This is a genomic window from Actinoplanes campanulatus (assembly GCF_014647795.1).
In the GTDB taxonomy this organism is placed as follows: Bacteria; Actinomycetota; Actinomycetes; order Mycobacteriales; family Micromonosporaceae; genus Actinoplanes; species Actinoplanes campanulatus.
Genome location: NZ_BMPW01000007.1, coordinates 1 through 113,301, shown reverse-complemented (window position 1 = coordinate 113,301; position 113,301 = coordinate 1). Strand labels below are relative to the sequence as shown.

Sequence of the window (113,301 nt, the reverse complement as noted above, 5' to 3'; positions counted from 1 at the left end):
GCCGGCCAGGAACGCGTAGAGCCGGTGCGGCTGGAACGTGATGGTGCGGCTGCGGCAGCGGAACGCCTCGGTGCACAGGAACATCACCAGGTGCCGGCCGAGCAGCCCGTACGGGACACCGGCGTAACGCGCGAACTCGCCCTCGCTGAGACCGGACCGCCAGCTGCCGAGGCCGGGCCGGTAGTGCAGCTCGCTGTCGCCGGGGTCGGTGTCCGGCAGCACCAGGTCGGCGTGCAGCGGTGGGTAGAGGATCGTCTCACCGGATGATCCGGCGGAGCCGGGCAGGCGGCATCCGCCGTGTGCGCCGGTCTCCGGCTCGACGGTGATGTGGACGGCGACGTCGCCGTGCCGGAACGAGAAACTCACATCGTCCTCCCGCGGGGAAGTTCCTCTGCGGTGAACGAGTGATCTTCAAGAATGGGTGCCGCCCACCGTCAGGTCGATGAGCGGCACCCGGGTTCAGGAGGCGGTGCAGGTCACCGTCGCCGGGGCGGTGTTGGCGCCGGTGAAGGTGCCGGTGAATCCCCAGTTCGTGGTGGCCCCGGCGGCCAGGCGGCCGTTCCAGGCGGCGTTCTTCGCGGTGACCGTCTCACCGGAGGTGGTCACCGTCGCGCTCCACGTGTTGGTGAACCGCTGCCCGTTCGGCCAGGCCCAGCTCACCGTCCACGCGGTGATCGCGGCGCTGCCCGCCTTGACCGTGACGTCGCCCTGGAACCCGCCCGGCCACGAGTTGGACACTCGATAGGTTGCGGCGCATGCGCCGGTGGGCGCGGACGACGACGGGGAGGACGGCGGCGGGTCCGACGGCGGCCAGTTCGACGGCGAGGTCGACGGCTGCTCACCGAAGACCGTCGCCTGCTTGGAAGTGGCCTTGATCCCGTTCGCGCCGTTGAACAGCCGCTGGCCCCACGAGGTCAGCTGGGCCGGGTCGAAGTCGGTGACCATGTCGAGGTACTCGACGCCGCCCCCGTTGCCGCTCCACGACCAGCCCAGATAGCCGACGCCGAGCTGCTGCGCGGTGGCCAGGATGGTGTCCTCGTCCGGGTTACCGTCCGAATGGTTGTGCCCGAACTCGCCGATCACCAGCGGCAGCCCGGCGGTCCGGAACCGGTTGAGGTAGTCGGTGATCTCGGCGGCCGTGTCGAACACGCCGTACATGTGCACCGAGAAGACGGTGTTGCGGTTCGGGTCGGCGGCGAACACCGACGCCGCGTTGTCCCGCATGGTGAACGACCAGTCCTGGCCCCAGTTCGGCGCGTCGACCATGATCTGGTGCGCGAACCCGGCCGCCCGCAGCCGCGTGATCGCGTTCTTCGTGTCGGCCACCCAGCCCGCCGGATTGGTGTTGCCGTAGGGCTCGTTGCCGATGTTCAGGATGACGTAGTTCTCCTGGCCGTCCAGCGCGCTCTTGATCGAGACCCAGTAGTCGGCGGCCTGCGCCAGCGTCGCGGCGGCGCCCTCGTCGCCGTACCCGGTCGTGTCATGCACCTCCAGCACGCAGATCAGCTTGTTGGCCTTGCACTGGGCGATGACGTTGCTGACGTCCGCCGCGTCGTTCCTGGTCCACCGGTTGCCGCTGCTCAGCACCACCCGGACGGTGTTCGCGCCGAGCGCCTTGATGTTCGCCAGCGAGCCGAGCTGACTCGTGTACCAGGTGTGCGCGTGGTTGACGCCACGCATTACGAACGGCGTGCCGTTGCCCTCCAGGATCTGCGTGCCGGACACGGTGAACCCGGTGGCCGCCTGCGCCGGCTGGGCCACGGCCACCGCCGCGAAGCCGGCACAGAGCGCCGCCACGACGCTGGCCCACCAGGTGACTCGGGGGATGCGTTTCATGCTTGGTCTCCAGGGGACGGAGTGTTGGGAGCGCTCCCAATTTCCCTCCCGCAATTCACACTTGTCAACGCCCGGCCGTCCCCTCCCACCCTTTCCTTTCCGGTACGGGCATCCCCGCCCCCGCCGAATCCCGGCCGTCCCGCCGGCGCACGCGATCCGCTGCCCACGCACGCCCGTGCCGCCCGCGCCGGGCGTTGCCGCCCGCGCCGGGCGTTGCCGCCCGCTCACCCTCGCGACCCCGTTCCCACTCGCGCCCGTGCCGCGGCCGCCGGGCTCGCCTGCCGCTCACCCTCGCGATCCCGTTCCCACTCGCGCCTGTGCCGCGGCCGCTGGGCGTGGTTGGCTGCTCGCTCTCGCGATCTCGTGCCCGCTTGCGCCTGTGCCGCGGCCGCCGAGTCACCTTCTCGCCTGCGCTGAGCGGGTCCGGTTGGCTTCCCAGGTACGCACACCGCCGGCCCGCGGCCGTGACGCCGGTCGCGGCGAGCGGGCGGTTACGGTTCTCCGTATCGGGTGGGCGCACATGATCGATCACCAAGTGCGGGCAGGCGCACACGGCAGGAACGGCGAACGGGCAGGTGCACACGGAAGGAACTGCGTGAGTACCCGCCAAGCTCATAGGTCATGTAGGTGCCCACAGATCCAGGATGGTGTGCTCCGGCCTTGCCGGAATCCGCGATCGCCCAACCGCGTGACAGGCTGCGCGGCCGTGAGCAGGCGATGCGGGGGGCTGGGAAGCCGGCCTCGCCCCAACGTTCCGGCGTGGCTTGCGACGGGTGACCGATATGTCCCGGCGTTGGCGTGATCTTCGTCCGAGCGGCCTTGACAGGATCGTCGGCAGCGCACCAGAGTGACGCATTCACCCCCGCTGACCTGCGAATACGCAGCTATGAAGGACGAACGCGCACATGGATCTGCATCCGGACGACCACGACGAGCTGACGCACGGCAGCTCCAGCCTCGAGATGTGGCGTCGCAGTGATCACGCGGTTCAGGTGGCGGAGGAGCTGATGCGGATGAACGGCGGCACGGTTCCGATGAGTGACCTGCTGTGGCTGGGCGCCGAGTCGTTCCTGCCGCGGCAGTGGGAGGCCGGTTGCGCGCCGGAGCCGGTCGAGGCCGCGGTCCTGGTCTACAACCGCTGGCGCAAGCTGGAGGAACGCCGCCTCCAGCGCCGTCAGCAGACTGGTGAGAACTACTGACCGCCGGCCATTCGGCATGAGCCGACCGTGGCGCCGCCGCTGAGCAGTCCCCATCTTCCGTGCCGCACCGCGCCGTGCCGCACCGCGCCGCACCGCGCCGTGCCGGGCCGGGGCGCGACGGGGCGCGACGGGTAGGGGCGCGTCAGCGGCGGGGCGGGTGGGGCAGGGTGGCGGGTAGCGGCGCCGGGGTGTGGCCGGTGGCGCGGAGGGTTGCGGTGCCGGGCGGGGTGCGCCGGAAGAGGCGGCCGCTGAAGCGGAGCCAGCCGACCGAGCCGTCCGGGTCGCGGACGAAGTCGGCCCGGGTGTGCGCGTCGGTGCCGTCGGGGGCCCACACCAGCACGTGGTCGCGACGGTAGAACGGCAGCACCATCGCCTCGGCGCTGTCGGTGCGGCCGCTCAGACGGCCGCCCGCGGCGACCAGGTCGAGTGCGATGGACGCATGCTCGCCGGCGAAGCCGATCTGCTCGGCCACGTAACGGCCCTCGTACCCGGCCAGCTGGGCGGGGGTGAGCGAACGCGGGGTGGCCGGCAGGTTGTGCAGGCCGGCCAGGCGGGTCAGCGCCCAGTCGTCGGCGAACAGTTCGGCGAGCAGGGCCGGGCCGCTCTCCGAGTTGGTGAGGACGGTGAGCGCGAGGCCGCGTTCCGGTACGAGCAGGAAGCCGGAGTGCTGGCCGGGCAGGTCGCCGCCGTGCTGGACGACGCGCGGGCCCTCGGCGGTGGGGCGCAGCATCCAGGTGACGCCGAAGCCGTCGACCTCGACGAACAGCGTGCCGCCGGGGCCGGGCCGCCACCGCATGGCCCGCAGTGAGCGCCGGGTGAGCAGCGGGCCGCCGTCGCCGAGGTGGAAGCGGGCCCAGCGCAGCTGGTCGCGGGCCGTGGAGTAGAGGCCGCCGGCCGCGTGCAGGCTGCGCGGGATGGCCAGCGCCTCCGGCACCGGCACCGGGTCGCCGGACGCGTCGGCGCCGTGCGGCACGGCCACCGTGGCGCCCGCCAGCTCGTCCAGTGTGAACGCGGTGTCCCGCAACCGGAGCGGGTCGAGGACCAGGGATCGCAGGGCGCGTTCGTAGACGGTGCCGGTGGTCACCTCGATGAGCCGGCCGGCGAGACCGATGGCCGCGTTGTTGTACGCCATCACCGCACCGGGCGGGGTCAGCTGCGGCGCCGTCTCCAGGGCCGCCACGTACTTCTCCAGGGTGTCGTCGCCGCTGCCGGTGTCGGTGAAGACGTCGCCGAGCCAGCCGGCGCTGTGGTTGAGGACCTGCCGCACGGTGACCCCGGGGGAGGTGGTGGTCCGGAAGCCGGGCAGGTAGGCGCGGACGGCGCGATCGAGGTCGAGGCGCCCGCGTTCGGTGAGCCGCATCGCGGCCGTACCGGTGAAGGTCTTGGTGGTGGACGCGATCCGGAAGACGGTGTCGCCGTCGACCGGGGCGGGAGCGGCCACGTCGGTGACCCCGAAGCCGCCGACGTATTCACGGCCCTGGTAGTAGAGGCCGTAGGCGACGCCGGGAATCCGGTACGCCGCCATGCCGGCCCGGATCTTCTCTTCGAGCTCACGGACCGCGGCGGGAACGCGGGCCCCGGTGACGGCGGCGGTAGCGGGCGAGGCGGCGGCTCCGGTGGTGACCGCCGCGGCGCCGGCCGCCGCGGTGCGCAGCAGGGACCGGCGGGAGATCGGTTCGACCATCACGCCACTGTATCCACGCCTGTCACTCACGCCGAAGATTTCGTTGACGTCGTCCGGCGACCCGTCTACGGTGGCGAGGAAAGCGCTTTCCTCCAGCGCAATCCCCTCATCAAGGAGTTGTGGTATGCGTCGGCGTACCTTCCTCGGCATGTCCTCCGGCCTCGGCATCGTGGCGACCGGGCTGACCACCACCCCGGCCCTCGCGGGCGGCCGGCGACCGGACCTGACAGTCGCCGTCGACGGCAGCGGCGACCACACCGGAATCCAGGCCGCGATCGACGCGGCCCCGGCCGGGGCGACCGAGCCGTTCGTCATCGGCGTGCGCCCCGGCACCTACCTCGGCCAGGTCGTCGTCCCCGCCACGAAGCCGTTCCTGGAGCTGCGCGGCCTCGGCCGCCGCCCGGACGACGTGGTGATCGCCGACGACCGCGCCAACGGCACCCTCAAGCCGGACGGCACGCCCTGGGGCACCTCCGGCAGCGCCTCGGTAACCGTCAGCGGCGCCGACTTCCGGGCCGTGAACCTGACCTTCGCGAACCTCTTCGACGAGGCCGCCCACCCGGAGATCACCAACCGGCAGGCGGTGGCCGTGCTGACCCGTGCCGACCGGCTGATCTTCGACCGGGTGCGGTTCCTGGCCAACCAGGACACCATGTACGTGAACAGCAGCGCGGCCGGCGTGGTGGCCCGGGTCCACCTGCGCGACTGCTATGTGGAGGGCGACGTCGACTTCATCTTCGGCCGGGCCACCGCCGTCTTCGACCGCTGCCGGATCCACTCGCTGAACCGCGGCAGCACCCCGAACGGATACGTCACCGCGCCGAGCACCGACATCACCAACCCGTACGGGCTGCTCTTCCAGCGCAGCCGGTTCACCTCGGACGCCCCGGCCGGGACCGTCCTGCTGGGCCGCCCGTGGCACCCGAGCAACGACCCGAACGCGATCGGCCAGACGATCATCCGGGAGTCCTGGATCGGCGCGCACATCCCGGACGTCGCCTGGAGCGACTTCGGCGCCTGGCCGTGGGAGGAGGCGCGGTTCTTCGAGTACCGCAACGCCGGGCCGGGCGCGATCGTGTCGGCGAACCGGCCGCAGCTGACCGACGGGCAGGCCGGGGAGTACACCGCCGCGGCGTTCCTGCGGGGCGGTGACGACTGGGCCCCGGAGCGGTGCTGAACCGCCCGTGCGGGTGACGACGGCGGGCCGGGACAGAGACGGCCACATATTCTCGGCCCGTGCCGGTCTCTCGTAAGCGCAAGAAGTCCCAGAAATCGGCGGCGGCAGCCAGGGCGAGCCGCCGACGCGACCACGCCCGGAGGGTGTCGCTGTCCAACATGGTCTCCGGTTGGACGGAGGCGTTCACCCGCCGGGTGGAGGCGGCCCGCCCGCACGCCCGGGCCCTGGCCGAGTCGCTGCGGGAGTCGCCGGCCACCGGCACCGCCCTGGAGGACGAGCTGTGTTTCCGGCTCGGCCCGCTGCTCACCGAGCTGGCGGATCGCACCCCGGCCGATACCGCCGAACTGCTCGCGGCCGCCGAGAGCGGGCACCTGGACGAGCTGCTCGCCAAGAGCGACGACTACATCGGGCCGGAGCACTTCGCCGAGGCGCTGGCCGACGCGGTCGCCGATACGGGCGCTGACCGGGTGCGCGCCGCCGTCACCGCGATCCTGCCGTCGCCGCTGCGTGAACGGACCGGCCTTGCGGCACCCGGCCCGGCGCTCGGCGGCCCGGTGCTGTGGACCCCCGACCGGTACGGCACCCGCTTCGCCGTGGTGGCGCCGTTCGCCGTGCCGGACGCCCCGGTGCGCTGGTACCTCTGGGACGTCGACACGTGCACGGTCACCCCGCTCCCGGTGCACGCCGGCTTCTATGCCTCACCCGAGGAGGCCCTGGCCGCGTGGCAGGTCGGCGTCGGCCCGGTCGCGGCGGGCGGCACCTCGTGGCGCGCGGCCGACGACCCCGAGCTGCTCGAGGACGTGCTGCCCGCGCTGTTCGGGCTGACCGCGCTGGGCGGCGAGTCGGCCGAGCAGCACGCCGAGTACCTGCGCTGCCGCCGCCTGGCCGAGACGGTCGTCGCGTCGCTGCCGCGGCACCCGGTCCCGCGCGACCGGGCGGATCTGCCGGAGCTGGCCGCCGAGTGGATGGGCCGCTGGCCGGACGCCCAGGACGAGGCCGGCGCGGTGCTCGACGCCTGGCCGCTGGACGTGCCCGCGCTGGCGCTCGGCTGCTCACCGCACCGGGTCGCCTACGTGGCCCAGCAGATCCGCGAGGAGTACGGCGACGAGGCCGGCCCGATTCTCGCGCTGCTGCCGGGCTGGGTGGACCTGCTGGCCACCCGCAACGGGCTCACCCCGGAGCTGGTGGCGCGCGCCCGCCCGTACGCCGAAGGTCTGACCCATCCGGATGTCGCCCCGGGCGACCGCGACGCCCACCAGGCCCGCGTCATCGAGTGATCAGCCGGCCCGGGACTCCTCGCCGCGCCCGGCGATCGCGCCGAACAGCCTCCGCGCCTGCTCGGCACGCAGACCGACGAACACGCCGGTCGCCGCGACCAGGATCTCGCCGGGCTCGGCCGCGGTGGCGATCGATCCGGCCACGGTGACCCGCCGCCCGTCCACGTCGACCACCTCGGCGGTCAGCCGCAGCGGGGTGAGCAGCGGGACCGGTCTGCGGTAGCCGGTGTCGAGCCGGACCGTCATGCCCGGATTGCCGGAGGCGCCGGCCGCATAGCCCAGCATCTGGTCGAGCAGCATGGCGCTGACCCCGCCGTGCGCATAGCTGGGCGGCCCCTCGAAGGCCAGCCCGAGCGTGCAGGCGCCGACCGTGATCTCACCCTCCTGGTGGATTTCCAGCGGCGGGGCGAAGGCGCTGCCCGCCCCGGTCACCGGGTTGTAGAGGCGCACCCCGGCGCGCATGTCGTCGGCGGACGGCGGCTCGTGCCGGCCGCGGGCCCGCTCGCCCAGCGGTGCGGCCGCCTGCCGGATCCGCTCGGCGGCCCGGCGCAGCTCCTCGGTGGGCGCCTCGGTGGCGGTGGCGTGCTCGATGAGCAGTCGCAGCGCGTCGCCCAGGTCGCTGATCGCCTCGCGGCGGCGCAGCAGCGCGTCGTCGACGGCGTGCAGCCGGCGGCCGTTCTCACTGTCGGTCACCCTGTCAGGCTCCCTCACGCCAGCCCCATCGGACCTAGTGAATCTCATCACACTGCTATAACCTGTTCTAGTTATTGCGGACACGTAAACGGCCCGGCGGATGGGGAGGCCATGGCGGTCACCGTGGAATACGACGTGGTCGTGGTGGGTGCCGGCGCGGCCGGGATGACAGCCGCCCTCACGACGGCCCGCAACGGACTGAACACGGTTCTCATCGAGAAGGCGCCCGTCTACGGTGGATCGGCGGCCCGGTCCGGCGCCGGGATCTGGGTGCCGAACAACGACGTTCTGCTCGCCGCCGGGGTGCCGGACACGTTCAGCAAGGCCGACACCTACCTGGCGGCCGTGGCCGGACCCGAGGTGCCGGCCGCCCGCCGTCAGGCCTTCCTCACCAACGGGCCGCGCACCATCGCCTTCCTGCAACGCTGGACACCGCTGCGGTTCGCCTGGATGAAGGACTATCCGGACTACTATCCCGAGCTGCCCGGTGGCATGCCCAACGGCCGCTCGATCGAGCCGCGGGCCCTCGACGCCAACGTCCTCGGTGACGAGCTGGCCCACCTCAACGGGCCGTACCAGGCCAGTCCCGCCGGAACCGTGGTCTACACGATCGACTACCGGTGGCTGTCGCTGGTCGCCCGCCACCCGCGCGGCGTCGCCACGGCCAGCGAGATCCTCTGGCGCTATCTCCAGCTCGCGGCCCAGGGACAGAAGCCGGTCACCATGGGCCAGGCGCTGGCCGGTGGACTGCGGGCCGGGCTGATCGCCGCCGGTGTGCCGGTCTGGCTGAACACCCCGCTGCTCGACCTGCACGTCGAGAACGGCCGGGTGGCCGGGGTGCTGGCCCGGCGCGACGGCGCCGAGACGCTGATCCGGGCCCGGCGCGGCGTGGTGATGGCCAGCGGCGGGTTCGAGCACAACGAGCGGATGCGCAAGCAGTACCAGGCCGCGCCGATCGGCACCGACTGGACGATCGGGGCGGACTCCAACACCGGCGACGGCATCGAGGCCGGCGAGCGGGCCGGGGCCGCGCTCGCCCTGATGGACGACGCCTGGTGGGGGCCGATGATCCCGCTGCCGGGCGAGCCCTGGTTCTGCCTCTCCGAGCGGACCCTGCCCGGCACCATCTTCGTCAACCGGGCCGGGCAGCGGTTCGTCAACGAGGCCGCGCCGTACAGCGACGTCGTGCACGTGATGTACGAAAAGGGCCACATCCCCTGCTGGATGATCACCGACCAGGACTACCGGAACCGCTACCTGTTCAAGGACCTCGCCCCGCTGCTGCCCTACCCGGACGAGTGGTACGAGAGCGGCGCCCTGGTCAAGGACTGGACCCTGGCCGGGCTGGCCGCGAAGATCGGCGTGCCGGCCGGTGCGCTGCGGGCCACCGTCGACCGGTTCAACGCGCAGGCCCGCGCCGGCCGGGACACCGACTGGCACCGGGGCGACAGCGCGTACGACGCCTACTTCGCCGACCCCACCAACACGCCCAGCCCCTGCCTCGCGCCGATCTGGCTGCCGCCGTTCTACGCCTTCACGATCGTGCCCGGCGACCTCGGCACCAAGGGCGGGCTGCTCACCGACGCCCGGGCCCGGGTGGTGCGCCCGGACGGCTCGGTGATCCCCGGCCTGTACGCCGCCGGAAACGCCAGTGCCGCCGTGATGGGCCACAGCTACGCCGGCGCCGGCTCCACCCTCGGACCCGCGATGACCTTCGGACACGTGGCCGGCCTGGACCTGGTCACCACACCGTGACGAAGGCCGGGCGGCCCCACCCCGTGATGAGGAGGAAGACATGCCCAAGGTGAGCGTCTCGGCCACCACCACCGCCGAGCCGGACAAGGTGTGGCAGGTCATCACCGATCTGCCCCGCACGCCCGAGTGGAACGCCATGCACCAGGGCTTCACCGGCGAGGTGCCGGCGACCGTGGCCGAGGGGACCACGTACAAGCAGAAGGTGAAGCTGATGGGCATGCCCGCCGAGATGGCCTGGAAGGTCGTCGCCGCGGACGCCCCGAACCGCCTGGAGATGGCCGGCGACGGCCCGATGGGCGTCAAGGCGAAGAACCGCTTCGTCATCGAACCCGAGGGCGCCGGCTCCCGGGTCACCTACGAGATGGAGTTCGCCGGGCCGGCGCTCAACGGGCCGATGGCCGCCATGCTGGAGAAACAGGCCGGGCCCGCCGCGCAGCAGGCCCTGGAGAAGCTGACCGCCCTGGCCGGGTGACGCTCAGCGGACCAGCAGCCGGGTGGCCAGCTCGAGGTGGTTGACGACATCGTTCGCCGACGCCCGGCGGGTCACCCAGGCCACCAGGTTGGACAGCCACACGTCACCGATCACCCGCGCCTTGGCCCGGTCGTCGGCGGTCGGCTCACCGTCGTCGCCGGCGTGCATGGCCCGGGTCAGCATGTCCTCCATGAGGCCGGCCACCGCGTTGACCTCGGCGCTCGCCGACGGGTCGGCGAACATGAAGGCCCTGGTCATCGCCTCGGCGAGCAACGGCTCGCGCTGCATGGTCCGGGTCATCCGGCCGAGGACGTAGAGCGTCCGGTCATACGGCGTATCGCCCGGAACAGGCTTCTTGCCGATCTTGTCCTGGATCGTCTCGAACTCGCCGGCCAGCGCCGACACCAGCAGATGGATCTTCGAGGGGAAGTAGCGGTAGAGCGTGCCCAGGGCGACCCCGGCCCGCTCGGCGACCGTGCGCATCTGCACCGCGTCGTAACCGCCCTTGGACGCCAGCGCCAGCGTGGCCTCCAGGATCCGGCGGCGCCGGTCGCGCTGTGCGGCCGAACCCGCGATGTCGGCGCCGGTGAGCGCGCCGCGCGCGGTGGCCGTGGTGGTACTCGTTCTCGTGACTGCCATGGTCGCCCTTTCGCCTCTGAATCAAGCCTAGCAACGGCGCGTTGCGTCCCTGTGTCACCCGACCGTGGTGCGCCCAAACTGAAACGTGTTCTAATCAGTGTCATGGATTTTCAGCCGGACGGGTCACACCAGGCGATCAGCCGGCTCGCCGGTGAGGTGCTCGACGGGAGCGCCGGCGATCCGGACAAGGCATGGGCCGCTCTCGGCCAGACCGGACTGCTCACCCTCGCGGTCCCGGAACGCCTCGGCGGCGCCGGCCTCGGCGTCCTGGAGACCACCCTCGTGCTCACCGAGATCGGGCGGCGCGCGCTCGACCTGCCCGCCCTCGGGCACCTCGTCGCGATCCTCACCGGCGCCCACGAGCCCGGGCGGACCTTCGGCATCGCCGTCGCCGAACCGGGTGACCCGCTGCCGGCCGCGCCACGGACGACCTTCGCGGACGGGACGGTCACCGGGGTCAAGACCGGGGTCACCGCCGCCGACCGGCTGCTCGTCACGGTCGCCGGCCCGGCCGTCGTGACGATCGACCCGGCCGGGCCCGGCGCCACCCTCGACCGCGGCATTCTGCGCCTCGACCGGGCTGCCGCGCATCCGCTGGGCGACGACAAGACCCATCAAGACCTTCACCGGTACGCCGTGAGCTGCGCCTGCGCACTCGGTGACGGCGCACTGGCCGGGGCGCTGGCGCTCACCGCCGAGCACGTGCGGACCAGGCGGCAGTTCGGCCGGCCGCTCGCCACCTTCCAGGCGGTCGCCCAGCAGATCGCCGACGTCTACATCGCGAGCCACACCCTGCACCTGGCGACCCTCGCCGCGTCCTGGCGGCTCGGCACCGGCCGGGACGCCGACGACGACCTGCACGTCGCCGCCCAGTGGCTCACCGCCGAGGCGCCGCCCGCCGCCCGTACCTGCCATCACCTGCACGGCGGGCTCGGGCTGGCGATCGACTACCCGCTGCACCGGCACACCACGCTGATCCGGGACCTGGTCCGCTTCCTGGGCGGCGCCGAACACCGGCTGACCACACTGGGGGAGCGGCTTGTTCATCGACCTGACTGACGAGCAGCGTGCGTTCCGGGACGAGCTTCGGTCGTACCTCGCCGGGGTCCTGACGCCCGCGCAGCGTGGCGAGCTGGCGCGGGAACGGCTCGGACCCGCCTACCGCGACGTGGTGGCCCGCCTCGGCCGCGACGGCCGGCTCGGGCTGGGCTTCCCGGTCGAGTACGGCGGGCGCGGCCCCGGCCCGGTCGAGCAGCAGATCCTCGTCAACGAGGCGGCCCGCGCGGACGTGCCGCTGCCCGCCGTCACGCTCCAGACGGTCGCACCCACCCTGCTGGCGCACGGCACCGAGGAACAGAAGCGGTTCTTCCTGCCGCGGATCCTGGCGGGGGAGCTGCACTTCGCGATCGGCTACACCGAACCGGAGGCCGGCACCGATCTGGCCGCGCTGCGGACCCGGGCGGTGCGCGACGGCGACGAGTACGTGGTGGACGGCCAGAAGACCTTCACCACCGGGGCACACGACGCCGACTACCTGTGGCTGGCCTGCCGCACCGACCCGTCCGCCGAACGCCACCGCGGCCTGTCGATCCTGATCGTCGACACCCGTGACCCCGGCTACGCGTGGACGCCGATCATCACGAGCGACGGGTCGCACCACGTCAACGCCACCTACCTCACCGGTGTCCGGGTGCCGGTCAGCCGCCGGGTCGGGCCGGAGAACGGCGGCTGGCGGCTGCTCACCGCACAGCTCAACCACGAGCGCGTCATGCTCGGCCCGGCCGGGCGGATCGGCGCCCTGCACGATCGGGTGCGCGATTGGGCGTACGCCCATGGGGTTTGGGAGATCGCGGAGGTCCGCCGCGCGCTGGCCCGGACCCACGCGGCGCTGCGTGTCAACGAACTGCTCAACTGGCAGATCGCCGGCGGCGAACCGGCCCCGGCGGACGCCTCCGCCACCAAGGTCTTCTCCTCCGAACGCCTGCTGCGGCTCGGCCAGGAGCTGGAGGAACTGGTGGCCCGCCACGGTGACCCGGCCGATCCGGGCACCGCGGACCTGCTCGACTGGCTCGGCCTGCACGCCCGGCGCGACCTGGTGCTGACCTTCGGCGGCGGCGTCAACGAGATCCAGCGCGAGATCATCGCCAGCGCGGGCCTCGGCCTGCCCCGAGTGCCCAGGTAGGTCGTGATGATCGAAGAGGTGGTGGCGCGGTTGACCGCGGCGGGGGAGACGCCGGCGCGGGCCGGGCGGGATCCGGTGAACCTGCCCATGATCCGCACGTGGCTGGAGGCGATGGGGGACGGGAATCCGGCCTATGAGCAGGCGGGCATCGCGCCGCCCGCGATGATCCAGGTGTGGACGATGCGGGGTCTCGCGCCGTCTCCGGTCGAGGATCCCTTGCAGGTCATGTCTGATCTATTGGACGAAGATGGATTCAGCGCGATCGTCGCTACCGATTCCGAGCAGGTCTACCATCGGCCGCTGCGTCTTGGCGAGACGGTCTCGGTCCGCAGTCAGCTGGAGGCTGTCGTCGGGCCCAAGAGGACCTCGCTCGGCGAAGGGTGGTTCGTCACCACGCTCAGTACCTGGCTGGTGGGGGATGAGCCGGTCGGCGAGATGCGCTTCCGGATCTTTCGGTACAAGCCAGGGCCTAGACCGGACAGATCAACTGCTCTACGGCCGATGATCACCGCTGACAACGCCGCCTTCTGGGAGGGCGCAGCGGCGGGCGAACTGCGCATCCAGCAGTGCGGCGAGTGTGGAACGATGCGCCACCCGCCCGGCCCGGCCTGCCCGCACTGCGGCTCGCTGAAACCGGAGTACACGACCGTCGAGGGAACCGGGCGGATCCACAGCTACGTGGTGCACCACCACCCACCCGTCCCCGGCCGGCGGGCCCCCTACACAGTCGCCCTCGTCGACCTCACCGAGGGCGTCCGGGTGGTCGCCGAGTACCGCGGCCCCCGCCCCGAGATCGGCGACCCGGTCCGGGTCCTCTTCGACGACGGCCTGCCGGTGTGGCGGCCCGACGTCGAAGTCCTCGGCCCGTGGGAGCTTGCGGTCACCCCCACCCTGATCGTCAGCACGGCACTGGCCACCCGCGACTTCCAGAACGTGCACCACGACCGGGACGCCGCGGTCCGGCTCGGCGGTAAGGACATCTTCCTCAACATCCTCACCACGACCGGCCTGGTGCAGCGGTTCGTCACCGACGCGCTCGGCCCGGCCACGGACGTGCGGGGCATCCGGATCCGCCTCGGGACACCGTGCCACGCGTACGACACGCTCACCTTCACCGGGCAGGTCCTCCCGCACGGCATCGAGGTCGTCGGGCGTACCGCCGCCGGGGTGCACGTCAGCGGAACCGTCGAGGTGGCGTCATGATCAGCCGAACCGCCGCGATCGCCGGCATCGGGGCCACCGAGTTCAGCAAGGACTCCGGCCGCAGCGAGCTGCGCCTCGCCGTCGAGGCGATCCGGGCCGCCCTCGACGACGCCGGCCTCCGGCCCGCCGACGTCTCCGGCCTGGTCACCTTCACCATGGACAACAACAGCGAGATCGCCGTCGCCCGGGAACTCGGCATCGGCGAGCTGACCTTCCTGACCCGGATCGGGTACGGCGGAGGCGCCGCCTGTGCGATCGTGCAGCAGGCCGTCCTCGCGGTCACCGCCGGGCTCGCCGACGTCGTCGTCTGCTACCGCGCGCTCAACGAGCGGTCCGGCCGCCGGTTCGGCCAGGCCTACGCGTCCCCGGACACCGACGCCGGCTGGCACGTGCCGACCGGACTCGCCACCCCGGCCGCGCAGGTCGCCATGGTGGCCCGCCGCTACCTGCACGACCACGGCGCGAGCACCGACGACTTCGGGCGGGTCACGGTCGCGGCCCGCCGGCACGCCGCCACCAACCCGCACGCGTGGTTCCACGGCCGCCCGATCACCCTGGACGACCATCGGGCCTCCCGGTGGATCGCCGAACCGCTGCGACTGCTCGACTGCTGCCAGGAGAGCGACGGGGCGGTGGCCGTGGTGGTGACGACCGTGGACCGGGCCCGTGACCTGCCCCGGCCACCGGCGGTGATCGCGGCCGCCGCCCAGGGCAGCGGACCCGGGCAGTTCGTGATGACCAGCTACTACCGGCCGACGGTGGCGGGGCTGCCGGAGATCGCGGTGACCGGGCGGCAGATCTGGGCGCAGTCCGGATACCGGCCCGCCGACGTGCGGACCGCTATGCTCTACGACCACTTCACCCCGTACGTCCTGATGCAGTTGGAGGAACTGGGTTTCTGCGCGCCCGGCGAGGCCCGGCACCTGATCGCCGACGACGGCATCGAGCTGGACGGGCGGCTGCCGGTGAACCCGCACGGTGGGCAGTTGGGGGAGGCGTACATCCACGGCATGAACGGCATCGCCGAGGCGGTCCGGCAGGTCCGCGGCACCGCCGTCAACCAGGTCCCCGGCGGCGGACCGGTCCTCGTGACCGCCGGCACCGGCGTTCCGACCAGCGCCCTTCTGCTGGAGGCGACCCCCTAGGCTGTGGCGCGACAGATCACGTCACGCACGGGGGAGACCGAGTTGTCCAAGAGAGCCGCGGCCGTTTCACTGGTGGCGCTGGCCCTGCTCGCCGGCTGCACGCCGGACGAGAAGGGCGCCACGGACGCGCCGATCGGTCCCGCGCCGAACGCCACGGCCAGCCCGGTCGCGCCGGAGAACCTTCCGGAGGCCGAGGACCCGACCGGCACCCTCGCCGCGGTCGGCGACGGCGGTGACTGGGACAACTACGTCGCCGCGTGCGCCAACGCCGAGCAGGAGCCGATCGTCCAGCAGGTGGCGATCGGTGACGTGAACGGTGACGGCACCGCCGACGCGCTGGTCGCCCGCACCTGCGACGCCTCCACCTCCTACTTCCCGTCGACGGTCGAGGCCTTCGACGGCAAGTCGCCGGTGGAGGAGCCGGCCCGGATCGGCAAGCCGATCCTCACCGACGTCGGCCCCACCGACCAGCCGTGGGTGATCGGCCTGTCGGCCAAGGGCGGCGCAGTGACCATCCAGGCCTACGGGACCGGCGGCACCGACAGCAACGCCTGCCCGAAGCTCAAGCTCACCTACCGCTACGAGTTCCAGGGCGGCGACTTCAAGCAGACCGACCGGGCCGCCACCACGTCCTCCTCGTGCTTGAAGACGGAGTGAGCGGCCCGGTGACGGTTCAGTCCTGAGGCTTCGCCTCGACGGCCCGGTCGCCGTTCGTGTGCGTGCCCAGCCGCGACAGCAACCCGGCCAGGTCGATGCCGGTCAGGTCGGTGCCCAGCTGCAGGCCCTGTGCCACGTTGCTGGCCACCGACTTGGTCAGCGACGACGCGCCGTCGGTGGAGATGACGGTCAGCTTGTCGATGCCACTGATCGGGGCGCTGGCCGCCTCGACCACCTGCGGCAGCACCTTGACCAGCAGGTCCATCACCGCGGCGTCGCCGTACTGGGCGTACGCCTCGGCCTTGCGGGCCATCGCCTCGGCCTCCGCCTGACCCTTGGCCAGGATGGCCGCGGCCTCGGCCGCACCCTCCCGCTCGATCGCCTCGGCGATCGCGGAACGCCGCCGCTGCTCCGCCTCACCCTCCTTGGCGCCCTCGATCGCGTTCGCCTCGGCCAGCGCCGCACGACGGGCCCGCTCACCCTCACCGACCAGGCGGGCCTGCTCGGCCTGCGCCTGCGCGGCCGCGATGGTGGCCTGCCGCTGCGCGTCCGCCTGGAGCACCGCGGCACTGCGGGACGCCTCGGCCTCCTGCTCCACCCGGTACCGCTCGGCGTCCGCCGGCTTGCGCACCTCGGTGTCCAGCTGACGCTGCTTGAGCTCGGCGTTCTGCTCGGCCACCTTCTGCTGCTCGGCCAGGATCTTCTGGTCCCGCTCGGCCTGCGCCAGCGGACCGGCCGCCGCCGACTGCGCCTTCGCGGCGTCGATCTCGGCCTGGATGGCGGCCTGCTTCAGCGACAGGTTCCGGTTCGCCTCGGCGATCGCCTCCTCGGCGAGCAGCCGCTCCTGCTCGGCCGCCTGCCGGGCCCGGGCCTCGGCGATGGCCGCGTCCTTGAGCACGCGCGCCGCCTCCGGACGACCCAGATCCTGCAGGTACGACCCTTCGGCCAGGATGTCCTGCAACTGGAACGTGTCGAGCACCAGACCCTGGTTGGTCATCGAGTGCTCGGCCTCCTCGGCGACCGCGCTGGCGAACGCCGCCCGGTCCCGGATGATCTCCTCGACGGTGAGCCGGCCCACGATCGACCGCAGCGCACCGGCCAGCACCTCACGGGTGAAGTCCTCGATCTCGGACTGCTGGTGCAGGAACCGCTGCGCGGCCGCGCGGATCGCGCCCTCGGTGCCGCCGACCTTGACGATCGCCACACCGTGCAGCTCGGCCCGGATGCCCTGCTTGGACACCGCGCCCTTGATGCTCACGTCGATGCGGCGGCTGGACAGGTCCAGCGACTGCAACTTCTGCACGATCGGCAGCACGAACACCGACGCGCCCATCACGACCTTCTGGCCGGACATGTCGGTGCTGCTGGTGCCGTCCAGGCCCTGGGTCGTCTTGCCCTTGCGGCCGGTGATGATGAACGCCTCGTTCGGCCCGGCCACCTTGATCCGGGAGAGCACGAACACCACGAGCAGTACGACCAGCAGCACGGCGCCGCCGATCGCGTAGAACAATCCAGACATCTATGCCTTCCCACTGTGAGGGGTTTCCTCGACCACGACACTCGTCTCGCTCGGCGCCTCGATCACGAAGATCTGGGCGCCCGCCGGAATCGCCCGCTCGGCGCGGGCGTAGAGCTTGACCGGCTGACCGCCGAGCCGGACCCGGACCTCGCCGTAGCCCGTCCCGGCCGGCACCGGGGTGACCACCACCCCGAGCGAACCGACCAGGTGGGCCCGCTGTGGGGTGGCGTCGGTGCGCATGTTCCGCGCGGCCCGCGACAGGCGCCACGCGAGCCAGGCGGCGGGCACGGCCGCGAGCGCGCCGATCAGCATCGACACGGCGACCACCGCGGGGGTACGGGCGCCGAGCAGCTCGGAGGCGGCGGCCCCGGCGAACCCGAACGCGCCCACGAAACCGGCCACCACCTCGAGCGACACCGGCCCGGCCGCCTCCGGATGACCGAAGTGAAGCAACTCGCCGCCGAGCAGCGCCAGCGCCAGGACCGCCACGGCGACGCCGCCGATCACCAGAAACACCACGGTCGCCGTCAGCACCGGTCATCCTCCCAGTTCAGCCCGGTCATCGACCGGCTGCGCCAGGGTAGTCCAGCCGGGCCACCCGCGCCTTCGGCCGAACGACCCGTCAGCGGTAGACCGCCGCCGGCGGATCGGCCGGACCGAGCCGCTCGGCCAGCCACTTGCCATAGACGCGGGTCCACGTACCGTCGGCCCGCATCTTCTCCAGCACCCCGTTGACGAACCGGACCATGTCCTCGTTTCCCTTCGGGATGCCGATGCCGGCCGGCTCGTCGGACACCGGCGCCCCGATCACCTCGGTGGTGGGATCCTGCGCGGCCAGGCCGGCCAGCAGGATGTCGATGGTCGAGACGGCGTCCACCTGGTGCTGCTGGAGCAGCACCAGGCAGTCCAGGGTGCTGTCGGTGCTCACCGCGATCGGCTTGGACGGCTGCGCCGCGATGGTCCGGATGCTGGTGCTGCCCCGGGTGGCGCACACCCTCTTGTTCGCCAGGTCGGCGAAGTCTTCGATGCCGTCGCCCTTGCGCACCAACAGCCGCTGCCGGGAGGCGATGTACTCGGTCGAGAACAACACCTTCTGCCAGCGCTCGCAGGTCATCGTCATGGTTCGGATCACCATGTCGACCTGCTTGTCCTCCAGCACCGGGATGCGGTCGGCGGTGGTGATGGCCCGGAACTGCACCCGGTTCGGATCGCCGAAGATCGCCCGGGCCATCTCCCGGGCCATGTCGATCTCGAAACCGACCAGCTCACCGCTCTCCGGGTCGCGGAAGCCGAACAGGTACGCGTTCTGGTCGATGCCGACCACGAGGCGGCCGTTCGCGGCGATCGTCGCCATCGTGCTGCCGGCCGGCATGGCGCCCGCCTTCGGCAGCGTCCCCTGCGGGCGCAGGCTGGCCCGGGGGTTGCAGTCCGGAGCCGCCGCGGCCGACGGCACCTCGGCCGGGTCCTGCACGTTCACCGGGCGCGGAACCGCCGCGGTCGCGTCGGCGGCCACCGGCCGTACCGTCTCCCCGTCATGTGATGAGCCGCACCCGGCAGCCAGAGTGATCAGCAGCAGCGAGGCGACGACCTTCAAAGTTCTCACCGGCACTCCCCGATCCGTGGCCTTCACCGGCATTTCCCGATCCGTGGCCTTCACCGGTACTCCCCGATCCGTGGCCGGAAACCCAGCACGACCCCGGCGACCAGCCCTAGGGTCAGCAGCACCAGGCCGGCGGCCAGGCCGCGCAGCGCACCGGCCGCCGCGTCCGCCTGCCGGTCCACCCGCTCGTTCGCGGTGTCGAGCGCGTCGCTGATCGCGGCGTCCAGCCGGCCGAACACCGACGAGAGATCGTCGGCGCCGACGGCGGTGGCCAGCTCGACGGCCTTGTCCCAGTCACCGCCGTCGTCCAGCTCACGAACCTGCCCGTGCAGCTCCTGCCAGCGGGCCGCCTCGTCCCGGGCCTGCTGGATGAGCTGCCGGTCGCTCTCCGGGGCCTGCGCCAGCGCGCTCGCGAGCCACCCGTTCGTACCGGTCAGCTCCGCGATCTGCTTGCCGAACGTCTTCTCGAACTCGGCGCCACCACCCCGCGCGACAAGCGTCAGCGACTCGTTGGCCCGCGCCTGGAGGCTGGCCCGCCCGGCGTTGGCGAGCGTCGACACCAGGTCGGTGCCGTCCCGCTGCCCGGTCTCCAGCCGGTTCGCCGACACCGTCAGCGCGGCCGCCGACCAGAGCAGCGCCAGCGCCAGCACCAGGCTCGCCGCGACCAGCCCCGGATTGAGGACGCGCCGGCTGCGGCGGGCCACCAGCACCTGCGCGGCCCCCAATGCGCCGGCCGTGACCAGCGCGAGCAGCGCCACCAGCCACGGGAAACCGGACGCGTCCCGCTGCTCACCCGCCACCCGCCGCTGCGTGCTGTCGAACACCTGGGCCGACGCCGGCAGCAGCGTCTGCTGCATCAGCGCCGACGCCTCCCGCAGGTACGCCCCACCGAGCGGCACCCCCAACCGCTGGTACGACCGGGCCGTCTCCACCAGCCCGGTGTAGACCGGCAGCTGATCGGCGACCACCCGCAGCCGGTCCGCGTCGGCGTCACCGGCGTCCCGCAGCGCCACGGTCAGCGCCGCGGTCGCCTTCGCGATGTCGTCCAGATAACGCTGCCGCAGCCCGGCTGGCTCGGCGCCACCGGCCAGGAAGGCGGTGGCGGCCGTCGCGTCGGCGTCCGCGAGCGCCCGGTAGAGGGTCTGCGCGTCCACGCTCACCGGGCCGCTCGCCGAGGCCACGTCCTCGATCAGGGCGGACCGCTCCCGGACGGCGGCGACCGTCGCCGTGCCGGCCAGCAGGCCCAGCGCCACCAGACCGGCCGCGACCAGCCAGTAGAGCCTCGGGGTGTTCATCCGCCCGCGCACCCGGGCCAGCGGACCCGCGCTCGGGGGTGGTGTCTCGGTGGTTCTGACCTCGGCAGGCGCGAGTTGGGTCGGCACGCTCACCCCTTCGATCGGCGACACCGCCAAGGTACGTGCCGCCGTCCAGAGTTCACCCGGTCAGGTCGAGGGCCGCCAGATAGCCGAACGTCATCGCCGGGCCGAGGGTGGCGCCCGCGCCGGCGTACCCGCGGCCCATCACCGAGGCGGACGTGTTGCCGGCCGCGTACAGGCCCGGAACCGGGGTGCCGTCCGGGCGCAACACCCGGGCCCGCTCGTCGGTGCGCAGCCCACCCTTCGTTCCCAGGTCGCCGGGGACCAGGGCGAACGCGTGGAACGGCGGTTTCAGCAGCGGGCCCAGGCACGGGTTCGGGCGCTGCCGCGGGTCGCCGTAGTAGCGGTCGTACGCCGAATCGCCCCGCCCGAAGTCGTCGTCCCGGCCACTCGCGGCGAAGCCGTTGAACCTCTCGACCGTACGGCGCAGCTCCTCCGGCGGCACCCCGATGCTCGCCGCCAGCCCCTCCACGGTGTCCGCCCGGTGCGCCACGCCCGCGTCGAACCAACGGCGCGGCAGCGGGGTGCGCGGCGCCCGGCCGGCGAACAGGTACCGGTCCCGGTAGGTGCGGTCGGTGATCAGCCAGGACGGCAGGTGCGGTGTCCCGGTGCGGCGGCCCAGCATGACGTGCACGACGTCGACGTACGGGGCGGACTCGTTCACGAACCGGCGACCGGAGCCGTCCACCATGAGGCTGCCCGGCAGGTTCCGCTCGGCCAGGCAGAAGTAGGGGCCACCGGTGAGCGGCAGCGACGGTCCCCACCACGCCTCGTCCATCAGATCCAGGGCGGCGCCCAGCTCACGGCCCATCACGATGCCGTCGCCGACGTTGCCGGGCGCGCCGACCGTCCACTCCGTACCCAGGTCCTGATGCTCGCGTCGCATCCGCTCGTTGCGCTCGAAGCCGCCGCTGGCCAGGATCACCCCACGGCGGGCCCGCCATCTTCGCGCGCCGGACCGGACGGCCGCGACCCGGCCCTCGTCGACGTCCAGGCCGGTCATCGGGGTGTCCATGAGCACCGGGACCCCGGCCCGGCGCAGCCCGGCCCGCAACCCGGCGGCCAGCGCCTGGCCCATGGTGAGCCGGTGGCCACGGAACCGGCTCGCCGCCAGCCGCACCGCGGTCAGCGCCGACCGCGGGTGGCGCATCCCCAGCGACAGCCAGCGGTAGTCGACCGCGGTCACCGCCATCCCGTTCGGTGCGGCCCGGTACGGCGGGGCGAGCGTCTCCAGATCCGCGCCGATCCGGCGTACGTCCAGCGGTCGCGGCTCGACGGTCCGCCCCTCGGCCAGCCCACCGGGCGCCTCCGGGTGGTAGTCCGGATAGCCCGGCACCCGGACGAACTCCAGCGGCGTGTGCTTCTCGACGAACGCCAGGACCTCCGGGCCGTATGCCAGCAGCGCGTCTCGCCGGACCGGTGCCACCTCGTCACCTGCAACGTGTTTCAGGTAGGTGGACGCTTCCGGGCCGGGCAGCCACAGTCCACCGCCGGAGCGGGCGGTGGAGCCGCCGTACACCTTCTCCCGCTCGATCACCACTGCACTGAGCCCGTGGTGGGCCGCGGTGAGGGCGGCGGTCATCCCGGCCGCGCCGCTGCCGACCACGACGACGTCGTACTCTTCCTCGGTCTTCACTAGAACAGGTTATAGTTATCCGGCTGGATCCGGGGAGGTGCATGTGGACGAATCGGCCACGGTCGTGGTGGTGGGCTTCGGCGCGGCCGGGGCGTGCGCCGCCATCGAGGCCGCCGAGGCGGGCGCCGACGTGCTGGTCATCGACCGGTTCACCGGCGGCGGCGCCACCGCGATCTCCGGCGGCGTCGTCTACGCGGGCGGCGGGACCCGCCAGCAGCGTGCCGCGGGCGTCACCGACAGCCCATCGGCGATGTACGCCTACCTGCGCCACGAGGCCGGCGACGCGGTGTCACCAGCCACCCTGCGCCGGTTCTGCGACGAGTCCGCCGACATGCTCGCCTGGCTGGAGGACCACGGGGTGCCGTTCGACGCGCGGTTGTGCCCGTACAAGACGTCCTACCCGACGAACCGCCACTACCTGTACCAGTCCGGCAGCGAACACGCCCACCCCGACCCGGCGCCGCGCGGCCACCGCGTCCACGCCCCCGGCACGTCGGGCGGCACCCTCCACACCCGGCTGGCCACGGCGGCCCGCGCCCTCGGCGTCCGCTTCCTCCCCCAGACCGAGGCCGTCTCCCTAATCCTCACGCCCGCGTCCGCGCCGTCCGCGCCTTCGTCCGCGCCGTCCGCGCCCCCCTCTGCGCCGCCCCCGCTCGAGTCTTTCGCGGTCGAGCCGTCCTCGACGGCCGAACCCTCACCGGTGCCGCAGAGGGAGACCGCGGCCGCCGGGGCCGATCATGCGGAAGGGCGGGTCGTCGGCGTGGAATGCCGGACCCTGCGGGACGCGCCCGCCTGGGCACGGTTCGCGCACCGGCGACTGCACCGCTGGTCGGTGAAACCTGGGCTCTACCTGCCCGGATTCGGCCGCGCGATGCACCGGCTGGCCGCCCGGATCGATAACCGCCACGGCCGCACGCTGCGCATCCACGCGGGCGCGGTGGTGCTGACGGCGGGCGGATTCGTTTTCAACCGGGAGATGATGCGCGAGCACGCCCCCGGTTATCGCGGGCTGCGCCTGGGCACGCCCGGTGACGACGGTTCCGGCATCCGGCTCGGGACGGACGCCGGGGCGGGGGTCCGGCATCTCGGCCGGGTCACCCTGTGGCGATTCCTGACACCGCCTTCGGCGCTGCTCGGCGGCGTGCTGGTCGACCGGGACGGTCACCGTTTCTGCGACGAGTCCCGGTACGGAGCAGCGCTCGGCGACGCCATCCTGCACCGCCCCGGCGGCCGGGCCTGGCTGCTCATCGACGCGACGGTGCTCGCCGAGGCGCGCCGCCAGCTGCGTTCGCAGACCCTGTGGTTCCAGCGCCTCCCCACGTGGTGGCTGCTGACCATCAAGCGGCTCCGCGCCGCCACCCTCGACCGGTTGGCCGACCGCGTGGGCATCGACGCGCCCACCCTGGCGACGACCGTCACCGCCAACAACACGACCGCCCTCCGGATCGGACCGTCGAACCCCACCGCGTCCGCGGACGTGGTCGCCCTGGCGTCCGGTTCCGGGGCGGGGGATGTGGATGTTGTGGCGTTCGGCTCCGAGGCCGATGCGCCGATCCCGACCGTGTCCGCGGACGTGGTCGCGGTGGCGTCCGGTTCTGAGGCCGATGCGCCGATTCCCGGAACGCGCGACGGCGACGCCGCGGTGAGCGGTGCGGTCGAGTGTGACGAGTTCGGGAAGCCGCTGGCCTTGGTGCGGCCACTGATCCGGCCACCGTTCTCGCTGCTGGACGTGTCGCTGCGGGCGTCGCCCGCGCCGATGCTGACGCTCGGCGGCCTCACCGTCGACGAGGAGACGGGCCGGGTGCTGCGACCGGACTCGACCGAGATCCCGGGACTCTACGCGGCCGGGCGCACCGCGGTCGGCATCTGCTCCGGCTCCTACGTCAGCGGACTGTCGCTGGCCGACTGTGTCTTCTCCGGTCGCCGGGCCGGTCGCGACTCCGCCGCCACGTCGCCGCCGGCTCCCCGGCGATCCTGGGTACCTGTTCACCGCGGACGGTGGTCGATCGCCCAAGATCGGCAGGGGATTTCGGAGCCCGCGCCGGAACCGGAAACGCCCGCCCGGCACACCGGCGCCGACTCGAGTGATCCCACCCGGCCGGCATCGCGGAGCAGTGGGGGAGGACAGGGGGATGAGCGTGCTCGCCGTCACTGAGCTGCGGGGGATCGCGGACCGGCTACGGGACGCCGAGCGGGACCGGGCGCCGGTTCCGCCGCTCACGCTGGAACGGCCGTGGTTGAGTGCGGCGGACGCCTACGAGATCCAGCTGCACAACATCCGGCGCCGGACGGCCGCGGTCGTGGGGCACAAGGTGGGGCTCTCGTCCAAGGCCATGCAGGAGATGATGGGAGTCGACGAGCCCGACTACGGGCATCTGCTCGCGGACATGCGGCTGTCCGAGGACGAACCGGCCGACGCGGCGCGGTACTGCTATCCGCGGGTCGAGATCGAGGTGGCGTTCCTGCTCGGGGACGATCTGCCGGGCGAGGACTGCACCGAGGCGGACGTGCTCGCGGCGACCGAGGCGTTCGCCCCGTCGATCGAGCTGATCGACAGCCGGATCGTGGACTGGCGGATCAGGCTCGCGGACACGATCGCCGACAACGCGTCGTCGGCGGGATTCGTGGTGGGCGCGTCGCGCGTACCCCCGAATGATCTTGATCCTCGCGGCATCGCCGCGGTGTTGCGCCGGGGAGCGGACGTGGTGGCGGCGGGCCGGTCCGACGCCGTGCTCGGCAACCCGGTGACCGCGGTCGCCTGGCTGGCGCGGACGGTGGCGAGATTCGGGGTACGGCTGCGGGCCGGCCATCTGATCCTGCCGGGCGCGTGTGCGCGGGCCGTCGATGCGCGGCCGGGCGACGAGTTCCGGGCCGAGTTCAGCGGGCTCGGCGAGGTGCGGCTGACATTCGCCGACAGCGGCGGGCGAGCCGGGACCGGGGCCGGGAGCAGCGCGACCGGCCAGAGCGCGACGGGCGGGAACAGCGAGAAGGAGGGCTTGCCGTGACGGTTACCGCGGCGATCGTGGGGTCGGGGAACATCGGCACCGATCTGCTGTACAAGCTGCTCCGATCGCCGGTGATCGAGCCACGGTGGATGGCCGGGATCGACCCGGAGAGCCCGGGGCTGAGGCTGGCCGCGTCGCACGGGCTGGTCACCGGGACCGGCGGCGTGGATTGGCTGCTGAGTCAGGAGCCGCGGCCGGACCTGGTGTTCGAGGCCACGTCGGCGGCCGTGCACCGGGCCGGCGCGCCACGCTATGCGGAGGCCGGAATCCGGGCGATCGACCTGACTCCGGCCGCCGTGGGACCGGCCGTGGTACCGGAGGTCAACCTCGGGGAACACCGGGACGCGGTCAACGTCAACCTGATCACCTGCGGCGGGCAGGCGACGATCCCGATCGTGCACGCCGTGTCGCGGGTGACGCCGGTCAGCTACGCGGAGATCGTGGCGAGCGTGGCGTCCCGCTCGGCCGGGCCGGGGACCAGGGCGAACATCGACGAGTTCACCCGGACGACGAGCCGTGGGCTGGAGACCATCGGGGGAGCGGCGCGCGGTAAGGCGATCATCGTGCTCAATCCGGCCGAACCGCCGTTGGTCATGCGGGACACCGTCTTCTGCGCGGTGTCCCCGGACGCGGATCAGGCGGCCGTCACCAAGTCCATCGTCGACCGTGTCTCCGAGATCTCGGCATATGTGCCGGGGTATCGGCTGCTCGACGAGCCCCAGTACGACCCGGTGGGCGATCGACTTCGGGTCGGGATCTTCGTCGAGATCGAGGGCGCCGGAGACTATCTACCGAAATATGCGGGGAACTTGGACATCATGACGGCGGCAGCGACCAGGGTGGGTGAGGAACTTGCTGGATCTCCGGATCACTGACTCGTCGTTGCGGGACGGGTCACACGCGAAACGGCACCGGTTCACCGTGGACGAGGTCACCGCGATCGTCCGGGCCCTGGACGACGCCGGAGTGCCGGTGATCGAGGTGACCCACGGTGACGGGCTCGGCGGTTCGACGTTCACCTACGGGCTCAGCCGTACCCCGGAACAGGAGCTGATCACGGCCGCGGTGCGGACGGCCACCCGCGCGAAGATCGCCTTCCTGATGCTGCCCGGCGTCGGCGTCCTCGACGACATCCGCGCGGCGGCGGGAAACGGTGCGGGCGTCTGCCGGATCGCCACCCACTGCACCGAGGCCGACATCGCGGTCCAGCATTTCGGCATCGCCCGCGACCTGGGGCTGGAGACCGTCGGCTTCCTGATGATGGCCCACTCCCGGCCGCCGGAGGCGCTCGCGAAGCAGGCCCGGATCATGGCGGACGCCGGATGTCAGTGCGTCTACGTGGTCGACTCGGCCGGTGCGCTGGTCATGGACCAGGTCGGCGACCGGGTGGCGGCGCTGGTCGCCGAACTGGGCGACGACGCGCAGGTGGGTTTCCACGGCCACGAGAACCTGGGGCTCGGCGTGGCCAACTCGATCCTCGCCTACCGGGCCGGCGCGAAGCAGATCGACGGCAGCACCCGCCGGTTCGGGGCGGGCGCCGGGAACACCCCGGTGGAGGCGTTCGTGGGAGTCTGCGACAAGCTGGGCATCCGTACCGGAGTGGACTTCTTCAAGATCGTCGACGCGGCCGAGGACGTGGTCCGCCCGGCCATGCCCGGCGAGTGCAAGCTCGACCGGATGGCCCTGATCATGGGGTACGCCGGGGTCTACTCCAGTTTCCTGACGCACGCCTACGCGCTGGCCGAGCGCTACGGTGTCTCCGGCGCCGAGATCCTGGTCCGGGCCGGCGAGCGCCGCCTGGTCGGCGGCCAGGAGGACCAGTTGATCACGATCGCCCGCGAACTGGCCGCCCGCTGAATGATCTCCCCGGCTGGCTCTCAGCGCTGTATCACCGGACTTGAGACAGCTCTGGGGCCGGCTTGGTCGACTGGGCCGTTGAGGCCGGCCATCCACCCACGCCCGGCGGCGCGCCATCCCCGTACCGGATCTATTGGTAGGTGACGGTGACCGAATCGGTCAGCGGTTCCGCCTGGCAGGCCAGGATGTAGCCCTCGGCGAAGTCCTCCTCCTCGAGGATCTCGTTGTTGACCAGGGTGACCTCGCCGCTGAGCAGGCGGCAGGCGCACGCGCCGCACTGGCCCTGCCGGCAGGAGTAGGGCGGGTTCAGCCCGGCGTCGATGATCACGTCGAGCAGGCGTTTGCCGGGTGCCCAAGGCAGCACGTGGGTCTGCCCGTCGAGTTCCACCTCGGCGACCGCGGCCCGTGAACCGGCAGGTTCGACCGCGGCGCTTGAGCCGGCCGGATCGGCCGCGGCGCTTGAGCCGGCCCGAGAGATCGCGGCGCTTGAGCCGGCTGGAGCGGCCATGGAGCGTGAGCCGGCTGATTCGAGTTCGAAGCGCTCCACCCGGATCCGCGACGCGGGGACGCCGGCCAGCTGCAACGCCTTCTCGGCGACCGCGACGAACGCTTCCGGGCCGCAGACGAAGGCCCATCGATCGGGGTACGCCGTGAGTAGTTCCCGCAGAGCGTCGGCCGTCGGCACGCCGCGTTCGCTGTCGAGCCAGTGCGTGACCGGGAGCAGCCTGTCCAGCTCGTCCCGGAAGATGATGGAATCAGCGTCCCGGTTCGCGTAGATCAGCGACCAGACCCCGCCGCGCATCGACTTGATGATCCCCATGATCGGGGTGATGCCGGAGCCGCCGGCGAGCAGGAGCAGGTCGTCGTCGGGGGAGTCCGGAGTGAACGTGCCGGCCGGGCCCGACATGTCCAGGGTGTCCCCGGCGTGGACGTGGTCGCAGATCCAGTTCGACACCCGGCCGCCGGGCACCCGCTTGACCGTCACCTTCGGCGCGGTGTCGACTCCCGGCGCGCTGGACAGCGAGTAGCAGCGCGCCCCGGCCGGTGTCCGGACCGTCAGGTACTGGCCGGGGCGGTAGTCGAAGCCGGCGTCCAGCACCAGGGAGCGGGCGTCCGCGGTCTCCGGGATCACGTCCACGATCCGGACCGGTCGGAACGTCGGCATCAACTCACCTCCAGACGGCCCTCACGAATCGCACGGTCGATGCTCTCCCGCAGTTTCGGGCAGGTCGGGACCAGTGCGGTCGGCCGGCCGCCCGCCTCCGCGGCGATCAGTTCACAGGCTCGGCCCCGCCACTGCACGCTGGTCTGCATGGTGCTGCGCCTACCGGCCCGGACCGGGATCCCGCAGCCGTCACAGCCGATGTCGACGAGGCCACCTTCCAGATAGTCGCGGCGCTCGTTCACGTCGCCGCCTCCGCTGCGCCTGGTTCGTTCGCAAGCTCGGTCATGTCGCCGCCCGGGCCTGGTTGGCGGCGACCTCGGCCTCCCAGGTCTGCACCGCCCGGGTGGTGTCGACCTCGAACTCGTAGCGCGCCACCATGTCGTCGGTGACGTCCTCCACGTCGACGTAGAACTGCTCGTACCACCGGCGTAGCTGATAGACCGGACCGTCCTCGGCGCAGAGCAGCGGGTTGTCGATGCGGCTCTTGTTCTGCCAGATCTCCACGTCCTGGAGGAACCCGACGCCGATGCTCTTGGCGAACCTGCCCGCCGCCTTCGCCGCCTGCTCGGTGGTGAGGCCGGGCAGCCGCTTCATGATCAGGCCCCACTGGAGAACGAACGAGTCGGGCGACACCGGATAGTGGCAGTTGATCAGCACCGACTCGATGCCGATGCCGTTCCAGTCGTTGTGCAGGTAGTCGATCATGTAGGACGGCCCGTAGTACGCCGCCTCGCTCCGCAGCGTCGACTCGCCGGACTGGCTGGCCGTGCTCGGCACGTCCGGACGTGGCCGGGTGTGCAGGAACTGCGCCGCCACATGCCCCTCCATGACGTTCTTGAAGAACGTCGGGAAGGCGAAGTGGATGTAGAAGAAGTGGGCCATGTCGACCACGTTGTCGATGATCTCCCGGCAGTTGGCGCCGTCGATCCGGACCGAGTCCCACGTCCAGTCGCTCCACTCGTCGGAGAAGGCGCCCTCGATGCGGGGGATGGCCACCTCGGGCGGCGGCGGATTGCCCTGCGGATCGTTCCAGACGAACAGTTGACGGTTCTGCTCACAGGTCGTCCAGGAGCGGGTGCGGGCGCGCATCGGGATGCGGTGTGCGTACGGCACCTCGACGCAGCGGCCGTCCCCACTCCAGCGCCAGTCGTGGAAGGGGCAGGCGATGGTGTCGCCCTTGATCGTCCCCATGGTGAGGTCGCCGCCCATGTGCCGGCAGTAGCCGTCGAGCACCTTGATCGCCCCGCCGGAGTCCGCGAAGACCACGAGTTTCGTGCCGAACGCCTCGATCGCGTGCGGCCGCCCGTCGCGGAACGTGTCGGCCAGCCCCAGGCAGTGCCACCCTCGGGCGAACCTCGCGGGCGGCTTCCCGGCGTCGATGGTGCGCGGTTGCTGGCTGATGCTCATGCGCCGCTCCTGGTCCGCTAGGTAGAACGTGTTCTAGTATAGGGGTCGCTCGACACACGGCCAACCAGCCTGGAGGGATCTCATGGAAGCGGTCCTCGCCGGAGTTCGGGAACTGTTACCGGTTCTGCGGGAGCACGCGCAGGAGACCGAGGATCGCCGGGCCCTCGACCCGGAGACCGTCAAAGCGCTCGCCGAGACCGGCTTCTTCCGCCTGCTGCAACCAGCCCGGTTCGGCGGCTACGAGGCGCACCCACTCGACTTCCTCACCGGGGTCCGGGAGATCGCCTCAGCCTGCGGCTCCACCGGCTGGGTCGCCTCGGTCATCGGCGTGCACAACTGGCAGCTCGCCCTCTTCCCGGACCGGGCGCAGCAGGACGTGTGGGGAGCCGACACCGGCACCCGCATGTCCTCGTCCTACGCGCCGACCGGCAGGATCACCCGGGTCGACGGCGGCTTCCGGGTGAACGGCCGCTGGAGCTTCTCCTCCGGCTGCGACCACGCCACCTGGGTGCTGCTCGGCGGCATCATCCCACCCGGTGAGGACGGGACACCCGCGGACTTCCGCACCTTCCTGCTGCCCGCCGCCGACTACACCATCGAGGACGTCTGGCACACCGTCGGGCTGCGTGGCACCGGCTCCAACGACATCGTGGTCTCCGACGCCTTCGTCCCGGAACACCGGACGCTGAGTTTCAACGACACCGCCCGCTGTGCCTGCCCGGGGCAGGAGCAGAATCCGGGGCCGCTCTACCGGATCCCCTACGCCTCGATCTTCTCCTACGCGATCACCACACCGATCATCGGCATGGCCACCGGCGCCTACCGGGCCCACGTCGACCACACCCGCGACCGGGTTCGGGCGTCCTACGTGGGCGTGAAGGCCGCCGAGGATCCGCACTCGCAGGTGCGCGTCGCCGAGGCGGCCAGCGACATCGACTCCGCATGGTTCGCCCTCCAGGCCAACATGCGCGAGCTGATGGAACTGGCCACCGCGGGCGCGAAGCTGCCGATGCCGTTGCGCCTGCGGATCCGCCGCGACCAGGTCCGCGGGACCGAACTGTCCATTCGCGCCGTCGACCGCCTCTTCGAGAACTCCGGGGGCCGGGCCCTCGCGGTCGGCACCCCGATCCAGCGCTTCTGGCGCGACGCCCACTCCGGCCGGGTCCACGCGATCAACGACCCGGAACGGGCACTGTCCATGTTCGGCCGCGGCGAGTTCGGCCTCCCGCTCAACGACGCGATGGTGTGATCCCATGACGCTGGCCTTTCACCGCGACGGCGCGGGCTCTCCGGTGGTCCTTCTTCACGGCGGCGGTCCGGGTGCGTCCGCCAAGAGCAACTTCGGGCGGACGATCCCCGCGCTCGCGCCGCACTTCGACGTCATCGCGGTCGACCAGCCCGGGTACGGTGGCTCGCTCGGCGACCCGATCGTGGGGCAGTACTTCACCCACGCCGCCGGTGAGCTGGCCGCGCTGCTGGACAAACTCGGCATCGACCGGGTCGACCTGATCGGCAACTCGCTCGGCGGTGGCACCGCCGTGCGCTTCGCCCTCCAGCACCCGGCACGGGCCCGTCGGCTGCTCCTCATGGGACCCGGTGGCCTCTCCCTCAACGTCCTCGCCGCCGACCCGACCGAAGGGGTCAAACGACTCGGAGCCTTCGGCCGTGACCCCAGCCGGGAGAGGCTCGCGGCCTTCCTGCGGACCCTCGTCTTCGACCCCGCACTGATCACCGAGGAACTGATCGAGGAACGTTTCCAGGCCGCGGTCGACCCGGCCGCCATGCGGGCGATGCGTGAGATGGGCGCCTCCTTCAGCGACCCGCGGACCCGCGAGGAAGGGATGCTCTGGCGCGACGCCCACCGGCTGCGGCACGAGACCCTGCTCGTCTGGGGCCGGGAGGACCGGGTCAACCCGCTCGACGGCGCGCTGGTCGCCCTCAAGCTGCTGCGCAACGCCCGCCTGCACGTCTTCGGCGGCTGTGGCCACTGGGCCCACCTGGAGAAATTCGACGAGTTCAACCGCCTGACCATCGACTTCCTCACCTCCTGAACCGCGCCTTCACTCTCCCTATCGCGCCCACCCCGACTTTCGGTTCACGCCTTCTTCGAGAGGGGACCGCTCCATGAGCGAGCTTGCGAGCGAATCATTCGGCTCAGTCATGTACTCATTGCGATGCCGGAGCGCAGCGGAGGTGGCGCAATGAGCGTCATCCGCTCCCTCGGCTATCTGCGCGTCGAGTCCACCGATCCGCCCGCCTGGCGTGAGTTCGGCGTCAAGGTGCTCGGCATGGCCGAGGGCCGCGGCCCCGACCAACAGGCCGTCTACCTGCGCATGGACGACCTGCCGGCCCGCATCGTGGTGGTGCCCGGCGAGAAGGACCGGCTGGCCGCCTCGGGCTGGGAACTCGCCGACCCGGCCGCCATGACCCGGCTCGCCGCGGCGCTCGAGGAGGCCGGGTACGCGGTCAAACCGGCCGGCGCCGACGAACTCGCCGACCGCCGCGTCTCCCACCTGATCAGCGTCGACGACCCGGCCGGCAACCGCCTCGAGTTCTTCTGCGGCGCGGCCCTCGACACCCGGCCCTTCCTGAGCGCCACCGGCACCCGGTTCGTCACCGGCGGCCAGGGCATGGGACACGCCGTCCTGCCGGCCCGCGACGACGCCGCCTCGCTGCGGTTCTACACCGAGGTGCTGGGCTTCCGGCTGCGTGACTCGATGCGGCTCGTCCCCGAGCATCTCGGCCTGCCGCCCGCCGACCGACCACTGTGGATGCGGTTCCTCGGCTGCGGGCCCCGGCACCACAGCGTCGCGCTCGCGCCCATCCCGGCGCCGACCGGGCTGATCCACCTGATGATCGAGACCGAGACCCTCGACGACGTGGGCCGGGCCATCGATCGATGCGGCCGCCACAAAGCGCCGATGATCTCCACGCTCGGCCGGCACGCCAACGACGAGATGGTCTCCTTCTACGTGCGTACGCCCAGCGGCTTCGACATCGAGTACGGGTACGGCGGGCTCACCGTCGACGACAGCACCTGGGTCGCCCGGCAGACCACCGCGCACAGTGTGTGGGGCCACCGCTTCTTCGGCGGGGGCGGTCATTGACCGAGGTGACGGCCGCCGGCCTGGAGCCCGCGCGGTTCCGGCGGGTGTTCGGGCACTTCGGAACCGGGGTCACGGTCATCACCACGGCCGACGACGACGGTCCCGCCGGATTCGCCTGCCAGTCCTTCGCGCCGCTGTCGCTGGACCCGCCGCTCGTGCTGTTCTGCGCGCGGAACGAGTCGGAGACCTGGCGGCGGATCCGGGCGGCCGGGGTCTTCGGCGTCAACGTGCTCGCCTCCGGCCAGCGCGACGTCTCCCGGCTCTTCGGCACTCGGGGCGCCGACCGGTTCGCGGCCCTGGACTGGGCACCCGCGCCGTCCGGTGCACCCGTCCTCGCCGACGTGCTGACCTGGGCGGACTGCGCGGTCGAGGCGGTCCACCCGGGCGGCGACCACGTCATCGTCATCGGCCGGGTGACGGCGCTGGGGCCGTGCCGCGACGTCCCGCCACTGCTCTTCTACCGCAGCCGCTACACCTCCACGGCGCCGAACTCCCCCTACGAGCCCCCCGAGGTCGTCGACACCCTGCTCTCCTGGCCCCGCCACACCGACTGGATCTGAGATCACCCGGCCGAGTGGAATCCGGTCCGGGATCCTGGTGGCTGATGTGCCTGGAGCAGGGCCACCGAGCAGCGGTGAGGTCTGTTCGGGCGGCCGGATGGGTAGGCTACGGGGTGAGCCAGCTTTCCCTGGAGGGGGTAGGTTTCATGAGCGCCGAGCCGGCGGCAGAGTGGCACATTCCGCCAGCGGAGGGGCATACCGCGGATGACCTGGATCGCATTCCCGATCTGCCGCGGCACGCGGAACTCATCGACGGAAGCATCATCGTCGTGAGCCCGCAGAAGCGCTTCCACATGAAGATGCTGCGCCTGCTGGAGAACGCGCTCGCCCGGTCGGCACCGCGGGACTCGTTTCACGTGAGCCGGGAGATGTCCGTGGTGCTGGGCCCCCGGCAGCGGCCGGAGCCGGACCTCATCGTGGTGCATGCGGCCGCGGAGATCGACGACGACGCGAGCTGGTATCCGGCGGAGGCGGTCGTGCTCGCGGTGGAGGTCGTCTCACCTGAGTCGCAGGAGCGCGACCGTGTGCGTAAGCCGCTGCTCTACGCCGGCGCCGGGATCCCGCATTTCTGGCGGGTGGAGGAGAACGACGGAAGCCCGGTCGTCTACGCCTTCGAGATCGAGCCGGCAACGCGTCAGTACGTGCCGACCGGGATCTTCCACGGTCGGGTGGACCTCAAGGTTCCTTTCGAGATCGACATCGACCTCACCGAGATCGACCGGATGTGATCGTCAGCCGCAGTGCTCGAAGGGGCTCTGGTAGGTCAGGCCGCCGATGGTGCCGCCCCACTTGACGCAGATCCCGTCGGCCGCGGCGTGTACCGGGCCGGCGTAGTACTGGAACGAGCCCTTGTCGAGGTGCTGGGTGCCGCCCTTCACCTGCAGGGTGGCGGACATCGCGGTCTTCTGGTCGAGCGTGTTGCTCTTGACGGTGACCACACAGTTCGAGCCGTCCGCCGCGTAGAGCAGGTAGACGACGCCCCGCTTGACGCCGGCGGCCGTGGTCAGGGGCTGCTTGTCGATCACCGAGTAGCCGCTGCCGCAGATGTCCACCGGTTTGTACGGGTTCGTCTCGGTCGTCGTGGTCGGCGTCGGCGAGGTTGACACGGCCGGGTCGGTGCTCGCCGTGGCGGTCGGATCGCCGGCCGGGGCCGAGACGGCCGGCGACGACCCGTTCACCGGCGTGGTGGGCTTGGCCGGCTCGTCGCCGTTCGCCGACGGCTTGCGCTGCTCGATCGGCCGGTCGGTCACCTGGTCGCGGGCACGCGGGCTCTCACCGTCACCGGCCGGTGGCTGGCCGCCGCTGTCGAACTCGCTGACCGTCTCGGGCTCGCCGGACCTCCACTGGTTGCCCAGCACGATGCCGCCGCCCGCCAGCATGAGACCGACCGCCACGGCGGCCAGCGCCACGGTCAGCCGGCGGCTCCTGCCAGGATGCGCCCCGGTCGCGCCCGCGTTCGTCCCGGTCTCGTGCCGCAGCGAGCCGAGCGAGACCGCCCCGGAAACGGCCGAACCGCCCGGCATCCCAGGAGAGCCAGGCATCCCAGGAGAGCCAGGCATCCCAGGAGAGCCGCCAGGCATCCCAGGAGAGCTGCCGGGCATCCCAGGAGCGCCGCCCGGCGGGATCGGGGCGGCGCCGAATGACGGGGCGGCAGCGGCGCCGGATGACGGGGCGGAGGCGGCGCCGGACGGTGGCACGGTGGGGCCTGCCGGGAACCGGTTCGGTGGGGCCGGGTTCGGGGGAATCGGGGTGCTCACCGCGTACCCCGAATGGTTTGAAGCGGCCCGCGCAGCCGCGGCCAGACCGGCGGCGTGAGGGAAACGCTGAGCCGGATCGCGTGCGAGCGCGCGCATCACCACCGACGCCGTGGCGGGCGGCACATCCGGCGGCAGGACCGGCGGATTGCCGTGCACCAGCTGGGCCAGGACGGCGAGCGGGTTGTCACCGACGTAGGGCGGGCGGCCGGTGAGGCAGCAGAACGCCACCGCGCCGAGCGCGTACATGTCGGTGGCGGCCGTCACCGGACGGCCCTCCGCCTGCTCCGGCGCCATGTAGTGCGCGCTGCCGAGGACCACGTTCGTGCTGGTGATGCCGGTGATCCCGGCCGACCGGGCGACCCCGAAGTCGACCAGCACGATCGCGCCGGCCGGACGGACCAGCAGATTGCTCGGCTTGACGTCGCGGTGGATGATGCCGGCCTCGTGCGCGGTCTGGAGCGCCTCGGCGACCTGCGCCACGATCGTCATCGTCTCGGCCGGACCGAGCCGGCCCGCCTGCTGGATCCGCTTCGACAGCGGGGTGCCGTCGATGTACTCCATCACCAGGTAGTCGAGCCGGTGCGCGCCGACCGCCGCGTTCTCGCCGTAGTCGTAGACCTGCACGATCCCCGGATGCCGCAGCGCCGCCATCATCCGCGCCTCGGACCGGAACCGGGTGATGAAGTCCGCATCGGACATCAGCGCCGGGAGCAGCACCTTGACCGCGATCTCCCGGTGCAGCAGCAGGTCGTTGCCGCGCCACACCTCACCCATGCCGCCCGCGGCGATGCGCTGGGTCAGCTGGTAGCGGCCATTGAGCACGACACCCGGTGAAAGCACCGGATCATGCTAGTCGCCGCGCGCACGCCGCACCGCCCGCCGATTCACCCGTCCCGATCCTCGGGCCGGATCGGGTCAACCGTCCAACAGGGACGACGCCAGCCGGGTGACATGGTCGGACGGCTGCCCGAACAGCCGGGCCGACGCCCAGGCCCGCCGCAGGTAGAGGTGTGCGTCGTGTTCCCAGGTGATCGCCAGGCCGCCGTGCATCTGCACCATCTCGGCGGCCACCGCCCGCAGCGTCTCCGAGCAGTGGATCTTCGCGATGGTGGCCTCGGCGCCGCCGCCCGTGAGCGCCGCGTTCGCCGCCGACCGGGCCGCCTGCACCCGGAGGTACGCCTCGGCCAGCCGGTGCTGCAGCACCTGGAACGACCCGATCGGCCGCCCGAACTGATGCCGCACCCGCACGTACTCGACCGTCAGCTCGAGTGCCCGTTCCGCCGTGCCGGTCTGCTCGGCGGCCAGCGCCACCATGGCCAGATCCCGGATCGGCGCCGCCTCCCCGAGACGCCGCCCGGGCACCCGGTCGAGCCGGATCGCGCTCAACGGCCGCGTCGGATCGAACGTGTCGACCGTCAGCGGTTCGGCGCTCCTGGGATCGACCTCGTACAGCCCGGTCGGCAACGCCACCAGCAGCGTGTCCGCGATCGCCAGGTCCAGGACGTCGGAGAACGAGCCGCTGACCAGCCCGTCCGCGGCGCTCCCGGACCCCTCCCAGGCCACCGCCACGATCCGTGCCCCGGCGCAGATCCCGGGAAGAAGCCGGGTGTCACCGGACCGCAGCAGCAGATGCGTGGCCAGCACCCCGCACCCCAGCATCGGGCCGGGGGTCAGCTGCCGCCCCAGCTCCTCCAGCACCACGGCCGCCTCGGTCAGGGTGGCGCCGGAGCCGCCGTACCGCTCCGGAACCGTCAGCCCCGCCACGCCGATCTCCTTGCAGAGCCGCCCCCACAACCCCGCGTCGAACCCGTCCCGTGCCGCATGGCCACCGGCCAGGTCCCGCACCGCCGCCCGCAGAGCCGCACGCTCCTCGATCATCGAAAACCTCCGTGGAAACCCCCGGCTTCAGCCGTGGGGAGGAAACGGATTCCCTGCGGAGCAGGACACGGAAAGCCGGTTCGCCGCCGAGGCGGATCCGGCGTCCCACCCGTGGGGCGCAAGTGAACAGATGTGCTAACGTTCGCCACGTCCGGCCGGTGAGAACCAAACCGGCTGGAATGAATGCGTGTTGTCGAAGTTTTGCCACGGCGGAGCGTGACCGTGCCAGTGCTGACGATGTAAGACATGCGGCTTGACTCCCTTCGGGGTGGTGGGTCGGATGCGGTCTGAGCTGGGAAATCCCCCGGATTTATCCGTGGGGATGACGTTAATCAAACCCTCCGTCCGGTAGGGATGTGCCGGCGCCCGCCAGGCCGGTGAGGATCCGGGCCCGGTGCCAGGACGGCGTGCCCCAGGCGAGATCCAGTACCCGCACCAGGCCGAGCCAGCGCCAGAGCCCGTGCTCCCGCGTGTACCCGACCGCCCCGTGGACCTGTAGCGCCACCCGGGCGGCCAGCCGTGCGGCCTCCCCGCAGGTCACCTTCGCCGCCGACACGTCCAGCGGGCCGGGCCCGGATCTCAGGGCGACGGCGGCGGCGTACAGGAGCGGTTGGGCGAATTCGATCGCCACCGCGACGTCGGCCAGTTGATGGCGCACCGCCTGGAACGAGCCGATCGGCCGGCCGAACTGCGCCCGCTGTTTCGCGTGGTCGACCGACCTCTCCAGCAGCGCCCGCGCCGCGCCGAGCAACTGCGCCGAGCAGGCCAGGGCGCCGAGTTCCATCGCCCGTCGCGAGTCCTGTCCGGAAGCGATCAGCTCGCCGGGCGTCACCTCGGACAGTCGCCGGGCGGGATTCAGCGAGGGGAGCACCGATCGGGCGTGGCCCTGCCGGATCTCGGCGCCGTCGGCCACCAGGATCAGATCCGCGCTGTCCCCGTCGGCCGCGAGCGGCAGCCACGGCGGCGCCACCAGTGAGGCCGTCAGCCTGCCCTCGGCCAGCGCCGCAAGCCACTCCCGCGGGCCGGGCCGGGTCGCGGCGGCGGTCAGCAGGGCCGGGACGGCGGCGATCGACTCGGCGAGCGGGCCGGGAACGGCGTGGTGGCCCAGTTCCTCGCACGCGACGATCAGATCGTCCGGGCCGGCGTCCTGTCCGCCCCAGCGTTCCGGTACGAGGAGCCCGGTCACCCCGGCCCCGGCCAGCGCCGACCACAGCGCCCGCCCCGCTCCCGGATCGCCGTCCGCCCACGCCGTCGACACCTTCGGCAGGTCGGCGGCCGCCAACAGGCCGTGCAGGGCCGCCGCGAACGCGAGCTGTTCCGTCGAGGGCGCCAGTCTCATCGCGGCTCCCGTCTCATCACGGTTCCCGTCTCATCGCGGCTCCCGGGGGAGTCCCAGGACCCGCTGGGCGAGGGTGTCCCGCTGGATCTCGTTCGTGCCCGCGTAGATCGGCCCGGCCAGCGAGAACAGGTAGCCCGCGGTCCACTCCGGATCCGTCTCGGCGAGCGGGCCGAGCATGTCCAGGGCCGTCTCGTGAAGGAGCACGTCCAGTTCGGACCAGAAGAGTTTGGTCGCGCTCGGCGGCACCGGTCGCTCGAGCGAGGCATACGCCGCCATCCGGTACGCGCGTGCTCTGATCCACGCGCCCGCCACCCGATCCCCGTGCCGATCCTGCTCGGCTGGCTCCCAGGGCTGTTTCGGGGGCTTTGAGACAGCCCTGGGAGCCGGCCGGGGGTGGAGCCAGAGCTGGACCAGACGGTCGGCGGCGGCGGTGAAACGGCCCGGCCCGCGCAGGGAGAGGCCACGCTCGTGGGCGGCGGTGCTCATCGCGACCCGCCAGCCGTCGCCCGGTTCGCCGATCACGTCGGCGTCCGGCACGAAGACGTCGTCCAGGAAGATCTCGGCGAACCCGGCCGCGCCGTCGAGCTGCCGGACCGGCCGGACCGTCACGCCCGGCGCCCGCAGATCGAACATCAGGTACGTCAGGCCCCGATGCCGCCGCTCCCCGGGCGCCGACCGGAACAGCCCGAACGCCCGGTCCGCCACCACCGCCCGGGAGCTCCACGTCTTCTGGCCGGACAGCGACCAGCCGCCGTCGACCCGCCGGGCCCGGGAACGGAGGGCGGCCAGATCGCTGCCCGCGTCCGGTTCTGACCATGCCTGCGCCCACACCTGCTCGGCGCGGGCCATCGGCGGGAGGATCCGGGCGCACTGTTCGGCCGTGCCGTGCGCCAGCAGCGTCGGAGCCAGCAGGAACAGGCCGTTCTGCCCGATTCGCACCGGTGCTCCGGCGGCGTGGTACTCCTCGTCGAACAGCAGCGTGTGCAGGGGTGGCGCCGCCCGCCCGCCGTATTCGGCCGGCCATCCCACCGCCGCCAGCCCGGCCGCCGCGAGCCGCCGCTCCCAGGACCGATGCGCGAGATCCCCGGCAGTGGTGTCCACTCCCGGCAGGGGGCCGGCCGGGACGTTGGCCGCCAGCCAGTCCCGCACCTCGTCCCGGAAACGGACCGCCGCCTCGTCGAGGTCGAGATTCACTCCGCCACCCCGCCCATGTCGGCGCCGGGCGCTGCCGGAGAGGTGGGGGAGGCGGCGGCCTTCATGGTGGCGGGGGTCAGTCCGGCCAGCGGGTCGGCGGTGGTCTCCGCGTTGTGGGAGTGGGCGACGTGGTGCAGCCCGAAGACCGTGTCCATGCCGGCGCGCATGCCCATCTGGTCCTCGCACAGGTTGACCGCCCGCTTGGCCAGCGCCAGCCCGAACGACGGCATCGCGGCGACCTTCGCGGCCAGCGCGAACGTCTCCGGCTCGAGAGCGTCCCGGGGCACGACCCGGTTGACCATGCCCACCTCGTACGCCCGCCGGGCCCCGAAACGATCGCCGGTGAACAGCACCTCCCGGGCGAAGCGCGGCCCGAGCGCCCACGGGTGGGCGAAGTACTCGACGCCGGGGATGCCCATGCGCAGCACCGGGTCGGCGAAGAACGCGTCCTCGGCGGCCACGATCAGGTCGCACACCCAGGCCAGCATGAGCCCACCGGCCACGCAGGCGCCCTGCACCATCGCGATGGACGGTTTCGGGATCTCCCGCCACCGCCGGCACATGCCCAGGTAGACCTCCATCTCGCGGGCGTACCTGCGGTCGGCGCCGTCCCGTCCGGTGTGGTCCCACCAGGTCACCGCCCGGCGCGGGAAAGGTGTGTCGGCGTCCCGTTCGGGGGTGCCGATGTCGTGCCCGGCGGAGAAGTGGTCGCCCGCCCCGGCCAGCACGATGACGGCCACCTCCGGGTCGTCGACCGCCGTCGTGAACGCGTCGTCCAGGGCGTACGTCATCGCCGAGTTCTGCGCGTTCCGGTAGCGCGGCCGGTTCATCGTGACCAGGCCGACCGGCCCACGCCGTTCATAGAGGACGACCTCGCTCATTGCGCCACCTCCGCTGCGCTCCGGCGTCGCAATGAGTTCATGACTGAGCTCAATGATTCGCTCGCAAGCTCGCTCATGTGGACTCCCGCAGCCGGTACTTGAGCACCTTGCCGCTCGCGTTGTGCGGCAACCCGTCCGGGAAGACGACCGACCGGGGCACCTTGAAGCCGGCCAGCCGCTCCCGGCAGAAGCCGATCACCTGCTCGGCGGTCAGCTCGTGTCCGGGACGGGCCACCACGTACGCCCGCCCGACCTCGCCGAGCCGTGGATCCGGCACCCCGACGACGGCCGCCTCGGACACCCCGGGCAGGGCGGCCAGGGCCCGCTCCACCTCGGCCGGGTAGACGTTGAAGCCGCCGCACACGTACATGTCCTTGAGCCGGTCGGTGATGGTCAGATTCCCGGCGTCGTCCAGGGTCCCCACGTCGCCGGTGTGCAGCCACCCGTCCGGGTCGATCGCCTCCGCGGTGGCGGCCGGGTCGTCGAGGTAGCCGAGCATCACGTTGGGCCCGCGCAGCAGCACCTCGCCGTCCTTCCCGGCGATCCGCACCTCGAAGTCGGCGGCGGCCCGTCCGCTGGTGAACGCCACGGTCCGGGTGTCGTCGCCGGGCCGGCACATGGTCGCCACCACGGCCTCGGTCAGCCCGTACGCCGTGAGCACGGTGGCGAACCCCAGCTCGTCGCGGATCCGCTCGACCAGCACGGGCGGGACGGTGGCCGCCCCGGTCACGGCCAGGCGCAGGGACCGCAGGTCACGCCCACCCCGGACCGGATGGTCGAGCAGCCCGATGTAGAGCGTCGGCGGCCCGGGCAGCACACTGATCCGCTCGGTCTCGATCAGATCGAGGGTCCGGGGCACGTCGAACACCGCCTGCGGCACCACGGTGGCCCCGCTGACCAGACAGGCCAGGATGCCGGCCTTCAGCCCGAAGCTGTTGAAGAACGGGTTGACCACCAGGTACCGGTCGCGGATGTCGAGCCCGCCGATCCGCGCCCACGCCCGGGCCACGCCGAGCGACTGCCGGTGCGCGCTCATCGCGCCCTTACTGCGGCCGGTCGTCCCGGAGGTGTAGAGGATGTCGCTGACGTCGTCCGGCCGTACCGCTGAAGCCCGCTCCTCTGCCGCGTCGCGCGGCACCTCGCCGGACCGCTCCCGGAAGGCGTCCCACTCGGGCAGCGCGAGCACGAACGGCGGCAGCCCGGCGCCGCTCTCGCGCAGCGAGGCGAGCCGGTCGGTGCCGAGGAACGGGCCGGTGACGATGAGGCCGCGCGCCCCGCTGCGGCCGATCACGTCGGCCGCCTCGACCGCGGTGAAGCGGGTGTTGACCGGCACCAGCGTGCCGCCCGCGTAGAGGACGCCGAGCGCGGACAGCATCCACCGGGCGCTGTTGGGGGCCCAGATCGCGACCCGGTCGCCCGGCTCGATCCCGGACGCGATCAGCGCGCGCGCCACCGTGACGACCTCGTCGTGCAGCCCGGCGAAATCCCATCGGCGCACGTGCGGATCGACCAGGGCCGGATGCCTGCCGAATTCGAGCGCCGCCCGTGCCAGCGCCGCCGGGACGGTCTCCATGGGACCCCCAAAGAGGCTTGCCAAGATAGGAGCTTTACCAAGCAAGTGCTTGGTCGGTAGCGTGAGCCTACGCGTGATCCCGGAGGTGGCGCCAGTGACCGACGACGATGCGTTCCGGCACGAGATCCGGGACTGGCTGGCCGCGAATCTGACCGATGAGCTGCGCGGCGCCGGTGGCCCGGGCCGGGAGAACGAGGCCTTCCCGCAGCGCCTGGCCTTCGCCCGGCGGCTCGCCGCGGCCGGGTGGACCACGCTGGCCTGGCCGGTGGCGCACGGTGGGCGCGGCGCGCCGCTCCAGCGGCAGGTGATCTTCCATGAGGAGTACGCGAGAGCCGGCGCCCCGAGTCGCGTCGACCACATCGGCACCACCATGGTCGGCCCGACCCTGATCGCCCTCGGCACACCCCGGCAACGCGACCGGTTCCTGCCCGCGATCGCCGCCGTCGATCAGCTGTGGTGCCAGGGCTACTCGGAGCCGGGCGCCGGTTCCGACCTGGCCGGCGTCACCACCCGGGCCCGGCTCGACGGCGACCGGTGGGTGCTGACCGGCCAGAAGGTGTGGACCTCGCTGGCGCACGTGGCCGACTGGTGTTTCGTGCTGGCCCGCACCGAGCCGGCGCCTCCCGGCGGCCCGCGTCACGCCGGTCTGTCCTACCTGCTCGTGCCGATGCGGCAGCCCGGCATAACGGTCCGGCCGATCCGGCAGCTCACCGGGGACAGCGAGTTCAACGAGGTGTTCTTCGACGACGCCACCACCGAGGCGGGCCTGGTCGTCGGTGAGCCGGGTCAGGGCTGGCGGGTCGCGATGGCCACCCTCGCCTTCGAGCGGGGCGCGGCCACCGTCGGCCAGCAGGTCGGCTTCCAACGGGATCTGGACGACCTGGTCGCGGTGGCCCGGCGGACCGGCGCCACCACCGACCCGGCCCTGCGCGACCGGCTCACCCGCGCCTGGATCGACCTGTCGGTGCTGCGCGCGCACACGCTGCGCAGCCTCACCGAGGACCTGCCGGCCGGCTCCTCGGTGATCAAACTGCTCTGGACCCGCTGGCGGCAGGGGCTCGGCGACCTGGCCATGGACGTGCTGGCCGCCGGTGACGCGGGACCGGAGGCGACCGAGCGCTGGCAGCGGTACTTCCTGTTCAGCCGGGCCGACACCATCTACGGCGGGTCCAACGAGATTCAGCGCGGCATCGTGGCCGAGCGGGTGCTCGGGCTGCCCCGTCAGGCCCGGGGATGACCGGGCCGACCGGGCGCGGTCTGCTACTGGGCAAGGTCGTCGTGGTGACCGCGGCGGCCGGCGCCGGCATCGGGTCGGCGGTGGCCCGGCGCTGCCTGGACGAGGGGGCCCGGGTGGTGCTCGGCGACAGCCACGAGCGCCGCCTCGGCGAAACCCGCGACAAGCTCTCCGACCTGCATCCGGGCCGGGTGTGGGCGATCCCCTGCGACGTCACCGACGAGGCCGGGGTGGGGCGGCTGATCGGTGGCGCGGTGTCCCGGTACGGCCGGATCGACGTGCTGGTCAACAACGCCGGACTGGGTGGGAACCGGCCGGTTCCCCAGATGTCCGACGACGAGTGGCACCGGGTTCTGGACGTCACCCTGACCGGCACGTTCCGCTGCACCCGGGCGGCGTTGCGCCAGATGATCGCGCAGGGCGGCGGCGGTGCGGTGGTCAACAACGCGTCGGTGCTCGGCTGGCGGGCCCAGGCCGGGCAGGCGCACTACGCCGCCGCGAAGGCCGGGGTGATGGCGTTCACCCGGTGCACCGCCCTGGACGTGGCCGGGCACGGCATCCGGGTCAACGCGGTCGCGCCGAGCCTGGCCGCCCACCCGTACCTGAGCCGGGTGATCAGTGAGACCGAGCTGGCCGAACTGGCCGGGCGGGAGGCCTTCGGGCGGGCCGCGCAGCCGTGGGAGGTGGCCACCGTGATCGCCTTCCTCGCCAGCGACTACGCCTCCTATCTGACCGGCGAGGTCATCTCGGTGAGCAGCCAGCACGCCTGAGACACCGGGGGTTTCCTTCGATGTTACGGAGCAGTAGATTGTAACGCGTTCTATTTTTTGCGAAGGGAGACCGCGATGCGGCGGATCACCGGCGCGGCCCTGTTCGGACTCGGCATCCTCAGTCTCCTGCTCGCGATGGCCCTGGTCTGGATCATCGTGCCCTCGCAGGAGAAGGTGCCGCTCGACCTGGAGCCGCCGGACGTGGTGGTGGAGGCGGCCAATGCGTCTTTCGTGCAGGTCAAGACGTTGCCGGACGGGGCGCCGCAGGTGGCCGTGGAGCACGCCGGCCTGCGTTCCACCACCGGCATCAAACCCGACTTCGAGGCGGCCGCCGAGATCCCCGGCGAGCGGGCCGGCGAGACCCTGGTCTGGAACGTGTACCACTCCACCCGGCGGGCCGACACCGACGAGATGATCAACAGTTCGGAGAGCCGGGTCGCACTCGACCGCACCACCGGCGAGGCGGTGCCCTGGGCCGGGCAGTGCCACCTCGAGGAGAAGGCCGACCCGGCCACCGGCGTCGGATGCACCCCCGGCAACGTGCAGTTCGAGGGCCAGCTCTACCTCTTCCCGTTCGGCACCGAGAAGCGCACGTACCAGTACTGGGACTCCACCCTGGGCGAGGCGCTGCCCATCGACTACCAGGCCGAGGAAGAGTTCAACGGGCTGCCCACCTACCGCTTCCAGCAGCAGGTGCCCGAACAGGAGGCCGAGATGGACCCGCAGACCCTGGCCGGGCTGCTCGGGTTCCTGGCTCCCGGCGCCACCACCGGCACCATCTCCTACCGGGCCACCCGCACCCTCTGGGTCGAGCCGATGACCGGCGCCATCGTCGGGTACCGCGAACAGCAGCACCGGGAACTCGTGCCGGACGTCGGCGCCCCGGTCGTCATCTTCGACGCCGACCTGCAATACGACCAGGCCACCATGGACGCCGTCGGGGCCGAGGCCGAGAACGGGCGCGACCTGCTGCTCATGCTCGGCCGGTACGTCCCGATCGGGCTCGCCGTCCTCGGCCTGCTGCTGATCGTCGCCGGTGTGCTGCTGTCCCGGGGCGCCGGACCGCGCGGCGGGCACCGGGCGCCGGACAACAGCCGGCCGCTGCCGACGCCCGTTCCGCAGGGCTGAGCGCTCTCCCCGTACCCCCGCCCGGTTTTGATCTTTATCGCGTGCCGTAGAAATCGGGCGGGGTGGCGGGATCGTTGTCGGCGATGTTCGTCGCGACCTCGGTCGCGCTCGGGTTGATGGCGGCCATCACCGCGGTGACGCCGATGGCGGCGAGCACGGCCGCGACCACCGCGCTCAGCAGCATGAACCGGAACGGAACCATGACAGTGCTCCTCTACAGCCGTTCGATGACGCTTGCGGTCGACATCGCCCCGCCGGCGCACATGGTCACCAGCGCGGTCGTGCCGTCGATACGTTCGAGTTCGTGCAGTGCGGTGGTCAGCAGCCGGGCGCCGGTGCTGCCGACCGGATGACCCAGCGCGAGCGCCCCGCCGTTGACGTTGACCCGGTCCGGATCGGCGCGGTGCACCGCGAGCCAGGACAGCACCACGCTGGCGAACGCCTCGTTCACCTCGCACCGGTCCAGGTCGTCGATCTTCATCCCGGCCCGGGCCAGAACCCGGCCGGTGGCCTCGATCGGGCCGTCCAGGTGGTAGTACGGCTCCGCGCCGACCAGGCACTGCGCCACGATCCGGGCCCGTGGCCGCAGACCCAGCGCCCGCGCCCGGTCGGCATCCATGATCAGTAGCGCGGCCGCGCCGTCGGAGATCTGCGACGAGGTGCCCGCCGTGTGCCGCCCGTCCGGCAGCACCGGCCGCAACCCGGCCAGCCCTTCGGCGGTGGTGTCGCGCAGGCCCTGGTCGCGGGTGACGTCACCGACCGCGATCACCTCCCGGTCGAACCGGCCCTCCGCCCAGGCCCGTGCCGCGTTCGCCTGCGAGCGCACGCCGAACCGGTCCAGGTCCTCGCGGGTCAGGCCGCGGCGGTCGGCGATCCGTTCGGCGGCGACGTACTGATTGGGCAGGTCGATGTCCCACGACCCGGGGCGGGGCAGGCCGGCGTCGCCCAGGTTGGCACGCAACGGCACCCGGCTCATCGACTCCACCCCGCAGGCCACGCCCGCGTCGATCGCGCCGGCCGCGATCAGGCCGGCGATCAGGTGCGCCGCCTGCTGCGCCGAACCGCACTGCGCGTCGATCGTGGTGCAGCCGGTCGCGTGCGGCAGTCCCGCGTGCAACCAGGCCGTACGGGTGATGTTGTTCGACTGTTCGCCGCCCTGGGTGACGCAGCCGCCGATGGCCTGCTCCACATCGGCCGCCGGGAGCGCGCGCAGCGCGGCGCCGAGCAACTCGGCCGGATGCAGGCCGGACAGCCACCCGCCACGCTTGCCGATCGGAGTGCGAACCGCATCGACGATGACCGGTGTCCCCACCGCGACCTCCAGCTAGAACGTGTTCTCGATTGAACCTACCAAATCTCTCTGTTGCCATGTTTGAATCGGTAGAACTTGTTGCCGTAGGAGGAGCCGTGGCCGAGCCGCGCACCCGCATCGACCCCACCGATCCGGACATCTACCTGCACGGCATACCGCACGCCGAGTTCGCCGAACTGCGCCGCACCGACCCGGTCTGCTGGATCCCGCAGCCGCGCGGCAGCGCCGGATTCGACGACGAGGGGTACTGGGCGGTCACCCGGCACACCGACGTGATGACCGTGTCCCGCGACAGCGACACCTACTCCAGCCGGGAGAACACCGCGATCGTCCGCTTCCAGCCGGACATGACCCGCGACCGGATCGAGATGCAGCAGGCCGTCCTGCTCAACATGGACCCGCCGCAGCACACCAAACAGCGCGCGATCGTCTCCCGCGGCTTCACCCCGCGCGCCGTCAACAGCCTGCGCGCCGCCCTCCAGACCCGCGCCGAACGGATCGTCCACACCGCGCTCGCCACCGGCGACCTCGGCGACTTCGTCACCGAGATCGCCTGCGAACTGCCGTTGCAGGCCATCGCCGAACTGCTCGGCGTCCCGCAGGAGGACCGCCGCAACGTCTTCGAATGGTCCAACTCGATGATCGGCTACGACGACCCCGAGTTCAGCGGCGCCGACCCGATGGAATCGGCGATGGGCCTGCTCGGCTACGCCATGCAGATGGCCGACGAACGCCAGTCCTGCCCCCGCGACGACATCGTCACCACCCTGGTCAAGGCCGAGATCGACGGCTCACACCTGTCCGTCGACGAATTCGGGTTCTTCGTGCTGATGCTCGCCGTCGCCGGCAACGAGACCACCCGCAACGCGATCTCCCACGGCATGCTCGCGCTGCTGTCCAACCCCGCACAGTGGGATCTCTACAAGGAGACCCGCCCGCGTACCGCCGTCGACGAGTTCGTCCGCTGGGGCAGCCCGATCAACGCCTTCCAGCGCACCGCCCTGCACGACACGGTCCTCGCCGACGTCCCGATCCGGACCGGCCAGCGGGTCGCCATGTTCTACGGCTCCGCCAACTACGACGACGACGTCTTCGCCGCGCCGCACACCTTCGACATCACCCGCAGCCCCAACCCGCACCTGGGCTTCGGCGGCAGCGGCGCCCACTTCTGCCTGGGCGCCAACCTCGCCCGCCTGGAGATCGACCTCATCTTCAACGCCCTCGCCGACCACATGCCCGGCATCACCCTCGCCGGTCCCGCTCAGCGCCTCCGCTCCGGCTGGATCAACGGCATCAAACACCTTCCGGTTCGCTATCGCTGAGCGGTCCTCCAGGCCGTTTCGCTTTCCGGTACGCGGTGCGCCGCCGGCCAACCGCAACGACTCCGCCCCGCCGAGCCCCGCGATCACCTGCCGGGTCGAGCCTGTGCCGCGCCCGCCGGGCTGAGTCCCTGCCGCTCCGCTGCGCGAAGCGGCCCTAATCGGGAGGAAGTAGGTCTACTTTCGAGTTAGATCGGTGGTCCAGCTGAGATCGTCCTGACTCGCGGTTCCCTGACGGTGGGCGCACACACTCGCGGGTGCGTGTTCGCCCACCCGCCCTATGACGTCGGCCTCCGCGCACGCTGGGCCCTGCGTGTGCGTCCACCTTCGCCAAGCCCACCTAACCGTGTGCGTCCACCTCTGCCGGGCCCACGCGTCGATCAGCGGGACGCCGGCGGCGAGGGCGCGACCACCGGAGCGGCGGCCGGGTCAGGGGGTGAGGAGGGCGGCGCAGCGGGTGGGGGCGTCGGAGAACGGGAGGTGGCCGGCGCTCGGCAGGGTCACGTGGCGGGCGGTCGGGAGGATGGTGCGGGCCCGGCGCGACTGGTGGTGGGGGAGGATCGCGTCCCGCGTACCCCAGGCGATGGTGACCGGGATGCGGGGGAGTGCGCCCGCCTCGGCGAAGGACCACGGGTGAAGGTGGGTGAAGGCGTCGCGGGCCTCGGCGAAGCCGGGCGCGGCGACCAGGGCGCGGGCCGAGCCGACGCACTCGGCCGGGTCGAGGCGGCCGGGATGGGCGTAGAAGAGCGAGCAGAACGCGGACCGGCCCACCGATGACGCCATGATGCGCGGGAGGGAGCCGTCCAGGCGCGTGGCGGTGGCGCGGGCGGCGGTGACGGCGGTCTGGCACCAGCGGCGTTCCGCCCGGGTCCAGAAACCGATCGGGGCGAAGGCGGTCACCGCGCGGGCGTGGCCGCGGCGGCCGAGTTCCAGGGCGATGCCGCCGCCCAGCGAGTTGCCGGCGACCGCCGGGGTGTCCACGCCGAGCCGGGCCAGGAACGCCTCCAGCAGGTCGGCGAGGTGCGCGACCGATCCGGGGAGCGGGCCTCCGGAGAGAGCCCAGGACGGGGAGGCGCCGAAGCCGGGCAGGTCGACGGCGATCACGTCGTGGTGCTCGGCGACCGCGTCGAGGATGGGGGACCAGACCTGGCGGTGGCTGCCCAGGCCGTGGATGAGCACAAGCGGCGGGCCGGATCCGCCGCGATCATAGGACAGCTCGGTCATTCCGCCACCTCCGCTGCGCTCCGGCGTCGCAATGACCTCATGACTGAGCCTGATGATTCGCTCGCAAGCTCGCTCATGGGGCCAGCCTTCCACCGGTGAGAGAGGACCGGAAGGTGATTCGCGGTGCGAGCCAAGACCGAAACCAGTTGTTGACATGTTGCCAATAAGGGTGTGATGGTACGGCGATGTCGTACGACTACGACGTCCTCGTCATCGGCTCCGGCTTCGGTGGCAGCGTGACCGCGCTGCGTCTCACCGAGAAGGGCTACCGCGTCGGCGTCCTCGAGGCCGGCCGCCGGTTCACCGACGAACAGTTCGCCAAGACGTCCTGGCGGCTGCGCGACTACCTCTACGCGCCCGCGTTCGGCTGCTACGGCATCCTGCGGCTCACGCTGCTCCGGGACGTGATGATCATGTCGGGCGCCGGGGTCGGCGGTGGCTCCCTGGGCTACGCCAACACCCTCTACGAGCCGCCCGACGCCTTCTACGCCGACCCGCAGTGGTCCGGCATCGCCGACTGGAAGTCCGAGCTGGCCCCCTACTACGAGCAGGCGAAACGCATGCTCGGGGTGACCGTGAACCCGGTCGAGACGGCCTCCGACCGGGCCCTGCGCGCGGTCGCCGACGACATGGGTGTGGGCCACACCTACCGGCACACCCCGGTCGGCGTGCTGTTCGGGGACGAGCCGGGCGTTCCGGTGGCAGATCCGTTCTTCGGCGGTGCGGGACCGGACCGCCGCACCTGCACCCTGTGCGGGTCGTGCATGACCGGCTGCCGGGGCAACGCCAAGAACACCCTGGTCAAGAACTACCTCTACCTCGCCGAGCGGGCCGGCGCCGAGGTGCACCCGCTCACCACGGTCCGTGCGGTGCGCCCGCGCGACGGCGGCGGCTACCTGGTGGAGACCCGGCGCACCGGCGGGCTCACGAAGCGGACCTTCACCGCCGAGCAGGTCGTCTTCGCCGGTGGCGCCCTCGGCACCCAGCGCCTGCTGCACCGGATGCGCGACCGGGGACTGCTGCCGGACGTCTCCCCACGGCTGGGCGAGCTCAGCCGTACCAACTCGGAATCGATCCTCGGAGCGCGCACCCGCCGCACGGACCGCGACTTCAGTCACGGGATCGCGATCACCTCCTCGATCCACCCGGACCCGGTCACCCACGTCGAACCGGTCCGGTACGGGCCCGGCAGCAACCTGCTGGCGCTGCTCGCCACGGCACTGGTCGACGAGGGCCGCCCGCGCTGGTGGCAGGCCGTCAAGACGATCGCGAAGGCGGGCCGGGACATGCGGCTCTACCTCTCCCCGCGGAAGTGGTCCAGCCAGACCGTGGTGCTGCTGGCCATGCAGCCGCTGGACAACTCGATCACCGTGCACACCCGGCGGGGCCTGTTCGGGCGGCGGATCACCAGCCGGCCGGGCATCGGCGAGCCGAACCCGGTGTGGGTGCCGGCCGCGCACGACGTGGCCCGCCGGGTCGCCGCCGAAGTGGACGGGGTGCCGACCGGCTCCTACACCGAACTGGTGGGCCGGCCGGTCACCGGGCACTTCATCGGCGGCTGCGCGATCGGCGCGGATCCCTCGCAGGGGGTCGTCGATCCGTACCACCGCCTCTTCGGGCATCCCGGGCTGCACGTCATCGACGGGTCGGTGGTGGCCGCCAACCTGGGCGTCAACCCGTCCCTGACGATCACCGCCCTGGCCGAGCGGGCGGTCGCGCTGTGGCCGAACGCCGGCGAGCCGGATCCGCGGCCGTCGTCCGGGTTCGCGCCGGTCGAACCGGTGGCGCCCCGCGAACCCGTGGTGCCCGCGTCCGCCCCCGCCGCGCTGCGGCTCACCATCGGACGGCGGCCATGACCCGCATCGCGATCGTCGGCGCCGGGTTCGGCGGGGTGGCGGTCGCCGCCGAGCTGCTCCGCGCCGGCTTCGACGACATCGTCCTGCTGGAGAAGGCGGACCGGGCCGGCGGCGTGTGGCGCGACAACACCTACCCGGGGTGCGCCTGTGACGTGCCGGCGCCGCTCTACTCCTACTCCCGCGCGCTGAACCCGGACTGGTCGCGCCGCTACCCGCCGCACGACGAGATCCTCGCCTATCTGCATCGTTGCGCGGACGTCTGGGGCGTCACCGAGCGGGTCCGCTTCGGCGCCGAGGTGGCTTCCGCCGCGTGGTCCGGCGACGGCTGGGAGATCATTCTTTCCGATGGGGATTCGGTACGCGCGGACGTGCTGATCCCCGCGGTAGGACAACTGTCGCGACCGTCGATCCCGGCGCTGCCCGGCGCGGAGAGCTTCGCGGGCGTCGCCGTGCACACCGCACACTGGACCCCCGGCGTCCCGGTCGCGGGCAATCGGGTCGCGGTCGTCGGCACCGGCGCCAGCGCCATCCAGCTCGTCCCCGCGATCGCCGGAACCGCCGCCCACGTCACCGTCTTCCAGCGCACCGCGCCGTGGACACTGCCCAAACCCGACCGTCGCTACGGCCGCCTCCGGAAGGCCGCCTACCGCCGGATGCCGTCGCTGATGCTGCTGTCCCGCGCCGCCACCTGGGGCCTCACCCTCGTCCCGGGCGCCGCCCTGACCGGCAACCGGGTGGTCAACGCCCTGGTCCGCGGCTACTCGTGGAGTCAGCGCCGCTGGCAGGTCCGCGACCCGGAGCTGCGCGCCAAGGTGACCCCGGACGAGCCGATGGGCTGCAAGCGGGTGCTGTTCACGAACGCCTGGCTGCCCACCCTGGCCCGCCCCGACGTCGACCTGGTCACCGAGAAGATCGTCGCGGTGACCCCGGACGGCGTCCGCACCGCCGACGGCGTGGACCATCCGTGCGACGTGCTGGTCTACGGCACCGGCTTCGCCGCCACCGAGTTCCTCGTCCCGATCCGGGTCACCGGCCGCGACGGCGCCGTGCTCGCCGACGAATGGCGGGACGGGGCGCACGCGTACCTGGGTCTCGCGGTGCCCGGCTTCCCCAACATGTTCCTGGTCTACGGCCCGAACACGAACACCGGCAACACCTCGGTGATCTACTTCCACGAGGCCCAGGCCAGGTGGATCACGCAGGCCGTCCGGCGGGTCGCGGCAGGCGACGATCTGGAGGTACGGCCTGAGGTCGCGGCCGCCTACGACGCCGAGATCCAGTCCCGCCTGGCCGGTTCGGTGTGGACGGCGTGCCAGAGCTGGTACCGCACCGCCGCCGGCCGCGTCGTCGCCAACTGGCCGGGCAAGGCCACCGAATACCGCCGCCGAACCACCACCCTCAACCGCGCCGACTTCCTCCCCCGTTGATCACCGTCGCCGGATCCGGAAGAGGTCGCGAATGAATCCGCGGACGATCAAGAGCGCGAACAGTCCCGGTAGGAGACCAGCCAGCGCGACGAACACGCCGATCCACTTGAGCCACGGCCGGTAGGGGGCGTCCTGCTTGGCGAGTTCCGTGCTGGTCCGGTACCTGCCCAGATCGCCGACGCGCACGTTCGAGCCGATGTCGGCCGAGGTGAAGACCCCGTCCTTGGTGAGCGAGCCGGTCGTTCCGTCGTCCCAGCGAATGGTGACGTCGCAGGTCTCCCAGTAGCCGAAGCCCTTTCCGGTGACCGGGCCGTGTCCCCGGCAGCGGTCGACGGTCGCCCAGCCGGCACGGCGGGCGTCGTCGAAGTCCCGGCCTGCCGACCTGACCAGCGTCATACCGGCCAGGAGGACGATCCCGGAGAGCATGATGATCGCCAGCAGGAACGAGACGTCACGCAACGGCCGGCTCCCGCGGCCGTCGACGACGTCGGAGTCCGGGCCAGCAGCTGCCACGCTCAGCTCCGCCTCGGCTTGGGCCTGTTCGGCTTCGAGCGCCCTTATCCTGGCGCGGTACTTGGCCCTCCAGTCGTCATCGGACCCCATGGTGCGCACCTCCTCAGAGCGGGATGTCGATGGGCGCCGGCTCCGGGTTGTCGTCCCTGGAGCTGTCTGCTGACTGTCCGGTGTTCTGTGAGCTGTTGGTCTCCGCCGCGGAGCGCCCGGTGTTGACGAGGACCTGACGCATCGGCCCGTAGACCCGCACGTCGCCCTCTCCCAGAACACGGTAGGCCTTCACCGGGCCGGTCCAACCTTGCCGGACCAGTTCCGTGGCCTCGGCCCGATGTGCCACCAGACGCAGGACGTCATTGTTCGACTTGCTGATCACCATGATCCATTCCTGCATTCTCTGAACGAACCGGCCGATCTCCTTGATCTTCAAGAAGAGCTGCTTCAGCACGCCCAGGATCTTCGTGCTCGTGTTGGCCACCAGCAGCGCGATCTCCGCTAGTGCCTTGGGCATGAGCAGGCCCGTGGCGACCTGCAGTGCTTTGGAAAGGATCGCGCCGACCACCTGGGCGACGATGTCGCGAATCGTATTGCGGGCCACACCGACGACGGCACCCAGCAGCGTTGTCACCCTGCCCATGCCGTCTGCGACCTTTCCCATCGCCTGGACAGCGTCGGCGTGCCCGCGAGCGCGTCTCCGATAGGCATCGGCTGACTCGGCCGCCCAGGCGGCGGTGGTGCGGTTGACATCCGCAACGAAGGCATCCGTCGCCTCGTAGATCCGCTTCTCCATGTTCTTCCACGTCGCGGCGTGGCCTTCGATCGACTTGGGATCACCCATCAGCCGGTCGAGCGGCTCGCGAAGGACCGCGACGTGCTCCATCGCCCAGCCCACACCGGCGGCGAACAACGTCTGAAGCGGATCGACGATGGCACCGAGGCCCGACATCAACGTGGCGGCGCCGTTGCCGATGGTGCCACCCGGGTCGAGGTTCGCGATGCCCTCCACCGTGCCACTGACCGACTCGAAGATGCCGGCGCCCTCGTAGAACTTCCGGCCACTCTCCGCCGCGATCAAGCCACCGTAGGGATCCGTCACCGCTCCGTCTCCCGGAATCTCAGGATGGCGGCCGCCTCGTCGTCGGTGAGGCCGATGTCCACGGTCATGGCGCGCAGTACGTCGGCGAGGTGCGAGGTCGCGTCGGTTCCGGTGCGCAACTCCTGGACGGCATACTCCTGCGCGATGTTGAGGATCGGCAGGATCAGCATGCTCGGCCACTCGCCGTAGACCGAGTCCTGCTGGTCGAGATACCCGGCGGCCGCGGTCACCTGATCGAGGATGTCCGCGATCTCGTCCACCTTGGTCGCATGGGCGTCAATGGCCGCAACATCGATGTGGAACTCGGGAACGGCCATCACCGACCACGCCCCTCGTGGCCGTCGGAGGGCTGGGCCGGGAACCGGTCGGCGTAGGTGCCGGCGACGAACGACGTGGTGGCCGAGTCGGCACCGAACATGCCCTTGACCAGGTCGGCCATCTCGTCGGAGAGCCGGGACTGGGCCCGCCGGCTGGTCGCCATGATGAGCCGCGCCAGGTCGTCCGGGGCGAGTCGCATCGCCTCGTCGGTCAACGTCAGGCCGCTCAGCCCGCCGGCGTGGTCGACGGTCACGGCGACGTCGCCGTCGCGGGACTCGGCCGAGGCGGTGACCTGTTGCATCCGCCGGCTCAGTTCCTGGGTGGTCTCGGTCTGCCGCTGGACGCGCCACTGCCAGTCGGCGAGCAGCTCCTCCGGGTCCTGTGGCATGGCTTCCCTCCCCGTCGGGACATGTACCGGTCGTCCTGGTACACACCCGCGAGCGGGAACGAGTTCATTACGCCGTTCAAGAACTGAGCCGACCTTGGACGGTGGCCCACCTGACGCGGTGGTCGATCGTCCAAGATCGGCTCAAGGCTTGTCAGGCGGCGACCGGGGCGGGGCGCCACTGCTCGGAGCCGAACACCTCGTACCGGATCCGCTCGTCGGGGATGCCCCGCCGGTGCAGGCCGGCCCGGACGGTCTGCATGAACGGCGCCGGGCCGCACAGGTACACCTCGGCGTCCGGGTGCACCGGGACCTGATCGGTGTCGATCAGGCCGGTGTGCGCGCCGGTGGGGCCGCCCTGCTCGTACCAGACGACCTCGCGGAACGAGCGGAGCCGGGCGCCGCTGCTGAGCATGTCGCCGCGCAGCGGGTGGCGGCCCGGGTCCCGGTCGGCGTGGACGACGGTCACCTCGCGGGTCGGCTGGGTCCGTGCCGTCTGCTCCAGGATCGCCGCCATCGGGGTGATCCCGACCCCGGCGCTGACCAGCAGCAACGGGGCGTCACCGGGGCGCAGGACGAGGTCGCCGTACGGCTGGCTGATCCGCAGCCGGTCGCCGGTGCCGACCTGGTCGTGCAGGAACGCGGAGACCACGCCGTCCGGGGCGCCGCCGCGGCCGCGGACCCGCCGGACGGTGATCCGCAGGGTGCCGCCGGTCGGCGCCTGGGACAGCGAGTACTGCCGCAGCTGACGGCCGGCGCCGGGCAGGTCGACGGCGACCGTCACGTACTGGCCGGGGTGATAGCCGGGGGCGGCCCGCAGGTCGGCCGGGACCAGCACGAGCGAGACCGTGTCGTGCGCCTCCTCGATCTTGTTGGCGACCGCGTAGGAGCGCCACGGGTCGGCGCCCTCGACCCCGGCCTCGGCGTAGAGACGCGCCTCCCGGCCGATCAGCTGCGCCGCGAACAGCCAGTACACCTCGTCCCACGCGGCGGCGATCTCCGGCGTGACGGCGTCGCCGAGCACCGTGCCGACGGCGCGCAGCAGGTAGCGGCCGACCATCGTGTACTGCTCGGGGCGGATGCCGAGGGCGCAGTGCCGGTGCGCGATCCGGTCCACCACGTGCTCGAACGCCACGCCGGACGGTCCGGCGCCGATGAGGTGCGCGGCGTACGCCGCGACCGCCCCGGAGAGCGCGCTGCGCTGCTCGCCGGTGGCCTGCGCGCTGCGGCTGAACAGGTTCAGCAGCTCCGGGTTCTCCCCGATCATCGTCTCGTAGAAGACGGTGGTGATGGCCTCGAGATTCTCGCCGACGACCGGGAGCGTCGCCTCGACGATCGGGGCGCTGGATGCGGACAGCATGAGGGGTCTCCTCTTCACTGGGGAGATCGGCCGAGGGTCAGGAGCACCTGCCGGACCGGGGGAGCGGCCAGGTCGCCGATCGTGATGGGGTCGAGCGAGGCGTAGAACGCCTCCTGTGCGACTCGCAGCGCGCCCCGCAGCCGGCAGCCGGCGTTGAGCGGGCACGGTGTCTCCCCGCCGCAGTCGACCACCTCGGTGTCGCCCTCGAGCTCGCGGACCAGGCCGCCGATGGACGCGCCCGCGGCGCCGGTCGCCAGCCGGACGCCGCCGTTGCGGCCGCGCACGGTGTCGAGCAGGCCGAGGTGCTGCAACCGCTGGACCACTTTGGCGAGGTGGTTGCGGGGAACCGCCACCGAGTCGGCCAGCACGTCGATGGTGAGCAGGTCGTCCGGCCGTGCGGCGGCGAGCATCAGGACGCGGAGGCCGATGTCGGTGGAGCGGTTCAGTCGCACGTGCCGACCGTACTAAAAGAGGTATCTCAAAGTCCTGTTTTGAGCCATAGATCACGGAGGGGGCGGACCCCCTCCGTGATCAGGGACTAGCTGAGCTTGAAGACCGTCGCCTTCGCGGCGACCGTGATCTGCCCGCCCTGGTGCCGCAGGTACCGGCCGGGCGCGACCCGGATGGTGACGCCACCCTTGGCCGCGATCCGGGTGACCGGGGTGCCGGTGGCGCCCAGCCCGACGGTCGTGCCGCTGACCACGAGGAACCTCGTGGGCTGGTCGACCGACTGGATCGTCTCGGCGCCGTCCGTCCCGGCCACGAACCGGAACTGGGTCAGCTCCAGCTCGCGCGGCGCGTGCGCGGCCCGGATCACCTCGCCCTCGTGCTTGACGAACGAGCGCGGCGCGTCGGACGGCGACAGGCGCACGATCGGCCCGCCCGACCCGACCGGGATGCCGAACAGCGGCGTCCCGTCCTCGTGCCAGTAGAGCTTCTGCACCCGGGTGTGGCGGTTGGGGTCGTTCAGCGGGTCGCCGACGATCTGCTTGTAGTCGCGGGCGTGGTAGACCAGCACGTCGGTCTCCCCGTCCTCGGCCACCGTGAACGAGTTGTGCCCGGGGCCGAAGCGGGAGGTCTCGTCGTTGGAGACGAAGATCGGGTCCGGGTGCTTGGTCCAGCTCTCCCGTTTCAGGAGATCATCGTTGGCGGAGGCGGAGAGCAGGCCCATGCAGTAGTTGGCGTCGGTCGCGCTGGCCGAGAAGGTGATGAAGACCTTCCCGTTGCGGATCAGCACGGCCGGGCCCTCGTTCACCCGGTAGCCGATGATCTCCCAGCTCTTCGTGGGCGTGGTGATCCGGGTCGGCTTGGTTCTGAACGTCCACGGGTTCGCCATCTCGGCGATGTAGAGGCTCGTGTTGACCGCGATCTCCGGCTCGCTCTGGGCCCACACCAGGTACTGCCGCCCGCGGTGGGTGAAGCTGGTGGCGTCCAGGGTGAAACCGTCCCACTCGGTGACCAACTGGCCCTTGAGGGTCCAGCCGGCCGGGTCGCGCGGGTCGTCGAGCGCGGACTCCATCACGTACGTCCGGATCCGGAACACGTTCCCGGCGTCGCCGGCGGCGAAGTAGATGTACCACTTCCCGCCGATCCGGTGCAGCTCCGGCGCCCAGATGTGGCCGCCCATGGTGCCGCTGGTGGGGCGGCGCCAGATGACGGTCTCCTCGGCCCCGGCGAGGCCCGCGATGGTGGTGGCGCCGCGCACGACCAGGCGGTCGTACTCCGGCACCGAGCCGGTGAAGTAGTACATGCCGCCGACCGGCTTGGTGATCCAGGGGTCGGCGCGCCGGCTGATCAGCGGGTCGATGGTGGGCACTCCGTAGATGGCGGCGTCATCGGGCAGCGGGCCCGGCTGCGGGGCGCCTTCCGCGCCGCTCGCGGCGAGCGCGCCGAGAGCTCCGGCGCCGGCCACCCCGAGAGAACCCCGGAGCAGCGTACGGCGATGCAGTGCGAACGTCATGTCCACGTCCTTATCGGGTCTTGATCCGGAGGAAGGTGACCGAGTTCGCCGGGAACTCGCGGGTGAACGTGGCGGCGATCCCGCTGACGGTGCTGGTGACCGGCAGGATCGGCTCGGCCGAGCGGGTGTTCTGCTCGCCCGGGTCACCGGTGATCACGGTCTGCTTCGCGGTGCGGGCCACCTTGCGCCCACCCAGGTCGATCTTCGTGACGGCCGGGGTGTCCTGCGCGTTGACGACCTTGACGATCAGCTCGCCGGTCCTCGTGTCCTCCGTGACGACCTGGGCGAACGGCTCGGTGACGGCGTTGTCGTCGAACGAGCCCCACTCCACGCCGTCCAGGAACAGGGTGACCTTCGTACCCCGTACCGAAATCTTCAGGTCGTAGGTCTTGCCCGTGGTCACGCTGTTGGGCTTGGTGAGGATCTGCTCCTTGGCGGAGGTGATCCCCTTCTCGATGGCGCCCTGGGTGTTGTTCCAGCCGCCCAGGTTCCACCAGTAGAACTGGCCGGTCTCCTGGATGCCGAACGCGACCAGGAAGCCCTCCGCACCGGCCGTCTTGGTGGCCTTCAGCGTGTAGTCGTAGTCGGTCGCGCTGATCGTCGCGCCCTTGACCATGGTGTCCTCGGTGTCCGTGGTCGTCTGGGTGTAGGCGCCGTTGGTCACCGCCCAGGCGCCGCGGTTGGTCACCGAGGTCCAGCCGTCCGCGTTGCCGTCGTTGAAGTCGTCGCTGAACAGCACGGTGCCGTCCGGGCTGGTGACCTTGACGTCGTCGTAGGTCGCGGCGGTCCGCCAGGTGGAGAGCCCGACCCCGCCGGTGATCGGCTTCGGCTGGAGCACGTTGCCGGTGGTGGTGGTCGGCACGACCCGGTCGCCGACGTTGTTCATGAAGAGCTTCTGCACCTGGTAGCTGGTGGAGCCCCACGACTCGTCGTTGTCGAACCAGATCATGTCCGGCTTCCACTGCACGTTGTCGATGTTGGCGAGCAGCGGCGCGTAGGAGGCCATCCGCACCACGTCGGCGTTGCGCTCCAGGCCGGTCATGTAGGCGGCCTCGGCCAGCGAGTTGAACAGCTTGGCGTCCAGCGACGCGTATTCGCCCAGGAAGACCTGGGGGCCGCTCCGGTCGTACGCGTCATATCGCCTGTTGTTCTGCAGGAACCACGACGGGCTGTTGTAGTAGTGCTCGTCGACCATGTCCGAGCCGTGCGCCCGGTTCTTGGCCCACAGGTTCTCGAACGTCGAACCCTGGTCGTCCGGGCCGGAGTTGCTGACCACCGTGATGTCCGGGTACTTCGCCTTGATCGCGGACTCGAACCTGAGGAAGTTCGCCCAGTACTCCTCGGGCAGGTTCTCCTCGTTGCCGATGCCGAGCGTGGTGAGGTGGAACGGCTTCGGGTGGCCCATGTCGGCGCGCACCTTGCCCCACGTGGTGGTGGGCGCGCCGTTGGCGAACTCGATCAGGTCCAGAGTGTCCTGGATGTACTGCTGGAGCAGCGCCTCGTCCACGGTGGCCCGGTTCTGGCCACAACCGGTCACCAGGGCCGGCAGCACCGGCAGCGGCATGGCGCCGATGTCCTCGGAGAACTGGAAGTACTCGTAGTAGCCGAGGCCGTAGCTCTGGTTGTAGCCCCAGAAGTTCTTGTTGGTGGCCCGCGTCTCGACCGGCCCGACGGTGTCCTTCCACTGGTAGGACCGGGCGCGCGGGTAGTTGTTGGCGGCCGTGTACTGGTACATGCTGCCGGTGTTGACGAGGCAGCCGCCCGGGAAGCGGACGAAGCCCGGCTTGAGCGCCGCGATCTTCTCGGCCAGATCCTTGCGCAGGCCGTTCGCCCGGCCCTTGTAGGTGTCCCGCGGGAACAGCGAGATCTCGTCGAGGCGCGCGCTTCCGGAGGCCTTCACCGAGAGCCGTGCCACGTCGCTGGTCGCGGTCGCCTGCAGGGTGCCCGTGTACTTCTTCCACGTGTCACCGGCGACCGAGAGCGTCAACGGCGCGGCCAGTGCCGTTCCACCGGCCGTGTGAAGGCCGACCTCCAGCGAGGTGGTGGCGTCCGCACGGGCCCAGACCGAAAAGTCGTATCTGCCGGACTTCTTGACCGCGAGGCCGGTGTTGTAGCCGGCGTTGGTCAACCCGGCCTCTCCGGTGACACGCAGGTAGTTGCGGTTGCGCTCGTCGAGCCGCTGGTCGTCGTTGGTCACCACGGCCGATCCGGTGGCCGCCCACGCGGTCAGTCCGTGGTAGCCGGACGCGTCGGTGCCGTTGAACTCGAACGAGCGGTTGCGGACCAGTTCGGCGTAGAGACCGCCGTCGGCGGCGTAGTTGATGTCCTCGAAGAAGACGCCGTACATCGACTTGGGGATCGCGGCTCCGGTCGCGTCCGGGTTGACCGTGATGGTGTAGTCCGGTTCGACCGCCACGGCGGCGACCGGCGGGGCGACCGCGAGCGGGAGCGAGACCAGTACGGCGGCCGCGCCCACGAGACGATAGGGGATTCGGGGCATGAAGAGTCCTCCGGTGCGGATCGCAACGGTTTCGGAAGCGTTTCCGATATAGGGGCTCCGCAATGTGTACGCAAACATCGACAGGGCTGTCAAGTGTTTCGCGACCAGGATTTGCAGCGCTGCAACCGCAGGACCTCGATCTTGTTAACGTTAACCAGCGGCCTGGGCTCCACCCGGTTCTCCGGGCAGTCACGTGCGGAGGACGTTCATGCCTCGTTCACCTCGGTGGCACCTCTGCGGGGTGGTAGCCGTACACCTGGGCTTTTAGCGTCCGGGCAGCCCGTCACCGAGCGCGGTGACGTGAGACCGAGGAGAACAGAACCGATGCCGGACCTCAACCGCCGCCTGCTTCCGCTGCTGGGACACAGCGGTGGCAGTCGCGACGCGATGACCTGTCTGTACCGATGCGGCAACGCGTGTGACCACCCCGTGCCGAACGAGTCGGCCAACCCCTACCTCGGAGACGTCGTCAACGCCGAGATGAGCCGCCGCGGCGTGGTCCGGGCCGGCGCCGTCGGAGCGATGGTGCTCGGCTTCGGCGGCTCGGCGCTCGCCGCCGCCGGCCCTGCCGCGGCCGCCCCGGTGGAGACCGCCCGCCACGGTGGCCGGGCCGGCCGGCTCACCTTCGAGACGGTCGCCCCGAACACCCTGGACCAGGTGACCATCCCGGCCGGGTACCAGTCGTCCGTGGTGATCCGCTGGGGTGACCCGGTGGAGCCCGGCGCGCCGGCGTTCGACGTCGACAGGCAGACGGCGGCCGCCCAGTCGAAGCAGTTCGGCTACAACAACGACTTCGTCGGCGTGATCCCGGTCCCCGGTGAGCGGGACCGGGCGCTGCTCGTGGTGAACCACGAGTACACCAACGAGGACCTGATGTTCCGTGGCTTCACCACCATGGACGCCCTCACCGTCGAGCAACTCAGGATCGCCATCGCGGCGCACGGCCTGTCCGTGGTCGAGATCGAGCGGGTCGGCCGCACCGGCCGGTGGAAGCCGGCCACGAGCCGCCGGCTGCGCTGGAACCGCCGGATCACGGCGCTCGCGACCGAGTTCGAGCTGACCGGCCCGGTGGCCGGCTCGGCGCCGGTCAGGACCGCCGCCGACCCGTCCGGCCGGATCGTCATCGGCACGCTGAACAACTGTGCCGGCGGCGTCACCCCGTGGGGCACCGTGCTCTCCGGCGAGGAGAACTTCAACCAGTACTTCGTCGGCGGTGACGCGGTGGCGGCCGACGTCAAGCCGAAGCTCAACCGGTACGGCATCAGCACCACCGCCCGCTACCCCAGCAGCAGCCGCAAGTGGGACCGGGCCCAGGAGCGCTTCGACCTGGCCCTGCACCCGAACGAGGCGAACCGGTTCGGCTGGATCGTCGAGGTCGACCCGTTCGACCCCGAGGGCCGTCCGCGCAAGCACACCGCCATGGGCCGCTTCAAGCACGAGGGCGCCAACGTCATCGTCGCCAGGAACGGCCGGGTCGTCGCGTACATGGGTGACGACGAGCGGTTCGACTACCTGTACAAGTTCGTCTCGGACAAGAAGTACATCGACAGCGACTCGCCGTGGGCCCGCCGGCACAACCTGACCCTGCTGGAGTCGGGCACGCTCTACGTCGCCAAGGTCACCGGCGACAGCGACCCGGTCGAGATCGACGGCACCGGCAAGCTGCCCACCGACGGGAAGTTCGACGGCCGGGGCGAGTGGATCAAGCTGGTGTCCGGCAACACGTCGTACGTTCCCGGCATGACCGCGATCGACGTGCTCACCTTCACCCGCCTGGCGGGCGACGCGGTCGGCGCCACCAAGATGGACCGCCCCGAGGACGTCCAGCCGAGCCTGCGGACCGGCAAGATCTACGCGGCGATGACCAACAACACCAACCGCGGTGTCGGCACCAGCGCCAAGGCGGACGAGGCCAACCCGCGCAACGCCAACAAGCACGGCCACATCTTCGAGATCACCGAGGACCGGGGCGACCACACCGGCGCCACCTTCACCTGGCAGCTGCCGATCGTGTGCGGTGACCCGGCCGCGGCCGACACCTACTTCGGCGGGTACGACAAGGCGGCGGTCTCCCCGATCTCCTGCCCGGACAACGTCGCCTTCGACAGCGCCGGCAACCTCTGGATCTCGACCGACGGCAACGCGCTGGGCAGCAACGACGGTCTCTTCGCGACGCCGGTCGAGGGCCGGGAGCGGGGCCACCTGCGCCAGTTCCTCACCGTGCCGAAGGGCGCCGAGACCTGCGGCCCCTTCATCACCTCCGACGACCGCTCGGTGTTCGTGGCGGTCCAGCACCCCGGCGAGATCACCGGCGCGTCGGTGGACAAGCCCGCCTCGGTCTGGCCGGACGGCGACTTCGCCAAGCCCGGCGTCGTGGTGACCTGGCGTAAGGACGGCGGCCCGGTCGGCAGCTGATCCACCGAGGTCCCACCCGGACGGCCGCGGCGTACCACGCCGCGGCCGTCCTGGCGTCCACTTTCTACGGTGATCTTCGTGAACGCGTACCACGCCGCCGCCCGGCGCCCACTCCCGGCTCTTCTCGCCGCCCTGCTGGTCGCGGTGATCACCGGCGTCGCGGTGCAGACGGTCGACCAGCCGATGATCTGGTCCCTGCTGCTGCTCGGCTCGTTCCTACTGGCACTGGTCCTGTGCGTGATGGGCATCCTCCTGCGTGACCGGTCCGGCGTCCCGCTGGCGCCGACCGGGGAGATGGCGTTCGAGACACCGGTGTCGCCCTATGCCACCTGCCTGGCCGCCGCCCATACCCTCATGTGGGTGCCGCTCGGCATCTCCGAGACGGTCGGCGACCTGGTCCGGGGAGAGCTGGAGTGGCCCCGCGACGTGTTTATCGCCCTGTTCGCGGCGCTGTTGATCGTCACCGCCTGGATCATGGCCCTGCTCTCCCGCGGCATCCGGGTGGAGGCCGCCGGGGTGTGGCGGCGCGGACCGTGGCGCGACCAGATGATCCGCTGGGACGAGCTCACCGTGCCGGGCGCGATCACCGCCGGCGGCCGCCGGTGGATCCCGGCCGTCCGCTTGCGCCGGGCGAGCGGCCGTACGATCCTGGTGCCGACCCCGCACCCCGGCCGGCTGGCCACGATCCTCCGGGAGTACGCCGCGGACCCCGGCCGCCGGGCCGCCATCGGCACCGTCGCTGAATCGGGGCGAATCGCCCGGTGACGTCCCGCATTCGGGCCATCATCGGGTGATGATCATCGGGGGGTCGCCGAGCCCGCCACGGTCACCGAAAGCGCGTGGCCCACGGCTCAAAAGGGCGACGAAGTGATCCGTACGGCCCTGGCCGGCGTGTACCTGAGCGTCCAGGGGCCGTAACACCTGCGGGGGTGACAGGTTTGACCGAGACGCGGACGACGACCAGGGCGGACGTTTCCGATCCGCGCGTGGCACCGCCGCGCCCGGCCGCCGGCGGCGACGTCCCGGGGCCCGGGCGGCGCCGGCCACGGGTGGCCGCGTGGCTGCTGCGGATCCTGCCGGCCGCGGTGCCCGGCGTGCTGATGCTCGGCATCGCCCTGATCCAGGCCGGCCGGCCCACGCTCAGCTGGGACGAGGTCACCTCCGCGGAGATGGCCTCCCGGTCGGTGCCGCAGATCCTCGCCACGATGCCGAACATCGACGCCGTCTTCGGGTTCTACTACCTGCTGCTGCACTGGTGGACCGGGCTGGCCGGCACGTCCGAGGTGGCCCTGCGGCTGCCCTCGATCGTGGCCATGGCGGCCGGCGTGGCGGTCACCGCCGAGCTGGGTAGACGCCTGTTCACCCCACTGGCCGGGCTGGTCGCCGGACTGATCCTGTGCGTCGTGCCGAACACCTCCCGGTACGCGGCCGAGGCCCGCCCGTACGCCTTCGCCTGCTTCTTCTCGGTCCTGGCGCTGCTCCTGCTGGTGGAGGCGATCCGGCGCGGCGGCGCGTACCGGTGGATCGCCTACGGCCTGAGCGTGCTGATGCTGGGTCTCTTCCACCTGGTCGCCCTGACCACCCTGGTGGCGCACGCCGCCCTGGTCGCCCTGCAACCCGGCGGGAGGCGCCGCCGACGCGCCCCGATCTGGGGCGGCACGGTGCTGGCCGCCCTGCTGCCGCTCACCCCGATCGCCTGGCTGGGCCTGCGCCAGCAGGACGTCCAACTGCACTGGGTCGAACCGATCACCGTGCGCGGCATCGCCGGCATGCCGGCCGGGATCGCCGGCTCGCGGGAGGTGGCCTGGTTCCTGATCGGCATGGTGGCGCTGGCCTCCTGGCGGCCGCTGCGCCGCCTGGTCCCGGTCGCGCTGCTCGCCCTCGGCCCGCTGACCGTCCTGGCCGCCGTGTCGTACCTGGTCTCGCCCATGTGGGTGGCCCGCTACCTGCTGGTGGTGCTGGCCCCGGTGGCGATCCTGGCGGCGGTCGCGCTGACCGGTGGCCGGGACGGCTGGGCCCGGTTCACCGTGCCGCGGGTGGTGACGGTGCTGCTGGTGCTCGCCGCGGTGGCGGTGCCGGGACAGCGAGCGGTCCGGGCCCAGACCGCGAAGAACGGGCCGGACTATCAGGCCATCGCCAGGATCATCGGCCGGGAGGCCCGGCCCGGGGACGTGGTGGTCTACCCGGCCGGGAACCGGGCGATCCGGGCCGGCACGGACCACTACCTGGCCGGAGAGCCGGTCGTCCCGGCCGACCCGCTGGTGCGGGTCCCGTCGGCGGAGACCGGTACGCTGATCGCCGAGGAGTACCCGGACGCGGCCGCCCGGGTGGCCGGCGCCCGCCGGGTCTGGCTGGTTCACGGGAGCCGGGTCACCGACCCGCTCACGACCCGGCCGGAGCTGCGCGGGATGCTGACCGGCGGTTACCGCCAGGTCGATCTCTGGCAGCCCAAGCGGGCCACCGTCGCGCTCTACGAACTACGGGGCTGAGCTGGCAGGCTGACCGCCATGAAGGTTCTGCTGCCCGACACCGTCCCCCTCGACCCAGACCTGCCCGCCGGCGTGACCACCGCCGTCTACGACGTCCGCCGCCCGGTCCCCGACGAGCACACCGACGCCGAGGTCCTGGTGGTGTGGGGCAACACGCCGGAGAACCTGTCCGACGCCGCCCAGCGGCTCAAGGGGGTCCGCTGGGTGCAGACGCTCGCCGCCGGGCCGGACGCGGTGCTGGCCGCCGGGTTCGCCGCCGGCGTGGTGGTCACCGCCGGGCTGGGGCTGCACGACCGGACCGTCGCCGAGCACACGCTGGGCCTGGTGCTGGCCGCCGCCCGCAGGCTCAACCGGCTGGTCCGGGCGCAGATCGGCCGCCGCTGGGCGGGCGAGTGGGGCGGCCTGCAACCGGTGGACGAGCCGGGCGCGTTCCGTACGCTGCGCGACGCGAACGTGGTGATCTGGGGTTTCGGCGGGATCGCGGCGAGGCTGGCCCCGCTGCTCGCCGCGCTGGGCGCGCGGGTGACCGGGGTGGCCCGCGGCGCCGGCGAGCGGCACGGCTTCCCGGTGGTGACCGGCGCCGACCTTCCCGGCCTGCTGCCGGAGACCGACCTGCTGATCAACATCCTGCCGGCCACGCCGGAGACGGCCGGCGTCCTGGGCGCCGCGATCCTGGACCGGCTGCCCGCGCACGCCTGGGTGGTGAACGTGGGCCGCGGCGCCACCCTGGACGAGGACGCGCTGCTGGCCGCGATCCGGGCCGGGCGGCTCGGCGGTGCGGCCCTGGACGTCTTCGCCGAGGAGCCGCTGCCGGTGACCTCCGGCCTGTGGGACGAACCCGACGTGATCATCACGCCGCACGCCGCCGGCGGCCGTCCGGAGGGCGCGTCCGCACTGCTCGGCGAGAACCTGGCGGCCTACCTCTCCGGCGGCTCACTGCGCAACGTCGTCTCCTGACCCGCGGGTCGAGCGGGCGCGCACGTGCACCCGCTCACCCTGCGGCCCGAAGATGTTGAGCACCTCGGCCGGCTCCGGGCCGGGGTTGAGGATCGCGTGCGGCAGCCGGGTGTCGAACTCGGCCGCCTCGCCCGGGGTGAGCACCAGGTCGTGGTCGCCGAGCAGCAGCCGGACCCGCCCGGACAGCACGTAGAGCCACTCGTAACCCTCGTGGGTCTGCTGTTCCGCCCCGCACGCCCCCGGTTCGGGCGGCAGGATCTGCTTGAAGGCCTGCAACCCGCCCGGCCGCCGGCTGAGCGGGACGTACGTGTGCCCGCCCCGCCGGATCGGCCGCGCCCGGACCCGGGGGTCGCCGGTCTCCGGCGCGTCCACCAGTTCGTCGAGGGTGACCTGGTACGCCCCGGCCAGCGGCAGCAGCAACTCCAGCGTGGGGCGGCGGCTGCCCGACTCGAGGCGGGACAGCGTGCTCACCGAGATCCCGGTGGTCTCGGCCAGCCGGGTGAGCGTGATCTCCCGCCGCTGGCGCAGCTCGCGCAGCCGGGGCCCGACGGCGGCGAGCGCGGACTCCAGGTCTTTTGCCATAACAGCAACAGTAGTTGCCGTCCTGCCGCAGTGTTGGGCACGGTGAGCGGGAGAGGCGAGAGAGGAGTACGCCGTGGAGGAGCAGACGTACGACGTCGTGGTGATCGGCGGCGGCGCGGCCGGACTGAGCGGAGCCCTGGCCCTGGCCCGGTCCCGGCGGTCGGTGCTCGTCGTCGACAGCGGGGAGCCGCGCAACGCCCCGGCCGCGCACATGCACAACTACCTGGGCCGGGACGGCACACCCCCGGCCGAGCTGCTCGCCGCCGGCCGGGCCGAGGTCCTCGGCTACGGCGCCGAGCTGCTGACCGGCCGCGCCGAGTCGGCGGTCCGTGACGGCGACGGGTTCCGGGTGGCGATCGACGACGGCCGGCTGGTCCGCGGGCGGCGCCTGCTGGTCACCACCGGCCTGGTCGACGAGCTGCCGGACATCCCGGGGCTGGCCGGACGGTGGGGCCGGGACGTGGCGCACTGCCCCTACTGCCATGGGTGGGAGCTGCGGGACAGGCGGATCGGCGTGCTGGCGACCGGGCCGCTGAGCCTGCTCCAGGCGCAGATGTGGCGGCAGCTCAGCCCGCACGTGCTGATCCTGCTCAACGGCCGGCCCGCGCCCGGCGCCGAGCAGGCCGAGGAACTGGCCGCCCGGGGCATCCCGGTGGTGGCCGGCGAGGTGGTGGGCGTGGAGGTGTCCGGCGACCGGATGACCGGGGTGCGGCTGGCGTCCGGCGAGACGATCGCGGTGGACGCGCTGGTGGCCGGGCCCCGGTTCACCGCCCGCTCCGGGGTGCTGGAGTCGCTCGACCTTCCCGCCGAGCCGTTCGAGATGCACGGGCATGTGCTGGGCAGCCGGATCCCGGCCGACGAGACCGGGGCGACCCGGGTGCCCGGCGTGTGGGTGGCCGGAAACGTGACGAACCTGGGCGCTACCGTCGTGGTGGCCGCCGCGGGCGGGCAGACCGCCGCCGCCGCGATCAACATGGACCTGATCGCCGAGGACACCCGGCGGGCGGTGGACGCCTACCGGGAGCGGATCTCCACCATGTTCACCGAGGAGGCCTGGGAGCAGCGCTACCGCGGCAGGGACGCGATCTGGAGCGGGCGGCCCAACCCGCAACTGGTCGCCGAGGCGCCCGGGCTGACCCCGGGGCGTGCCCTGGACGTGGGCTGCGGCGAGGGCGCCGACACGGTGTGGCTCGCCGAACGCGGCTGGGAGGTGACCGGCGTGGACATCTCGACCGTCGCCCTGGAGCGGGCCGCCGGGCACGCGGCCGGGGCCGGGGTGGCCGAGCGGGTCACGTTCCGGCACGCGGACCTGCGCGCCGACCCGCCGGGGGAGGCGTACGACCTGGTGTCCGCCCAGTTCATGCACCTGCCGCCGGAGGAGCGCCGCGAGCTGTACGCCCGGCTGGCCGCCGCCGTGGCCCCGGGCGGCACCCTGCTGGTGGTCGGCCACCACCCGTCCGATCTGGCCACCTTCGCCCGGCACCACTTCCCGGACATGCTGTTCACCGCCGAGGAGATCGCCGCGGAACTCGACCCGGAGGCGTGGAAGGTGGTCACCGCCGAGGCCCGCCCCCGGACGGCGACCGACCCGGACGGCCGGGTGATCACCGTCCGGGACGCGGTTCTGGTGGCGCGGCGTCAGGGCTGACCCCGGACAGCGGCCGCAGTCGGTGTACTTGTCCGAGTTTTCCGGGCCGAGTTCCGGCTAACCGGGCGAATCGCCAGCATGGCTGCGGCTGCCTTGCTGCAATGGGCACATGCGGCCGGACGATCCTGAACGACACCCCGATCCGGGCGAGGACGCCCGGGCGGCGCTCGCGGCCTGGCGGGACGGGCTCGTCGATCCGGGCGGCGCCGACCGCCTCGTCAACCTGCCACGCGGCGGCGCCGACCTGGTGGAGATCGTCTCCCCGAACCCGGCCGGAGTCGTCGAGGCGCTGCGCCACGGCCGGGACTGCACCCTGTCCGGGGCCGGGGCGGAGAAGGGCGGCCTGCGTACCGACCTGCCGGACGGGGTGCTCCGGCCGCTGCTGCGCCGCCTGCGCCGGCAGACCCGGCTCGAACGGGCCGACCGCGGGGTGGACGTGCTCTACCTGGCGGCCGGGCTGCTGCACTGGCAGGACGACGACGGCGCCGGCTACGCCAGCCCGCTGCTGCTGATCCCGGTCGACCTGGTCGTCCTCGGCCCGGGCGAGGTGCCCCGGCTGCGCGCCGGCAGCGGCGACCCGCTGGTCAACCCGGCCCTCGCCGCCCGGCTCGCCCGCCTCGGCGTCACCCTGCCCGAGAGCGGCGACCTGGCCGGAGTGGACATCGCGGCGCTCACCGCCGAGGTCGCCGCCGCCGGCGCCGGCCGGCCCGGCTGGCGCACCGCCGACCTGGCCGTGCTGGCCCGCTTCGACCCGGCCGTCGAGGCGATCCGCCGCGACCTGACCGAGAACGAGGACCGGATCCTCGCCCACCCGGTGGTCCGGGCGCTGGCCACCGCCGCCGGCACCGAGGGCGCGTTCGCCTTCGCCCCGATCACCGCGGACGAGATCGACGTGCTCGTCCCGCCCGACGACGTGCCACTCGTGCTGGACGCCGACGCCGGGCAGCGCGCCTGCGTGGCCGCCGCCTGCGAGGGCCACAGCTTCGTCGTCGACGGCCCGCCCGGCACCGGCAAGTCGCAGACCATCGCCAACATGGTCGGCGCGCTCGCCCACGCCGGGAAACGGGTGCTGGTCGTCTCCGAGAAGGCGTCCGCCCTGAACAGCGTCCAGCACCGGCTGGCCGACACCGGGCTCGGCAACTACCTCCTCGACCTGCACGGCGACCGGGTGTCCCGCCGGCACGTCGCGGCCACGCTGGCCGCCGCCCTGGAGGCGGACCCGCTGCCCGGCACCCCGATGGGCGACGAGGAACGTCAGGAGCTGCGGGACCGGCGGGAGCGGCTCAACGCGTACGCCGAAGCCGTCAACGAGATCCGCCACCCACTCGGCCGCAGCCTGTACGAGGTGGCCGGCCGATTCGCCCGGCTGGCCGGCCTGCCGGAGGCGCCGGCCCCGGCCCTGCCGGCCGCCGCCCTGACCGACGAGGTCCTGGACCGGATCCGTGACGCCGCCCACCGCCTGGCCGGGGCCTGGCGCCCCGCCACCGAACGCAGCGGCTACCGCTGGCGCGAGGTCGCCGAACGCGAACCGCTCGATGAGGCCCTGCTGGAGGCCCAGCTCGCCCTGGAGGAACTGGCCGGCGCCGTCGCCGTGAACGGGCCCATCGCCGCCGCCTTCCACCTGCGGGCGCCGGACGACGCGGCCACCCTCGGGGAGATCGCCGAACACGCCGCGCAGCGCCCGCCCGGCGTCGCCGACCAGTGGCTCACGGCGAACACCCTGCGCCCGGTCCGGACCGCCGCCGAGGAACTCGCCCAGCGCATCGACGTGTCCCGCCGGGCCGCCGAGGCGGTCCGCAACCGGGCCGGTGTCGGCTGGGAGACCCTGGCCGCCCCGATGGACCTGCACACCCTGCCCGAGCCGCCCCGGCTGAACCCGCCCGCGGTCCGGCTCGAACCGCTCACCGCGGAGGAGGCCAAGGCGCTGGCCGGCCGGTTCGCCGCGGACGCCGACGAGCTGGAGCACCAGCAGAAGAACCTGGAGCGGGCCACCGTCCGGCTCGGACTGCCGGACGTGGTCACCTTCTCCGACGTCGAACTGGTGCACCTCGTCGCCGAGCTGGGCGGCCGCCCGGACAAGCCGGAGAAGGCGTGGTTCGCCCCCGGCGCCCAGTCCGCCGTGCACAACGCCGCGAGCACGCTGCGGCTGCACATCGACGCGGTCGCCGCGGCCCGCGCCGCCGCGCACGAGATCTTCACCGGCGCGGTGCTCACCGAACCGGTCGAGGACCTCGCCGAGCGGTTCGCCACCCAGCACCGCGGCGCCCGCAAGCTGCTCGCCCCGTACCGGCGCGACCGGGAGACGGTGGCCGGGTTCATCCAGCCGGGTGTCACCGTCGACGATGCGGTCGCCGAACTCGGGCTGGCCGTCGCCTGGCGGCGCGCCCAGGAGGGCCTGATCGCCGCCGAGAGACAGCACGCCGGCCTGCTCGGGCGCTTCTGGGAACGGGCCGACACCGACTTCCCGGCGATCGGCCGGGCCCTCCAGACGGCCAGCGAGGTGCTGCGGGTCACCCCGCCCGAGGCGCTGCCCGCGGTCATCGACTACGTCTGCGCCGTGCACCCGGCCGACGACCTGGTCCGGGCCGTCACCGAGGCCCGCGACGTGTTCCGGTACTGGCGGGGCACCCTGCGGCCGGAACCCGACCCGGCCGGGCGGCCGGAACTCGGCCACGGCCCGGTGCAAGAGGCGGTCGCGTGGCTGCGTGCCCAGGTGGCGCCGCTGCGCGACACCGCCGCGATCCTGCGGCAGCTCGGCGACGCCGTCGGCCGCGACCTCAACGGCGCCGAGGCGGCCGGGATCATCGAGGTACGGCAGGGCGTGATCGAGGCCGAGGACGCGTTCGCCGCCGCGAGCCGGTCCTTCGAGAACACCCTCGGGCCGGTGTTCCACGGACGGCACACCGACCTGCGAGCCCTCGAGGACGCCATCGAGTGGACGGCGCACGCCCGTACGTTGCGCACCGGCACCGACTCCGCGCTCACCGGCGAACAGGCCGAGGCGCTGACCGCGGGCCGCCCCGCCCCCGACCTGACCCCGGCGCTCACGGCATGGCAGGAGGCCCGGCAGCGCATCCTGGACGCCTTCGGCCCGGCCCGGCAGGTCCGGCTCGGCACCACCCTGGACCGCTACGAGACCGCCCACGACCTGCTGCGCGACCTGCTCGACGACGACACCGGCCAGCAGGAGTGGTTCCAGTACCTGGAGGCGCGCGCGGTCCTCGCCGAGTACGGGATGGACACCGTCGTCGACTTCTGCGCCGACCACGCGGTGGACGTACAGCGGCTCGGCGACGTGCTGGAACGCAGCGCGTACCGGGCGTGGACCGACCACGTCCTGGCCGAGGACGAGCGGCTCCTGCCGGTCGCCGGGGTCAACCGCGACGAGCTGGCCGCCGGGTTCCGCCGCCTGGACTCCGAACTGCTCACCGACGCCGCCGAAGCGGTCATCGAGGTGCTCGGCCGGCGGCGGCCGGAGGTCACCGGCGGTGACGGCGCCGCGCTGATCCGCGCCGAGGGCCTCAAGAACGACGGCCACCTCCCGGTACGCGACCTGCTCGCCGGCGCCTGGGACACGGTCGCCGCCCTCAAACCGTGCCTGGTCATGCCGCCCGCCGAGGTGAGCCGCCTGCTGCCGGCCGAGGCGTCCTTCGACGTCGTGGTGATCGACGAGGCGTCCCGGATGACCCCGGCGGCCGCGGCGGCCTGCGCCTACCGGGGTGCGTCCCTGGTGATCGTCGGCGACGACGCCCAGCTGCCACCGGCCGGCGACCAGCCGTCGGTGCTGGTGGTGGCGAACGACTGCGGCGCGTTCACCCGGCTCGCCCTCACCTGGCACTACCGCAGCCGGCACGAGAGCCTGATCGCCTTCGCCAACCAGGCCTTCTACCAGGGCCGGCTGAACACCTTCCCGAGCCCGCACCCGTCCGGCGAGGATCTCGGCGTCCAGCTCCACCCGGCCGCGGACACGGGCGAGGCCCGCCTGGTCGCCGAACGGGTCCTGCACCACCTGACCACCCGGCCGTCGCTGTCGCTGGGCGTCGTGACGCTCACCGCCGGCCACGCCGACGAGATCGCCGACGCGGTCGAGGCCGAACTGGCCGGGCGCCCCGACCTGGAGGGCTTCCTCGGCGACTTCGTGGTCGAGGGCGCCGAGACGGCACAGGGCGACGAACGCGACGTGATCATCCTGTCCACCGGCGCGAGCCTGGACGCGGCCGGCGGCCCCACCGGCGCACGGCGGCTCGCCGTCGCCGTCACCCGGGCCCGGCACCGGGTCGAGGTGGTGTCGGCGATCGGCGCCGGGGACCGTGAGGAACCCGCCGACGAGGGGGAACGCCAGCTCGCCGCGTACCTCGACTACGCCGAGCGCGGCGGGCCGGCGCCCACCGAGCAGGAGCCCTCCCCGATCGAGGAGTCGATCCGGGAGACCCTGGAGAACTGGGGCTACCCGGTGCACACCCGGTCCGGCGCGGGCCGCTACCGGGTCGAGATCGGGGTGCGCCACCCGGACGACACCCGCGAGTCGTACGCCCTCGGCGTCCGCTGCGACGGCCCCGGCTACCAGCTGCCCCCGGTCGCCCGGGACCGGGACCGCCTGCACGAGCAGGTGCTGCACAGCCTCGGCTGGCACCTGCACCGGATCTGGTCGGTCGCGTGGTACCACGACCGGGAGAACGAGGAGGCCCGGCTCCGGACGGCTGTCGAGAGCGCCCTGGCCATCCCGGACGTCTTCGCCGAGACCGAGGACGAGACGCTGACCGCCCGCCCGGCGCAGCGGCCCGAGTGGGCGCTGCCCTACGAGCGCGCCGTGATCGAGCCGCTGCCGGCCACCACCCGCCTCGCCGACGCGGTGGCCCGGCAGCTGCTGATCGAGGCCGTCGAGCGGGTCGCCGAGGTGGAGGGCCCGGTGCACCTGGCCACGCTGACCCGGCGGATCCGTGACGGCTGGGGCATGTCCCGCGTCACCCAGCAGGTCAAGGCGGCGATCGAGACGGCCGTACGCGACTCCCGCGCCGGCTTCGACGGCACCTTCGTGACCGCCCCGGACGCCCCCATCCCGGCCGTGCGGGTGCCCGGCGACGGGGTCACCCGCAAACCCGAGCAGGTCGCCGACTCCGAGATCCAGCTCGCCCTGGAGTATCTGGTCCTCGACGCCGGCCTGGTCGAGGGGGAGGACCTGCTGGCCGCGGCCGGGCGGCTGTTCGGCTGGAGCGGCAACCGGGCGGGCGCGGCCCGGCTCGCGGCGATGCTCGACGACCTGGTCGAGGCGGACCGGCTGATCGCGCACCGCAACGGGCTGATCGCCGCCCCGGCGAACGACCTGCTCGACCTGCCCGACCCGGCGATGCTGCCGCGCCGGGAGGAGGCCGGCCGGCCGGTGTGGACCGAGGTCAACCTTTGACGTAGTCGTCGTGCGGGGTCCCGGCGGTCCACAGGGTCGTCCGGGTCCGTGCGCAGTGCCGGACGATCGCCGGATCCTCGGTGAGCGCGCCCCCGGCGAACCCGCCGTCCGGACCGAACAGGCTGAACACCACCCGGCGGTCGTCGAACAGCCAGAAGTCGTCGAAGGCGACCGCCAGCCCGCCCGCCTCGGGCCGGGGCAGCCAGCGGATGTCCTCGCCGGCCTCGACGTTGAACCCGGAGATGCTCAGCAGCCACCGCGTGTAGTCCAGATGAGGCACCGGCACCACCCGCAGCCGCCGGACGCTGCGGCCCGCGTCGGTGACCTCCCGGACCAGCTCCAGCCACGGCCGCTGCCAGCCCAGGTCATCCGGTTCGCCGTCGAGGAACCGCTGGAACGGCGCCGACTCCTCCCGCGTGTGATAGACGTCCTGCACCTCCAGGTGGAACGCCGTCCGTTCGAAGGACCGGAACAGCCCGTCGAACGCGTCACCCCGAAGCAGCCGCATGCGTCCCACCTTGACCACAGTGGACGAGACCGGTCCAGCCCGCCCGTGACGTTGACGCACGTGGAGGGAAAACGTCAGCGGATCTGCACGCCCGAGATGGCGCGTGCGATCACCAGCCGCTGGATCTCCGAGGTGCCCTCGAAGATCGTGTAGATCTTGGCGTCCCGGAACATCCGCTCCACCGGATGCTCCCGCAGGTAGCCGGCGCCGCCGAGGATCTGCACCGCCTTCTCGGTGACCGCGACCGCCACCTCACCGGCCTTCAGCTTCGACATCGAGCCCTCGCCGGCGGTGAACGGCCGCTCGTTGCGGCCCATCCACGCCGCCCGCCACACCAGCAGCCGGGCCGCGTCGATCTCCATCCGCATGTCGGCCAGCGCGAACGCGACCGCCTGGTTCTCGATGATCGGGCGACCGAACTGGACCCGGGTCTTCGCGTACTCCAGCGCGTACTCGTAGGCGGCCCGGGCGATGCCGATCGCCTGCGCGCCGACCGCCGGCCGGGACAGCTCGAAGGTCCGCATCGCCGCCTGGCCGGACCGCTTCTGCCCCTCACGCGCCTTGGCGAGCCGCTTGTCCAGCGCCTCCTTGCCGCCGAGCAGGCAGCTGCCGGGCACCCGGACGTCGTCGAGGAACACGTCGGCCGTGTGCGAGGCCCGCAGCCCCAGCTTCTTCAGCTTCTTCGTCCCGGTCAGGCCCTTCGTCCCGGGCGGCACGACGAACGCGGCCTGCCCCCGGGAACCCAGCGACGGGTCGACACTGGCCGTCACCACGTGCACGTGGGCGATCCCGCCGTTGGTGGCGTACGCCTTCTGCCCGCTGATCACCCACTCGTCGGTCGCCTCGTGGTAGACCGCCCGGGTCCGCATCGACGCCACATCCGAACCGGCCTCCGGCTCGGTGCTGCAGAACGCGCCCACCCTGGGGTCGGCGGCGTCACCGAAGCACTGCGGCACCCACTCGACCAGCTGATCCGGCGTACCCGAGCCGAAGATCGCGGCCACCGCGAGTGAGGTGCCGGAGATCGCCATGCCGATGCCGCCGTCGCCCCAGAACAGCTCCTCGTTGGCGACCGGCAGACTCAGCCCGGACGTGTCCGACCAGGTGTTGGCGAGGAACTCGAACCCGTACAGGCCGATCTTCGCGGCCTCCTGGAGGACCGGCCAGGGAGTCTCCTCCCGCTCGTCCCACTCCGCGGCCGCGGGCCGGACCACCGACGCGGCGAACCCGTGCACCCAGTCGCGCAGCTCGCGCTGTTCGTCGTTGAGGTCGAGCCAGAACTCCACGGTCAGCCCCTCCGCCGGCAGGTTAACTCGCCGGTAACCTTACGAGGGCGTAACTTCCGGGACAAGCCCCATCAATGGGTCTCAACGCTCCAGGATCGCCACCACGCCCTGACCGCCGGCCGCGCAGATGGAGATCAGGCCCCGGCCCGAGCCCTTCACCGCGAGCTGCTTGGCCAGGGACGCGACGATCCGGCCGCCGGTCGCCGCGAACGGGTGGCCGGCCGCCAGCGAGGACCCGTTGACGTTGAGCCTCGCCCGGTCGATCGAGCCGAGCGGGGCGTCCAGGCCGAGCCTCTCCTTGCAGAACTCGGGCGACTCCCACGCCGCGAGGGTGGCCAGCACCTGTGACGCGAACGCCTCGTGGATCTCGTAGTAGTCGAAGTCCTGGAGGGTGAGGCCGTTGCGGGCCAGCATCCGGGGCACCGCGTAGGCGGGCGCCATCAGCAGGCCCTCGTCGCCGTGCACGTAGTCGACCGCCGCGGTCTCCGAGTCGGCGAACCAGGCCAGCACCGGCAGCGAATGCTCGGCCGCCCACTCCTCGGAGGCGAGCAGCACGGTCGAGGCGCCGTCGGTGAGCGGCGTCGAGTTGCCCGCCGTCATCGTGGCGTTCTCCTCGCCGTACACCGGCTTCAGCTTCGCCAGTTTCTCCAGGCTGGTGTCCGCGCGCAGGTTCTGGTCCCGGGTCAGCCCCAGATAGGGCGTCAGAAGATCATCGAAAAAGCCGCGATCGTACGCCTCCGCGAGCCGCTGGTGGGAGGTGAGCGCCAGCTCGTCCTGGTCGGCCCGCCCGATGTTCCACCGCAGGGCCGTGACCGCCGCGTGCTCGCCCATCGACAGCCCGGTCCGCGGCTCGGCGTTGCGCGGCAGCTCCGGCTTGATCGCGTGCTGCGGGCGCAGCTTGGCCACCGCCCTGAGCCGCTCACCGAGGCTCCGGGCCCGGTTCAGCTGGAGCAGAGCGCGCCGCATGTCCTCGTTGAGCTGCAACGGAGCGTCCGAGGTGGTGTCCACGCCACCGGCCACGCCGGAGTCGATCTGCCCGAGCGCGATCTTGTTGGCCACCAGGATGGCCGCCTCCAGGCCGGTCCCGCAGGCCTGCTGGATGTCGTAGGCCGGGGTCCGCGGGTCCAGCCGCGAACCGAGCACCGTCTCCCGGGTCAGGTTGAAGTCGCGCGAGTGCTTCAGCACGGCCCCCGCCACGACCTCGCCGAGCCGCTCACCGGCCAGCCCGAACCGGGCGATCAGCCCGTCCAGCGCGGCGGTCAGCATGTCCTGGTTCGAGGCCTCGGCGTAGCGGCTGTTGGAGCGGGCGAACGGAATCCGGTTCCCGCCCAGCACGGCCACACGGCGCACGTCCACCACGACTATCCTCCACATCGAAGAATCTCGGTTACTCACCGGTAGGCTACTCGCATGGCTGACAGGTACGCGAACTTCGCCAACTCCGGTCTCGGCCGGACCGTGGTCAAGCGCCTCGGGCTGCCTGATCCGCCCCGGCTGCGCCGCCACCGGGCCGGAGATCCGCTGGTCAACGGGCCGGTCCTGCTGGGCGCGGCGCCGGGCGGCCGGCTCTCCGAGCCGATCCGCAAGCTTCTGGGCGCGGCGGGCGCGGAGGTCACCGATCAAAACCCGGACGGGGTACGGGTGAGCGCACTCGTCCTCGACGCCACCGGGATCACCGACAGCACCGGGCTGCGGGCACTCTACGACTTCTTCCACCCGTACGCCCGCTCCCTGGAGGTCTCCGGCCGCGTGCTGGTGCTCGGCACCCCACCGGAAGCCACCGCGACGCCGGCCGAGGCGACCGCGCAGCGGAGCCTGGAAGGCCTGACCCGCAGCATCGGCAAGGAATTCGGGCGCGGGGTGACCGCGCAGCTCGTCTACGTGGCGCCCGGCGGCGAGCAGGCCGTCGAGTCGACGCTGCGCTTCCTGCTCAGCGGCCGCTCGGCGTACGTCTCCGGCCAGGTCGTCCGCATCGGCGCCGGCGACGTGCCCGCCCCGGCCGACTGGGACCGGCCCCTCGACGGCAAACTCGCCCTGGTCACCGGCGCGGCCCGGGGCATCGGCGCCGCCATCGCCCGGGTGCTGGCCCGCGACGGCGCCGACGTGATCGCGCTCGACGTGCCGGCCGCCGGCGACGCGCTCGCCGACGTGGCCAACGAGGCCCGCGGCCGCGCCCTGCAACTCGACCTCACCGCCGACGACGCGCCCGAGCGCCTGGCCGGATACCTGGCCGCCGGACCGCACACCGGCGTCGACATCGTCGTGCACAACGCCGGCATCACCCGGGACAAGACGATCGCCCGGATGTCCGAGGACCGGTGGGACTCGGTGATCGGCGTCAACCTGACCGCCCCGGAACGCGTCGACGACCTGCTCCTGGAACGCGGGCTCATCGGCTCCGGCGGGCGGATCGTCGGCGTCGCCTCGATCGCCGGCATCGCCGGGAACCGCGGGCAGACCAACTACGCCACCAGCAAGGCCGGCGTCATCGGGAGGGTCCAGGCGTACGCCCCGGTGCTGCTCCCGCGCGGCATCACCATCAACGCGGTCGCGCCCGGCTTCATCGAGACGGCGATGACCGCGAAGATGCCGATCGGGCTGCGCGAGGCCGGACGGCGGCTCAACAGCATGTCCCAGGGCGGCCTGCCGGTCGACGTGGCCGAGACGATCGCCTGGCTCGCCTCGCCCGGGTCGGCGACGATCACCGGCAACGTGGTCCGGGTCTGCGGCCAGAGCCTGCTCGGGGCCTGACATGGTGGCGGTCGTCGAGCTCAGCGAAGGGCCGGGCACCACGGCCGCGTACGCCCGGGCCGCCCTCGGCCTGCTGCCCGGCCTCGGCCGCTCCGGCGACACACTTCCCGACGTCGAGGTCCAGCACCGGGGCGTGACGGTCGACCCGGGGCACCTGGCCGCGTACGACCGGGTCTGCGGGTTCCGGCTCATCGACACGCTGCCCGCGACCTACCCGCACGTGCTGGCGTTCCCGCTGGCCCTGCGACTGATGACGGGGGACGGCTTTCCGCTCCCACTGATCGGCCTGGTCCATGTCGCCAACCGGATCACCGTGCGCCGCGCCATTCCGTCCAGCGCGGTGCTCGACCTGTCGGTCCGGGCCGCCGACCTGCGGGAGCATCCGCGCGGGCGCCAGTTCGACATCGTCGCCACCGCCACGGTCGACGGGGCCGAGGTGTGGCGGGGCGTCTCCACGTACCTGCGTCTCGACGCCTCCCGTGCCGGCTCGCGTTCCGCTTCTTCCGGTGGTTCGCTCACCGGGTCGCGCCCGTCCCCGGTCGGCGGGGCCGTGTGGCGGGTGCCCGCCCGGGTCGGCGGTGACTACGCCGCGGTCTCCGGCGACCGCAACCCGATCCACACCTCCCGGCTGGGGGCGCGGCTCTTCGGCTTCCCGCGCCCGATCGCCCACGGCATGTGGACCGTGGCCCGCTGTCTGGCCGCCCTGGAGGGCCGCCTCCCCGGCGCGTACACCGTCGACGTCGCCTTCAAGAAGCCGGTCCTGCTGCCGGCCACGGTCCGGTTCACCGCGAAGCCGGCCGCCACCGGCTGGGATCTCACCGTCCACTCGGGGCAGCCGCACCTGTCCGGCACGGTCACCGCCGGCCGATGACGATGGCGCTCAGGTCCCGTGGCTCCGGGTCGGGGCAGTCGGTCAACCGCGGTCGCTCGCAGCGCACATAGGTGCCGACGCCCGGATCGAGGTCGGTCCGGGTGAAATACACCCTGGCCGCCGCCTGCCACAGGTTGTGCGCCCGCAGATACAGCCGTGTGCCCTGATACCTCGCGACGTCGACCGGGACCGGGAAGGTGACCTTGGCCCGCCAGTCACGGACATCCGCCTCACCCGAGGCGATCTCCGTGCCCCGCTCGTCGACGACGGCCAGCAACAGCCGGGCGCCCTCCCCACCCGCCGCGACCTCCACCGACAGGATCAACGACCCGGTCACCCGGAACTGGGTCGCCACCCAGTCACGGCGCTTCAACGGATGCGCGACATTCTGCGCGCTGCTCGGCCAGATCTCGTGCATCCGGATCTCGTCACCCGGCTCCGGAGCGACGTTCTGCGCGCTGCTCGGCCAGATCCCGGGCCCCCGGACCCCGTCACCCGGCTCCGGGCTCCCGTAGAACGGATTCAACGCCATCCCCGAGATCGCCAGAAGGACCGACGCCACCGCGCCGGCGATCCACCGGCGCGGCGCCAGCCACACGGTCAGCGCCGTGGCCCCGGTCGCGACGAGCACGACCAGCAGGTTCCACAGCTTCGCCGGTTCGTCCTGCTCCGCCACGAAGACGCCGAGGAGCCCGAACGCCCCCATCGCCGCGGTGACGACCGCCGGCGTCCGCGACCGCCGGCCGGTCTCCGGAGCGGGACCTGGCTCGGCGGGCCTCTCGGTAACAGCACCTCGACCTGCCATGAGTGAATCCATGCCCGGCGATCGAGGTCATCAAGGCCCGCGGTCGTTGATCCGACAGGCCACACCGTCGTGCCCGTTTCATCCCCATCCTTGATCATGTGGAGCCGCCCCCGCTGGCGGTGGCTCTTTCCGTGGCCCCGCCCGCGCCGGCCCTCTCGGTGGCCACCCTCTCCGTGGCCCCGCCCGCGCCGATCTCCTTCGTGGCTTTCGCGGCTTGCGTCGGCCGTCTTCGTGGCTTTCCCCGCCCGCGCCGGCCGGAAAAGCCGCACGGCGGCGGAACGATCGACTCGGGCATGCCGGTACCTCAGTGACGACACCTCGGCATCCGGCGTCTTGCGGCGTTGACTCGGCATCCGGCGTTCTGTTGCGTTGGCCCGGCATCCGGCATCCGGCGTCGTGCCGCGCCGGCCTGGCGCGTTATCGCGTTGATCCGGCAGACGGGGCTTCGGTAGGTTCCGGGGCATGCGGATGGGTGATCTCGCAGGCGCGATGGTGCGGCTGCGACCGGCGATCCGGGACGACATCGCGGCGCTCGCCCGGATCCGGGCGGCGCCCGAGGTGTACCAGCGGTGGGGCGGAGGCGACGACCTGACCACCACCGTCGCGGAGGACCTCGCCGATCCCGGCACGCGAGTGCTCGTCATCCTCTACGAGGACCGCGTCGTCGGCGCCATCCAATGGAGCGAGGAGGCGGACCCCGACTACCGCCACGCCGGTATCGACATCTACCTCAGCCCGGAGGTGCACGGCCTCGGGCTGGGTAGCGACGCGGTTCGTACCGTAGCCCGGCATCTCATCGACGACCTCGGCCACCACCGCCTGGTGATCGATCCCGCCGCCGACAACCACGCGGCGATCCGCTGCTACGCCAAGGTCGGCTTCCGCCCGGTCGGCGTCATGCGCCGGTACGAGCGAGGCCCGGACGGCACCTGGCACGACGGCCTCCTGATGGACCTCCTCGCCGGCGAGATGACGTGATCAGCCGGAATCCTCTCTGATCCTCGAACCACCGACGATGGTCCCCTCTCGACTTTCGCACTTTTGGGTGGTTGAGCGTGGGTGTGCGGCGTGGCGCGGTGAGGGGATCTCAGAAGAGATGAAGCATCGGCGGTTCACTATCTTCGGGCAGAAGGTGTGGACCGCCGATGCTTCAGTACGAGACCCTACCGCCGTCGCTGGCCGGGATGCTTCGCTCGTTCCGGTCGTGTTTCACCGCTCCGACGTTTCGCACGTTCAGTGCGTTGCCGGCCGGGATGATCGCGCAGCCGGGCCGGCACACGGTGTGCGGGATGCTGACCGCCGCCGGGCTGGCCGGGGTATGGCACCACGCCAAGGCCCACTGGTTCTTCAGCCGGGCCCGCTGGAACACCGACGAGGTCGGTCTGGTTCTGTTTCGCCTGGTCGTCACCCATCTCATCCCGGCTGACGCGCCGATCGTCATCGCCGTCGACGACACTCTGCTGCGCCGCAGCGGCCGCAAGGTGGCGCTGACCGGGTGGCACTACGACGGCGCCGCAGGCCGTGACGAGAAGGGCCGGACCCGGACCGCCTGGGGCAACTGCTGGGTCGTGGCCGCCGTGATCGTGAACCTGCCGATGCTGCACCGCCCGGTCGCCCTGCCGGTCGCCGCCGCACCGTATCCACCCCGCGACGCCAGCAAACACGTCCTGGCCTGCCGCCTGGTGACCCGCCTCGCGCACGCCTGCCCGCACCGGCAGTTCCACGTCGTCGCCGACTGCTGGTACGCCGGCATGGACGGCGCCGCCGGCGCCGCCCGCACCCCCGCCGCCGCCCGGCGGGGCGTGCCCACCAACGTCACCGTCACCGCCCGGCTACGCGCCAACGCCGGCCTCACCGCGATCGCCGAGCCCGTACCCGGCGCCGGCGGCCGGCCCCGCCGTATCGGCGCCCGCCTGGGCACCCCCAAACACCTCGCCGCCACCGCCACCTGGAACAGCGCCACAGTCCACCGCTACGGCACCACCGGCACCGTCGACCTCGCCGAGTTCACCGTGCTCTGGTACGGCGTCTACCGCAGCCGCGCCGTCCGAGTGATCCTGCTGCGCGATCCCGGCCGACCCACCCGAACCGGCTACCACCTCGCCCTGATCACCACCGACCTGACCACACCCACCGCCGACCTGATCAACCGCTACGCCACCCGCTGGAGCATCGAAGTCGCCTTCCAAGACGCCAAACAGACCACCGGCGTCGGCCAAGCCCGCAACCGCACCCGGCAAGCCGTCGAACGCACCGCCCCGTTCGGCTTCTACACCCAGACCATCGTCATCTGCTGGTACACCCTGCACGGCCACACCAGCCACACCGTCACCCAACGCCGCACCGCCGCACCCTGGTACCCGACCAAAACCCAGCCGTCCTACCAAGACATGATCACCAAACTCCGCCGCACCCTCATCGCCACCCGAATTCTTGGCACATCCCCAGCTCAACCAACCGCCGAAGAACTCCACACCCTCCGACTGACCTGGGCCGAAGAAGCCGCCTGAAACCCCACAACTACGAAAGTCGAGTCCCCTCCGAGCCACAAGATTCAGGAGTTACCACGCCTTCGTCACTTGGGCGCCTGACAGGCGAGATCAGGCTCTGCCACGCCGGTGACGGCCGTGACGGTCGCCGGCGTATCCAGCCGCTGCGGACCAGATCCGTGCTGGCGGTGGTTCACAGGGTGAATTCGCCTGTCCGCATGTTCCGTGGGCGCCTTCCCGGGTGAACCTCACTATTTCCTGACAAATCTCGCTCGCATGGTGATTCGGCCGGACGTGGTCTGGGACGTGGCTGTCGGCCGGTCATATTCGGTAGTGATTTCCCGTGCCGAATGCCGATGGTCTCGACAGCCGTGTAGAAGTTCGCGAGACGTTCCAATGCGTGCCGATGTGCCGTTACAAAGCGGCGGGGACGACAGGTTGGCATGATCGACTTCTTACACTTCTGAGCCGGGGTTCGGGATAATTCTCGTATGAGGCAGTCATCGTTGTTTGGAAGGGCGGAAATCGCCGGGATGCGCGATCGCTCCGCGTCGCGGAACTATTCCGCCGCCCGCGATGAATTCCGTCGTGAACATGAGCGGCACCGCGCATGGGGCCTTCGGTGCCGTCATGCCGAAAAGCTGCGCCGTGCCCGCCATGACGACCGCACACCACCGGCAAGGGCTGCCCCCAGCGTCGTTCCGGTCTGTCCGACGGCACCCACTTCCCGGCCGGGAGTCGGCGTCGCCCCGTCGGCCCCGGTTGGCTTGGAGGTGTCCGCTGTCCCGCCGGCCGCGATGATCTCGGAATCGTCCGTTGTCCCGCCGGTCGCGGCGGCCTCGGAAGTGACACCCGGCCCCCGGGTGACAGCTGCTTCAGAGGTCGGGCCGGCCCGGCGAGCCGCGCCGGTCTCGAGGTCGTTGGTTGCGCCGGGAGTGCCGGGTGCTCCGGCGGCTGTAGTGGTTCCGTGCGCGTCGGCTGTCTCAGCGGCTGTGTTGACCCTGCAGGTGTTGGCTGCTCCTGTGGTTGAGGCCCTTCCCGAGCCGTCAGTCGGCCCGGAAGGTGGGGTCGCTCCGGAGGCGCTGGCTGCTCCGGCGGCTGTAGCGAATCCATCTGCGTCGGCTGTCTCGGCAGCTGTGTCGACTCCGCAGGTGTTGGCTGCTCCAGTGGCTGAGGCCCTCCCGGAGACGTTAGCCGGCCCGGAAGGTGGGGCCGCCCCGGAAGTGCCACCCACTCGGGCGGCGGTGGCGGTCCTCGGAGTGTCAGCTGTCACGGGAGCCGAGGTGGTTCTAGGAATGTCAGATTCTCCGGAATTGCCGCCGTTTAAGAAATTCGCTAGTGTCCCGCCAATTGGAGGTGCTCCGGGCGGTAGCCACTACGACGGGTGCGGTGAATCCGCGATTGTGGTGGTTCTGCAAACTGTCAGTCACTCCTCGAGGGCTGGATTTCTTGCTTCTGTTTTGTATCCCACCGCGAAGAATGGCGGCAGAGCGCAGTCGAAGGGGTTGCGACGACGAAGACCTGGTGGAAATGGTTTTCGACGGAGGGGTGCGATGGGGGCGGGTCTGGGTTTGCGCGCTGTCGGACGGAATCCGCAAACCGGATCCGAGGATGACGTCGACACACGGAGTTGCGGTGTGAAGAGAGCAGCCAAAGCGTCTACGGAGGGCGGCGGCGGTGGTGGCCATCGGCAGTGTGGAGACTGATGGTGGGCCACGGCGACGGCGGCGGCAACGGTGTGTGGGCGACGGCGACGGCGGCGGCAACGGTGAGTGGGCGACGGCGACGGTGGGCAGGGGTGAGGTGGGAGCGCGGGCGCCGGGTGAATGGTGGAGTCTGTGTGACGCGCTTCTGCCGGGGTGGCCTGCGTTGATGGAGGTCGCTAGCGTTCTTGATCATGTGGATTCGTGCTGCTGCGGTGGCGGCCTGTGTTGTTCTCCTTGCCGGTTGTACCGGGTCGACCGGCGCGGGCAGGGTGGCGACGGAGGAGTCGTCGGCGGGGCGGTCGATTCAAGCCCGCTGGTGGGAGTGGGCGGCCGCCGAGCCCGAGGGCACCAATCCCGTCGTCGACGAGACCGGCGAGCACTGCGCCCGTAATCAGCCTGGAGACGTGTGGTTTCTCGCCGGGACGTTCGGTGGACGGGTCGAGCGGCGGTGCACGGTTCCGCTTGGTGTGCCGGTGGTCGCGCCGGTGGTCAACCTGGTCGCCACCAGAGCGTGGGACTGTTTCGCCTTCATGACTGAGGCCTCGGGCGTGGTCGAGCTCGACGGCGCTGAAGTGCCGCTGGAGCGTTTCGAGGACGAGCCGATCACCTTCGTCGCCGGAGCGGGTAACCCGGTGACCGGTGTGGGCGGCAGCACCCAGGGTGCGGGGTGCGGGCTCTGGGCCCGGATCGATCCGCTCGGCGCCGGCGAGCACCACGTCTCCATCCGCGGGACGTCGGGGACTCTCGAGGTGGTCGCGGAGTACACGCTGACGGTGGCCGCATCGTCCGAGTCGGCGGCATAGAACCCGCCGCGCGGCTTGGAGAAGTTCGGGCTGAGCGGGGAAGCGCCGGGAGGTTCGGGAAGAGGGCTGGTCGGTGTGGGAGCGCCGCGTGGCCTGGAGACGTGCGGGCTGAACGATTTGGGGCGTTGGGAGGCCCGGGAAGGGTGGGCTGCTCGGTGTGGGGGCGCCGCGTGGCCCGGGGAAGTGCGGGCTGGTCGGTGTGGGGGCGCCGAGTGGCCCGGGGAGGTGCGGGCTGAGCGGTGTGGGAGCGCCGTGGGGCCTGGAGAAGTGCGGGCTGAGTGGGGGAGCGCCGGGTGGATTGGGAAGGGTGGGCTGGTCGGCATAGGAGAGCCGCGCGGCCCGGGGAAGGGCAGGCCGCGCGGCGGGGTGGGGCCGGGAGTCAGCGGGCGGTGCAGGTGGTGGTTGTGGACGGGGGGTTGCCGGTGCCCTGGAAGCCGAACTCGGTGGTGCCGCCGGCGGCGACCGTGCCGTTGTAGCCGACGTTGGTGAAGGAGACCGCGCCGCTGGTGCCGGCGGCGGTGGCGCTCCACGTGTTGGTCACGGCGCTGCCGGTGGGCAGGGTGAGGCCGGCGGTCCAGCCGGTCAGGGCGGCCCCGCCGGCGGTCACCTTGACGGTGGCCACGAAACCGCCGGTCCACGCGTTCACCGTGACGGTCGCGGTGCAGGAGCGGGTGCCGGAGGACTGGCTGGCCGACGGGGACGGGGACGCCGACGACGAGGATGCCGACGGGGACGGCGAGGACGTCGAGCCGCCGAGGGCCGCCAGGGTGGAGGTGTAGGCCTGCTTCGGGTTGCCGTTGGCGTCGAACAGCAGCGGGGTGCCGCTGGCCCGCCACGAGTCGCTGTCGCGGATGCCCCACACGGTGATGCCGTTGCACCGGGTGACGGCGAGGCAGTCGCGGACCACATTGGCGTACGTGTTCGCCTGCGTGGTGCCGGAGCCCTCGATGTCGAGCTCGGTGATCTGCACGTCGACGCCGAGATCGGCGAAGTTCTGCAGGGTGGTGCGGTAGTTGCTCGGGTACGGCGAGCCGCTGTTGAAGTGCGATTGGAAGCCGACGCAGTCGATCGGCACACCGCGCGCCTTGAAGTCCTTGACCATGTTGTAGACGCCCTGCGTCTTGGCCCAGGTCCAGTTGTCGGTGTTGTAGTCGTTGTAGCAGAGCTTGACAGCCGGGTCGGCGGCGCGCGCGGTCTTGAACGCGTCCTCGATCCAGTCGTTGCCGGTGCGCTGCAGGTTGGAGTCGCGGCGGCCGCCGTTGCTGTCGTCGAACGCCTCGTTCACCACGTCCCAGGAGTCGATCTTGCCCTTGTAGTGGGTCATGACCTGGGTGATGTGGTTCTTCATGGCACTGCGCAGCGCGGTGCCGCTCATGCTCTGCATCCAGCCGGGCTGCTGCGAGTGCCAGGCCAGCGTGTGACCGCGGACCTTGGCGCCCATCCCGTTGGCAAGGGTGATCAGCCGGTCGGCGGTGGTGTAGTTGAACTGGTTCTGTTGCGGTTCGAGAGCGTCGATCTTCATCTCGTTCTCGGCCGTGACCGAGTTGAACTCGCGGTTGAGGATGCTCGAGTAGGTCGCGTCGCTCAGCTTGTTGATCGAGACCGCGGTGCCGAAGTAGCGGCCCTGGGCGGCGGCGGCCGACCCGAGGGTGCTGGCGGCGTCGGCCGAGGGCGAGAGGACGGTGAGCGCGCCGGCGGTCAGGGCGCCGGTGGCCAGGACGGTGAGGATCGCGCGGGATCGTCTCATGGGGAACTCCAGTCGGGGATCTGGAAGGCATCGACGGGGATCGACGCCACTCCGGAACGCTACCGACATGTTCCGGAAACCTCAACCGGTTCAGTCGATGAATCGCCAGGCAGTCACGTCCGAAACTTTCGGAAGATCACTCGGAGGTGAGCAGAGCCGCAGCGACCGCCCGGGCCGCCGCCGCAGCGTCCCCACCGGTGGCGTGCACGACGACCGTGGCGCCCGTGTCCGCCCCCAGCGACATCAGCCGCAGGGCGCTGCGGGCGCTCGCGGACCGCTCGCCCACCCGTACCTCGATCTGGGATTGAAAGGATGCCGCGGCCCGGACCACCGCGCCCGCCGGGCGGGCGTGCAACGCGGCCGGAAGGACCACCGGGATCTCAAAATTTCCCGACATCGCGGGCCTCCCGGGCGGCGTCGGCGACCGTCGCGAGATCGGCGCCGGTCGAGGCGAGGACCGCGGCGGCCACCGCGCCCTCGACGAACGGGGCGTCGACGAGGAGCGGGCCGTCCGGCAGATCGGCCAGCACGGCACGGGTGGTCAGGACGGCGCTGCCCAGATCGGCGAGGATCAGCACCCCCGCCCCGGCGTCGGCACGGGCGATCGCCGCTTCGATCAGGTCGGCGCTGGTGCCCAGGCCGCCGTCGCCGGTGCCGCCGGCCGGCTCCACCCGGACGTCCGCGCCGGCCACCTGGGTGAGCAGATCGCGGACGCCGGACGCCAGCGACGAACTGTGTGAGACGAGCACGATCCCGACGTACGCCATGGATCCCGATGGTAGTCACCGAAAGCCTTGGCCGAATCGCTCAGCGCGACCATGCTGTGGGGAACGAGGCGCGACCATGCTGTGGGGAACGAGGCAAAGGAGCCGGCCGTGAAGAAATTCATCAACGATCCTGCCGACGTGGTCGCCGAGGCGCTCGCCGGCCTCGCCGCCGCCCACCCCGAGTTGCGTGTGGACGTGGCCGGGCGGTTCGTGGCCCGGGCCGCCGCGCCCCGCCCCGGCAAGGTGGCGCTGGTGTCCGGCGGCGGTTCCGGGCACGAACCGCTGCACGGTGGTTTCGTGGGGCCGGGGATGCTCGACGCCGCCTGCCCCGGCGAGGTCTTCACCTCCCCGGTCCCCGACCAGATCCTGGCCGCCACCAAGGCCGTCGACGGTGGCGCCGGGGTGGTCCACATCGTGAAGAACTACACCGGTGACGTGATGAACTTCCAGCTCGCCGCGGAACTCGCCGCCGACGAGGGGATCACCGTCGAGACCGTGCTGGTCGACGACGACGTGGCGGTGGAGAACTCGACGTGGACGGCCGGCCGCCGCGGCACCGGCGCCACCCTGCTGGTCGAGAAGATCGCCGGGGCGCTCGCCGAGGAGGGCGCCAAGCTGGGCGAGGTGGCCGCCGCCGGCCGCGAGGTCAACGCCGCCTCCGCCTCCTTCGCCTACGCGCTGACCGCCTGCACCACGCCCGCCGCCGGACGGCCCGGCTTCGACCTGCCGGACGACGAGATCGAGGTCGGCGTCGGCATCCACGGCGAGCCCGGCCGCCGGCGCGAGAAGCTGCGCCCGGCCCGCGAGCTGGTCCGGTCCGCTCTCGACGCGATCCTCGAAGCAAAACCTCTGAACCCCGGCGATCGTACGCTCGTGCTGGTCAACGGCCTGGGCGCGACCCCGTTGCTGGAGCAGTACCTGGTCTTCGGCGAGGTCGCCACGGTGCTCGCCGAACGGGGTGTGGAGATCAGCCGCCGCCTGGTCGGCAACTACGTGACGAGCCTCGACATGGCCGGCCTGTCGATCACCGTGGCCCGGCTGACCGACGAGATGATCCGGCTGTGGGACGCCCCGGTCCGCACGCCCGGGCTGCGCTGGGGAGTCTGACATGGACACCATCCACCTGGACGTCGCCCTGGCCGTCGCCTGGCTGCGCGCGGCCGCCGCGTCGGTGACCGCCGAGACCGACCAGCTCACCCGCCTGGACGCGGCGATCGGCGACGGCGACCACGGGGTGAACCTGGCCCGCGGCTTCACGGCCGTGGCCGCCACCCTGGACGGTGCCGGGCCCACCGCGGTCGGCGACGTCTTCGTCCGGGCCGGCGCGACCCTGATCTCCAAGGTCGGCGGCGCGTCCGGCCCGCTGTACGGCACCGCCTTCCGGGCCATCGGCAAGGCGCTGCCGCCCGGCGCCGCGTCGGCCGACCTCGCCGACCTGGCCGCCGCCCTGCACGCCGGACTGGACGCGGTCCGCAAGCTGGGCGGGGCCGAACCGGGGGACAGGACGATCGTGGACGCCTTCCGCCCGGCGCTGGACGCCTTCGAGGAGGCGGTGGCCGGTGGCGCGGCCCTGCCCGAGGCGGCGGCGTCGGCGGCCCGGGCGGCCGGGGAGGGGGCCCGCGCCACGGTGCCGCTGACCGCGCGCAAGGGCCGGGCGTCCTACCTGGGCGAGCGCAGCGCCGGTCACCAGGATCCGGGAGCGACCTCCACCTGGCTCATTTTCCAGGCGCTGGCGGACGTGACCGCGCCCTGAGGTCCCATCGGCCCCACCCGTCAATCGGGTGGAGTTGACCCCGGTGGGGCCTTTTCGGTTTCAAACTACGGAGGTGGGGCTGAGCAGGATCTTCGAGGACCGGTCACTGCGCGTGAAGATCGGCGCGGCGGTGATGATCGCTACCCTGAGCGGCATCCTGGTCGGCGGCCTGGCGGTGAAGACGATCCATGACCTGAACGAGGACGGCGCCGCGGCACAACGGCGGTCCCTGGCCATCGCCTCGGCGATCGGCTCGTACAGCACGAACATCGAGGCGTTCAGCGGGGCCGTCTCGGCACGCCAGCTCTACCCCAACCTCGCCGCGCGGGCCGCGGAGCAGATGGCGGGGAATCAGCAGGCGATCGAGGAGGCCCTGGGCACCCTCAACAGCCAGATGCCCGGCGACGCCGCGGTCGCCAAGGCCGAGAGCGACTGGGCGGAGTATCTGACCTTCATCAACCAGGACCGCGCCGGGCAGTCGCGCGCGGAGCTCGTCGCGGCGCTCAAGGAGTACGACGAGCTGCGTACCGCGCTCGCCGCCGACCAGGCCGAACTCCGCAAGCTCGGGATGGCCCTGGCCGAGCAGAGCATCAGCGACGCGAAATCCGACGGCAAGCGGGCCGCGTGGACGGTCGGCATCGTGCTCGCGGTCGGCGTCCTGCTCAGTCTTCTCGTCGGATTCCAGGTCGCGTCCCGGGTGGGCAAGACCGTGCAGGCCGTCTCCCGGCTGGCGGACAAGCTGGCCGAGGGTGATCTCACCGGCACCTCCGGCGTGCGCAGCGGGGACGAGATCGGACAGATGGCGTCGTCGCTGGACCAAGCCGTGGGCCGGCTCCGCTCCGACGTCGTGCAGCTGGCCGGGAGCGCGACCACCCTCCAGGGCGCGGCCGACCGGCTCAGCTCGGTCTCCGGGGCGGTCAACGCGGCCGCCAGCGAGGCGTCCAACCAGGCCGGCACGGTCGCCGCCGCGGCCGACACGGTGTCGCACAACCTCCAGGTCGTCTCGGCCGGCTCGCTGGAGATGGGTTCGGCGATCCGCGACATCAGCGTCTCCACCTCGGAGGCGACCGAGGTGGCCGCGCAGGCGGTGCGGGTGGCCTCGGACACCAACGCGATCGTGGCCCGGCTCGGCGCGTCGTCCGAGGAGATCGCCACCGTGGTCAAGGTGATCACCAGCATCGCCGAGCAGACCAACCTGCTGGCGCTGAACGCGACCATCGAGGCGGCCCGGGCCGGCGAGGTGGGCAAGGGCTTCGCGGTGGTCGCGGGCGAGGTGAAGGACCTGGCCCAGGAGACGGCCAAGGCGACCGAGGACATCTCCCAGCGGGTGCAGGCCATCCAGGCCGACACCAGCGGGGCGGTCACCGCGATCGGCGAGATCTCCGAGATCATCCAGCGGATCAACGGCATCCAGTTGACCATCGCCTCGGCGGTCGAGGAGCAGACCGCCACCACCCAGGAGATGAACCGGACCCTCTCCGAGGCGGCCAGCGGCGCCGGCGACATCGCCCAGACCATCGGTACGGTCTCCGACGCGACCCGCCGTACCACCGACACCGTGGGCGAGACCCGGACCGCGGCCGACGAACTGACCAGCACGGCGGCCCAGTTGCAGGCCGTGGTCTCGCGTTTCCGTTACTGACATCTGGTGCGCGCCCGTGGGAGCTGACACTGTGGAGGGCATGTACCCGCCCGAACCCTGGCATCTGCGTGGTCAGATGTATCTGTCGGTCTTCCTGCTGCCCACGGCACAGGCGCCGGCGCTGCCCCCGGTCCTGGGCGCCGCGGTGCGCCCGCTCACGGTCGGCGGCCGGGTCGCGGTCGGCGCCGCCTGGGTGTCGTACGAGCCGGGCGGCGTCCTGCACTACCGGGAGCTGCTCAGCGCCGTCCTGGTGCGCGAGGGCGGCCGCCCCCGGGTGTGCATCACCGACATCTGGGTGGACAGCGTCGCCTCCCGTGAGGGCGGCCGCCGGCTCTGGGGCATCCCCAAGGAGCTGGCCGAGTTCACCCTCGACGCGGAGAGCGACCCGCTGGTCGACGCCACGATCACCGAGCCCGGGGCGGGCGGCCCGTTCTGTTCGGCGCTGGTCCGGCTCAAACGGCGGATGCCGGGCCGGTTCCCGCTCGGGTTCACGGTGGCGCAGGCGCTCGGCGAGCACGTCAAGCGGACCCCGGTGCGGGGCCGGGCCGGATTGCGGACCGCGTCGGCGGCCTGGCGTCCCGAGCCGGACGGCCCGCTCGGCTACCTGGCCGGGCGGCGGCCGGTGCTGACCCTCGCGATCACCGACTTCTGGCTGGTTTTCGGGCGTTCCGCCGAGGACCGGGCGAAACGCCGCGAGCGCTCGGCGCCCTGACCCGCTCCGGGTACGGTTCGGCAGGACCTTCCGCCGACCGCCACGAGGAGCACGATGAGCCCGGCCGACCACCGTCACCACGCGCACGGTGACCTCCCCGAGTTCCCCGGCGCCCGGCGGCTCACCCTGCTCATGCTGATCCCGGCGGTGCTGATCACCCTGGTCGGCATGTTCCTGCTCTGGCCGGGCGACACGTCGGTGGCGGCCGGGGACGGCGACGGCCCGGTGCAGGTGACCGGTGAGGTGGTGGCGGTCCAGCCGGCCCCGTGCCCGCAGGTGCCGGAGGGCGACCAGCCGCTGGAGAACTGCGGCACCGTGTCGGTCCGGCTCACCAGCGGCGCGGCGTCGGGCACCCAGATCACCACGGACGTCCCGAACGGGCCGGGCGCGCCCGAGGTGGCGGCCGGCGACGACGTGGAGCTGCTCCAGCTCAACGCCGAGGGCGAGACGACGTACGCGATCTCCGACCACCAGCGCGGCGCCGAACTGTGGGCGCTCGGCGCGGCGTTCGCGCTGGCGGTCATCGCCTTCGGCCGGTGGCGCGGGGTCACGGCGCTGGCCGGGCTGGGGGTCACCTTCGGCATCCTGGTGTGGTTCATCGTGCCGGCCATCCTGGACGGCCGGTCCCCGGTGCTGGTGGCGGTGGTCGGCGCCGCCGCGATCATGCTGATCGTGCTCTACCTGACGCACGGGTTGTCGATGACCACGACCATCGCGGTGGCCGGCACCCTGGCCAGCCTGGCGATCACCGCGATCCTGGCCGCGATCGCCACCGGGGCGGTGCACCTGACCGGCGTCGCCGACGAGACGTCCAACTTCCTGACCATCACCCAGGGCGACGTGAACATGCGCGGCCTGCTGCTGGCCGGCATCGTGATCGGCTCGCTGGGCGTGCTGGACGACGTGACGGTCACCCAGTCGGCCACGGTCACCGAGCTGGCGACGGCCAATCCGGCGTACGGGTTCCGGCGCCTCTACGGCGCGGCGACCCGGATCGGCCGGGCGCACATCGCCTCGGTGATCAACACGATCGTGCTGGCGTATGCGGGCGCCTCACTGCCGCTGATGCTGCTGTTCGCGGCCGGCGACACCCCGGTCGACGAGCTGCTCACCACCCAGCTCATCGCGCAGGAGCTGGTCCGCAGCGCGGTCGGCACGATCGGCCTGGTCGCCGCGGTGCCGATCACCACGGCCCTGGCCGCTCTGCTGGCCACCCGCCGGGCCCGGCCGGTCACCCCGCCGCCGGAGCGGGTGGAGCGGCCGGTCGAGGACCCGTGGGCGGCATTCGTGGATCGCGCGGATCAGTAGCCGTACAGTCCGGTGACACCTGGATCCGCGCGGTCCCGGACGGGCTACGAGCCCAGGCGCCGGGCCAGGGCGGTGTGCCGGCGGCCGGCGCCGACCGTGCGCACCGCGGCGGCCAGGGCCCGCCGGGAGCCGACCAGCACCACCAGCCGCTTGGCCCGGGTGATCGCGGTGTAGAGCAGGTTGCGCTGCAACATCATCCAGGCGCTGGTGGTCAGCGGGATCACCACGGCCGGGTACTCCGAGCCCTGCGAACGGTGGATCGTGATGGCGTACGCGTGAGCCAGCTCGTCCAGCTCGTCGAAGTCGTAGTCGATCAGCTCGTCCTCGTCCGTCCGTACGCTCAGGGTCTGCTCCTCGGGCGACAGCCCGGTGACGACGCCCACCGTGCCGTTGAAGACTCCCGCGACCCCCTTGTCGTAGTTGTTGCGGATCTGCGTGACCTTGTCGCCCACCCGGAACACCCGCCCGCCCACCCGCCGCTCCGGCAGCCCCTCCCGGGCCGGGGTGAGCTGCTGCTGGAGCAGCGTGTTGAGCGCGCCCGCGCCGGCCGGGCCGCGATGCATCGGGGTGAGGATCTGGATGTCCCGGCGCGGGTCGAGGCCGAATTTGCGGGGAATCCGGGTGCAGGCCACGTCCACGGTGAGCCCGGCGGTGGCCTCGGTGTCGTCGCACGGGAAGAGGAAGAAGTCACGCATCCCGTCGAACACCGGCGGCCGTCCCTTGTTGACCCGGTGCGCGTTGGTGACCACACCGCTCTCGGCGGCCTGCCGGAAGATCTGGGTGAGCCGCACTCGCGGGATCACCTCGGCGGTGAGGAGGTCGCGCAGCACCTCACCGGCGCCCACCGAGGGCAGCTGGTCGACGTCGCCGACCAGCAGCAGGTGCGCGCCCGGCGGGATCGCCTTGACCAGCTTGTTGGCCAGGATCAGGTCCAGCATGGACGCTTCATCGACGACCACCAGGTCGGCGTCGAGCGGGTTGTCCCGGTCGAAGGTGGCGTCGCCGCCCGGTTGCAGCTTGAGCAGGCGGTGCACGGTGGCGGCCGGGTGGCCGGTCAGCTCGGCGAGCCGCTTCGCGGCCCGGCCGGTCGGCGCCACGAGCTGGATCTTCGCCTGCTTGGCCGCGGCGAGTTCGACGATCGATCGTACGGTGAAGCTCTTGCCGCACCCGGGCCCGCCCGTCAGGACCGCGACCTTCGACGTGAGAGCGAGCCGGACGGCCTGTTCTTGCTCCGGCGCGAGACTGTTGGAGGTCCGCTGCTGCAACCAGGCGAGCGCGCGGGTCCAATCCACATCGGCGAAATGCGGCATCCGGTCTGCTTTATCGCGTAAAAGGCGGATGAGGGTCGAGGAGAGGGACTGCTCCGCCCGATGGAACGGCACCAGGTACACGTCGTCGTCCTCGCGCACCGCACCCTCCTCCTCGACCAGCTCGTCGAGGCAGGTGGGGATCAGCGAACCCGGCACGTCGAGGATCTTGGCGGCGTCGGCCATCAGCTCCGGGGCCGGCAGGAAGCAGTGCCCGTTGTCGGTGGCCTGCGACAGCGTGTACTGGAGGCCCGCCTTCACCCGTTCCGGGCTGTCGTGCGGGATGCCGACCGCCTGCGCGATCGTGTCGGCCGTCTTGAAACCGATGCCCCACACGTCGGCGGCCAGCTTGTACGGCGAGTTCTTCACCACGGAGATGGACGCGTCGCCGTACTTCTTGTAGATCCGGACGGCGATCGAGGTGGACACCCCGACCCCCTGGAGGAAGACCATCACCTCCTTGATCGCCTTCTGCTCGGCCCACGCCGCGGTGATCTTCTTCGTGCGTTTCGGGCCCAGCCCGGCCACCTCGACGAGCCGCTGCGGGGCGGTCTCGATGATCTCCAGGGTGTCGAGTCCGAAATGGTCCACGATCCGCTCGGCGAACACCGGGCCGATGCCCTTGACCAGGCCGGACCCCAGGTAGCGGCGCAGCCCCTGAATGGTCGCGGGCAGCACCGTGGTGTACGAGACGACCTCGAACTGCCGCCCGTACTGGGGATGCGACGACCACCAGCCGCTCAGCCGCAGGCTCTCCCCGGGCTGCGCGCCGAGCAGCGACCCCACCACGGTCAACAGGTCGGTGCTGCTCTTGTGGGCGACCCGGGCCACCGTGTAGCCGGTCTCCTCGTTCACGTAGGTCAGCCGCTCCAGGACGGCCTCGAGAACGTGCGGCGGGCGGGCGGGCGATTCTGGTGGCACGCGCCCATCGTGCCCGCAGGGGTGGAACGAGTCGAGTCCCGGCCCCTAACGTGATCGCCATGGCGCTCTTCGACCTTCCCCTCGCCCAGTTGCGCGACTATCGCCTTGATCGTCCCGAGCCGTCCGGTTTCGATGAGTTCTGGGACGGCACCCTCGCCACCGCCCGGCGGCTCGCCCTGCCACCCAAGCTGCACGAGGTGCGGACCCCGCTGAGTGGCATCACGACGTACGACGTCACCTTCACCGGCTACGCGGGCCAGCCGATTCGGGCCTGGCTGAACCGGCCCTCCGGCGTGGCGGGGCCGCTGCCGGTGGCGGTCGAGTTCATCGGGTACGGCGGTGGCCGCGGCCTGCCGATCGACTGGCTGATCTGGGCCAGCGCCGGGTACGCCCACCTGGTCATGGACACCCGCGGGCAGGGCGGCTCCTGGCGCGCCGGCGACACCCCCGACCCGGACGAGCACGGCGCCGGCCCGTCCACCCCGGGCTTCCTGACCCGGGGCGTGCTGTCGCCGGAGACCTTCTACTACCGCCGGCTGATCACCGACGCGGTCCGGGCCGTGGAGACCGCCGCCGAACTGCCCGGTGTCGACGCCTCCCGGCTCGTGGTGACCGGCAGGAGCCAGGGTGGGGCGCTCGCCCTGGCGGCCGGTGGCCTGGCCCCGGACCGGGTCTCGGCCGTGGTGTCCGGCGTGCCGTTCCTCTGCGACATCCGGCGGGCCGTCACGATCACCGACAGCAACCCGTTCCACGAGGTGGTCCGGTTCCTGCGGGCCAATCCGCTGGCCGCCGAGCGGACCCTGGACACACTGGACCACGTCGACGCGGTCCACTTCGCACGCCGGATCACCGCGCCCGCCATCCTGTCGGCGGCGCTGATGGACGACGTGTGCCCGCCGTCCGGGGCGTTCGCGGCCTATCACGCGATCCCCGGCGACAACAAGCACATCGAGGTGTACGAGTGGGACGGCCACGAGGGCGGCCGTAGCTGGTTCGACGTCACGGCGCTGGAGTTCGTGGACGATCGCCTGAGCTGAAACCCTATGTAGAGAAACGGCACAGGGTGGGCTACGGTGGCGCACATGATCTCGCTGACCCGGTTCACCCGGTGGGCGCTGCGCGCGGCGGCCCGGCGCTGGCCCGCCGGCCTGCGCGAGGAACTGTACCGGGAGTGGGAGGCCGAGCTCGCGTACCTGGAGACGCGGCCCGGCTCCGCCGCCCGGCGCCTCGGGTTCGCGCTCAGCCTGCTCGCCTCCCCGCCGGCGCGGGACGCCGCGGGCGTCCCGCGCGGGTGGGCCGAGGCCCGGCCGGCGATCGGCCCGGCCGCCGCGCTGTTCCTCGTCGCCCTGATCGGCGCCGGCCTGCCGGGGCTCGCGGGCCAGTTGCTCTACCTGCTGCTGGACTCCCTGGCGATCGACCAGGACGGGGCCGATCGGCTGATCGACGGGGCGGTGCGCGCGCTCTGGTGCCTGCCGATGGCGTGGTGGCTGGGCCGCCGGCTGCCGATGTCCCGCAAGGGCCGGTTCGGCACGGCCACCCCGGCGGTCCTCGCCCCGCTGGCCGTGCTGCCGGCCCTGCTGGCCCCGGCCACGCCGGGGGTGGGGCTCATGGCGCTGTCGCTGACCACCGTGGTGGGCGCGCTGGCCTGGACCGCGCTGACGTCGCTCACCGGCTGGGCCGGGGTCCGGTCCGGCCGGGCCGGGGCCCTGGTCCTGATCGCCGGAGTGCCGGTGGCGGCGGTGGCGACGACGGCCCTGTCCACGATCCCGGTGCTGGCCCGGTACGGCTGGGACGCGGCCGTCGCGTCGATGCTCATGCGGGACTGGTCGGGGCTGGACGGCGCCGGTGTCGACTGGTTCGCCTACACCGGCTACACGTTCCCGGCGTACCTGGTCTACGGCTGGTTCGCCGTCCTCTACGGGCTGCGGGCGGCCACCGCGCCCGAGCGCCCGGTCCGGCTCGGTGAGCCGGCGGCCGTCGAGGTCGCCGGGCAGCGGCCCGCCCGGCCGGCGGTGGCGCGGGCGGCCGGCCTCACCGCGGTCGTCGCCGGGGTGCTGGCGTGGGCGTACACGGTCACCTGCCTGAGCCCGGCGATGGACGACTGGTCGGCGGTCGCCCCGATGCCCGGCGGGGACGGCGAGATCTACCTGTGGGTGGCCGAGCTGCGCTGGGCCGCCGTCCTGCTGGCGGCGCTCGGCACGCTGGTCGCCACCGCGAGCACCCGGGCCGCCGTCGTGCTCGGCGTGGGCCTGCTGGCCGTCGAGTCGATGCTGCTCAACCTGCCGATGACCGGGGCGGCCGGGTTGCGGATCGCCCTGCTCGCGGCGGCCGTGGTGATCGCGGTGGGCTGGACGGCCGCCGGCCGTGCCGCGGCTCCGGCTGTGATCCGGCGCCGGACCACCACCGCGGCGATCGTGGCGGCCGGCTGCGGCCCGCTGCTCTTCGCGCAGAGCACCCCGCCGGAGAACCACCCGTTCATGCCGTGGGGGCTGCCGATCACCACGGTCGGGGTGGCGATCGGCCTCACCCTGCTCGGCACCGTGACGGCGGCCGCCACCAGCCGGCACCGCCCGCACCCGGTGCTGATCGTCCTGCTGACCGGCCTGCCGGTGATCGTCCTGCTGGCCGCCGGGGCCGGGCTGCGCGGCGGCGCCGGCCTGGAGGACCTCGGCGCGCTCGGCATCTTCGCCGGGCTGCCGCTGGCGGTCGTGGTGACCGCCCTGCTGCGGCGGCACCGCCCACGGCGGCGCGGCCGGACCGTGGCGCTGTGGTCCGCGCTGACCGCCGGCGCCGTGGTGGCGACCGTTCCGCTGCTGCTGGCGGCGGCCATGATGCTGGCCTTCGTCGCGGAGCTGCTCTTCCAGATCGACGGGACCAGCTACCCGGCGGACGGCATCTCGGTGCTGCCCGGGGCGCTGGTCCTGTTGCTCCCGATGGCCACGGTGCTGGCCGGGAAGGCGGACGGCGCCGTGGCCGAGGCCCCGGCGCCGCAACCGGTCAGAGGAACGAGCGGATGACGCTGATCCCCAGGAACAGCACGATGAACGCCAGGTCGATCGAGACGCCACCGGCCCGCAGCGGCGGGATGATCCGGCGCACCGGGGCCAGGATCGGCTCGGTGATCGTGTAGACGACGTCCAGGGCCTTCGACCGGAAGGAGCCCGGCACCGCGGGACCGGCCAGGGTCACGCTCCAGTCCAGGATCACCCGAGCCACCAGCACCAGCTGGACCAGCAGCAGCGCGAAGCTGACCAGACCGAGAAGACCCATCAGAACCTCCGTGTGAGGGGAACGTACCACCCACTATGCGGCGGATTCCTGTGAACTCGCTCGGCGGTGGCTGTGACGCGGCCCGCCATGACGGGCCGCGTCCTCTCAGCTGTTGAAGTGGTCCGGGTGGGGCCCGGTGCGGCCGTCGCACTCCAGCGCGTCGATCGCGGCGATCTCGTCCGCGGTCAGCTCGAAGTCGAAGATCGCCAGGTTCTCCCGGATCCGCGCCGGGGTGACCGACTTCGGGATCACGATCCGGCCCTGCTGCACGTGCCAGCGGAGCACCACCTGCGCCGCGGTGCGGTCGTGGGCGGTGGCGATCCGGGTGATGGCCGGGTCGCCGAGCACCCCGGCCTGCGCCAGCGGGCTCCACGCCTCGGTCGCGACACCGAGCTCGGCGTTCGCGGCCTGCGCCTCCCGCTGTTGCAGCTGCGGGTGCAGCTCGATCTGGTTCACCGCGGGCACCGTGCCGCCCAGGCCGGCCACGGCCCGCAGATGCTCGGGCAGGAAGTTGGAGACACCGATGGCCCGGACCCGGCCGTCGGCGAGCAGCGTCTCCAGCGCCCGCCAGGTGTCCGGGAACCTCCCCCGCTTCGGGGTGGGCCAGTGGATCAGGTACAGGTCGAGGCGGTCCAGCTCGAGCCGGGCCAGGCTGGCGTCGAAGGCGCGCAGCGTCTCGTCGTACCCCTGATCGGTGTTCCAGACCTTGGTGGTGACGAACAGCTCGTCCCGCGGTACCCCGGCCGCCTTCAGCGCGGCGCCGACGCCGGACTCGTTGTGGTAGATCGCCGCCGTGTCGATGCTGCGGTAGCCGGCCTGCAGCGCCGTGGTGACGGCGGAGGCGGTCTCCGCCTCCGGGATCTGGAAGACGCCGTAGCCGATCTGCGGAATCGTGACGCCGTTGTTGAGCGTGATGACAGGCGTTTGGCCCATGGAGAGTGGTTCCCCTCATTCAGCGGGTGCGGCCACCCGGCGATGGCCGGGTGCTTCCCTCATACCCTGAACAGGTTCCCATTCCCCCGTTCCGGCCTGGCCGGCCCCGGTGGTGGACGTCCCGCGTGCGCCACATCCGGCGGACGGCGGTCGGTCCGGCCAGGCGTTCCGGCGCCTGCCATTTCTTCGGTACGGCTACCCGTACCCGCCGGTGCGGTTGTCCGCTCGGCCGTTCCCGTAGGCCCGGCGGCACACTCGTGGCTCCGGGTCGCCGGGTCGGCGTAGACCGGTCGCCGTCGTCGTCCCGATGGTGGCGGCCGGTCCGGCGCCGCCCGGGACGGCAGGCCCCGGTGCGCGATCGCCAGCAGCAGGCGTTCCGTCGTCCGCCGTGACGTGCCCCGGCGGGTTCGTCGTGCTTCCCCCGTCACCGCACGTGGGTGAGTGTCCGATTGTTCGGCGTGGTCCCGGTCGCGCCGCGCGGTCCGGGTCGCCGCCGCTGGTGGCCCGGGCGCCCGGGTCGTGGCGCTCACAGGCCGACCAGTCTGCGGGCGGTGACCGCGCCACGATGGCCGCGGGTACGGCGGGTCACCGAGCCGCCCGGGGTACGGATCTCCGGAAGGGGGGTGTCGCCGCGGCGCGGTATCACGGCCGCCCGGCCGCGGTACGGGGGAGGAGCGGGGGCCGGCGGGCGCAGGCGCACCGTCGGCCGGACCGCCGGGGGACCGCCACCCGCCGGCCGGGCCGGCGCGGTGACCTGGGACGTCGGGGCCCGGCCGAGGGCCGGCGGGGGTGCCACCGGCATGCGGCCTTCGGGGGGCTCGGTCGTGCTCCGGGATCCGGCAACCGGTATCGCCTCGGCTCGAGTCATGGCGCTCATTATTGATGAACGTGCATTTAACGCAAGGCTCCCGGAGTGCCTGTAACGGCGCGGAAACAACTTTCGTCAGAACGGGTAGCCCGGGGGCTCGTCACGCACAGTCACCCAGCGCGTCTCGGTGAACGCCTCCACGTTCGCCGCCGCGCCACCGAACCGCGACCCGGTCCCGGACGCGGCGACCCCACCGAACGGGCTGTTCGCCTCGTCGCTCACGGTCTGGTCGTTGATGTGCACGATGCCGGTCGGAATCCGGTCGGCCAGCGCCAGGCCGTGCATCACGTCCCGGGTGACGATGCCGAGGGACAGCCCGTACTCACTCGCGGTGGCGAGCCGGACCGCCTCGTCGGCGCTCGAGAACCGGACGATCGGGGCCACCGGACCGAAGATCTCCTCCCGGAATGCGGGCGTGTCGCCGGAGACGTCGGCCAGCACCGTGGGCGCGTAGAACAGGTCCCGGTAGGTGCCGCCGGCCGCCACCCGGGCCCCGGCGTCCGCCGACCGGGTCACCACCGCGTGGATCTTGTCGCGCTGCCCGGCGTCGATGACCGGGCCGAGCACCACCTGCTCGCGGGCCGGGTCGCCGACCGGCAGGGCCGCCGCCTTGGCCGCCAGCCGCTCCACGAAGTCGTCGTACAGCCGCTCGTGCACCAGGTGCCGCCCGGTGGTCATGCAGATCTGGCCCTGGTGGAACCAGGAGCCGAAGGACGCCGCCGCGACCGCCTTGTCGACGTCCGCGTCGTCCAGCACGATCAGCGCCGAGTTGCCGCCCAGCTCAAGGTGGGCCCGCTTCAGGTGCTCACCGGCCAGGGCGCCCACCCGGCGGCCGGCCGCGGTCGAGCCGGTGAACGAGATGACCCGGACGTCTCCGTCGGTGACCAGGGCCTCGCCGACGTCGGCGGCGCCCGGCAACATCTGGAGCACGCCCGGCGGCAGCCCGGCCTCCTCGAAGATCCGGGCCAGCGTCACACCGCCGGTCACCGCGGTCCGCGGGTCCGGTTTGAGCAGGACGGCGTTGCCGAGCGCCAGGGCCGGGGCGACCGACCGGATGGCCAGGATGATCGGCACGTTGAACGGCGCGATCACCGCCACCACCCCGGCCGGGACCCGCCGGGCCATCGACAGCCGCGGCTCCTCGCTGGGCAGCAGCTCGCCGTACGGCCGGGCGGGCAGCGACGCCGCCTCATAGCACTCCTGCTCGGCGACGTGCAGCGCGAACCCGGCCATGGCGCCGATCGCGCCCACCTCGCGGACGTTCCAGCCGGCGATCTCCTCACCGTGCTCGGTCCACAGCTGGGCGGCGCGGCGCAGCACGGCGGCGCGCCGGGTGTGCGGGGTGGCGGCCCAGGCGCGCTGGGCCTCGGCGGCGCTGCGGGCGGCCTCGGTCACGTCCTCGGCGGTGGCCCGCCCGATCCGGCCGAGCACCGCGCCGGTGGCGGGTTCGGTCACGTCGTACGCGCCGCCCCGCCCCGGCCGCCACTCGCCGCCGATGAAGATGTTGCCGGTCCAGAGCTTGTCGTCGAGAAACATGGGCGGTCGCCTCCAGGGGGTGCACGGGTGCGCTGACGGTATGCCCGTGTTTCCGGCAGATCAACGGACCGTTCCATCCATCCGAACGCGCGCGCGGAAAGTGAAACGCGACCTACCGGTAGCCCAGCCGAGTGGAGATCTCGGCGGCGGTGTGCCGCAGCGGGCGTTCCAGCCGGGCCACCACGGTGTCCGCCGTGGTCGCCCACACCGTCAGGTGCACCGCGATGTTGATCGCCGCGATCACCCGCCCGGTCCGGTCCCGCACCGGCGCCGCCACCGAGCGCAACCCGGCCGCCAGCTCCTCGTCGTTGGCCGCCACCCCGGTCTGCCGGATCTTCGCGAGCGCCGCCGTCAGCTGCTCCCGGTTGGTCAGCGTCTTCGGGCCGCGGCGGGCGAAGTCGGTCCGGTCGAGCAGCGCCCGCAGCACGGCCGGTTCCTGGTGGGCGAGCAGCACCTTGCCCATCGACGTGCAGTACGCCGGCAGCCGCGACCCGACGTGCAGGTTCAGCGAGATGGCGAACGCGCTGGTGGCCCGGCCGCTGCGGCGGCGCTCCACGTAGACCACGTCCGGCCCGTCCAGCACCGCCATGCTCACCGTGTACCCGGTCTCGTCGGCGAGGCTCTGCAGGCAGGGCGCCGCCACCCGGTTGATCTCCAGCGAGTTGAGCGCCGCGAAGCCCAGGTCGACCACCTTCGGCCCGAGCGAGTACTTCTTCGTCTCCGGGTCCTGTTGCAGGTAGCCGAGCCGGGCCAGGGTCGCCACGTACCGGTGGGTGGTGCTCTTGTTCAGCGTCACGGCACGGGAGATGTCGGCGATCCCCAGCACCGGCCGGGTCTCGCTGAACGAGGACAGGATCAACAGGCCGCGTTCCAGGGACTGGGAGAACGCGGCCCCACTGCCGGCTTCATCGTCGATGGGCATGGCGCAGCCTAACCTCGCCGTTCGAACTGTTGAAACGCTGTGTTGACCGCTGGTGTGACCCGCCTTACCTTTCCGCCACCACTTCTCGCGGGAGGTCACCGTGGAAACGCCCCCGTCATCATTCGGAACCTTCACCCGCCGCCGGCTGCTCCAGGGAATCGGGCTCGGCACCGCCGGGCTCGCCCTCGGGGCCTGCAAGGGCGCGGAGCAGCCCGGCGGATCGGACACTTTGAAGATCGGTTTCGTCAGCCCCCGGACCGGGCCGGCCGCCAGTTTCGGCGAGCCCGACTCGTACGTCCTCGAACTGGCCCGCAAGAAACTCGCCGAAGGCCTCACCATCGGCGGCACCAGGTACGAGGTCGTGGTCGTCGACAAGGACAGCCAGTCCAACCCGCAGCGTTCCGCCCAGGTCGCCAACGACCTGATCAACAGCGACGGCGTGGACCTGATGCTCACCACCTCCACCCCGGAGACGGTCAACCCGGTCTCCGACGCGTGCGAGGCGGCCGGCGTCCCCTGCATCTCCACCGTCGTGCCGTGGCAGGCCTGGTACTTCGGCCGCGGCGCCGAACCCGACCAGACCGACGCCTACAAGTACACGTTCCACTTCTGCTTCGGCGTCGAGCAGTTCCACAGCGCCTACACCCACCTGTGGCCGCAGGTGGAGACGAACAAGAAGGTCGCCGTCATGTGGCCCAACGACAGCGACGGCAACGCCATCCGCGCCTCGCTCGGCCCGATGCTGGAGAAGTCCGGCTACACGATCGTCGACCCGGGCGCCTACACCAACGGCAGCAACGACTACTCGGCGCAGATCGCGAAGTTCAAGGCCGAGGGCTGCGAGATCTTCTCCACGTTCCCGATCCCGTCGGACTTCGCGACGTTCTGGCGGCAGGCCGCCCAGCAGGGCTTCCGGCCGAAGATCGCGCAGGCCGCCAAGACCGGGCTGTTCCCGTCCCAGGTGGAGGCGCTCGGCGACATCGGCGCCGGGTGGCCAGCGCCGCCTACTGGACACCGACCTACCCGTACACCTCGTCGCTCACCGGCGTCAGCTCGCAGGCCCTCGGCGACGGCTACCAGCAGGCCGCCGGCAAGCAGTGGACCCAGCAGCTCGGGCCCAGCCTCGCGCTGTTCGACGTGGCGGCCGCCGCGCTGACCGCCGCCGGCACGCCGCGGGATCGCGACGCGGTCGCCGCCGCCATCGCGACGCTGGAGGTGGAGACCCCGGTCGGCCGGCTCAAGTGGGGCGCCGGACCGAACCGGAACGTGGTCTCCACCCCGATCCTCGGCGGCCAGTGGGTGCCCGGCAGCGGCGCCTACCCGCTCGACTTCGTGCTCTGCGAGAACTCCTCCGACCCCAACGTCCCGGTCGCCGGGCAGCTCAAGCGGTTCGGAACCCTCACGTGACGGTGTTCCCTGGCGACACCGTGTTCCCTGGCGACACCGTGCTCGACGGCGAGCACCTGCACAAACGGTACGGCCGGCTGCACGTGCTCGACGATGTCGGCTTCACCGCCGCCGACGGTGAGGCGATCGGCATCGTCGGGCCGAACGGGGCCGGCAAGACCACCCTGCTCAACGTGCTCGCCGGATCGGTCACCCCGGACTCCGGCACGGTACGGCTGGACGGCGCCGACGTCACCCGCTCCGGCCCGCAGATCCGCTGTCGCCGGGGCGTGGGCCGGGCACACCAGATCCCGCGCCCCTTCGGTGGCATGACCGTCCTGGAGAACGTCCTGGTCGGCGCCACCTACGGGGCCGGGCTCCGGCACCGGGAGGCACACCGGCACAGCATCGAGGTGCTACGCCGCTGCGAACTGCTCGACCTCGCGAACCGGCGGGCCGACACGCTCGGCCTGCTGCACCGCAAACGCCTCGAGATGGCCCGCGCGGTCGCCACCCGGCCACGGGTGCTGCTGCTCGACGAGATCGGCGCCGGCCTCACCGACGCCGAGGCCGCCGAACTGGTCGCCACCATCCGCGAGCTGAACGCCGGCGGCGTCACCGTGGTCTGGATCGAGCACATCGTGCACGTCCTGCTCCAGGTCGTGAACCGGCTCATCTGCATGGACGCGGGCCGGGTGATCGCCGACGGAGAGCCGTCGGCGGTGCTCAGCGACGCCGTCGTGGTCGACGCCTACCTCGGAAAGGCACGATCATGACCCTGCTGTCGCTGGAGTCGGTCACGGCACGCCACGGGCTGCTCACCGCCGTACCGGAGATGTCTTTGAAAATCGCGGAGGGTGAGACGCTCGCCCTGGTCGGGGCGAACGGCGCCGGAAAATCAACCCTCCTGCGTACGATCGCCGGCGCGCACCCGGCGGCGGGTGGCCGCATCCTGCTCGACGGCACGGACATCACCGCCCGGCCGGCGCACGAGCGGGTCGCTCTCGGCCTGGCCCTGGTGCCCGAGGGCCGACGGCTGTTCCCCGGCATGACGGTGGCGGAGAACCTGGCCGTCGCCGCCCGGCGGGCCCGCGAGGGGCCCTGGAGCCTGACCCGCGTCTACGACACGTTCACCGTGCTCGCCGGCCTGCGGGACCGGCGGGCGTCGGAGCTCTCCGGCGGGCAGCAGCAGCTCACCGCCATCGCCCGGGCGCTGCTCACCAACCCGCGGCTGCTGCTCATCGACGAGGTGTCGCTCGGGCTGTCCCCGGTCGCCGTCGACGCCGTCTACGAGACCCTCACCACCCTGGACTCCAGACCCACGCTGCTGCTTGTCGAACAGGACCTGTCCCGGGCGCTGGACGTGGCCGGGCGGGTGATCTGCCTGCTGGAGGGCCGGATCGCGCTGTCCGCCGCGACCGGCGACGTCACCCGCGAGCAGGTCACCGAGGCCTACTTCGGGCTGCGCGGCCGTAGGGCGGCGACATGACCTGGGTCAATGCCGTCCTTCAGGGGATCTTCCTGGGCGGGCTGTACGCGCTGTTCGCCTGCGGCCTGTCGCTGATGTTCGGCGTCATGCGGATCATCAACCTGGCGCACGGCGACCTGGCCGTCCTCGGCGCCTTCGTGGTCTGGTGGGCGGCCACCTCGCTCGGGGCGCCACCGGCGCCGGCCCTGATCGGGGCGCTGCCACTGGCCCTCGCGCTCGGCTACCTGTTGCAGGTCACCGTCCTCACCCGCAGCCTGCGCGGCGGGGAGCTGACCCCGCTGCTCACCACGTTCGGCCTGGCCATCGTGATCCAGAACGCACTGCTGCTGATCTTCTCCCCGGACGTGCGGTCGCTCGCCACCGTCACCGGGTCGCTGAGCACCGGCAGCTGGCAGATCGGCGGCCTGACCGTGCCGTACCTAGGTCTGTTGATCCTGATCGTCGCGACCGGGGTGCTCGGCGGGCTGCACCTGGTGCTGGAACGCACCGGGTTCGGCCGGGAGATGCGGGCCGCCGCCCAGGACCCGGACACCGCGGCGCTGGTCGGGGTGCCGGCCACCGCCGTTTACGCCCGGGCCACCGCGATCGCCGTGGCCACCGCCACCCTGGCCGGCACCTTCCTGGCCGTCCACTCCACCATCGACCCGGCCAGCGGGCCCACCCAGCTGATCTTCGCGTTCGAGGCGGTGGTGATCGGCGGGCTCGGCTCGCTGCGCGGGACCCTGATCGGCGGCCTCGTGCTGGGCGTGGCGCAGACCATCGGCGCCCAGATCGACCCGCAGTACTCGATCCTCGCCGGCCACCTGGTCTTCCTGATCGTCCTGCTCGTCCGTTTCAGCCCAGGAAGGCTGGTGCCTGCCGCATGACCGCCCTGGCCTACCGGATCGACCGGAGCAGCCGCGCCTCACGGATCGGGTCGTCCGTACTCATCGGCCTGGGGTTGATCCTGGCGACCGTGCCGCAGTTCTTCGTGGCGACCGTGGTGCAGCAGCTCACCAGCCTGTTCATCTTCGTCATCCTGGCGGTGATGTGGAACGCGCTGGCCGGCTACGGCGGGCTGGTGTCGGTCGGGCAGCAGGCGTTCATCGGGTTCGGCGCCTACGGGACCGTGTTCCTGGCCCAGCGCGACGTGCCGCCGTACCTCGCGGTGCTGCTCGCCGCCGGCGCCTCGGCGGTCCTCGCCGCCGTCCTCGCGCCGCTCGTGCTGCGGCTGCGCGGCGGGCCGTTCGCGGTCGGCACCTGGGTGGTCGCCGAGACGCTGGCGCTGCTCGTCGTCCTCGACCACAGCCTCGGCGGCGGGACCGGGGTGTCGCTGCGCGGGCTCAACGTGTTCCGCCCGGACGAGCGGCGCGCGTACACGTACTGGCTGGCCCTGGCCTTCCTGGTGCTCCTGCTCGGGGCGGTGTTCGTGCTGCTGCGCGGCCGCACCGGGGCCGGGTTGCAGGCGATCCGCGACGACCAGGAGGCGGCCGCGTCCCTCGGTGTCCGGGTGTGGCCCCTGAAAGCCGGGCTCTACGTGCTCGCCGGGTTCGGCGGCGGCGCGGCCGGGGCGCTGATCCTCGCCAACACCCTGTTCATCGAACCGCGCTCGATCTTCGGGGTGCAGTGGACCGCGTACATGCTGTTCATGGTGCTCGTCGGCGGGATCGGCACGTTCGAGGGGCCGCTGCTCGGCGCGCTGCTCTTCTTCGGGGTGCAGTACCTCTTCGCCGACTACGACGCCTGGTACCTGATCGGGCTCGGGCTCACCGCCGGAGCGTTCGCGCTGTTCCTGCCACGCGGCCTGTGGAGTCTTGTCCCGGTGCGGCTGCTGCCCGTCGGATACCATCTGCGACGCGATGGACCAGGTGTTTTCTGAGGGCGTGCGGCATCACATCGGCGGGAGCTGGGTGGATGCGGCCAACGGGCGGACGTACGACAAGCTGAACCCGTGGACGGGCCGCGTCTTCGCCCGGGTCGCCGCTGGTGACGCCGACGACACGCGGGCCGCCCTCGACGCCGCCGACCGGGCCTTCCCGGCTTGGGCGGAGAGCCTGCCGATGGACCGCCAGCGAATCCTGCTGCGGGCCGCCGACGCGCTCGACCGGCGGCGCGACGAGGTGCGCGGGCTCCTCGCCGCCGAGACCGGGTGCGGGGTGCACTTCGCCGGGGTCCAGCTCGACTTCTGCGTCAACCTGCTGCGCCAGGCTGCCGGGCTGGCGTACGCGCCGGCCGGACAGATCCTGCCCTCGGACCTGGCCGGCACCCGGGCTCTGGCCATGCGCCGCCCGGTCGGCGTGGTCGCCGCGATCGCCCCGTGGAACGCGTCGCTCGTCCTGGCCGGCCGGGCCGTCGTCGCGCCGATCGCCACCGGCAACACGGTCGTGCTGAAACCGTCCGAGGAGGCGCCGCTCACCGGCGGCGCCCTCTGGGCCGAACTGCTCGCCGACGCCGGCCTGCCCGACGGCGTCCTCAACGTGGTCACCCACGCCCCCGGTGAGGCCGGCGCCGTGGCCGAGACGCTGATCGCCGACCCGCGGGTCCGGCGGATCAGCTTCACCGGCTCCACCGTCACCGGGCGACGGCTCGCCGAGACCGCCGGCCGCCACCTGAAACGGGCCGTGCTCCAGCTCGGCGGCCACAACCCGCTGCTCGTGCTCGGCGACGCCGACGTCGGCCAGGCCGTCGACGCGGCCGTCTACGGGGCGTTCGTGCACAGCGGCCAGACCTGCATGTGCGCCCGCCGGCTCATCGTCGACCGGTCGATCGCCCCCGAATTCACCGCCCGGTTCGTGGCCCGCGCCGCCGAACTGCCGGTCGGCGACCCGTCCGACCCGGCCACCGTCGTCGGGCCGGTGATCAACGAGTGGGCGCTGTCCCTGCTCGAACGCCGGGTCCGGGAAGCCGTCGACCTGGGCGCACGGCTGCTCACCGGCGGGCTGCCCAGCGGGCGCTGCTTCCCGCCGACCGTCCTGACCGGCGTGCCGCCCGAGGCGGAACTGGCCTTCGACGAGACGTTCGGGCCGGTCGTCCTCCTCGAGGAGGCCGACGACGCCGAGGACGCGCTGCGCCGGGCCAACGCCTCCGACTTCGGGCTCACCGCCGGGGTGATCACCGGCGACCCGTACCGGGGTCTCGACCTGGCCCGCCGCCTCCGGGCCGGGATCGTGCACGTCAACGACCAGCCGGTCAACGACGAACCCCAGATGCCCTTCGGCGGCGTCAAGGACTCGGGCGCCGGCCGTTTCGGCATCGGGTTCGCGGCCGAGGAGTTCACCGAGGTCCAGTGGGTGACCGCCCGCCAGGAGACCCGCCCCTACCCGTTCTGACCCCGGGAACCCGGCTGGCTCCCAGCGCTTGATCAACGGGGTTGCGACAGCGCTGGGAGCCGGCCGGTCCTAAAGGCCGTGGGCCGCGAGCGCCTTGTCGATCCGGGCGCGGTGGGCCCGCTCCCAGTCGTCGAGGGTCTCGGCCTCCTCCTTGGCCAGCTTCGCCTGGGCGGCGGCGAGCACCTCGTCGTGCCGGGCGGCCGGGACCACCACGACGCCCTCCTCGTCGGCGACCACGATGTCGCCCGGCCCGACCTGGACGCCGCCGCAGCGGACCGGCTCCTGATGGGTGCCCGGTTCGGACTTGGTGCCGGGGATCGGGATGACGCCGCGGGCGAAGACCGGGAAGCCGATCTCCCGGACCTCGCCCAGGTCACGGATCAGGCCGTCGAGCACGAACGCCGCGACACCCCGCCGGTGCGCGACCGCGCAGACGTTCCCGCCGGCGAGCGCGTAGTCCAGGTCGCCGGACTCGACGACGATCACCGAACCGGGCTCGGCGCGGTAGATGGCGGCGTGCAGCATCAGGTTGTCGCCGGGCGGGCAGCGGACCGTGAACGCCGGCCCGGCGACCCGCGGCACCGGCGTCCACAACGGCCGGATGCCGATGTCCATCACCCGGCTCCGGTCCAGCACGTCGGCGAGCGTGGTCGGCGGAATGCTCTCGAACCCGGTCATACGGCCCCTCCCAAGTCAGGCGATCTTCGCAGGGTAGTCAACCAGCCAGCCTGCCAGCCGGGCCGCGGCCTCCGCCGGGGTGGACGACGTCTCCCGCGCCGCGTCCAGGATCCGGGTCAGGGTGTCCCCGATCCCGCCGATCCGTGCCGCCACCCGGTCCGGCGCCTCCCGGTGCAACTCGGTGCCGATGGCGTGGATGATCCCGCCGGCGCTGACCACCACGTCCGGCGCCCACAGGATGCCGCGCTCGTGCAGCAGCGCGGCGGTGCCCGGACGGTCGAGCTGGTTGTTGGCCGGCCCGGCGACCGCCGCGCAGCGCAGCTCCGGCACGGTCTTCCGCGTCAGGACACCGCCGAGCGCGGCCGGCACCAGCACGTCCACCTCGGCGGTGAGGCAACCGTGCGGATCCGTCCAGGCCGCGCCGAAGGAGTCCGCCACCGACCGCCGGGACGGGTCCACATCGGCCGCCACCACCCGCGCGCCGGCCTCGGTGAGCAGCCGCAGCACATGCCCGCCGACCCGGCCCACACCGAGGACGGCGAAGCTGCGGCCCGCCAGGTCGTGTGATCCGAACCGGTCGGCGACGACGGCGCGCAGCGCGGCCAGCACCCCGGCGGCGGTGCCCGGGGAGGAGTCGTAGCCGCGGCAGAACACGTACGGCGTACGCTCGCCGATCGTCACCATGTCGTCCGGCCCGGTGCCCACGTCCGGACCGGTCGCGTAGTCCCCGCCCAGGCTCTCGATCACGTCGGCCACGTCGTGCAGCACCGCCCGCCGGTCCGGCGCCACCCCCGCGGGCAGCGCCACCACCGTCTTGCCGCCGCCGTTCGGCAGCCCGGCCAGCGCCGCCTTCGCGGTCATCGCGGCGGACAGCCGCAGCGCGTCCTCGAGACCGTCCCGCCAGTCGGCGTAGACGGACAGGCGGCATCCGCCGATCGCCTGCCCCAGAGCCGTCGAATGGACCGCCACGATGACCGGGAACCCCGACCGTGGACCACGTTCCGTCACCACACGCACATGTTCGAGCGACATGCCTCGAAGCTAGAACGCCCATCGGCGGAGGAACGATCGTGCCGAACGATGTTCGGTGAACCCATCATAATGACGGCCGTGGATGACATTGATTCGGCGATCGTACGGGAACTCCAGGCGAACGCCCGGCAGACCAACCGCGACCTGGCCCGCACGGTCGGCATCGCACCGTCGACCTGCCTCGAACGGGTGCGGTTGCTGCGCGAGCGCGGCGTGATCACCGGCTTTCACGCCGAGGTGAGCCTCACCGCGCTCGGCCGCGAGGTCCAGGCGCTGCTGCATGTCCAGGTCCGCCCGCTCAACCGGGAGGTGATCGAGGGCTTCAAGGCCTACGCGGCCGGGCTGCCCGAGGTGCTGTCGGTGTTCGTGCTGGCCGGTGGCGACGACTTCCTGGTGCACGTCGCGGTGCCCGGCGTGGACGGTCTGCACGCCTTCCTGATGGACCGGTTCTCCGCCCGCCGGGAGATCGTCGGGTTCCGCAGCTCGGTGATCTACCAGCACCACCGCAACCGGATCATCGATCCGGGTCCCGCCGAAAATGCCAGATGATCAGTACGGGCATGTCGCCGGTCACCGCACGGCACACCTCGGGGGTGAGGCTGATCAGCGACCACGGCCACTGATCCCACGCCCCGGTCTCCAGCGTGTCCGGCAGCTCGGCCGGCGTGTCGAGCGGCACCGGCGGCGACATCCGCGGCTCGGCGCACGACACCACCCGCAGCCCGGCCGGGACGGCGGCGCCGAGATAGTCCGACGCCCGGTGCCGGTGGTCGACCAGCAGCGCCGGCCGCTCGCCGTCGATGCGCACCCGGGGCACCGAGCCGATCGCGGCCAGCTCGTGCGAGACGTCCGAGATCACCAGATGCCCGCCCGGCCGCAGCACCCGGGCGAACTCGGCGAACACCGGGCCCAGATCGCGTACGTGGGTCAGCGCCAGCGAGCACACCACGATGTCGGCGTGCGCGTCCGGGATCGGCAGCCGCTCCAGCGGCGCCTCGTGGAACTCGCCGGACGGCACCCGCTCACGCGCCCGCTCCAGCATGTCGGCCGAACCGTCCACCCCGATCACCCGGTGCCCCTGGCCGGCCAGCCACTCGCTGTGCCGGCCGGTGCCGCAGGCCGCGTCCACCGCCGTCCCGGGCGGGAGCCCGCCGAGGATGCCGTGAACCGTCTCCTCCTCCGGCGGGAACAGCCCGTTGCCCGGCTCGTCGTAGGTCCGCGACCAGACCCGGTACCCGTCGACGGCCGACACCCGCTCGACGGCCACCGGCTCGACGTCCAGCTCGGCCCGGTCGAGCAGGCGCCGCATCTCGGCCACCCGGGCCCGGCCGAACTCCGGATCGGACTCCTCGGTGAACGACCGCAGCAGCGCCGCGCCCTGTAGCCCGAGCAGGTACTCCAGCGCCCGCTGATGAATCATGGATCGATTCTTATCGCTCCCACGGTGGTGGCACACGCGAATATCCCATGCCCGCCGCCTCGGCCGCGGCCACACCCAGGTCGGTGTCCTCGAAGACCAGGCAGTCCGCCGGCTCCACGCCGAGCAGCCGGGCGCCCAGCAGATAGCCCTCCGGGTCCGGTTTCGGGCGCGCGTAGTCCCCGGCGCACACCAGCACCTCGAACCGGTCCAGCAGGCCGAGCGCGGTCAGCGACGCGGTCACCGACGCGCGGGTGCTGCCGGACACCACCCCGAACGGGATCCGCCCGTACGACGCCTCGATGTGCTCCAGCACCCCCGGCACCGCCGCCACCTCGCCGAGCAGCTCCTGGAACAGCTCCTCACGCCGCGCCGCCACCTCGGCCACCGGCATGCGCAGGCCCTGCCGCTCGTTCAGGTCGGCGATGATGTCCACCACGAGCCGCCCGCCCCAGGCGTAGAACAGCTCCTCCGGGAGCTCCGCACCCCACTCGCCGAGCGCCTTGCACCAGGCCCGGTAGTGCGCCGGCATCGAGTCGGTGATCGTCCCGTCGCAGTCGAACAGGTACGCCTTGAAGTCGCCGTCCGGCAGGGGTAGCAGCACCGGGGCAGGCTACCGGCGGGGCCGCGCGACCGGCGGCCCGCGTGGCAGGTTGGTGACATGGACTACCGCCGCACGTACCGCTCCGCCGCCATCGCCTTCGCCGACCTCGTCTCCCGCATCCCGGCCGCCCGGCTCGACGCCCCCGGCCTCGGCGAGTGGACGCTGCGCGACCTGCTCGGCCACACCGTCAGCTCGGCGCTGCGCCAGGTGCCCACGGTCCTTGCCGACCGCGCCCCCACGCTGCTGGTGCCCGGCCCCGAGTTCTACTTCGCCCTGGTCCGGTCGGCCTCCGACGAGATGGTCGCGGCCGTCCGCAAGGCGTCCACCGACGACGCCCGGGCCACCGGGGCCGCCCTCGGCGATCAGCCGGCCACCGCGGTCAGCGGCTACATCGGCCAGGCGACCGCCGCACTGGCCGGGGCCGCCGACGACGACGTGGTGGCCACCCCCGCCGGCGGCATGCGGGTCCGGGACTGGCTGCCCACCCGCACCTTCGAACTGGTGGTGCACGGACGCGACGTGGCCACGGCTGCCGGCGTACCGATCGACCTGGACCCGGACACCCTCGCCGAGACCGCCGCGCTCGCCGCCCGCGTCGCGGTCGCCCTAGGCGACGGCGAGACCGTGCTGGGCGCGCTCACCGGCCGGGCCACGCTTCCGGCGGGTTACTCGATGATCTGATTTCTCGTACGCGCGGGAGCGGCCCCAACCACACAGCGGCCGTTCCGCCGCACCTCGCGACCCGCTGCCGGGGCCGAGCCTGTGCCGCGCCCGCCGGGCTGAGTTTTTTCGCCGCTGGCGGGCGGCCCGTTCCG

99 protein-coding genes and 3 pseudogenes (1 of these 102 only partly in view) are annotated in these 113,301 nt (G+C 72.2%); 54 read left to right on the top strand and 48 right to left on the bottom strand.

Features of this window, described 5'->3' with window-relative positions; genetic code table 11:
- Nucleotides 1–366, bottom strand: the beginning of a protein-coding gene (locus tag IEZ13_RS15315; RefSeq protein WP_183221908.1) for a replication initiation protein. Its footprint begins 552 nt before the window's first position; the window shows 366 of its 918 coding nt (coding positions 1–366); the start codon lies at nucleotides 364–366; its stop codon lies off the left edge, out of view.
- A gap of 93 nt (nucleotides 367–459) precedes the next feature.
- Nucleotides 460–1,836 (bottom strand): cellulase family glycosylhydrolase, encoded by a 1,377-nt coding sequence (locus tag IEZ13_RS15310; protein WP_183221909.1) that lies wholly within the window; start codon nucleotides 1,834–1,836, stop codon nucleotides 460–462.
- A 905-nt stretch (nucleotides 1,837–2,741) separates the two neighbouring features.
- On the opposite strand from IEZ13_RS15310, the gene IEZ13_RS15305 reads away from it, so the two are divergent.
- Entirely contained in the window at nucleotides 2,742–3,035 is a 294-nt protein-coding gene (locus IEZ13_RS15305) for a hypothetical protein (protein WP_183221910.1), read from the top strand.
- Nucleotides 3,036–3,177: 142 nt separating this feature from the next.
- Here IEZ13_RS15305 and IEZ13_RS15300 read toward each other — a convergent pair whose 3' ends face one another.
- Complete coding sequence (locus IEZ13_RS15300) at nucleotides 3,178–4,719, bottom strand: serine hydrolase domain-containing protein (RefSeq protein ID WP_183221911.1); 1,542 nt, start codon at nucleotides 4,717–4,719, stop codon at nucleotides 3,178–3,180.
- Nucleotides 4,720–4,843: 124 nt separating this feature from the next.
- On the opposite strand from IEZ13_RS15300, the gene IEZ13_RS15295 reads away from it, so the two are divergent.
- On the top strand, nucleotides 4,844–5,896 hold the full coding sequence (locus IEZ13_RS15295) for a pectinesterase family protein (RefSeq protein WP_183221912.1): 1,053 nt from the start codon (nucleotides 4,844–4,846) through the stop codon (nucleotides 5,894–5,896).
- A gap of 59 nt (nucleotides 5,897–5,955) precedes the next feature.
- Nucleotides 5,956–7,173: a hypothetical protein gene (locus IEZ13_RS15290; protein ID WP_183221913.1), complete on the top strand. Its 1,218-nt coding sequence runs from the start codon at nucleotides 5,956–5,958 to the stop codon at nucleotides 7,171–7,173.
- Here IEZ13_RS15290 and IEZ13_RS15285 read toward each other — a convergent pair whose 3' ends face one another.
- Complete coding sequence (locus tag IEZ13_RS15285; protein WP_229794711.1) at nucleotides 7,174–7,866, bottom strand: PaaI family thioesterase; 693 nt, start codon at nucleotides 7,864–7,866, stop codon at nucleotides 7,174–7,176.
- Nucleotides 7,867–7,977: 111 nt separating this feature from the next.
- Between IEZ13_RS15285 and kstD the strand changes: the two genes are divergently transcribed.
- Both kstD and IEZ13_RS15275 read left to right on the top strand, forming a co-directional pair.
- Complete coding sequence (gene kstD / locus IEZ13_RS15280; protein ID WP_183221915.1) at nucleotides 7,978–9,621, top strand: 3-oxosteroid 1-dehydrogenase; 1,644 nt, start codon at nucleotides 7,978–7,980, stop codon at nucleotides 9,619–9,621.
- 40 nt (nucleotides 9,622–9,661) lie between these two features.
- Nucleotides 9,662–10,093: a type II toxin-antitoxin system Rv0910 family toxin gene (locus tag IEZ13_RS15275; RefSeq protein WP_183221916.1), complete on the top strand. Its 432-nt coding sequence runs from the start codon at nucleotides 9,662–9,664 to the stop codon at nucleotides 10,091–10,093.
- Nucleotides 10,094–10,096: 3 nt separating this feature from the next.
- Here IEZ13_RS15275 and kstR read toward each other — a convergent pair whose 3' ends face one another.
- Complete coding sequence (gene kstR / locus IEZ13_RS15270) at nucleotides 10,097–10,732, bottom strand: cholesterol catabolism transcriptional regulator KstR (RefSeq protein WP_183221917.1); 636 nt, start codon at nucleotides 10,730–10,732, stop codon at nucleotides 10,097–10,099.
- Nucleotides 10,733–10,834: 102 nt separating this feature from the next.
- Here kstR and IEZ13_RS15265 point away from each other — a divergent pair, with 102 nt between their 5' ends.
- The 6 genes and pseudogenes from IEZ13_RS15265 (at nucleotide 10,835) to IEZ13_RS15245 (ending at nucleotide 15,919) form a co-directional block, all read left to right on the top strand.
- Entirely contained in the window at nucleotides 10,835–11,791 is a 957-nt protein-coding gene (locus tag IEZ13_RS15265) for an acyl-CoA dehydrogenase family protein (protein WP_183221918.1), read from the top strand.
- Nucleotides 11,772–12,914, top strand: coding sequence for an acyl-CoA dehydrogenase family protein (locus tag IEZ13_RS15260; protein WP_183221919.1), 1,143 nt, complete (start codon nucleotides 11,772–11,774; stop codon nucleotides 12,912–12,914). The genes IEZ13_RS15265 and IEZ13_RS15260 overlap by 20 nt, the downstream gene beginning before the upstream one ends.
- A 6-nt stretch (nucleotides 12,915–12,920) precedes the next feature.
- Nucleotides 12,921–13,757: pseudogene (locus tag IEZ13_RS46485) on the top strand (bifunctional MaoC family dehydratase N-terminal/OB-fold nucleic acid binding domain-containing protein); the annotation flags it as partial.
- A complete protein-coding gene (locus IEZ13_RS46480; protein WP_229794732.1) occupies nucleotides 13,749–14,117 on the top strand; it encodes a hotdog family protein in 369 nt (122 codons plus the stop codon). The pseudogene IEZ13_RS46485 and the gene IEZ13_RS46480, both read left to right, overlap by 9 nt.
- Complete coding sequence (locus tag IEZ13_RS15250; protein ID WP_183221921.1) at nucleotides 14,114–15,262, top strand: lipid-transfer protein; 1,149 nt, start codon at nucleotides 14,114–14,116, stop codon at nucleotides 15,260–15,262. The genes IEZ13_RS46480 and IEZ13_RS15250 overlap by 4 nt, the downstream gene beginning before the upstream one ends.
- A 42-nt stretch (nucleotides 15,263–15,304) precedes the next feature.
- Nucleotides 15,305–15,919, top strand: coding sequence for a hypothetical protein (locus IEZ13_RS15245; protein WP_183221922.1), 615 nt, complete (start codon nucleotides 15,305–15,307; stop codon nucleotides 15,917–15,919).
- 16 nt (nucleotides 15,920–15,935) lie between these two features.
- Here the strand turns inward: IEZ13_RS15245 and IEZ13_RS15240 are convergent, their stop codons facing one another.
- The 5 genes from IEZ13_RS15240 to IEZ13_RS15220 all read right to left on the bottom strand — a co-directional run bounded on the left by IEZ13_RS15240 (nucleotide 15,936) and on the right by IEZ13_RS15220 (nucleotide 22,050).
- Nucleotides 15,936–17,438 carry a flotillin family protein gene (locus IEZ13_RS15240; protein ID WP_183221923.1) on the bottom strand — a complete coding sequence of 501 codons (1,503 nt, stop codon included), beginning with the start codon at nucleotides 17,436–17,438 and terminating at the stop codon, nucleotides 15,936–15,938.
- Entirely contained in the window at nucleotides 17,439–17,972 is a 534-nt protein-coding gene (locus IEZ13_RS15235; protein ID WP_183221924.1) for an NfeD family protein, read from the bottom strand.
- Nucleotides 17,973–18,060: 88 nt separating this feature from the next.
- On the bottom strand, nucleotides 18,061–19,041 hold the full coding sequence (locus tag IEZ13_RS15230; protein WP_229794710.1) for a glutamate ABC transporter substrate-binding protein: 981 nt from the start codon (nucleotides 19,039–19,041) through the stop codon (nucleotides 18,061–18,063).
- 50 nt (nucleotides 19,042–19,091) lie between these two features.
- Nucleotides 19,092–20,420: a hypothetical protein gene (locus IEZ13_RS15225; RefSeq protein ID WP_183221925.1), complete on the bottom strand. Its 1,329-nt coding sequence runs from the start codon at nucleotides 20,418–20,420 to the stop codon at nucleotides 19,092–19,094.
- A 52-nt stretch (nucleotides 20,421–20,472) separates the two neighbouring features.
- Nucleotides 20,473–22,050 (bottom strand): FAD-dependent oxidoreductase, encoded by a 1,578-nt coding sequence (locus tag IEZ13_RS15220; protein WP_268240098.1) that lies wholly within the window; start codon nucleotides 22,048–22,050, stop codon nucleotides 20,473–20,475.
- 37 nt (nucleotides 22,051–22,087) lie between these two features.
- Between IEZ13_RS15220 and IEZ13_RS48220 the strand changes: the two are divergent.
- The 5 genes and pseudogenes from IEZ13_RS48220 to dmpG all read left to right on the top strand — a co-directional run.
- Nucleotides 22,088–22,642: pseudogene (locus tag IEZ13_RS48220) on the top strand (FAD-dependent oxidoreductase); the annotation flags it as partial.
- Between the two features lie 153 nt (nucleotides 22,643–22,795).
- Nucleotides 22,796–23,995, top strand: a pseudogene (locus tag IEZ13_RS48215) (FAD-binding protein); the annotation flags it as partial.
- Nucleotides 23,996–24,182: 187 nt separating this feature from the next.
- Nucleotides 24,183–25,055, top strand: coding sequence for a 2-keto-4-pentenoate hydratase (locus IEZ13_RS15210; protein ID WP_183221927.1), 873 nt, complete (start codon nucleotides 24,183–24,185; stop codon nucleotides 25,053–25,055).
- A complete protein-coding gene (locus IEZ13_RS15205; protein ID WP_183221928.1) occupies nucleotides 25,052–25,930 on the top strand; it encodes an acetaldehyde dehydrogenase (acetylating) in 879 nt (292 codons plus the stop codon). The genes IEZ13_RS15210 and IEZ13_RS15205 overlap by 4 nt, the downstream gene beginning before the upstream one ends.
- Complete coding sequence (gene dmpG, locus IEZ13_RS15200; protein WP_203833905.1) at nucleotides 25,908–26,912, top strand: 4-hydroxy-2-oxovalerate aldolase; 1,005 nt, start codon at nucleotides 25,908–25,910, stop codon at nucleotides 26,910–26,912. Before IEZ13_RS15205 ends, dmpG begins: the two co-directional genes overlap by 23 nt.
- A 130-nt stretch (nucleotides 26,913–27,042) precedes the next feature.
- On the opposite strand, the gene IEZ13_RS15195 is transcribed toward dmpG, so the two are convergent.
- From IEZ13_RS15195 to IEZ13_RS15185, 3 genes are read right to left on the bottom strand one after another with little or no spacing between them, the layout of a single operon-like run.
- Nucleotides 27,043–28,077 carry a ferredoxin--NADP reductase gene (locus IEZ13_RS15195; protein WP_183221930.1) on the bottom strand — a complete coding sequence of 345 codons (1,035 nt, stop codon included), beginning with the start codon at nucleotides 28,075–28,077 and terminating at the stop codon, nucleotides 27,043–27,045.
- Nucleotides 28,077–28,319, bottom strand: coding sequence for a hypothetical protein (locus tag IEZ13_RS15190; RefSeq protein WP_183221931.1), 243 nt, complete (start codon nucleotides 28,317–28,319; stop codon nucleotides 28,077–28,079). The genes IEZ13_RS15195 and IEZ13_RS15190 overlap by 1 nt, the downstream gene beginning before the upstream one ends.
- 40 nt (nucleotides 28,320–28,359) lie before the next feature.
- The gene (locus IEZ13_RS15185; RefSeq protein WP_183221932.1) at nucleotides 28,360–29,484 is read right to left on the bottom strand and encodes a 3-ketosteroid-9-alpha-monooxygenase, oxygenase component; all 1,125 of its coding nucleotides are present in this window, start codon (nucleotides 29,482–29,484) and stop codon (nucleotides 28,360–28,362) included.
- Nucleotides 29,485–29,566: 82 nt separating this feature from the next.
- On the opposite strand from IEZ13_RS15185, the gene hsaA reads away from it, so the two are divergent.
- The 5 genes from hsaA (at nucleotide 29,567) to IEZ13_RS15160 (ending at nucleotide 33,879) form a co-directional block, all read left to right on the top strand.
- A complete protein-coding gene (hsaA, locus tag IEZ13_RS15180) occupies nucleotides 29,567–30,733 on the top strand; it encodes a 3-hydroxy-9,10-secoandrosta-1,3,5(10)-triene-9,17-dione monooxygenase oxygenase subunit (protein WP_183221933.1) in 1,167 nt (388 codons plus the stop codon).
- Nucleotides 30,734–30,737: 4 nt separating this feature from the next.
- On the top strand, nucleotides 30,738–31,535 hold the full coding sequence (gene hsaD, locus IEZ13_RS15175) for a 4,5:9,10-diseco-3-hydroxy-5,9,17-trioxoandrosta-1(10),2-diene-4-oate hydrolase (RefSeq protein WP_183221934.1): 798 nt from the start codon (nucleotides 30,738–30,740) through the stop codon (nucleotides 31,533–31,535).
- 150 nt (nucleotides 31,536–31,685) lie between these two features.
- Nucleotides 31,686–32,591: an iron-dependent extradiol dioxygenase HsaC gene (gene hsaC / locus IEZ13_RS15170; protein WP_183221935.1), complete on the top strand. Its 906-nt coding sequence runs from the start codon at nucleotides 31,686–31,688 to the stop codon at nucleotides 32,589–32,591.
- Between the two features lie 5 nt (nucleotides 32,592–32,596).
- Nucleotides 32,597–33,151, top strand: a complete 555-nt coding sequence (gene hsaB / locus IEZ13_RS15165) for a 3-hydroxy-9,10-secoandrosta-1,3,5(10)-triene-9,17-dione monooxygenase reductase subunit (protein ID WP_183222020.1) — start codon at nucleotides 32,597–32,599, stop codon at nucleotides 33,149–33,151.
- 44 nt (nucleotides 33,152–33,195) lie between these two features.
- Nucleotides 33,196–33,879 carry a Uma2 family endonuclease gene (locus IEZ13_RS15160; RefSeq protein ID WP_229794709.1) on the top strand — a complete coding sequence of 228 codons (684 nt, stop codon included), beginning with the start codon at nucleotides 33,196–33,198 and terminating at the stop codon, nucleotides 33,877–33,879.
- Nucleotides 33,880–33,882: 3 nt separating this feature from the next.
- Here IEZ13_RS15160 and IEZ13_RS47880 read toward each other — a convergent pair whose 3' ends face one another.
- The 6 genes from IEZ13_RS47880 to IEZ13_RS15130 all read right to left on the bottom strand — a co-directional run bounded on the left by IEZ13_RS47880 (nucleotide 33,883) and on the right by IEZ13_RS15130 (nucleotide 41,773).
- On the bottom strand, nucleotides 33,883–35,748 hold the full coding sequence (locus tag IEZ13_RS47880; RefSeq protein WP_183221936.1) for a serine/threonine-protein kinase: 1,866 nt from the start codon (nucleotides 35,746–35,748) through the stop codon (nucleotides 33,883–33,885).
- Nucleotides 35,749–35,823: 75 nt separating this feature from the next.
- Nucleotides 35,824–36,786 carry an acyl-CoA dehydrogenase family protein gene (locus IEZ13_RS15150; protein ID WP_183221937.1) on the bottom strand — a complete coding sequence of 321 codons (963 nt, stop codon included), beginning with the start codon at nucleotides 36,784–36,786 and terminating at the stop codon, nucleotides 35,824–35,826.
- A 328-nt stretch (nucleotides 36,787–37,114) separates the two neighbouring features.
- Nucleotides 37,115–38,125, bottom strand: coding sequence for an acyl-CoA dehydrogenase family protein (locus IEZ13_RS15145; RefSeq protein ID WP_183221938.1), 1,011 nt, complete (start codon nucleotides 38,123–38,125; stop codon nucleotides 37,115–37,117).
- A 30-nt stretch (nucleotides 38,126–38,155) separates the two neighbouring features.
- The gene (locus IEZ13_RS15140) at nucleotides 38,156–39,319 is read right to left on the bottom strand and encodes an acyl-CoA dehydrogenase family protein (protein WP_183221939.1); all 1,164 of its coding nucleotides are present in this window, start codon (nucleotides 39,317–39,319) and stop codon (nucleotides 38,156–38,158) included.
- Nucleotides 39,316–40,200, bottom strand: a complete 885-nt coding sequence (locus tag IEZ13_RS15135) for an enoyl-CoA hydratase (protein ID WP_183221940.1) — start codon at nucleotides 40,198–40,200, stop codon at nucleotides 39,316–39,318. Before IEZ13_RS15135 ends, IEZ13_RS15140 begins: the two co-directional genes overlap by 4 nt.
- Nucleotides 40,201–40,273: 73 nt before the next feature.
- Entirely contained in the window at nucleotides 40,274–41,773 is a 1,500-nt protein-coding gene (locus tag IEZ13_RS15130) for a FadD3 family acyl-CoA ligase (protein WP_183221941.1), read from the bottom strand.
- Between the two features lie 61 nt (nucleotides 41,774–41,834).
- Between IEZ13_RS15130 and IEZ13_RS15125 the strand changes: the two genes are divergently transcribed.
- From IEZ13_RS15125 to pgfA, 3 genes are all read left to right on the top strand, one after another.
- Nucleotides 41,835–43,010, top strand: a complete 1,176-nt coding sequence (locus IEZ13_RS15125) for an acyl-CoA dehydrogenase family protein (protein ID WP_229794708.1) — start codon at nucleotides 41,835–41,837, stop codon at nucleotides 43,008–43,010.
- Nucleotides 43,007–43,777, top strand: coding sequence for an SDR family oxidoreductase (locus IEZ13_RS15120; RefSeq protein ID WP_183221943.1), 771 nt, complete (start codon nucleotides 43,007–43,009; stop codon nucleotides 43,775–43,777). The genes IEZ13_RS15125 and IEZ13_RS15120 overlap by 4 nt, the downstream gene beginning before the upstream one ends.
- Before the next feature lie 75 nt (nucleotides 43,778–43,852).
- Nucleotides 43,853–44,905 (top strand): cell envelope lipid trafficking protein PgfA, encoded by a 1,053-nt coding sequence (gene pgfA / locus IEZ13_RS15115; RefSeq protein ID WP_183221944.1) that lies wholly within the window; start codon nucleotides 43,853–43,855, stop codon nucleotides 44,903–44,905.
- A gap of 34 nt (nucleotides 44,906–44,939) precedes the next feature.
- Here pgfA and IEZ13_RS15110 read toward each other — a convergent pair whose 3' ends face one another.
- Nucleotides 44,940–45,107, bottom strand: a complete 168-nt coding sequence (locus IEZ13_RS15110; protein ID WP_183221945.1) for a hypothetical protein — start codon at nucleotides 45,105–45,107, stop codon at nucleotides 44,940–44,942.
- 12 nt (nucleotides 45,108–45,119) lie between these two features.
- On the bottom strand, nucleotides 45,120–46,217 hold the full coding sequence (locus IEZ13_RS15105) for a steroid 3-ketoacyl-CoA thiolase (protein ID WP_183221946.1): 1,098 nt from the start codon (nucleotides 46,215–46,217) through the stop codon (nucleotides 45,120–45,122).
- 95 nt (nucleotides 46,218–46,312) lie between these two features.
- Between IEZ13_RS15105 and IEZ13_RS15100 the strand changes: the two genes are divergently transcribed.
- A complete protein-coding gene (locus IEZ13_RS15100; RefSeq protein WP_229794707.1) occupies nucleotides 46,313–47,539 on the top strand; it encodes a cytochrome P450 in 1,227 nt (408 codons plus the stop codon).
- 426 nt (nucleotides 47,540–47,965) lie between these two features.
- Here IEZ13_RS15100 and IEZ13_RS15095 read toward each other — a convergent pair whose 3' ends face one another.
- Entirely contained in the window at nucleotides 47,966–48,760 is a 795-nt protein-coding gene (locus tag IEZ13_RS15095; protein ID WP_183221948.1) for an alpha/beta fold hydrolase, read from the bottom strand.
- A gap of 185 nt (nucleotides 48,761–48,945) precedes the next feature.
- On the opposite strand from IEZ13_RS15095, the gene IEZ13_RS15090 reads away from it, so the two are divergent.
- Both IEZ13_RS15090 and IEZ13_RS15085 read left to right on the top strand, forming a co-directional pair.
- Nucleotides 48,946–50,616, top strand: coding sequence for a GMC oxidoreductase (locus IEZ13_RS15090; RefSeq protein ID WP_183221949.1), 1,671 nt, complete (start codon nucleotides 48,946–48,948; stop codon nucleotides 50,614–50,616).
- Nucleotides 50,613–52,043, top strand: coding sequence for a flavin-containing monooxygenase (locus tag IEZ13_RS15085; RefSeq protein ID WP_183221950.1), 1,431 nt, complete (start codon nucleotides 50,613–50,615; stop codon nucleotides 52,041–52,043). The genes IEZ13_RS15090 and IEZ13_RS15085 overlap by 4 nt, the downstream gene beginning before the upstream one ends.
- Here IEZ13_RS15085 and IEZ13_RS15080 read toward each other — a convergent pair whose 3' ends face one another.
- The 8 genes from IEZ13_RS15080 to IEZ13_RS15045 form a co-directional block, all read right to left on the bottom strand.
- A complete protein-coding gene (locus tag IEZ13_RS15080) occupies nucleotides 52,044–52,646 on the bottom strand; it encodes a DUF6346 domain-containing protein (protein WP_183221951.1) in 603 nt (200 codons plus the stop codon). It abuts the gene before it with no gap.
- 13 nt (nucleotides 52,647–52,659) lie between these two features.
- Nucleotides 52,660–53,649 (bottom strand): hypothetical protein, encoded by a 990-nt coding sequence (locus tag IEZ13_RS15075; RefSeq protein ID WP_183221952.1) that lies wholly within the window; start codon nucleotides 53,647–53,649, stop codon nucleotides 52,660–52,662.
- Nucleotides 53,646–53,966, bottom strand: a complete 321-nt coding sequence (locus IEZ13_RS15070; protein ID WP_183221953.1) for a hypothetical protein — start codon at nucleotides 53,964–53,966, stop codon at nucleotides 53,646–53,648. The genes IEZ13_RS15075 and IEZ13_RS15070 overlap by 4 nt, the downstream gene beginning before the upstream one ends.
- Complete coding sequence (locus tag IEZ13_RS15065; RefSeq protein ID WP_183221954.1) at nucleotides 53,966–54,355, bottom strand: YbaB/EbfC family nucleoid-associated protein; 390 nt, start codon at nucleotides 54,353–54,355, stop codon at nucleotides 53,966–53,968. Before IEZ13_RS15065 ends, IEZ13_RS15070 begins: the two co-directional genes overlap by 1 nt.
- Before the next feature lie 151 nt (nucleotides 54,356–54,506).
- Nucleotides 54,507–55,712: a globin domain-containing protein gene (locus IEZ13_RS15060; RefSeq protein WP_183221955.1), complete on the bottom strand. Its 1,206-nt coding sequence runs from the start codon at nucleotides 55,710–55,712 to the stop codon at nucleotides 54,507–54,509.
- Nucleotides 55,713–55,726: 14 nt separating this feature from the next.
- Nucleotides 55,727–56,164 carry an RrF2 family transcriptional regulator gene (locus IEZ13_RS15055; RefSeq protein ID WP_183221956.1) on the bottom strand — a complete coding sequence of 146 codons (438 nt, stop codon included), beginning with the start codon at nucleotides 56,162–56,164 and terminating at the stop codon, nucleotides 55,727–55,729.
- A gap of 86 nt (nucleotides 56,165–56,250) precedes the next feature.
- Nucleotides 56,251–57,672: a family 43 glycosylhydrolase gene (locus IEZ13_RS15050; RefSeq protein WP_183221957.1), complete on the bottom strand. Its 1,422-nt coding sequence runs from the start codon at nucleotides 57,670–57,672 to the stop codon at nucleotides 56,251–56,253.
- Nucleotides 57,673–57,682: 10 nt separating this feature from the next.
- Nucleotides 57,683–60,172 (bottom strand): alpha-L-arabinofuranosidase C-terminal domain-containing protein, encoded by a 2,490-nt coding sequence (locus tag IEZ13_RS15045; protein WP_183221958.1) that lies wholly within the window; start codon nucleotides 60,170–60,172, stop codon nucleotides 57,683–57,685.
- A 324-nt stretch (nucleotides 60,173–60,496) separates the two neighbouring features.
- Between IEZ13_RS15045 and IEZ13_RS15040 the strand changes: the two genes are divergently transcribed.
- The 4 genes from IEZ13_RS15040 to IEZ13_RS15025 all read left to right on the top strand — a co-directional run bounded on the left by IEZ13_RS15040 (nucleotide 60,497) and on the right by IEZ13_RS15025 (nucleotide 66,033).
- A complete protein-coding gene (locus tag IEZ13_RS15040) occupies nucleotides 60,497–62,587 on the top strand; it encodes a PhoX family protein (RefSeq protein ID WP_183221959.1) in 2,091 nt (696 codons plus the stop codon).
- Between the two features lie 78 nt (nucleotides 62,588–62,665).
- Nucleotides 62,666–63,352, top strand: a complete 687-nt coding sequence (locus tag IEZ13_RS15035) for a hypothetical protein (protein ID WP_183221960.1) — start codon at nucleotides 62,666–62,668, stop codon at nucleotides 63,350–63,352.
- A 221-nt stretch (nucleotides 63,353–63,573) separates the two neighbouring features.
- Nucleotides 63,574–65,076, top strand: a complete 1,503-nt coding sequence (locus IEZ13_RS15030; protein WP_183221961.1) for a glycosyltransferase family 39 protein — start codon at nucleotides 63,574–63,576, stop codon at nucleotides 65,074–65,076.
- A gap of 18 nt (nucleotides 65,077–65,094) precedes the next feature.
- The gene (locus tag IEZ13_RS15025) at nucleotides 65,095–66,033 is read left to right on the top strand and encodes a phosphoglycerate dehydrogenase (RefSeq protein WP_183221962.1); all 939 of its coding nucleotides are present in this window, start codon (nucleotides 65,095–65,097) and stop codon (nucleotides 66,031–66,033) included.
- Here the strand turns inward: IEZ13_RS15025 and IEZ13_RS15020 are convergent.
- Nucleotides 66,010–66,615: a helix-turn-helix domain-containing protein gene (locus IEZ13_RS15020; RefSeq protein ID WP_183221963.1), complete on the bottom strand. Its 606-nt coding sequence runs from the start codon at nucleotides 66,613–66,615 to the stop codon at nucleotides 66,010–66,012. The genes IEZ13_RS15025 and IEZ13_RS15020 overlap by 24 nt on opposite strands.
- Nucleotides 66,616–66,688: 73 nt before the next feature.
- Between IEZ13_RS15020 and IEZ13_RS15015 the strand changes: the two genes are divergently transcribed.
- On the top strand, nucleotides 66,689–68,263 hold the full coding sequence (locus IEZ13_RS15015; protein ID WP_183221964.1) for a bifunctional NAD(P)/FAD-dependent oxidoreductase/class I SAM-dependent methyltransferase: 1,575 nt from the start codon (nucleotides 66,689–66,691) through the stop codon (nucleotides 68,261–68,263).
- A 109-nt stretch (nucleotides 68,264–68,372) separates the two neighbouring features.
- On the top strand, nucleotides 68,373–73,667 hold the full coding sequence (locus tag IEZ13_RS15010) for a DUF3320 domain-containing protein (protein WP_183221965.1): 5,295 nt from the start codon (nucleotides 68,373–68,375) through the stop codon (nucleotides 73,665–73,667).
- Here the strand turns inward: IEZ13_RS15010 and IEZ13_RS15005 are convergent.
- From IEZ13_RS15005 to IEZ13_RS14995, 3 genes are all read right to left on the bottom strand, one after another.
- The gene (locus IEZ13_RS15005; RefSeq protein ID WP_183221966.1) at nucleotides 73,657–74,175 is read right to left on the bottom strand and encodes a DUF6879 family protein; all 519 of its coding nucleotides are present in this window, start codon (nucleotides 74,173–74,175) and stop codon (nucleotides 73,657–73,659) included. The two genes, IEZ13_RS15010 and IEZ13_RS15005, sit on opposite strands and share 11 nt — an antisense overlap.
- A gap of 74 nt (nucleotides 74,176–74,249) precedes the next feature.
- Nucleotides 74,250–75,461: an acyl-CoA dehydrogenase family protein gene (locus IEZ13_RS15000; protein ID WP_183221967.1), complete on the bottom strand. Its 1,212-nt coding sequence runs from the start codon at nucleotides 75,459–75,461 to the stop codon at nucleotides 74,250–74,252.
- An 81-nt stretch (nucleotides 75,462–75,542) separates the two neighbouring features.
- Nucleotides 75,543–76,820, bottom strand: coding sequence for an acetyl-CoA C-acetyltransferase (locus tag IEZ13_RS14995; protein WP_183222022.1), 1,278 nt, complete (start codon nucleotides 76,818–76,820; stop codon nucleotides 75,543–75,545).
- Nucleotides 76,821–76,871: 51 nt separating this feature from the next.
- On the opposite strand from IEZ13_RS14995, the gene IEZ13_RS14990 reads away from it, so the two are divergent.
- Complete coding sequence (locus tag IEZ13_RS14990) at nucleotides 76,872–78,212, top strand: 3-oxoacyl-ACP reductase (protein WP_183221968.1); 1,341 nt, start codon at nucleotides 76,872–76,874, stop codon at nucleotides 78,210–78,212.
- A gap of 1 nt (nucleotide 78,213) precedes the next feature.
- Nucleotides 78,214–79,083, top strand: coding sequence for a MaoC family dehydratase (locus IEZ13_RS14985; RefSeq protein ID WP_183221969.1), 870 nt, complete (start codon nucleotides 78,214–78,216; stop codon nucleotides 79,081–79,083).
- Here IEZ13_RS14985 and IEZ13_RS14980 read toward each other — a convergent pair.
- Entirely contained in the window at nucleotides 79,067–79,888 is an 822-nt protein-coding gene (locus tag IEZ13_RS14980; RefSeq protein WP_183221970.1) for a hypothetical protein, read from the bottom strand. The genes IEZ13_RS14985 and IEZ13_RS14980 overlap by 17 nt on opposite strands.
- A 468-nt stretch (nucleotides 79,889–80,356) precedes the next feature.
- On the opposite strand from IEZ13_RS14980, the gene IEZ13_RS14975 reads away from it, so the two are divergent.
- The 3 genes from IEZ13_RS14975 (at nucleotide 80,357) to IEZ13_RS14965 (ending at nucleotide 84,886) form a co-directional block, all read left to right on the top strand.
- On the top strand, nucleotides 80,357–80,866 hold the full coding sequence (locus IEZ13_RS14975; RefSeq protein WP_183221971.1) for a GNAT family N-acetyltransferase: 510 nt from the start codon (nucleotides 80,357–80,359) through the stop codon (nucleotides 80,864–80,866).
- A gap of 167 nt (nucleotides 80,867–81,033) precedes the next feature.
- Nucleotides 81,034–82,398, top strand: coding sequence for an IS701 family transposase (locus tag IEZ13_RS14970; protein ID WP_221245564.1), 1,365 nt, complete (start codon nucleotides 81,034–81,036; stop codon nucleotides 82,396–82,398).
- A gap of 1,876 nt (nucleotides 82,399–84,274) precedes the next feature.
- The gene (locus IEZ13_RS14965) at nucleotides 84,275–84,886 is read left to right on the top strand and encodes a hypothetical protein (RefSeq protein WP_203833909.1); all 612 of its coding nucleotides are present in this window, start codon (nucleotides 84,275–84,277) and stop codon (nucleotides 84,884–84,886) included.
- Nucleotides 84,887–85,265: 379 nt separating this feature from the next.
- Here the strand turns inward: IEZ13_RS14965 and IEZ13_RS14960 are convergent, their stop codons facing one another.
- The 3 genes from IEZ13_RS14960 to dhaM all read right to left on the bottom strand — a co-directional run bounded on the left by IEZ13_RS14960 (nucleotide 85,266) and on the right by dhaM (nucleotide 87,400).
- Nucleotides 85,266–86,633: an endo-1,4-beta-xylanase gene (locus tag IEZ13_RS14960; RefSeq protein ID WP_183221972.1), complete on the bottom strand. Its 1,368-nt coding sequence runs from the start codon at nucleotides 86,631–86,633 to the stop codon at nucleotides 85,266–85,268.
- A 136-nt stretch (nucleotides 86,634–86,769) separates the two neighbouring features.
- Nucleotides 86,770–87,030, bottom strand: a complete 261-nt coding sequence (locus IEZ13_RS14955; protein WP_183221973.1) for an HPr family phosphocarrier protein — start codon at nucleotides 87,028–87,030, stop codon at nucleotides 86,770–86,772.
- Complete coding sequence (gene dhaM / locus IEZ13_RS14950) at nucleotides 87,014–87,400, bottom strand: dihydroxyacetone kinase phosphoryl donor subunit DhaM (RefSeq protein WP_183221974.1); 387 nt, start codon at nucleotides 87,398–87,400, stop codon at nucleotides 87,014–87,016. Before dhaM ends, IEZ13_RS14955 begins: the two co-directional genes overlap by 17 nt.
- A 108-nt stretch (nucleotides 87,401–87,508) precedes the next feature.
- On the opposite strand from dhaM, the gene dhaK reads away from it, so the two are divergent.
- The 5 genes from dhaK to IEZ13_RS14925 all read left to right on the top strand — a co-directional run bounded on the left by dhaK (nucleotide 87,509) and on the right by IEZ13_RS14925 (nucleotide 92,815).
- Nucleotides 87,509–88,507 carry a dihydroxyacetone kinase subunit DhaK gene (gene dhaK / locus IEZ13_RS14945; protein ID WP_183221975.1) on the top strand — a complete coding sequence of 333 codons (999 nt, stop codon included), beginning with the start codon at nucleotides 87,509–87,511 and terminating at the stop codon, nucleotides 88,505–88,507.
- 1 nt (nucleotide 88,508) lies between these two features.
- Complete coding sequence (gene dhaL / locus IEZ13_RS14940; protein ID WP_183221976.1) at nucleotides 88,509–89,153, top strand: dihydroxyacetone kinase subunit DhaL; 645 nt, start codon at nucleotides 88,509–88,511, stop codon at nucleotides 89,151–89,153.
- Nucleotides 89,154–89,226: 73 nt separating this feature from the next.
- The gene (locus tag IEZ13_RS14935; protein ID WP_229794706.1) at nucleotides 89,227–90,795 is read left to right on the top strand and encodes a methyl-accepting chemotaxis protein; all 1,569 of its coding nucleotides are present in this window, start codon (nucleotides 89,227–89,229) and stop codon (nucleotides 90,793–90,795) included.
- Between the two features lie 16 nt (nucleotides 90,796–90,811).
- On the top strand, nucleotides 90,812–91,507 hold the full coding sequence (locus IEZ13_RS14930) for an acetoacetate decarboxylase family protein (RefSeq protein ID WP_229794705.1): 696 nt from the start codon (nucleotides 90,812–90,814) through the stop codon (nucleotides 91,505–91,507).
- Nucleotides 91,508–91,561: 54 nt separating this feature from the next.
- Entirely contained in the window at nucleotides 91,562–92,815 is a 1,254-nt protein-coding gene (locus IEZ13_RS14925; RefSeq protein ID WP_183221977.1) for a YibE/F family protein, read from the top strand.
- Nucleotides 92,816–92,859: 44 nt separating this feature from the next.
- On the opposite strand, the gene recD2 is transcribed toward IEZ13_RS14925, so the two are convergent.
- Nucleotides 92,860–95,043, bottom strand: coding sequence for an SF1B family DNA helicase RecD2 (gene recD2, locus IEZ13_RS14920; RefSeq protein WP_183221978.1), 2,184 nt, complete (start codon nucleotides 95,041–95,043; stop codon nucleotides 92,860–92,862).
- A gap of 59 nt (nucleotides 95,044–95,102) precedes the next feature.
- Here recD2 and IEZ13_RS14915 point away from each other — a divergent pair, with 59 nt between their 5' ends.
- A complete protein-coding gene (locus tag IEZ13_RS14915) occupies nucleotides 95,103–96,080 on the top strand; it encodes an acetylxylan esterase (protein WP_183221979.1) in 978 nt (325 codons plus the stop codon).
- 45 nt (nucleotides 96,081–96,125) lie between these two features.
- Nucleotides 96,126–98,060 (top strand): hypothetical protein, encoded by a 1,935-nt coding sequence (locus IEZ13_RS14910; protein ID WP_183221980.1) that lies wholly within the window; start codon nucleotides 96,126–96,128, stop codon nucleotides 98,058–98,060.
- On the opposite strand, the gene IEZ13_RS14905 is transcribed toward IEZ13_RS14910, so the two are convergent.
- The 5 genes from IEZ13_RS14905 to IEZ13_RS14885 all read right to left on the bottom strand — a co-directional run bounded on the left by IEZ13_RS14905 (nucleotide 98,041) and on the right by IEZ13_RS14885 (nucleotide 102,572).
- Complete coding sequence (locus tag IEZ13_RS14905; RefSeq protein WP_183221981.1) at nucleotides 98,041–98,313, bottom strand: YggT family protein; 273 nt, start codon at nucleotides 98,311–98,313, stop codon at nucleotides 98,041–98,043. The genes IEZ13_RS14910 and IEZ13_RS14905 overlap by 20 nt on opposite strands.
- Before the next feature lie 105 nt (nucleotides 98,314–98,418).
- Nucleotides 98,419–99,246, bottom strand: coding sequence for an aldo/keto reductase (locus tag IEZ13_RS14900; RefSeq protein WP_183221982.1), 828 nt, complete (start codon nucleotides 99,244–99,246; stop codon nucleotides 98,419–98,421).
- Between the two features lie 526 nt (nucleotides 99,247–99,772).
- On the bottom strand, nucleotides 99,773–100,048 hold the full coding sequence (locus IEZ13_RS14895) for a hypothetical protein (protein WP_183221983.1): 276 nt from the start codon (nucleotides 100,046–100,048) through the stop codon (nucleotides 99,773–99,775).
- Between the two features lie 141 nt (nucleotides 100,049–100,189).
- Nucleotides 100,190–101,650 carry an aldehyde dehydrogenase family protein gene (locus IEZ13_RS14890; RefSeq protein ID WP_183221984.1) on the bottom strand — a complete coding sequence of 487 codons (1,461 nt, stop codon included), beginning with the start codon at nucleotides 101,648–101,650 and terminating at the stop codon, nucleotides 100,190–100,192.
- A 112-nt stretch (nucleotides 101,651–101,762) separates the two neighbouring features.
- Nucleotides 101,763–102,572, bottom strand: a complete 810-nt coding sequence (locus IEZ13_RS14885) for an IclR family transcriptional regulator (protein WP_183221985.1) — start codon at nucleotides 102,570–102,572, stop codon at nucleotides 101,763–101,765.
- A gap of 100 nt (nucleotides 102,573–102,672) precedes the next feature.
- Here IEZ13_RS14885 and IEZ13_RS14880 point away from each other — a divergent pair, with 100 nt between their 5' ends.
- The 7 genes from IEZ13_RS14880 to IEZ13_RS14855 are packed head-to-tail and all read left to right on the top strand — an operon-like array spanning nucleotide 102,673 to nucleotide 108,755.
- Nucleotides 102,673–103,728, top strand: coding sequence for an ABC transporter substrate-binding protein (locus tag IEZ13_RS14880; protein ID WP_203833911.1), 1,056 nt, complete (start codon nucleotides 102,673–102,675; stop codon nucleotides 103,726–103,728).
- Nucleotides 103,710–103,979: a hypothetical protein gene (locus IEZ13_RS46470; RefSeq protein WP_203833912.1), complete on the top strand. Its 270-nt coding sequence runs from the start codon at nucleotides 103,710–103,712 to the stop codon at nucleotides 103,977–103,979. The genes IEZ13_RS14880 and IEZ13_RS46470 overlap by 19 nt, the downstream gene beginning before the upstream one ends.
- Entirely contained in the window at nucleotides 103,976–104,734 is a 759-nt protein-coding gene (locus tag IEZ13_RS14875) for an ABC transporter ATP-binding protein (RefSeq protein ID WP_229794704.1), read from the top strand. The genes IEZ13_RS46470 and IEZ13_RS14875 overlap by 4 nt, the downstream gene beginning before the upstream one ends.
- Complete coding sequence (locus IEZ13_RS14870; RefSeq protein WP_183221986.1) at nucleotides 104,731–105,447, top strand: ABC transporter ATP-binding protein; 717 nt, start codon at nucleotides 104,731–104,733, stop codon at nucleotides 105,445–105,447. Before IEZ13_RS14875 ends, IEZ13_RS14870 begins: the two co-directional genes overlap by 4 nt.
- Complete coding sequence (locus IEZ13_RS14865) at nucleotides 105,444–106,313, top strand: branched-chain amino acid ABC transporter permease (protein WP_183221987.1); 870 nt, start codon at nucleotides 105,444–105,446, stop codon at nucleotides 106,311–106,313. Before IEZ13_RS14870 ends, IEZ13_RS14865 begins: the two co-directional genes overlap by 4 nt.
- Nucleotides 106,310–107,305 carry a branched-chain amino acid ABC transporter permease gene (locus IEZ13_RS14860; RefSeq protein ID WP_183221988.1) on the top strand — a complete coding sequence of 332 codons (996 nt, stop codon included), beginning with the start codon at nucleotides 106,310–106,312 and terminating at the stop codon, nucleotides 107,303–107,305. The genes IEZ13_RS14865 and IEZ13_RS14860 overlap by 4 nt, the downstream gene beginning before the upstream one ends.
- Nucleotides 107,286–108,755 (top strand): aldehyde dehydrogenase family protein, encoded by a 1,470-nt coding sequence (locus IEZ13_RS14855; protein WP_183221989.1) that lies wholly within the window; start codon nucleotides 107,286–107,288, stop codon nucleotides 108,753–108,755. Before IEZ13_RS14860 ends, IEZ13_RS14855 begins: the two co-directional genes overlap by 20 nt.
- Nucleotides 108,756–108,824: 69 nt before the next feature.
- Here the strand turns inward: IEZ13_RS14855 and IEZ13_RS14850 are convergent, their stop codons facing one another.
- Nucleotides 108,825–109,433 (bottom strand): RraA family protein, encoded by a 609-nt coding sequence (locus IEZ13_RS14850; protein WP_183221990.1) that lies wholly within the window; start codon nucleotides 109,431–109,433, stop codon nucleotides 108,825–108,827.
- Nucleotides 109,434–109,448: 15 nt separating this feature from the next.
- The gene (locus IEZ13_RS14845; RefSeq protein ID WP_183221991.1) at nucleotides 109,449–110,465 is read right to left on the bottom strand and encodes a Glu/Leu/Phe/Val dehydrogenase family protein; all 1,017 of its coding nucleotides are present in this window, start codon (nucleotides 110,463–110,465) and stop codon (nucleotides 109,449–109,451) included.
- A gap of 69 nt (nucleotides 110,466–110,534) precedes the next feature.
- Between IEZ13_RS14845 and IEZ13_RS14840 the strand changes: the two genes are divergently transcribed.
- Complete coding sequence (locus IEZ13_RS14840; protein ID WP_229794703.1) at nucleotides 110,535–111,014, top strand: Lrp/AsnC family transcriptional regulator; 480 nt, start codon at nucleotides 110,535–110,537, stop codon at nucleotides 111,012–111,014.
- On the opposite strand, the gene IEZ13_RS14835 is transcribed toward IEZ13_RS14840, so the two are convergent.
- Complete coding sequence (locus tag IEZ13_RS14835; RefSeq protein WP_183221993.1) at nucleotides 110,980–111,885, bottom strand: class I SAM-dependent methyltransferase; 906 nt, start codon at nucleotides 111,883–111,885, stop codon at nucleotides 110,980–110,982. The two genes, IEZ13_RS14840 and IEZ13_RS14835, sit on opposite strands and share 35 nt — an antisense overlap.
- 10 nt (nucleotides 111,886–111,895) lie before the next feature.
- On the bottom strand, nucleotides 111,896–112,486 hold the full coding sequence (locus IEZ13_RS14830; protein WP_183221994.1) for an HAD family hydrolase: 591 nt from the start codon (nucleotides 112,484–112,486) through the stop codon (nucleotides 111,896–111,898).
- Nucleotides 112,487–112,543: 57 nt separating this feature from the next.
- Between IEZ13_RS14830 and IEZ13_RS14825 the strand changes: the two genes are divergently transcribed.
- Nucleotides 112,544–113,167: a maleylpyruvate isomerase N-terminal domain-containing protein gene (locus IEZ13_RS14825; RefSeq protein ID WP_183221995.1), complete on the top strand. Its 624-nt coding sequence runs from the start codon at nucleotides 112,544–112,546 to the stop codon at nucleotides 113,165–113,167.
- Nucleotides 113,168–113,301: the final 134 nt, after the last annotated feature.

Excerpts from the sequence above, each read along its gene's own strand:
- IEZ13_RS15090 (WP_183221949.1), top strand. The coding sequence starts at position 48,946 with ATGTCGTACGACTACGACGTCCTCGTCATCGGCTCCGGCTTCGGTGGC.
- IEZ13_RS15005 (WP_183221966.1), bottom strand. The coding sequence starts at position 74,175 with ATGCGGCTGCTTCGGGGTGACGCGTTCGACGGGCTGTTCCGGTCCTTC.
- IEZ13_RS15025 (WP_183221962.1), top strand. The coding sequence starts at position 65,095 with ATGAAGGTTCTGCTGCCCGACACCGTCCCCCTCGACCCAGACCTGCCC.
- kstR (WP_183221917.1), bottom strand. The coding sequence starts at position 10,732 with ATGGCAGTCACGAGAACGAGTACCACCACGGCCACCGCGCGCGGCGCG.
- IEZ13_RS15145 (WP_183221938.1), bottom strand. The coding sequence starts at position 38,125 with ATGAGACTGGCGCCCTCGACGGAACAGCTCGCGTTCGCGGCGGCCCTG.
- IEZ13_RS15130 (WP_183221941.1), bottom strand. The coding sequence starts at position 41,773 with ATGGAGACCGTCCCGGCGGCGCTGGCACGGGCGGCGCTCGAATTCGGC.
- IEZ13_RS14840 (WP_229794703.1), top strand. The coding sequence starts at position 110,535 with ATGACGGCCGTGGATGACATTGATTCGGCGATCGTACGGGAACTCCAG.
- IEZ13_RS14970 (WP_221245564.1), top strand. The coding sequence starts at position 81,034 with ATGCTTCAGTACGAGACCCTACCGCCGTCGCTGGCCGGGATGCTTCGC.
- hsaC (WP_183221935.1), top strand. The coding sequence starts at position 31,686 with ATGAGCGTCATCCGCTCCCTCGGCTATCTGCGCGTCGAGTCCACCGAT.
- IEZ13_RS14825 (WP_183221995.1), top strand. The coding sequence starts at position 112,544 with ATGGACTACCGCCGCACGTACCGCTCCGCCGCCATCGCCTTCGCCGAC.
- IEZ13_RS15060 (WP_183221955.1), bottom strand. The coding sequence starts at position 55,712 with ATGCTGTCCGCATCCAGCGCCCCGATCGTCGAGGCGACGCTCCCGGTC.
- IEZ13_RS15085 (WP_183221950.1), top strand. The coding sequence starts at position 50,613 with ATGACCCGCATCGCGATCGTCGGCGCCGGGTTCGGCGGGGTGGCGGTC.
- IEZ13_RS15295 (WP_183221912.1), top strand. The coding sequence starts at position 4,844 with ATGCGTCGGCGTACCTTCCTCGGCATGTCCTCCGGCCTCGGCATCGTG.
- IEZ13_RS14860 (WP_183221988.1), top strand. The coding sequence starts at position 106,310 with ATGACCGCCCTGGCCTACCGGATCGACCGGAGCAGCCGCGCCTCACGG.
- IEZ13_RS15110 (WP_183221945.1), bottom strand. The coding sequence starts at position 45,107 with ATGGTTCCGTTCCGGTTCATGCTGCTGAGCGCGGTGGTCGCGGCCGTG.
- IEZ13_RS14900 (WP_183221982.1), bottom strand. The coding sequence starts at position 99,246 with ATGGGCCAAACGCCTGTCATCACGCTCAACAACGGCGTCACGATTCCG.
- pgfA (WP_183221944.1), top strand. The coding sequence starts at position 43,853 with ATGCGGCGGATCACCGGCGCGGCCCTGTTCGGACTCGGCATCCTCAGT.
- IEZ13_RS14905 (WP_183221981.1), bottom strand. The coding sequence starts at position 98,313 with ATGGGTCTTCTCGGTCTGGTCAGCTTCGCGCTGCTGCTGGTCCAGCTG.
- IEZ13_RS15095 (WP_183221948.1), bottom strand. The coding sequence starts at position 48,760 with ATGACCGAGCTGTCCTATGATCGCGGCGGATCCGGCCCGCCGCTTGTG.
- IEZ13_RS14980 (WP_183221970.1), bottom strand. The coding sequence starts at position 79,888 with ATGGCAGGTCGAGGTGCTGTTACCGAGAGGCCCGCCGAGCCAGGTCCC.
- IEZ13_RS15185 (WP_183221932.1), bottom strand. The coding sequence starts at position 29,484 with ATGAGCATCAGCCAGCAACCGCGCACCATCGACGCCGGGAAGCCGCCC.
- IEZ13_RS14845 (WP_183221991.1), bottom strand. The coding sequence starts at position 110,465 with ATGTCGCTCGAACATGTGCGTGTGGTGACGGAACGTGGTCCACGGTCG.
- IEZ13_RS15135 (WP_183221940.1), bottom strand. The coding sequence starts at position 40,200 with ATGAGCGAGGTCGTCCTCTATGAACGGCGTGGGCCGGTCGGCCTGGTC.
- IEZ13_RS15045 (WP_183221958.1), bottom strand. The coding sequence starts at position 60,172 with ATGCCCCGAATCCCCTATCGTCTCGTGGGCGCGGCCGCCGTACTGGTC.
- IEZ13_RS15150 (WP_183221937.1), bottom strand. The coding sequence starts at position 36,786 with ATGATCGAGGAGCGTGCGGCTCTGCGGGCGGCGGTGCGGGACCTGGCC.
- IEZ13_RS14910 (WP_183221980.1), top strand. The coding sequence starts at position 96,126 with ATGATCTCGCTGACCCGGTTCACCCGGTGGGCGCTGCGCGCGGCGGCC.
- IEZ13_RS14885 (WP_183221985.1), bottom strand. The coding sequence starts at position 102,572 with ATGCCCATCGACGATGAAGCCGGCAGTGGGGCCGCGTTCTCCCAGTCC.
- IEZ13_RS14960 (WP_183221972.1), bottom strand. The coding sequence starts at position 86,633 with ATGAGACGATCCCGCGCGATCCTCACCGTCCTGGCCACCGGCGCCCTG.
- IEZ13_RS14985 (WP_183221969.1), top strand. The coding sequence starts at position 78,214 with ATGGTGGCGGTCGTCGAGCTCAGCGAAGGGCCGGGCACCACGGCCGCG.
- IEZ13_RS15160 (WP_229794709.1), top strand. The coding sequence starts at position 33,196 with ATGTGCCTGGAGCAGGGCCACCGAGCAGCGGTGAGGTCTGTTCGGGCG.
- hsaA (WP_183221933.1), top strand. The coding sequence starts at position 29,567 with ATGGAAGCGGTCCTCGCCGGAGTTCGGGAACTGTTACCGGTTCTGCGG.
- IEZ13_RS15080 (WP_183221951.1), bottom strand. The coding sequence starts at position 52,646 with ATGGGGTCCGATGACGACTGGAGGGCCAAGTACCGCGCCAGGATAAGG.
- IEZ13_RS14915 (WP_183221979.1), top strand. The coding sequence starts at position 95,103 with ATGGCGCTCTTCGACCTTCCCCTCGCCCAGTTGCGCGACTATCGCCTT.
- IEZ13_RS14975 (WP_183221971.1), top strand. The coding sequence starts at position 80,357 with ATGGGTGATCTCGCAGGCGCGATGGTGCGGCTGCGACCGGCGATCCGG.
- IEZ13_RS15305 (WP_183221910.1), top strand. The coding sequence starts at position 2,742 with ATGGATCTGCATCCGGACGACCACGACGAGCTGACGCACGGCAGCTCC.
- IEZ13_RS14895 (WP_183221983.1), bottom strand. The coding sequence starts at position 100,048 with ATGCCGGTGGCACCCCCGCCGGCCCTCGGCCGGGCCCCGACGTCCCAG.
- IEZ13_RS14925 (WP_183221977.1), top strand. The coding sequence starts at position 91,562 with ATGAGCCCGGCCGACCACCGTCACCACGCGCACGGTGACCTCCCCGAG.
- IEZ13_RS15020 (WP_183221963.1), bottom strand. The coding sequence starts at position 66,615 with ATGGCAAAAGACCTGGAGTCCGCGCTCGCCGCCGTCGGGCCCCGGCTG.
- IEZ13_RS15070 (WP_183221953.1), bottom strand. The coding sequence starts at position 53,966 with ATGGCCGTTCCCGAGTTCCACATCGATGTTGCGGCCATTGACGCCCAT.
- IEZ13_RS14965 (WP_203833909.1), top strand. The coding sequence starts at position 84,275 with ATGTGGATTCGTGCTGCTGCGGTGGCGGCCTGTGTTGTTCTCCTTGCC.
- IEZ13_RS15210 (WP_183221927.1), top strand. The coding sequence starts at position 24,183 with ATGAGCGTGCTCGCCGTCACTGAGCTGCGGGGGATCGCGGACCGGCTA.
- IEZ13_RS14870 (WP_183221986.1), top strand. The coding sequence starts at position 104,731 with ATGACCCTGCTGTCGCTGGAGTCGGTCACGGCACGCCACGGGCTGCTC.
- IEZ13_RS15240 (WP_183221923.1), bottom strand. The coding sequence starts at position 17,438 with ATGTCTGGATTGTTCTACGCGATCGGCGGCGCCGTGCTGCTGGTCGTA.
- dhaM (WP_183221974.1), bottom strand. The coding sequence starts at position 87,400 with ATGGCGTACGTCGGGATCGTGCTCGTCTCACACAGTTCGTCGCTGGCG.
- IEZ13_RS14990 (WP_183221968.1), top strand. The coding sequence starts at position 76,872 with ATGGCTGACAGGTACGCGAACTTCGCCAACTCCGGTCTCGGCCGGACC.
- IEZ13_RS14955 (WP_183221973.1), bottom strand. The coding sequence starts at position 87,030 with ATGTCGGGAAATTTTGAGATCCCGGTGGTCCTTCCGGCCGCGTTGCAC.
- hsaD (WP_183221934.1), top strand. The coding sequence starts at position 30,738 with ATGACGCTGGCCTTTCACCGCGACGGCGCGGGCTCTCCGGTGGTCCTT.
- IEZ13_RS15300 (WP_183221911.1), bottom strand. The coding sequence starts at position 4,719 with ATGGTCGAACCGATCTCCCGCCGGTCCCTGCTGCGCACCGCGGCGGCC.
- IEZ13_RS14850 (WP_183221990.1), bottom strand. The coding sequence starts at position 109,433 with ATGACCGGGTTCGAGAGCATTCCGCCGACCACGCTCGCCGACGTGCTG.
- IEZ13_RS14865 (WP_183221987.1), top strand. The coding sequence starts at position 105,444 with ATGACCTGGGTCAATGCCGTCCTTCAGGGGATCTTCCTGGGCGGGCTG.
- kstD (WP_183221915.1), top strand. The coding sequence starts at position 7,978 with ATGGCGGTCACCGTGGAATACGACGTGGTCGTGGTGGGTGCCGGCGCG.
- IEZ13_RS15250 (WP_183221921.1), top strand. The coding sequence starts at position 14,114 with ATGATCAGCCGAACCGCCGCGATCGCCGGCATCGGGGCCACCGAGTTC.
- IEZ13_RS15010 (WP_183221965.1), top strand. The coding sequence starts at position 68,373 with ATGCGGCCGGACGATCCTGAACGACACCCCGATCCGGGCGAGGACGCC.
- IEZ13_RS15040 (WP_183221959.1), top strand. The coding sequence starts at position 60,497 with ATGCCGGACCTCAACCGCCGCCTGCTTCCGCTGCTGGGACACAGCGGT.
- IEZ13_RS15310 (WP_183221909.1), bottom strand. The coding sequence starts at position 1,836 with ATGAAACGCATCCCCCGAGTCACCTGGTGGGCCAGCGTCGTGGCGGCG.
- IEZ13_RS15265 (WP_183221918.1), top strand. The coding sequence starts at position 10,835 with ATGGATTTTCAGCCGGACGGGTCACACCAGGCGATCAGCCGGCTCGCC.
- IEZ13_RS15195 (WP_183221930.1), bottom strand. The coding sequence starts at position 28,077 with ATGCCGACGTTCCGACCGGTCCGGATCGTGGACGTGATCCCGGAGACC.
- IEZ13_RS15065 (WP_183221954.1), bottom strand. The coding sequence starts at position 54,355 with ATGCCACAGGACCCGGAGGAGCTGCTCGCCGACTGGCAGTGGCGCGTC.
- IEZ13_RS15050 (WP_183221957.1), bottom strand. The coding sequence starts at position 57,672 with ATGACGTTCGCACTGCATCGCCGTACGCTGCTCCGGGGTTCTCTCGGG.
- dhaL (WP_183221976.1), top strand. The coding sequence starts at position 88,509 with ATGGACACCATCCACCTGGACGTCGCCCTGGCCGTCGCCTGGCTGCGC.
- IEZ13_RS14835 (WP_183221993.1), bottom strand. The coding sequence starts at position 111,885 with ATGATTCATCAGCGGGCGCTGGAGTACCTGCTCGGGCTACAGGGCGCG.
- IEZ13_RS15275 (WP_183221916.1), top strand. The coding sequence starts at position 9,662 with ATGCCCAAGGTGAGCGTCTCGGCCACCACCACCGCCGAGCCGGACAAG.
- IEZ13_RS14855 (WP_183221989.1), top strand. The coding sequence starts at position 107,286 with ATGGACCAGGTGTTTTCTGAGGGCGTGCGGCATCACATCGGCGGGAGC.
- IEZ13_RS14890 (WP_183221984.1), bottom strand. The coding sequence starts at position 101,650 with ATGTTTCTCGACGACAAGCTCTGGACCGGCAACATCTTCATCGGCGGC.
- IEZ13_RS15120 (WP_183221943.1), top strand. The coding sequence starts at position 43,007 with ATGACCGGGCCGACCGGGCGCGGTCTGCTACTGGGCAAGGTCGTCGTG.